This window comes from Georgenia wangjunii, from assembly GCF_036421975.1.
GTDB classification, from domain to species: Bacteria; Actinomycetota; Actinomycetes; order Actinomycetales; family Actinomycetaceae; genus Georgenia_A; species Georgenia_A wangjunii.
On sequence record NZ_JAZGON010000003.1, the window covers coordinates 230,551 to 344,272 of the forward strand.

The following is a 113,722-nucleotide window of genomic DNA, read 5'->3' on the forward strand; positions in this document are numbered from 1 at the left end:
GACCTCACCGAGGAGCAGCGCGCGGCCATCCAGGGGTCGAACGTGCGGGTCGTCGTCCCCGTCAGCGCCACCGACGGCGAGGTGCTCGCCGTGCCGCTCGCCGCGCTCACCGCCGGTCCGGGCGGGGAGTCCCGCGTCGAGGTGGTCGACGGTGAGGGCACCCGCCTCGTCGAGGTCGCCACCGGCCTCGCCGCCGAGGGCTTCGTCGAGGTGACCGCCGTCGGCGAGGAGCTGACGGAGGAGGACCGCGTCGTCGTCGGGCAGGCCGACGGCGCCGAGCCGGAGACGGACGACACCGCGGAGGACGAGTGAGGCGGCTGCTGGCCCGGCGCCCCGCGCGCGGTGCCGGTCCGGGACGCACCCTCGCGGCCGAGGGGGACGCGGGGAGGGGCGGGGTCGCCGAGATCTTCGACCTCAAGGAGCTCGTCCGTGATCCGGCCGCCGCGACGGTAGGTGGGCACGGGCCCCGGCGCGATCCCCTCGCCGGGCCCGACCCGGCTCCGGGAGGCGAGCCGGTCCCGCCGGTCATCGACGTCCGCGGCCTCACCCGCTCGTTCCCCGGCGACCCGCCGGTCGAGGCGCTGCGGAGCATCGACCTCGTCGTCGACCGGGGCGACTACGTCTCCGTCGTCGGCCCCTCCGGGTCCGGGAAGTCGACGCTGCTCCACATCCTCGGGCTGCTCGACCGGCCGACCGCCGGGGACTACCTCCTCGACGGTCTCGCCACCCGCGACCTGCCCGAGGGGGACCGTGCCACGCTGCGCGGCGGGCGGATCGGGTTCGTCTTCCAGTCCTTCCACCTCCTGCCCCACCGCAGCGTGCTCGACAACGTCCTCCTCGCCGCGCTCTACAGCGGAGTGCCGCGCGCGGAGCGCCGTGACCGCGCGCTCGCGGCGCTGGAGCGGGTGGGCATGGGGCACCGGCTGGCGTTCGTCCCGCCGACCCTCTCGGGTGGGGAGCGGCAGCGCGTGGCCGTGGCGCGCGCCGTCGTCGCCTCCCCGCACGTGCTCCTCGCCGACGAGCCGACCGGCAACCTCGACTCCACCACCGCGGGATCGGTGCTCGACCTCTTCGACGAGCTGCACGCCGACGGGCTCACGCTCGTCGTCATCACGCACGACGCGAGCGTGTCGGCGCGGGCGGGCAGGCGCGTGCAGATCGCCGACGGCGTCCTGCGCGAGGTTGCCTGATGGCGCGCCTACGGGGCTGGTCGGGGGACCGGCTCCCGCTCGGCCTGCCGGTGCCCGGTCTCGGCCGCGCGCGCAGGCGGCCGGCGCTCGTCGTGCCGCGCGGGGCCGCCGGTGACCGCTTCCGGTTGCGCGACCTGCTCGCGGAGGCCGCGCACGGGATCGGCGCGCGCCCCGGCCGGTTGCTGCTGACGATCCTCGGCACGGTGCTCGGCATCGGCTCGCTCGTCGTCACGGTGGGGCTCGCGCAGACCGCCGCGGGTCAGGTGGCGCGGCAGTTCGACGCCGTCGCCGCGACGCAGGTGGTCATCGAGCCGGCCACCGCGACGACCGGTGCGGACGCTGCCCGGCGTGCGACCGGGCGCATCCCCTGGGACGTCGAGGACCGGCTCATGCGCCTGGCGGGCGTCGAGCAGGTCGGGGGGCTGAGCCACGTCGACATCGGCAGCGCGACGGTGACGGCGGTGCCCGTCAACGATCCCTCCGCGCCGGCGCTCGCGTCCCCGCCCGTCCTCGCCGCGACGCCGGGGCTCCTCGCCGCGGTCCGCGGGACCGTCGCGACGGGCCGGTGGTTCGACGCCGGCCACGACGCCCGCGCGGACCGGGTGGTCGTCCTCGGCTCACGGGCCGCGACACGGCTCGGCGTCTCCCGGGTGGACCGGCAGCCGTCGATCTTCCTCGGCGGGACCCCGTACACGGTCATCGGGGTGATCGACGGCGTCGCGCGCCGCTCGGACCTGCTCGACGCCGTCGTCGTGCCCGTGGGGACCGCGCGGCACGACTTCGCGCTGGCGGGGCTCGAGGAGGCCCAGGTGACCATCGCGGTAGGCGCGGGACCGGTGGTCGGCGAGCAGGCACCGCTGGCGCTCGACCCGACCGCGCCCGAGGCGGTCGACGTCCAGGTGCCGCCCCCGCCGTCGGCCGTGCGCGGCGAGATCCAGGCGGACATCAACGCCATCTTCCTCGCCCTCGGCGGCGTCGCCCTGCTCGTCGGTGGCCTCGGGATCGCGAACGTCACGCTGCTGTCCGTGCGGGAGCGCGTCGGCGAGATCGGCCTGCGCCGCGCGCTGGGGGCGACGACGCGGGACGTGGCGCAGCAGTTCCTCACGGAGTCGGCGGTGGTCGGGCTGCTCGGCGGGCTCGTCGGGGCGGCGGTGGGCGTGCTCGTCGTCGTCCTCGTCTCCCTCACGAAGGACTGGACGCCGATCCTCGGGCTCGGGGCGATCGGGGGATCGGTCCTCCTCGGCGGGGTCATCGGCCTGCTCGCCGGGACCTACCCCGCCGTGCGGGCGGCCAAGGTGGAGCCGATGACGGCGCTGCGCGCCGGTGCGGCCTGAGCGGGTCGCTCGCCTCGGCGGACAGCGCCCGCTGCCTGCCATCGCCCGCTGCCTGCCCCCGCCCCGGACCCGGGGCCGTCGCGCTCAGCCCGCAGGGGCGTCGTCCGGGCGCAGGCGGGTGAGCGTCCGCTCCAGGGCGGGCGACGGCTCGATCACCCGGATGTCCGCCGGCATGGCGATGCCGTGCTCGGTGTACGCGGCGACGACCGCCGTGATGACCTGGGAGCGCGCCGCGAGCGTCTCGAGCTGCCGGGCGCCGGACCAGAACCGCAGCTCGAGGTTGACCGTCGACGGACCGAGCTCGACGACGAGCGCTTCCGGCGCCGGGTCGGCGGCGACGGCCGGCAGGTCGTCCATCGCCGCGAGGGCGACGTCGCGCGCGAGCTCGAGGTCGGCGTCGTACGCGACCCCGACGACGACGGACGTGCGGACCTGCTCGTACCCCGTCTGGACGGTGATGACCCCGTCGTGGACCACGGAGTTGGGGATGACGACGCGCCGCCCGTCGAAGGTCCGCACGAGCGTCTCGCGGAGGTTGATGCTCAGCACGGTGCCGCGCACGTCCGCGATCGCCACCTGGTCCCCGCCGCGGAAGGGCTCACGCACGAGGAGGATGACGCCGGCGAAGAGGTTGCCGAGCACCTGCTGGAACGCGATGCCGGCGGCGATCGAGACGACCCCGAGGCCGCCGAGGACGTCGACCGGGCGGACGCTGGGGAACGCGATGGTCAGGCCTGCTCCGGCGCCGATGATGACGAGGAGCCACTTGGCGAGCATCGCGAAGACCGTCGCGAAGCTGGGGCTGCGGCCGCGCCAGCGCCAGTAGGCACGCAGCGCCACCTCGAGGACGCGCCCGAGGATGTACGCGCCGACGACGACGAGCGCCCCGACCCCCACCTGGGCAGGGTCGATCGGGGGCAGGCCCCAGTCCAGCTCGGCAGCGGCGCGGATATCCACCCGGCCATGATGCCGGGCCGATCCGCTGCAGACGACCGGGGCGCGGGGCCGCGCTCGGGTGGCGCGGCCCCGGCCCCGCCCCGAGCGGCGGCGTCGCTCCGTTAGGCTTGCCCGGTCCCAGCCCTCGTAGCTCAGGGGATAGAGCACCGCTCTCCTAAAGCGGGTGTCGGCAGTTCGAATCTGCCCGAGGGCACGAGCGTTACCGCAGGTCAACCACCTATAGCCACGACCCCGCCGGCGTCCTCGTCGGCTGCGGTCCGCAGATAGTCCGCAAGAGCGCGGTCCCGCACGCCCGTCAGCTTGTCCGCGACGGCGTCGAGGTCGTCGTCGAAGAGGTCGCTGTAGACGTCCAGCGTCGTGCTGGGCTTGTCGTGACCGAGCATCCGCTGCACTGAGAGGACCGACGCCCCGGCGGACACCGCGAGGGACGCCGCCGTGTGGCGTAGCTCGTGCGGCGTGAGGCCCTCGACGTCCGCCTCGACGGCCGCGGCGTCGAACCATCCCCGGCGCATGTTCCGAACGCGCAGCGCGCCGCCCTGGGGCGCGGGGAACACGAGGTCGTCCCGGTCCCGCCCGACCATCCGGACGGCGAGCGTGTCGGCGAGGAAGGCGGGGAAGGGCACCGAGCGGCGCTGGTGGTCCTTCGGGGCGGACCACTCGAGCCGCCCGTCGACCTCGGTCACGGACTCCTCGACGCGGAACCGCCGGCGCAGCATGTCGACGTGTCGGATCCGCAGGGCCGCGAGCTCTCCGATCCGGAGCCCGCAGTAGGCGAGCACGAGGACTACGTCGCCGCTCCCGCCGGCCGCGTCCGCGAGTCGCTCGACCTGCCCAGCCGTGAGGTAGCGCCGCCGGGTGAGGCTCTGCCTCGGCAGCTCGACGTCGCGGGCAGGGTTGACGGCGAGCCGCCGAGACTTGACCGCGAGGCTCAAGACCCCGGCGAGCACTCCGGCGACCTTCCGGACGGTGCCGCCGGCGAGCCCTGACGCGCTGACGTCGCTCACCCAGGCCTGGACGTCCTCGTGCGCGACGTCAGCAAGGCGCACCGTCCCCCACCGGGGGAGGACGTGGCGGGCGAGTATCGACTCGTTGCGCGCCCGGGTCGACGCCGTCCATCGAGGGTTCCCGAGCCACGCCTCGGCGACCACCGCAACAGTGACGCGGGAGCGGCCTGGGTCGACGTAGTCGCCGCGGACGACGGAGGCTGTGACCGAGTCGAGCCACGCCTGGGCGTCGACCTTCCGGGTGAAGTGCCGGGCGTGCTCCTTCCCCGCCGCGTCGCGGTACCGCGCGCGCCAAGATCCGTTATCGCGCCGCTGGATGCTCGCCACGGATCAGCCCTTTCTCCCGTGCCCGCCGTACCCACTTCGACGCCGTCGTCCGTGGGAGCCCGAGGTTGAGCTCGACCTGCCGCGCCGGCGGGAGCCCGATCACCGCGCCGAGGTTGTAGAAGTACGCGACCCACCGGAGGGTCTCGTCGGTTGGGCCCTGCGCTCGCAGGCGCGCGACGTCCTCGTCCGATAGTGCCGCGCTCGACGCGATCCGCGTCACGCGCACGCCACCGCCGGTCGACTCGACCTCGCTGGGGCGCACCGCGCGGAGGATCGCCTCGACGGCGAGGTCCCACACCCGCACGGCCCGCAGGACGGTCCCGCTCACCGGCGGGCTGCCCTCCTGGGCGGTCACCTTCACGGTGACCGGCCGCACTCCTTCGGCCGTCTGCTCGAGCTGAAGCTCGACCGCGTAGGGGTTTCCGTCGAGCTCGACGTCGGAGAACGCGGCAGTGGCCGGCAGGGGCATCACCAGCCCTGGCGCTACCTCCGTCATCGTCCGGCCCTTCACCGTCACTCGCATGGCCCCAACACTCCCACACAGGTGCACCGTTGACAACGGTGCACCCCGAGTGGTTCAGTTGGGTCAACGCTGAATCACAGCGGTGTAAGTAGCCGACAGGAGGCAACCCGTGGACTTCATGACCACCGCCGAGGTGGCGGAGCACCTCGGCATTCCCGCCGAGACCCTCCGGTACTGGCGGCATAAGGGCACCGGCCCCAAGAGCTTCCGCCTCGGTGAGAAACTCGTGCGTTACCGCCGCGAGGACGTCGATCATTGGGTCGCGGAGCAGGTCGCCGCCGCCGAGCCGCGGACCGCCTGAGCCGATGCGACGGTTCGACTTCGAGCGCGCGGTGCGGGCGTCAGGCCTGCCAGCGCCGGCCCGGCTGATCGCCTTTGTCCTCGCCCAGCGGGCCGACGGAGACGACCTCCGGGTGCCCTCGCAGTTCTCACCGTCGCTGACCACGCTCGCGCACGACACTGGCCTCTCTCGCCGAACCGTCGCCGAGCACCTGAACCGCCTCGAGCTCGACGGGTGGGTCGTGCGCGCCCGCCCAACCATCGAGGCAGCCCGCACCGAGAACGCCCGGACGGGCTACCACCTCAGTTTCCCCACGAGCGGACCTGGTGCAGCTCCTGCACTACCTAGTGCAGGACGCGCACTAGGTAGTGCAGGAGATGCACCAGACCTAGTGCAGCAGGCGCACCGACCTAGTGCGCCTCCTGCACACAACCAGACCCTCTCCAAACCACTCCCAGACCAGCGCGCGCGGACTGGAGATCCACGGACCACCGGTGACACGGCGGCGTCTCGGCGTCTGGTGACTGCCGCCGCCGACGCGCTCGCCGCAGAGGGCATCACCGGGGTAGAGGCGTCGGGGCTCGCGCCCCACGTCATCACCGTTGCCGACGAGGACCCTGACACGGGGAGCCCGCCAGCTCGGCTCGCCAAGGACGGCCGCTGGCGGCGCGACGTCATCGCCGAAGCGCGACGACGACTCGCCCGCGAGCGCCGCCCGGCCTGGTGCGGGACTTGCGACGAGCAAACCCGGCAGTTCGAGGACGACGACGGACGCCCTGCCCGCTGCCCCGCTTGTCACCCCCTCGCCGCCGGCGAGTCCGAGCCGGGAGTGGCGGCGTGAGCGGCGAGCGCGTCGACCCGTGGGGTGACCTCGGGGGCGGTGCACCCGCGAGGGAGCCGGCGGAGCACGAGTGCGAGGACGGCTGGGCCGGAGAGGACCTCGCCGGCCGGCTGATCCCATGCCCGCGGTGCAAGCCGCACCTGCGGCGGGAAGTCGACCGCCGGGGCATCGAGGCGTGGCGACCCTCCCGGTGTCGGGAGGGGCAGCGGTGAGCGCGCGCCTCACGACGGCCGAGCGCAACGCATGCCGCGCCCGGATCCTCGACGTGATCGGCGACGCACTGGGGGTGAAGCTGGCGATCGAGCTCGGCGACCTGGCCCCCAGCGCGGCGGCGGCGGCGCTGTGGCAGCTCGCGGAGACCGTGGTCCTGATCGCTGACGACCTCGAGGCGTGCCCGTGACGGCGGCGGCGGTCGCATCGGTCAGGCGGTGCCCGCGGTGCTGGCACTCGAAGCCAATCGACGAGTTCGGGCGGAACCGGTCCCGCCCCGGCGGGCTTGCTGCCTATTGCCGGGCGTGCGTACGTGCCGCGGCACGGCGAGACCGGGCGCGCGACGGACGCGAGCACCCGGTCACGAATGTGGAGCCCGCGAGGCGGGCGGCGCTGTCCGCGTTCCTCGACGAGCTCGACCGCCACAACGACGCCGGCGCGGTGATCCCGTGCCGGGGTGGGGCGGGGCTCGAGCCGGGCGCGTGGATCGACGACGACGGCGGGGAACTGTCCACAGCAGCCGCGGCGGCGTGTGGGGCCTGCCCCGCGCTCGCGGCGTGCGCCCGGTACGTCGAGGACTTCCCGGAGCCCGCCGGGATCTGGGCAGGGGTGACAAGCAAAGACCGCCGGAATCGCCGGCGGCGCGAGCGACGAAGGAGCAATCAACCCATGGACGACAACGACGAGACGACGACCGCACCCGAGCCCACGTGCGGGCAGGTCGCGCTGGCGCGTGATGCGCTCGCGGTGGTCAGGGCGCAGACGAGCGGCGACGCGGAGGGGGCCGCGCTGCTCGTGCACCAGCTCGTGGCCGACCCGGGAAGCGTGCCCGGGGTGGTCGGGTCGCTGGTGTCGATGCTCGAGGCCGCGCTACAGCTCCCGCCCATGTCGGCGTCTGAGTTCGTCGAGGGCATGGCGCAGACCCTCGACGGGCCCGGCCAGTGAGCGGGCCGACGCCGGGGTCAGGTGCAGTCGTCCGCGGTGGACCGGAAGCCGGGCGGCGGGTCCTCGTCCCCACGGGTGTCGACGGCCGCGGTGAGCCGCGGGAGTGGACGTGGACCGACGCGGACGCCGCGGACGACTGGAACGCGGTGATCTGGCAGCCGCTCGGCGACGAGTCGTAATCGCACGGCGGCGCGTCACGGGCCGGGTGTCGGTGCTCGACGGTAGAGTTTCCATCAGACGCAAGCGCACCGGCCAAGCCGGGCAAGGTCCGAGGACCCCTCACGGGGCAAGGGCTGAGGACCCGGCGGACGGCACGGAGCGTGAGGCGCTCAGGGAACGGCCACGACGAGACGCGGGCACGCGTAAGTCGGTGAGTGACTCCCGAGTCGATGCGGGCGCGCCCAGTGTTGCGCGCGAGTAGTCCCGCGCCGGCCGACACGTCCCATCTCGCGCCCCGACGGGCGCACTCAGTCACGACCCCCAAGGAGGGGTAATTATGGATCCCAAGCAGAAGCGCGACGCCGCGATCGCGGCCGCGCAGACCATCGTCAAGGCCGCGCAGGACGGGCGGCGCGACCTCACCGCCGACGAGCGGAAGAAGGTCGAGGGCCACCTCACGGAGGCACGCGAGGCGAAGAAGATCATCGACGACGCCAAGTCGGCACGCGACCTCATCGCCATGCTCGCGGCGCAGGGCGGTGACGACTACGACGGCGACGACTGGGGCGACGGCGACGCCGGGCCGCGCGGCAAGGGCGGGAAGTCGTGGGGCAAGTCCATCGCCGCCGGGCTCACGGGCAAGCGTTCCCCGCTCGGCACGAAGGCGCTGCTGACCGGGCCGGTTCGAGTGCCGGCCGCGGTCGACCTCGCCGACGCGGGCACGCCGACCCCTGGCGGGCGGCTGCTTGACCTCATCCCGCGCAAGGAGCTCACGGACGGGAACACGTTCGAGTACCTGAAGCAGACGGCGAAGACGAACAACGCGGCCCCGGTCGCGGACGGCGCGACGAAGCCGACGTCGGTGTACAGCTTCGAGGCGGTGGAGGACCGCGCCCGCGTGGTCGCCCACCTGTCTGAGCCGATTCCGATCCGGTTCCTCGGGCTCGGTGGGGAGCGCGCCGACGTCGAGGGCCTCGGCGAGCTGCTGGACGGTCAGATGCTGACGGGGGTGCTCGAGGTGCTCGAGGGCCAGCTCGTCAACGGCAACGGCACCGGGGAGAACTTCCCCGGGTTGCTCAACGTCTCGGGCGTCACGGACGTGGCGTTCAGCGGTGACGAACTCACCACCATCCGGCACGCCAGGACGGTGCTCGAGGGCAAGGGCGAGCGCCCCACGGCCTGGGTCTTCCACCCGGACGACGTCGAGCGGCTCGACCTCATGCGGGAGACCGCCGACGGCGGGTTCCTCCTGAACAGCTCGGCGGCGGACGTCCTGTTCGGTGCGGGCGTCGCCCGGCTCCAGTCCCTGGCGGTCCCGGCGGGCACGGCGATCCTCGCCGACTGGTCGACGACCAGGCTGCGCATCCGCCGCGGGGCGCACACCCTCGCGGCCACACAGGGCAGTACGGGCGGTGTCGATCTCTTCGCCACCAACCAGGCGCGGCTCCGCTCCGAGGGGCGGTTCGGCATCGAGTGGCGACGCCCCCAGGCGCTCGCCGTAGTGCACCTGGCGGCGTAAAGACAGTGGCCGTGCAGGGCGTCAACGTCACCGGCAGCCGCGTTCAATGCTTCCGCGGCGGCGGATCGATGGTCGGAGAGGGTCCCTTCCGGGAAAGCCCAGAGACCCGGCCAGCGCCCCAGCACGGCCACTACCGACGTGCCGGCGCTCCCCTCACCCTCCCGGGTGGGGCGGGGTGCCGGTCCGCTCGACGTGCGCGGGGGTGCGTGCCCCGGGTGTGCGGGTCCCCTGGGACCAGGGCCGGGGACCCGGCGGGCTTCCGGACGTGCCGGGTGCCAGGCCGGTTCCTCGCCGCTCGACGGGCCTGGGCTGCCCTTCCCTGCCTGTGGTGCTCACCCTGTACGGGGTACACCGAGACCAGCGCCGTGGGAGCGCACCGCGCGGCGCGGAGCGCGAGGCGCGGGCGGCGCACAACGGGCACGCGCTCGGCAGCTGCGCCGTCGTCGCGACTCACTCCGCTCGCGCCGGCTCGTCACGCGCCCGTCGTCTTCCGCGTCCTCGCGGCTCCGTCACGGCACAGCACAGCGCACGACCGGACCGGCGAGCCCCAGCACACACCCACGAGCCCACGAGGCCAGCACCCATCGCGCGGGCGGCACGCGTGCACGTCGGCCCCACCGCGACCTCAGGGAACCGCGCGGGTCCCGTCGAACCGTCGGTACCGCGAACGGCCCAGCACGAGCACACAGCAACGTCACGGCGGGGCAGGCGGGGGAGGGGCGTTCGCGTCTTGGACGACCAACTAAGCGGAGAGGTCCGCCGGCAGTGCTTCGTCTCCCCCCGGGTTGGTCTGTGTAACACCCGGCGCGACGATCACCCGAGTCGAGGAAGGAGCGAGAAAGTGGCGAGAACGCGGGAAGAACAGCGCGCCTACATGCGCGAGTACCGGGCACGGCAGCGCGGAAGTGTTACGCGTAACCCTGTAACACCGCGCGTAACACCGGAGGGGGCGAGCGTGACCCGGCTCGCGGTGGTCAAGGGCCGCGGGGCGCTCGACGGCGAGGCGCTCGCGGGGCGGTCAGTGGAGGACTCGGTGATCGACGAGCTCGAGACGCTGCCGGCGGCGGGGGAGCGGTCAGGCGTCGCTGCGGCGTGCCTGTCTCTGGCGCGGGTCCTCGACGACGAGACGGCGGTCCCCCAGCACCCCAGCGCGGCGCGGGCGCTCAGTGACCTGCTCGGGAAACTACGAGCGGAGAAGTCGGCCAGTAGCGGCGGGAAGCTCGGCGAGCTGCGGGCGAGCGAGGCCGCGCGGCGGGGACGAGACGAGAGGAAGGCGAGACGATGAGCGGAGAGAGCGAACTGGCGGAGGTCCTCGCCGAGATGCGGGCGCTTCGGAAAGCGGTCACGGACCTACGGGGGGAGGTCGAGACGCAGCGGGGGGCGCTCGTGGTACTCGAAGGCGACTTCTCCGGTCGGTTCGATGACGTCGACGCCGGCCTCGAGACGATCGCCGGGGCGCTGCTCACGGACAACGGCGAGGGGGCTGACTGAGTAAGCGGTATATACGGCTCTGGCCGGGGGGGCAGGCTCGCGTCCTGCTCAAGATGATGGCGTTCCGCCGAATGTGGGCGGTGGACTTTCTGCTGCGATCATCGCGCGCGACCAGTCGTCCCCGACGAGCTTCTCGATTTTGTCGGCGAAGGACCAGCAGTCCGCGCTCAAGGTCTTGATCCACTTCCAATCAGTGAGGATCGTGCGGTCCTCGTCCTTTCGTGGCCATCGGTCTACGCGCAGATCTACGCCGGCGTAGAGCCACCATGACCCGTGTACGACGGTGTGGCGATTCTCGCGGAGGTTGCGACGTTCCGCCCAATCGAGGACTTCCTCGAGACGGCGGCGTCGCTCGTCGCTGCCGTCGCATTCCTTGCGTAGCCGCTTCTCGAGTTCTGCCCATTGGTAATCGACGAGGCGAAACCGCGAGCCGATTCCTGTGAGGATAAGCAGCAGCCTCTTCATTGCTGCCTCGATGTGTCCACCGGCGACCGTGACCGAACCCACCCACCGGAACAGCTCTTCGCGGAACATCAGATCCGCGGGAGTGTCCCCGCCGATTCGTCCCTCGATTTGCATGGTGCTGAGAGACAGTTCCTTGACGCTTGATGGAAGGCTGAGTTCGTACTCGGCACCGCGTCTGCCCTCGAGGTCCTCGCGGACCTGGTAAACGAATGCGTGTCCGGGCGGGGGCCAGGGGGTCGACATCTGTCGAGTGTCTCGCACCATCCCTCCGTGAGTCCTGGTTTGGGTGCGGATGGTCGGTAATCGACGTGTGCGAGTGTGCTGGTGGGCTGGCCGCACCGCTGTGGGTAGCGTCGGTCCATGATCGAGTCATGGGTTGGCGTAGCTGGAACGCTTGGGGGAGCTGCGGTTGGACTGCTCGGCGGGCTCATAGGCGTTCGCGGAACGCTCGCTGCGACCAAGCTGCAGCAGCAGCGCGAGGACCGGCGTGCAGTCCGGCCTGAGCTGCGAGATTTGGTAGTGGGGCTTTGGACCGACGCTGAGAGGGCGTGGAAGGCCGATCAGGCTCTAGCGCTGGCGTACGACGTCCTGAGCGAGGACGACCCGAGCACTAAAGACAACCTCTTCGTCGTGGGGCACCGCTGGTCAGAGGCCCAGGAGGCGGCGTGGAAGCACCTACCCATTCTCCAGATCACCTACCCGGATCTAGCTGAGCCAGCGCAGGCGCTGGTCTCAGCTTGCCGTCTGCTCGGTGACCCTGACCCTGAAGATGACGTGCCGGAGTACGAGGCGTACTTGCGATTCACCGAAGCGCGGGACGCGTTCGTGCTTGCCGCGAGGAAAGCACTAGCTCCTCCGGACTGACCTGCGCGGGTTGCGCGTGCTGCTGCTCGCGTGGACGCAGCGAAAGCAGGGAGACGTCCTGAGTGGCGCAGAACGGAGCGGCGCTCAGGCTGCGGACCAGGGGAGGCCTCACCCGTTGAGGGGGCCGCGAGCGGAGGCAAGTCCACACCGGGTCCGCAGGGAGTCCGCAAGAGCACCGAAACGCGCCCCATCGTGTAAACGGTGCCAACGTCTCGGAGTCGCGGGACTCGGCCAAATCCGAGGGGTGCCCGCTCGTGCCAACAGACACCAACGGACCACGCACCGCTCTCCTAAAGCGGGTGTCGGCAGTTCGAATCTGCCCGAGGGCACGCATGGTCGTCTCTGCCGTCGCGTGGCGCGTCTGCCTCGTCTGCCGCGTCGACGCGGCGGCGCCCTCGTGGTGCGCGGGCCCCGGGCTCTCCGGCGTGCGCAGCGGCCCCGCACCCGCCCCGCCTCAGGTGCTCGGCAAGCGGTCCAGCAGTCCGCGGAGCCACCGGCGCTGGAGCGGCGACTCCCTGGCCGCGAGCGCGCCCTCCGTCCGCAGCCGCGTCTCGGTCGCGTCCCACACCCCCTCGGCCACGAGGCGGAGCACGAGCTCATCGATCCGCGCCGGGTCGCCGGCCGGCACGTGGTAGTCGATCGCCGCCGCGCCGAGGGAGGGCCGTACCTCGGCCGTGAAGAGCCGCGGCAACGTCTCGCCGAACAGGCCCGGGTCCGCGGACGGGGAGTACCTCCGGGAGCGGAGCGAGACCTCCTGCAGGAAGAGGTTGACGGCGCCGTCGTGCGTGGGCGGGGAGACGAGGCCCGTCCGGACCCAGGCGAACATCTTCGGGTAGTGCGCGACGCGGTCCCAGCTCTTGGGGGAGCGTTGGAACAGCTCGGACCACGTCCGCACGACGAGCTCGAGGTCGGCCGGGAAGAGCGCCGGCAGGTCGGCGGCCACCCGGGTGGTGACGGCGGACATCCGGGCGGCCCGGTCCGGTCCCACGCATGCCATGACGGCGAGGGTCGCGCAGTCGTAGTGATCGGCGGCCTCCCCGTCCCACGCGCCGTCGGGGGAGAGCGAGCCGTGCGGGGCGGCACCCACGGCGCGGTAGGTGCGGCGCAGGGCCGGTGCGGCGCCGCGCAGGTCGGCGGGCGATGCGCCCAGGACGAGCGCGCGCGTGGTCCCGTAGCTCCCCGCCCGCACAGCGTCGACGATCGGGCCGGCGTTCATCCCGCCGATGCTAGGGCCCGCGCGAGCAGCCGTCCGGCAGCTGCAACGACTCCCGCGCGCCTCAGGGCCGTGGTGCGCCCTACGACGTCAGGGGCCACACCTCGACGACGCCGTGCGCGACGGCGCACGGGGTGCCGCAGACGAGTGCGACGGCCTCGTCGAGCGAGTCCGCCTCGAGGACGGCGAACCCGGCGACGGGCAGCGCCGACGTGAGGAACGGCCCCGGCTCGGTCTCCACCGCCGCCGCGTCATGGTTGCGCACCTGCACCGGGGAGCCGGCGATCCCCATGACCACCCCCGCCTCGCGCAGCTGGTCGTCGTGCGCGTGGGCCGCGTCCCGCGCGACCGGGGCGGTGCGGTCGTACCCGGCGCGATCGCCGTATCCGATGGTGATGTACGTCGCCATGGCCTGTGCTCTCTCTCCGTAGGGGGACCTACTGGTTACCGACCGGCGAGAGACGCGGAAGTCATCGGCTCCTCACGGGCCGGCGTCCTCCGTGGCGGCGACCGGCTCGGTGCGGAAGCCGATCACCTTGTGGCTCCCGTCGCAGAACGGCTTCAGCGCCGAGGCGCCGCAGCGGCAGAGCGCGACCGTGCGCCGGGTACGGGGCAGGGGCGCGCCGTCGGGAGAGAGGATCTCGAAGTCGCCGCGCACGAGGAGCGGCCCGTCCGGGCAGGCGACGACGACAGCACCCGGCTCTCGCTCGCCGTCCCCGCTCACGCGGCGACCACGAGCAGGGGCTCGCGCAGGCACGTGCCGCCGGCGTCCCACGAGGCGAGGATCTCCTCACTCATCCACGCGTCGACCGTGAGGTAGGCGGCCGCGCCGAAGAGGACGTCCGCGAGCACGCCGGGCTCGTCCTCGACGAGCCCGCCGGCGAGGTCCCGCGCTGCGATCTGCTCGTGGACGGCGTCGGCCTCGATGTGCTCGTCGAAGTACCGCGTGATCTCCGGTCCGTGGCCGAGGCGGCGGAAGCCGTTCCCGTAGCGCCGGCTCGGGATCGAGGAGGTCATCTCGTAGGCGGCGAGGTGCCCGACGATCGCCCCCCGCAGGCGGCGGTGCAGCGCGAAGAGGGACATGAGGTTCGAGGACGCCAGGACGATCGCGGGGACGTGGTCGACGTACGCGCCGTAGCGGTCGTCGAGGCCGAGCCCGCGCATGGCGCGGGCGTAGAGCGTCGCGTGCATGTGCTCGGGGCGCCCGCCGCCGTACTCGTCGGCCTGGATCTCGACGAGCGCGACCTTCGCGCGCCCGGAGAGCCGCGCGATGGCCCAGCTGTGGGGGTCCGCCTCCGCGAGCTGGTAGATCGAGCGGAAGGCGAGGAACTCGCGCAGCTGCTCCGCGGTCGCCCGCTTGGCGATGTAGCGCGACATGCTCGGACCGCTGTCGTCCGCGGCGAGGGCGAAGAGGGTCTCGGCGACGGCTCCCGCCGTCGGCTCCGGCAGCGTCGGCACGGGGACCCGCTCCCGCAGGACCTCCTCGAAGGGCCGCTCGACGAGGGAGCGCACCGCGATGAGCCGCGGGTCCCACTCCCACCGCTCGTCGACACCCTCGAGGCCGAGGTGCGGGATCTCGTTGAGGCAGAACAGCGCGAGCTGGAGGTCGTCGTCACGCAGGAGGTCAGCGGTGGCGGCGACGGCGGTGCGCACCTGCGCCTCCAGGTGCTCGAGCGCCTCCGCCGCCTCCGCCGGGGCCAGTGCGAGGACGTCGATGAGTGCGCTGGTGACCGGCCCGCGCGCCAGTGGGGTCTTCAAGGAGCCGCCTCCGCCATGAGGAAATGTTGATGATCATGCTAGGTCGAGGCAGAGGGGATCGCTCGGGGAGGCGGTGGAGCTCAGCCGATGACGGCGAGCAGCTCGGCGCACGCCTCCTCGCACCGCCGGCACGCCTCGGCGCAGACCTTGCAGTGCTCGTGCATCTCGGCATGTGAGGCGCACTCGTCGCCGCAGGAGCGGCACGCCAGGACGCAGGCCTGGAGCTGGGCGCGTGCGACGCTCTCGTCGTAGCCCGCCTGCCGGGTGAGCACCGTGGCGGTGGCGGCGCAGATGTCGGCGCAGTCGAGGTTCCGGCGGATGCACGCGCGAAGGTCGGCCACCATCTCCTCGCTCAGGCACGCGTCGGCGCACGCGGTGCACGCCTGGGCGCACTCGACCAGTGCGTCGATCGTCCGCGCCAGGAGCGCCGGGTCGAGCGTGGGCTCGGCGGGGTGGGTCTTCATCATCGCGGTCGTCTGCATCGTGCCCTCCAGTGCGCTCGGGTGGTGACGTCGCACGACGATGCTCGGCGCACGCGTCGCCTCGGCACATCGACGTTAACGATGGTTGGGGGAGCCTGCACCTGCGCATGCGCGCCCTCAGGACCGTGGTCTTGCTCACGCCGCGGGCTGCGCGGCGCGCCGGATGCCAGGCCCGGCCGCGGGGTGAGTCCGTTGCTACGGCCGCTTCGCCGGCTGGCGGGAGCGGCTCGGAAAGCCCGCCAGGGCGCGAAAAAAAGCCCCCGCGGGGCCCCCTGGGGGTGCCGCGTCGCCGGGCCGCCGCCGCGTCGAGCCCCGGCTTCTCGAGCCCGGTGCCCGGGGACGGTGCGGCGGAGGGGGCCTGGTCGGCGGGAGATCCGCGTGGTTACCCTCGTCGAGCAGGTTCGCAAGGAGAGACGGACGTGCAGCGCTCCAGCTGCCCGGTCTCGGCTCCTGTCCTCGCACGGCCGGGGACCGCAGGACCGGCCAGGGCCGGGTGCGGTCCAGCACGCAGGCCCACGGCGCATGGTCGCCACAGCCGGCACGACCCGGGCATGCGCCCGGCACAACCGCAGGACCCAGCCCTTCGCGGCATGCCCGGACCAGGGCGCCTGACCGCGCAGCCACCGAGGCCGGCACGCCTCACCGACTTCCCGGAGGTCCATTGATCGCGGACACGCCCACGCACACGCGTCCAGCTTCCCGACGCGAGCTCCGCGAGGCGGAGCGTGCGCAGCTGGCTGCAGCAGCGTCGGTGTCCCGCACGTCAACGGTGCGGCGCCACGTGCGGCACCTCGCCCCCCGCGCCACCGTGCTCGCCGCGATCGGTGCGCTCACCGTCGTCGTCCCGGCGGCGGGGTTCGCGACGGTCGAGACAGAGGCGCCCACCGCCGTCGCCCCGGTCGCCACGGTCGAGATCGGCCAGAGCGCCCTCGACATCCTCGATGCGGCGGCCGAGTCCCGTGCGCTCGATGCCGTGGGTGCCCCCCGCGTCCTCGCCGACCCCGTCGCGCCGGTCCGGGCCAGTGCGGCCATCGCTTCGCGCGCCGGTGCCCGCGAGAACTTCCTCGGCCGCCGCGACGTCGGTGCGAGCGGCACCCGCGCGGCCCTCATCCCCGACGCGCCCGTCGTCATGCCCCTCGCGTCCGGCAGCTCCAACCTCACGTCCCGGTACGGGCAGCGCATCCACCCGATCAGCCGCATCCCGAGCATGCACACGGGCACGGACTTCTCGGCGCCGGTCGGCACGCCGATCCACGCCATCACCGACGGCACCGTCACGTACGTGGGCCCCGGTCGCGACGGACGCTCCGGCATGATCATCATCCTCGAGCACGACGTCGACGGCGAGACGTTCTACAGCTGGTACAACCACATGTACTCGGACGGGCTCTACGTCGGAGTCGGCGACGAGGTCATGGCGGGAACGGTCATCGGCGCCGTCGGGAACAACGGCAACTCCACCGGCCCGCACCTGCACTTCGAGATCCACACCGACACCGAGCTCACGACGGTCGACTCCCTCGCGTGGCTCACCGAGCACGGCGCCGTCGACGTCGGTTCCATCGACTGACAGCACCGCCCTCCGGTCGATCGAGGGGAGGGCACGCGCCGGCTGCGTGCACGCACGCGCCGACGGGGTCGCGCGGACGGCAGCGCGCCCGCCGTCATCGGGCGTGCGTGGCGCGCCCCGAGGTCGCGCCTTGACGTGCGCATGACCCCCGCATGGCCCTGGGCCGGGGGCCGTCCGGGCGTGCGCGAGGAGGGCCCTGAAGCCGCGCCACCATGCCGAAAAGTCACGACCGCTATTAGCGTGAATGTTCCGCCGTCGTCGCGGCAGAATGGTGGCCGAGACCCGCAGAATGCGTACGAGACTTGATGCCGGCGCCTTAGCCGTGCTAGCGTCCACCACGCCCGAAATGTCGCCGAGCGTGTCAGTGACGCTGATTGACGGCGGTGTTTGCGGTTGGTGCGCGGCGAGACGTGGCCGCAGCGCGGCCGGTGCCGGGCATGTGCGTGCCGCGGCGTCCAGCGGCCTTCTCGAGTGTGCGCCGGACGCACATCTCGAGCGTGCGGCGCGGGCTTCGTGCCCGCTCGTGGCAACCTGGCTGCGGGACCGTGGCCATGACCTGATCGGGGCTCTGACGCGCCTGGAACCTGGTGCGGGTGGCGAGATCTCGCCGCTCGCGTCTGTGGCGCGCCGAGCGCCGTCCGACGAGACGATGTGAAGGAGGTGGCGCGTGGATGGTGGTGAGCTCTTCCAGTTCGGCGCTCTTGCCGTAGTTCTGCTCCTGGTGCTCTTTTATGGTGGCACTTTCCTGATCTCCACCCGTATCGGTAAGAAGAGCGAGAACGCCGACGATTACATGACCGCCGGCAACAAAGTGGGCTTCGGCATCTCCGCCGCAAGCATGACGGCCACGTGGATCTGGGCGTCGTCGATGTATGCCTCGGCCACGTCCGGGTACACGTACGGGATTTCCGGGCCGATCCACTACGGGCTGTGGGGCGCCCTCATGATCCTGTTCATCTACCCGTTCGGGCGAAGGATTCGCAACGTCGCGCCCAAGGCGCACACCCTCGCGGAGGTCATGCACGCCAGGCACGGTCGGTCGAGCCAGCTCATGCTCGCCGGGTCCAACATCGTCGGCAGCCTCATCAGCCTCACGTCGAACCTCATCGCGGGCGGCGTGCTCATCTCGCTGCTCTCGCCGTTCACGTTCGTCCAGGGCGTGCTCGCCGTCGCGGGCGGGGTCCTGCTCTACACGCTGTGGTCGGGCTTCCGGGCCTCCATCCTCACGGACTTCGTCCAGGTCGTCGCCATGCTCGGTGCGGTCGCCGTCATCGTCCCCGTCATCTTCTTCGCGTCCGGCTTCCCCTCCGCCTTCAGCGACGGTGCGGCCAACCTCACGCCCGAGCAGGGCAACTTCTTCTCCAGCGAGGCCTTCCTCAAGCAGGGGGCGCCGTACATCGCGGCCGTGCTCGCGTACGCCATCGGGAACCAGACGATCGCCCAGCGGCTCTTCGCCGTGCGCGAGGACCTCATCAAGAAGACGTTCGTCACCGCGACCGTCGGATACGGCGCAATGGTCATCGGCGTCGGCATGCTCGGCGTCATGGCGCTCTACCTCGGCATCGAGCCGATGGACGGCGACACCAACAACCTCATCCCCCAGATGGCGGCCGCCTACCTGCCCGGCGTCCTCGTGGCCGTCTTCTTCGTCATGATCATCGGGGCGCTGTCCTCGACGGCGGACTCCGACCTCTCGGCGCTGTCCTCCATCGCCATGGCCGACGTCTACGGCCAGAACGTCGCGGGCAAGGACAAGGCGAACCCCGCCACCATGCTCCTCGTGGGGCGGCTGACGATGATCGGCGCGACGGCGGCCGCCATCGCCTTCGCGAGCCTGGCGCTCAACATCCTCGACCTGCTCGTCTTTGTCGGGGCGCTGTGGGGTGCGCTCGTGTTCCCGGTCATCGCGAGCTTCTACTGGAACAAGGTGACGAACAAGGCGTTCACGGTCTCCGTGCTCCTCGCGCTCGCCGCCTTCATCCCCGTGCGCTTCGGATGGGTGCCGATGGACGGTGCCGTCGGCATCGCCGTGGACGTCCTCTCGGTCGTCGGTATCGGCGTGGTCCTGGGGCTCATGGCCTTCGGCTTCTTCGGCCTGCGGGTGGCGCGCATCGTCGCCGTCGTCGCGGCGGTGGCCTCGGCGCCGTTCGTCATCGGGTTCCTCCACGACTACGCGACGCTGAGCGGGTCTCTCGTCGCCTACGCGGTGAGCACCGTCGTCTGCTACCTCATGTCCCGCCGGAGCTCGGAGACCTTCGACTTCGACCTCATCAAGCAGCGGACCGGCGACTTCGACGAGGAGGTGGCAGACCCTGCCCTCCCCGCCGTCGGCGCCGCATCCCGTTCCTGACCTGCAACCCGAAGGAGTATCCCGTGCAGATCATCCTGCTCACGCTCTACGTCCTCGCGTGGCCCGCCGTTGTCGCCGCGGTCCTCTTCGTCATCAGCCGCGCCTTCTTCAGCGACTGGCGTGCGTCGCGCCGGGCGGGACGTTCGATCATCTGACGCCGGTGGGACCGCCCGCACGTTTCCCCCGCCGTCCAGAAGGTGTGAGCGTGCCCGGAAAAGGCCGGAACACACCCTCTTGCGGTGGTGGCAAACGGCCGGGGCGTGCGCGTGAGGCGTCTGAAAACGGCGACAGCTTCCCGACGTACCGACGAAAATAAAGTTCCTTCTCCTGGTCGGTCGGGGAGTGCTTGCGCTGGGGGATTCGGTAGACAATGATCTCCCCGACGGGGCGCGACGCCTGCCCCCCCTGCGCGTCGCGCCCCGTCAGCCACGGCCCTGGGCGCAGCGGGCCAGCCCCTGGCCGCAGCCGGTCCGCCTGCTGGCCGTGGGCCCCTCGGTCTTCCGGTCGACGTCCCGTCGCGGGGTCCGCTCCGGCCGCCGAAGCGCGCGGTCTGGTCGCACGGCGTGCCGCCGTCACAACAGCCACGTGCGCCACAGATCTCCGCCTCTGCGGCGGGTCGCGCGCCTGCCCCGCGCCCCCGCTGGTTAGCGTGGCCAGATGACTCCCTCAGCGCTCTTCAGCCGCTCCGGTGCGGCACGACGCTCCGCCGGGGAAGACCCACGCGTCCGGCTGGTCCGCGACGGCGCGCCCGGCACCGACGGGAACCGATCCGACGACGAGGACGACCTCCGCCCCGACCGGGAGGAGGTCCGGACCTCGCTGGGCGCCGCACCTCCCTCCGGCCCCGCCCGGGTCGGCCTCGGTTCCGCGCGCTCCGCCCGAGACCTGGGTGACGGCTCCCGCGCGCCGGGGCCCGGCGACGCCGCGGCTCCGGGCGCCGGCGCGTCCGCGCGTGCACGCGCCGTCGACGCCGCTGCCGAGGGCTGGCGCGAGGACCTCGTCGAGCTGGGCGGGGCGAGCACGCTCTCCGACGTCACGTTGCTCGGCGACGCCATCATCGACCTCACCGCGGCACACCCCTCCGGGATCGCCCAGCTCTACGCCGGGCGGACCACCCGCCTGAGCAACCTCGTCCGCGAGGGGGACGCCCTCGTGGCGGCCCGGCGCAGCGCCCGCACGGTCAGTGCCCGCACCGACGAGCTCGCCCAGCGCTACGGCGTCGCCCCGACCTACCTGGCCGTCGGCGTGGCGACATGGACGGAGGACGGCGAGCCCGAGGACGCACACCCAGGCGTCATCGCCGAGGACGCCCCGCATCCCGCAGCGGCCGCCCCTGAGCACCCCGGAAGCACCTCCCGCGGGCGCACCGACAGCGACGCCGCCGCGGACCCCGCGCCGTCGTCCGCCCCCAGCCGCACGCCGTACCGCGAGCCCGCCCCGCGCCGCCCGCGCACCGTGCGCGCGCCGGTCCTCCTGCGCCCCGTCCGCGTCAGCGTCCGCCAGGGCAACGAGTCCGACTTCGACATCGACCTCGAGCCCGCGATCGAGGTCAACCCCGTCGTCGTCCGTGCCCTGCGGTCCCGGGGCATCGGTGTCGATGTGGGAGCGATCGCCCGGACGTCGTTCACCGAGCACGGGTTCTCCCCACGCGCCGCACTCCACCGCATCGCCGCCCTCGGGGAGGAGACGCTCCCGGACTTCTCCCTCGCCGAGCGCATCGTCATCGGCCCGTTCGTCCACCCCGGCCAGGTGCTCGTCGAGGACCTCGACGCCATGCACGACGAGCTCGCCGGGCACGTCGTCGTCGCCGCGCTCGCCGGCGACGAGGGTGCCCGTTCCGCTCTCCACGTGCCGCTCCCACCACGCGTCGACGCCGACCGTGCGCCCCAGGCCGAGCGCGGCGTGGGCGACCTCGACGCCGACCAGCAGCGGGTCATCGACGCGGTCGCGAGCGGTGCGCACCTCTTCGTCGACGCGCCCCCGGGATCGGACGTGCCGGGCACCGTCGCCGCGGTCCTCGCCGACGCGACCGCTTCCGGGCGCCGCGCGCTCTACGTGCCCGGCACGCGTCGAGTCGGCCGCGCCCTCGCGCGGACGATGGACGACCTGGGCCTGCCGGACCTCGTCCTCGACGTCACGGCTGACGCCCGCTGGCGGACGACGGCGGCCGAGCGGCTGCGCTCCGGGCTCACCCCGGTGGATCCCGAGATCGACGACGACGCCGTCCACGCGCTGCGCGCCCAGCTCCTCGAGACCCGTACCAGGCTCGCCGGGTACGTCAACGCGCTCCACGTGCGCCGCGAGCCGTGGGGGGCCTCGGCCCACGCCGCCCTCCAGTCGCTGGCCGCGCTCACCGCCGTCCGTCCGGGGCCGCGCACCGCCGTCCGGCTGCCCGGCGACGTCCTCGGCCGCCTCGTCGGCGAGACCCGCGACCGGGCGCGCGAGCGTGTCGTCCGCGCCGGCAGCCTCGGCGCCTTCGAGCTCCGTCCCCACGACACCCCCTGGTACGGGGCGCGCCTGTCGAGCTCCCGGGCGGCGCACGAGGCGCTCGAGCGGGTCCAGCGCCTGGCCGAGCTGAGCCTGCCCGAGCTGCGGGACCAGGTCACCCGCGCGGCTCGCGAGACCGGCCTGGAGCCGGCGACGACGATGCGCGAGTGGGCCGAGCAGCTGCGCATGCTCGACGGCGTGCGCAGCGCGCTCGACGTGTTCACCCCCCAGATCTTCGAGCGGTCGGCCGCGGACATGGTCATCGCGACGTCGACGCGCGCGTGGCGCAAGGAGCACGGCCTCGAGATGCGCGGGCGCGTGCGCCGCCGCCTGCGCAAGCAGGCCAAGGACCTCCTCCGGCCGGGCCGGCCCGTCGAGGACCTTCACGGCGAGCTCGTGCGCGTCCAGGCGCAGCGTGAGATCTGGCGCCGCCACTGCCCGGCCGGAGGATGGCCCCGCCTGCCGCACGGCATGGCGGAGATCGAGCGGCACGCGCGGAGCGTGCGCGCGGACCTCGACGCGCTCGACCCCGTCATCGGCAGCGGCGCGGGCTTCGACGACCTCCTCGACGTCCCGCTCGGCCGCCTCGTCGAGAAGATGGCGGAGCTGGGGGTGGACGGCGAGGCGCTGCGGCTCCTGCCGGAGCGCACGGCGGTCCTCGCCGAGCTCACCGACCTCGGCCTCGCGGACCTCGTCGCCGACCTCGGGGCCCGGCGCGTGCCGACCGCCGGCCTCGGCGCCGAGTTCGACCTCGCGTGGTGGAGCTCGGTGCTCGAGGAGATCCTCCGGTCCGACCCGGCGCTCGCCGGTTACGACGGCCCCGCGCTCGTCGCCCTCGCGGAGCGCTTCCGCGACCTCGACGCCCAGCACGTGACCTCCCTCGTCGGGCCGGTGCGCCGCGCCGTCGCCCGGAGCGTGCGCGCGCTCGTCCGCGAGCACCGCGAGGAGGCCGCTCAGCTCGTCACCGAGCTGCGCAGCGACCACGGCGGGAACCTCCGCCAGACGATCGCACGGCACCCGCGCCTGGCCGGCGCGGCCCGCCCGGCGTGGATCGTCGCGCCGATGCTCGTGCCCCAGCTCCTGCCCGCCGGCCGCACGATCGACCTCCTCGTGCTCGACGGAGCCCAGCACCTGCCCGTCGCCCAGGCGGTCGGCGCGATCGCCCGCGCGCGCCAGGTGGTCCTCGTCGGGGACTCCCGCCGCGGCGGCGGGGGCCTCGTCGGGGCGCTCGCCCCGCTGCTGCCGACCCTCACCCTGCCGACCGACCGCGCCGAGCGGGAGGAGTCGATCGCGGACTTCCTGGCCGAGCACGGGTACGGCGACGTCATCCGCTCCGTCCCCGCACCGCCGTCGGGGTCCTCGATCCGCCTCGACCTCGTCGACGGCTTCGGGATGCCGGCCCCCGGGGCGGACGCCGTCGAGAGCGTCCAGACCGAGGTGGACCACGTCGTCGACCTCGTCATCGACCACGCGCTCAGCCGGCCCGAGGAGTCCCTCGCGGTCGTCGCGCTCAACGCCCGGCACGCCGGGCGCGTGCGCGAGGCGGTCATCGCCGCTGTCACGAACAGCGCCGCGCTCGCCGACTTCTTCGACGCCGCCCGGCCGGAGCCGTTCGTCGTCGTCGACGCCGACGGCGCCGCGGGGCTGCGCCGCGACGCTGTCATCCTCACGCTCGGCTTCGCCAAGACGCCCCACGGGCGCGTCCTGCACCGCTTCGGACCGGTCAGCGGGCCCGACGGCGTCGCCTACATGGTGGACGCGCTCGACGCGGTCCGCCGCGACCTCGTCGTGGTCAGCTGCATCGCCCCTGCCGACCTCGACCGCTCCCGGCTCAAGCAGCCCGGCCCGATCCTCCTCGCCGACCTCCTCGAGCGGGCCGAGAGCGAGACCCCACCGGCCGACGTCGAGGCGGCCGCCGCGCCCGACCCGCTGCTCGTCGACCTCGCCGAGCGGCTGTGGCGCCTCGGACTCACCGTCGTGCCGCAGTACGGGCGCCCCGACGGCGAGCGCGTCCCCCTCGCGATCGGCCACCCGGACCTGCCCGGCGAGCTGCTCGTCGCCGTCCTCACCGACGACGCTGGCTACGTCGGCGAGCCGAGCCTGCGCCGGCGTGACCGGCACCGCGTGCAGCGGCTCACGGCGCGCGGGTGGAGCGTGCACATGGCGTTCTCCACCGCGGTGTTCATGGACCCGCAGGGGGAGGCGACGACGATCCTCGCCAAGGTCCTCGACGTGGTCGACGCCCGCCGCCGCCGCGCGCACCCGGTCCAGCTCGCCTCGATCCCGCTGCCGGCCGACATCGACGCGCCGGACGGTGCGCCGGGGCCCGACGCCGAGGACCACGCCGGCACGGGGGAGAGCGACGATGTCGTGGACCCCCTGACGGCACGTAGGACCGCTGGCGGGGCGGAGGCGAGCGGCGCCGAGCACGCCGCCGGTGCCGTGGACCCGCACCCCGGGCCGAGAGACGGCGCGGCGGACGGCGGGGGACCGGACGACGCGGCACAGGTCGACGCTGAGCCCGCGGCCGAGGCCGTCGCCGAGCATGCCGCCGGGAGGCACGCCGACCTCGGGCACGCCGGCAGCGAGCCGACGGGCGCGGAGCCCGGTGAGGGCGCTCCGACTGGCGCCGAGCTCGTTGATGCCGGTCCGACCGATGCCCGTCCGACGCCCTCGGCGCCGGACCCTGTGCGGGCACGGGGGCCACGCCCCGCGGTCCTGCCCGGGCTGCCGCTCGCCGCCTACGGCGACGACCAGCTCGACGAGCTCGCGGTCTGGATCGACGAGGACGGCGTGGAGCGCACGGACGCCGAGCTCGTCGCCGAGCTGCGCACCGAGCTCGGCCTCACCCGCCGCGGCGCCCAGAGCGACGCCGTCCTCGGCGCGGTCGCGGCCCGGCGGCGGCGCTGAGCACGGCGCCGTCGTGAGCGGTCGGCCGCGCCGGCACCGGCGCGTCGTCGCACCCCCGACTCGCGTCGGCGCCGACGACGCCGACGTCAGCCGCGCGCTGGCGTGGAGCGAGCCGGCCGCCGAGGTGGCGTCCGAAGGCGCCCCTGCCGCGGGTGGCACCGGGCGCGGGGTGCCGCCGGCGGACGCAGACGAGCGTGCCACGCCCGGTGCGCCGGTCGTGCCCGACCGGGCCGCCGAGGACACGGACGCCGCGTGGGGGCAGCGCTCGGCGGACTCGAACGACGCCCGGCTCCTCGAGGACAAGCCTCCGCACTGGTGACGAGCCGGTAGCGTCCTCAGCAACGGCAAGCGCTGTGCTGGACCGTCCCGACCAGAGGAGCTGTGAGCGCGATGCTCAAGGGATTCAAGGAATTCATCATGCGGGGCAACGTCGTCGACCTCGCGGTCGCGGTGGTGATCGGCTCGGCGTTCGCCGCGATCGTCTCGACGATCGTCTCGAGCCTCATCACCCCGCTGCTCAACTCGTTCGGCGGGGCGCAGGCCGAGGGCCTCGGGCTCTGGATCATCAGCGGGAACGACAACACGTACGTGGACTTCGCGGCGGTCATCAACGCGATCATCGTCTTCCTCATCACCGCGGCCGTCGTCTACTTCCTCATCGTGGCCCCGATGAACGCGTTCAAGGAGCGGCGTGCCCGGGGGGTCGAGCCCGAGCCCGAGGCACCGGCCGAGGACGTGCTCCTCCTCCAGGAGATCCGCGACCTGCTCAAGGCCCGCGGCGGCGTCTGACCCCTCACCCCTGGCCGGCGAACGCGCGACCGCACCACCCGCCCGCCGGCACGCCGGGCGACGACCCGGCACCTTCGCCGTCGCGCGGGACGGCGGGCGCGGCCGCATGTCGATCACTGCGGCGCCGGGGTCCCGCCGCGGCGCGGTAGCGCGCCGTCGGCGCTGACCCTCTCCCGTCACTGACGCGTGAGCACGACCCGCAGGGGCGCCCACGCGCTCGCGCCCACGACGGCAGCGGCGACCGGGGGCGGGAGCGCGACGAGGACGAGCGGTGCCTCGGCGCCGGCGCCGAGCAGCCCTGCGCCCGCCTCCTCGTGCCGCGCCAGGACGAGCGCCCCCGCGGCGACCACCTCCGCCGGCCCGGCCGTGCCGGCCGCGTCGGCGGTCGCGGCCAGGAGGTCGACCCGGTCCCCGGGCCGCAGCATCGCGACGACACCGGGGTCTGCCAGGCGCACGGGGACGACGACGAGACCCGGGGGCGCACCGTCGGCCAGGCCCGGGCCGACGAGGACGCTTCCCGCGAGCGGGAAGCCAGCCGGGAGGCCGACCGCGAGGGTCGCCCCCTCCGCCTCGCCGACGGCGCGCAGCGCATGCGCCGGCACGCTCCCGGCGCCCGCCTGCCGGACAGCGAGGTCCGCGCCCGTGAGGACTGCCCCGGCGGGGACGTCCCGGGCGAGGACGAGCACGGGCTCCGTGCGCGGCGGGGGCGGGCGCAGCTCGGCGAGGACGACGCCCACGCAGAGCGCGAGGGCGACCGCGAGCACGACGTGCCGGCACCGCCACGCCCAGCGCCGCAGCCGGGCGCTGCGGCCGCGCGAGGGGAGCACGCGCTCGCGGAGGACTGTCGCCATGCCGCGACCGTAGGGGCGCCGGACGCCAGGGGCGGGGTTGGCACCCGGGGACCTGTGGGCGAGGCGGCGCAGCCGCCGGCGGGGGAGCAGGCTCACACACCGCGGTGCCGCGGCGCCGCGCGCCCAGGGGGCCGCCCCCGCGCCAGCCGATACCCTCACAAGGTGCCCGGACTGAGCCTGCTGAACCGCATCGTGCTGATCGTTGCCGTCGTCCTCGTCGTCGTCCTCGCCGTCGGCGCGACGCTCGGGGTGATCCTCGTGCGCCGTCCACTGCCGGACGTCAGCGGCTCGAGCACCGTGCCGGTCCTCGCCGGTGAGGTCGAGGTGCTGCGCGACGCGCGCGGCATCCCGCAGATCTACGCGGACACCGACGTCGACCTCTTCCGCGCGCAGGGCTACGTCCACGCGCAGGACCGCTTCTTCGAGATGGACTACCGCCGGCACGTCACCGCCGGGCGGCTGTCCGAGCTCGTCGGCGAGAACGAGGACGCCGTCGCCGCGGACAGCGTCATCCGCACGTTCGGCTGGCGCCGGGTCGCCGAGCAGGAGTGGGACCTCCTCGCCGAGGAGTCCCGCACGTTCCTCGAGGCGTACACCGAGGGCGTCAACGCCTACCTCGACACCCACGAGGCCAGCGAGCTCGGCATGGAGTACACAGTTCTCGGGCTGACGACGACGCTCGAGGACGTCGAGGCGTGGAACCCCATCGACTCCCTCGCCTGGCTCAAGGCCATGGCCTGGGACCTCGCCGCCAACTACGACGAGGAGCTGGGCCGGGCCACCGCGCTGCGCCCGCTCGCCGGTGAGGTCGAGCGTGTCGCGCAGCTCTACCCGTCCTACCCGTACGACCTCAACGCCCCGATCCTGCCGCAGGGGGCCGCACCCGCACCCGCCGCCGCCGACGAGGCCGAGCACTCCCTCGCGGTGCCGGACGAGGGCGCCCTCGACGCGCTCGAGAGCGCCCTCGACGCCCTCACCGCCACCCCGCGCCTCCTCGGCGAGGGCGACGGCATCGGGTCGAACTCCTTCGTCGTCAGCGGCGAGCACACGGACACGGGCGCACCGCTGCTCGCGAACGACCCGCACCTCGGGATCTCCGCCCCGGGGATCTGGTACCAGGTGGGCCTCCACTGCCGCGAGATGAGCGCGGCCTGCACGTTCGACGTCGCCGGGTTCAGCTTCGCGGGCATGCCGGGCGTCGTCATCGGCCACAACGCCGACCTGGCGTGGGGGCTGACGAACCTCGGTGCCGACGTCGTCGACTTCTACCTCGAGCGCGTCTACGACGACGGCACGTACCTGCGCGACGGCGAGCGCGTCCCGCTCGACCGGCGCACCGAGACCATCCGGGTCAACGGCGCGGAGGACGTCGCTCTCGGCGTCGCGAGCACGGGCCACGGGCCCGTCGTCTCCGGCGTGCTCCCGGCGACCGCGGCGGCCGGCAACACGCCCGTGCCGGACGGCTCGCCGCCGTCCGGCTTCGGTGGTTACGCCGTGTCGATGGCGTGGACGGCGCTGACGCCGGGCCGCACCGGGGACGCGCTCTTCGCCATCAACCGCGCCGCCGACGCCGCCGACATCGCCGCGGCCGCCGCGCTCTTCGACGTCCCCGCGCAGAACATCGTCTTCGCCACGACGGACGGCGACATCGGCTACCAGGCCCCGGGCCGGATCCCCGTGCGCCAGGACGTCCCGGGCAGCCCGGTGCCCTCCGACGGCTCCTGGCCCAGGCCCGGCTGGGACTCGGCCTTCGACTGGGTGGGCTACGTCGCACCGGAGGCCATGCCCCGCGGGCTCAACCCCGAGGAGGGATTCGTCGTCGCGGCGAACCAGGCGGTCCTGCCGGCGGGGCAGGGCCCGTTCCTCACGGGAGACTTCGACGCCGGCTACCGCTCGCAGCGCATCCGCGAGCTCCTCACGGCCGACATCGAGGCGGGCACGGCCATCGACGTCGAGCGGATGAACGCGATCATGCTCGACGACGCCAACGCCTTCGCCGCCGCCCTCGTGCCGGTGCTCCTCCAGGTGCCCGTCGACGACCCGTTCGTGGGCGAGGCCCTCGAGCTGTTCGAGGACTGGGGTGCGGACGGCTACCCCCAGCACGGCGACTCCGCCGCTGCCGCCTACTTCGCGGCGGTGTGGGCCAACCTCCTCCACCTCACCTTCGCGGACGAGCTCCCCGTGAGCATGGCGCCCGACGGCGGTTCACGCTGGCTCGACGTCATCCGCCCGCTCCTCGAGTCCCCCAACAGCCCGTGGTGGGACGACCGGACGACCGTCAACCTCGTCGAGAGCCGGGACGAGATGCTCAGCCAGGCGCTCACGGCGGCGCGCGACCAGCTGACGAACTCCCTCGGCAAGGAGCCGGAGGACTGGGAGTGGTCGCGCATGCACAAGGTCGCCCCGCGTCACCCCGTACTCGGCGGCGACGGCGTGCCCGAGGCCCTCACGTGGCTGACGAACCCCGACCCCATCGGCGTCGGCGGCGGGTCCGCCGTCGTCAACGCCACCGGCTGGGACGCCGGCGCGTTCGTCGACGGGCGGCCCGACTACGAGGTGACGTCGGGGGCGTCCATGCGGATGGTCGTCGACCTCGCCGACCTCGACTCCTCGGTGTGGGTCAGCTTCACCGGCAACTCAGGTCACCCGGCGTCGCCGCACTACACCGACCAGCTCGAGCCGTGGGCGCGCGGGGAGACCTTCCCGTGGCCGTTCACCCGTTCGGCCGTCGAGGAGGCGCAGGAGCGCGCACTCACGCTCACCGGCGACTGAGGGGGCGGCGAGCGCAGCGACGCTGCGCGGGCCGACCGACGCCGGCAGGTGCTCAGCCGGGCTAGAGGTCCGACGCGCGCCCGGCGCGCCGGAAGGGCGAGCCCTCGAGGAGGAACCAGCGCTCGGGGGTGATGACGGCATCGACCGCGACGTCGTGGACGTCCCGCGGGAGGTAGGCGCCCTCGACCAGCTCGGACTCGTAGACGGTGGCGAACACGGGGGCGTCCGGCGCGCGGTGCTTGAGCGCACGGTCGTACCAGCCGCCGCCCTGGCCGAGCCGGGTGCCCTCGGCGTCCACCGCGAGCGCCGGGGCGATGATCACCTCGGCGTCGGCGATCGCCTCGGGCCCGAGGACGGTGCCCGACGGCTCCGGCGGGCGGCCCGGCGCCCGTACGAGCAGGTCCTCGGCTCCTGCGTACTCCGCCCAGCAGCGGGCCAGGCCCGGCCCGAGGATGGGCAGGAGGATCCGCACGCCGCGGTCATGGAGGGCGTCGAGCAGGAGATGGGTGCCGGGCTCGAGGTCCCGCGAGACGTAGACGCTCACGCACCGCGCCGGGCCCACCGCCTCGACGCCGTGGCGGGAGATCGCTTCCGCGGCGTTGAGCCGCTCCCTCGCGGAGCGGTTCGCGCGGTGCTCACGGACCGCGCTTCGCAGCGCCTGCTTGGCGTCCTCGGTCTCGTAACCGGCCGTGCTCGGAAGGCGCAGCGACGTCGACATGCCTCCACTCTCTCAGGCGGCGGTGACACGCACCACGAGATCGGGCGGCGTGTGGAGGAGAGATCTGGGACCACCGGCCGCGGGCGGAGCGGCCGTGCCCCGGAGCCGAGGCGCTCGCGGCGCGGCGGATGGGTAGCCTTCGGGCATGGAGACGACGAGCGGAACGAGCAATCCCGGAGCGGGCAGGGCACGCGTGCGCAAGGCGGTCGTGCCGGTCGCGGGGCTGGGGACGCGGTTCCTGCCCGCCACCAAGGCGACTCCGAAGGAGATGTTGCCGGTGGTGGACAAGCCGGCGATCCAGTACGTCGTCGAGGAGGTCGCCGCCGCGGGCATCCACGACGTCCTCATGGTGACGGGGCGCGGGAAGGGCTCCATCGAGGACCACTTCGACCGCAACGGCGAGCTCGAGGCCGCGCTCGAGAAGAAGGGCGACGACGCCCGCCTCGACGCGGTCCGGGCCTCGAGCGGCCTCGCCGACGTCCACTTCGTCCGGCAGGGCACCCCCAAGGGGCTCGGCCACGCCGTCCTGTGCGGGCGCGGGCACGTCGGGGACGAGCCCTTCGCCGTCCTGCTCGGCGACGACCTCATCGACGCCCGCGACGAGCTGCTCACGACGATGATCGCCGTCCAGGAGCAGCTGGGCGGGTCCGTCGTCGCGCTCCTCGAGGTGGACCCCGCGCAGATCAACCTCTACGGGTGCGCCGCCGTCGAGCCCGCCGCGCAGGTCGAGGGCATCCCCGCGGGCGACGTCGTCACCGTGACGGAGCTCGTCGAGAAGCCCGCCGTCGAGGACGCCCCCTCCAACCTCGCGGTCATCGGGCGCTACGTCCTCTCGCCCGCCGTCTTCGACGTCCTCGAGCAGACCGGGCCCGGACGTGGCGGGGAGATCCAGCTGACCGACGCCCTCCAGACCCTCGCCGGGATGCCGGCGGAGGAGGGCGGTGGCGTGCACGGCGTCGTCTTCCGCGGCCGGCGCTACGACACGGGCGACAAGCTCGACTACCTCAAGGCCGTCGTCCAGCTCGCCGCCGACCGCCCGGACCTCGGGCCCGACTTCACCGAGTGGCTCGACGGCTTCGTCCGTGGCCGTCACGTCGAGCTCGGCTCCGACCCGGCGGAGCGTTACCCGACCCCCCGGTGAGGACCGTCCAGGAGCACCTCGCCGCGTGCCTCGCCGTGGTGGGGCCGCAGCCGCCGCTCGACGTCGTGCTGGCGGACGCCGTCGGGTGCGTCCTCGCCGAGGACGTCATCGCCCCGGCCGACCTGCCCGTCGCCGACCTCGCCGGCCTCGACGGGTACGCCGTCCGGGCCGCGGACATCGCCGAGGCGGCGCCGACGGCGCGGGTCGCCCTCGGTGTCGTCGACGAGCTCCGCGCCGGGACCACCGAGCACCTGCGCCTCGTGCCCGGCACGGCGGTGCGGATCGCGTCCGGCGCGCCGCTGCCGACGGGCGCCGACGCCGTCGTCCCCCTCGAGCAGACCGACGGCGGGTCGGCGCGGGTAACCGTGCGGACGGCGAGCACGGCGGGGGAGCACGTGCGCCGCCGCGCCGAGGACCTGCGTGCCGGGGAGGTCGTCCTGCCCGCCGGGGAGCGCGTCGGGGCCCGGCAGGTGGCGCTCCTCGCCGCCGTCGGGCGGGGCAGGGTGCGGGTCCACCCCCGCACGCGCGTCGTCATCATCTCCGTGGGGGACGAGCTCGTGGAGCCGGGTCAGCGTGCCGCGCCCGGGCAGGTCTTCGACGCCAACGGGCACGCCCTGGCCACCGCGGCGCAGGACGTCGGCGCCGCGACGTACCGGGTGGCCGCCGTGCCGGACCAGCGCGGGCCCCTGCGCGAGACGCTCGAGGACCAGCTCGTGCGCGCCGACCTCATCATCACGACCGGTGGCCTCAGCTACGGCGCGAACGACACCGTCAAGGAGGTCCTCGCCCCGCTCGGCACCGTCCGCTTCGACAACGTCGCCATGTGGCCGGGCCGGCAGCTCGGCGTCGGCACGATCGGCGACGGCACCCCGATCTTCGCGCTCCCGGGCAACCCTGTGACGGCGCAGGTGGCGTACGAGACGTTCGTGCGCCCGGCCCTGCGGGCGATGGCCGGCTACACCGACCTGTACCGGCCCTCCGTGCCGGCCGCCGTGACGACGGGCTGGTACTCCCCGGCCGGGCGGCGCGAGTTCGTGCGCGTCCAGCTCACCGGCTCTCCCGCCGAGGGGTACCGAGCGGAGCCGGTGGGCGCGCCGCACGCCCTGCTCCTCTCGGCGCTGGCCCGCTCGAACGCGCTCGCGGTGGTCCCCGAGGACGTCACCGACGTGCGTGCCGGCGACCAGCTGCACTGCCTCGTGCTCGACGGCTGAACCGCGCACCCTGAGCGCCTGCTTCCTTTCCTGGCCCGCGCCAGCCCCGGAAGCTGTGGCCGCCCCGTGGCCGGGCGTCGCGGCGGTGGCCCCAGGCGGCAGCCCAGCGGCGGGGCGTGCGCGGCGCCGCTAGGCTCGCCCGCATGACGTGGCCCGTGGTCCTCATCCACGAGGGGCTCATGCTCCGGCCGCTGCGCCGACGGGACCAGACCTCGTGGCTGCGGCTGCGCAAGGCGAACGAGTCCTGGCTGCGGCGCTGGGAGGCCTCCAGCCCGGACCCGCAGGCGGGCCCGCCGCCGTCGTTCGGCTCCTTCGTGCGCGACGTCAACGCCCAGGCGCGCGCCGGCCTCGCGCTGCCGTTCGCGATCGACGTCGACAGCCAGCTCGTCGGCCAGCTCACCGTCTCCTCGATCATCCGCGGCTCGCTGCGGTCCGCGTCGATCGGCTACTGGGTCTCGGAGCACGTCGCCGGGCGCGGCATCACGCCGACGGCCGTCGCGATGGCCACCGACCACTGCTGGTACGAGCTCGGGCTCCACCGCATCGAGGTCAACATCCGCCCCGAGAACACCGCGAGCCTGCGCGTCGTCGAGAAGCTCGGCTTCCGCGACGAAGGGGTGCGTGAGCGGTACCTCCACATCGACGGTGACTGGCGCGACCACCGCACGTTCGCCCTCACTGTCGACGAGGTTCCCGGTGGGCTCCTGCGCCGCTGGACGGACGCCGGGGGCGGGTTCCGGTAGCTACGGCGGGCCGGTGAATCACATCGGTGTAAGACACGCCGGTCCCCGGACGGCGGGGGACCCGCGCGGCGGGCTAGCGTCAGGGCGTGGACGTACAGGGGTGGGTTGTCATCGCCCTCGCCTGCGTCCTCTTCGGGTACCTGGTCCCCTACATGGTCCGCAGCCGGCAGGAGCTGGTCGAGTCCCGCGTGGAGGACCGGTTCTCGGCTGAGCTGCGCATCCTCGCCGTCGCCGGTGCGACGCCAGGGCCGCGCGGAGCGGCGGCCCACCACGGGCTGCCAGTTGCCCGCCCCTTCCTGCACGACCCACGACGACGTACGGAGGCACCCGCCGTGAACAGGCCACCCGCCCGCAACGAGCGCACCGCCGACGACGCACGCCGCCTCGCCGCCGCCCGCGCGGCCCGCGCCGCCGAGGTCAGCCGCCGCGCGGCTGCCGCCCGCCGCCGCCTCGCGCTCACCCTCGTCCTCCTCGCGTCGACCGTCGCCGGCTGGGTCGCCGTCTGGGGCGCCGGCTCCGCCGTGGCGCTCGGGGTCGTGCCGACCGTCCTCCTCGCCGTCGTCCTCGTCCTCGGGCGCCGCGCCGCCAGGGCGGGCGCGCGTCGCGACGCGGCCGCCCGGGCCGCGATGGCCCGCCTCGAGGGCGGGCCGGTCGCCCGGCGCACACCGACGGTCCCCCGGCAGCTGGGCACCCGTCGCCCGGCCGGTGCCGGGACGACCCGGACGACGACCGCCCGTTCCGGCGCCACCCGCCTCGACGAGCGTGAGGCCCGGTCCGTCGAGCCGACGGCCCGCACCGCCCGGACGGGCACCCGCGCCGGCGCGACGACCGCCGCGGACAGCGACGCGCCCGGGCCGACCGGCTCCGCGGCGTCCGCCGGTGATGAGGCACCCGCCGCCGGCGCCGCGCCGGAGGTCGCCCCCAGCACGCCGGTGAGCACCACGGCGACCGAGGCTGCGGGCACCGTCGGCACCTCCGGCGAGGTCGCTGCCGCGCCGACGGCCGGCCAGGTCGCCCCGGCCGCTGCGACGTCCGCCAGCGCCACCCCGACGGCGCCGGCCGACGTGACGGCCGCAGCCCCCGACGCACCGCCGGCCGCCGACGTGCCGGCCGTGCCCGCGGCGCCGACCACCACCTCAGCCTCGGCCCGCCATGAAGAGACCGCGACGACGGACGACGTCGGAACGCCCCGCTGGGACGTCGAGACGGAGCGGACGTGGACGCCCGTGCCGGTGCCCGCGCCGTCCTACACGCTCAAGCCCCCGGCCCCGCGCCGTGACGTCGCGCCGTACGCCGCGCAGGAGCCCGCCGTGGCTGCGACCGAAGTGGCTGCCACGCTCGACGTGACGACCGCCGAGGCGCCGCTCACCGTCGCCGCGAGCGTGTCTGTGCCCGCCGTGCCGGTCGCGCTGGACCTCGACGCGGTCCTCGCCCGTCGGCGCGCCGTCGGCGCCTGAGCCCCGTCGGCGCCTGACCGGGCTCGGTCGCACCCCTCCCGCGCGCACGCGCGGCTCGGGCGACGCCGGAGCCGCAGCAGGGCGGCTGGTGCGCGCCGCGGGGGCGGTGCTCTACAGCCCGTCGCGCAGAGTGGGGCAGCTCATGCACCGCGGGCCGCCGCGGCCTCGTCCCACCTCGGAGCCCGCGACGGTGATGACCTCGACGCCGTTCGCCTCGAGGAACGCGTTCGACGTCTCGTTGCGCTCGTAGCCGATGACGACGCCCGGGCGGACGGCGAGCACGTTGCACCCGTCGTCCCACTGCTCGCGCTGCGCGGCGCGCACGCCCTGCGTCGGGGTGAGGACCCGGATGCGGTCGAGGCCCAGGGCGCGCGCGATGGCGGTGTGCATCTCGCCGGGGGAGTGGTCGGTGATGACGAGATCGCCGTCGTCGCCCGGGGTGATCGTGTACGAGGGCAACGGCCCGAGACCGGCGTACTCGGTGATGCTCTCCGGGTCGACCATCGTCATGACCGTGTCCAGGTGCATGAATGCGCGGTGCTGCGGCATCGCGAGGGCGACGACCGTCGTCGCCGCCCCGGCGGCGAAGAGCTTCTTCGCCAGCCGCTCGACCCCCTGCGGCGTCGTGCGCTCGCTCATCCCGACGAGCACCGCCCCGCGACCGAGGACGAGGACGTCCCCGCCCTCGACGCTCGACCCGCGGCGCTTCCCACTGCCCTGCCAGAGGTGGAAGTCGTCGTCGGCGAACGCGGGGTGCCAGCGGTAGATCGCCTCGTAGTGGACGGACTCGCGGAGCCGGGCGCGCTTGCGCATGGCGCTCACGGCGACGCCGTCGTACACCCACGCCGACGCGTCGCGGGTGTAGAGGTGGTTCGGCAGGGGCGGGAGGAGGAAGTCGTCGGCGCCGAGGACGTGGAAGGCGACCGAGCTCGGCTCGTCGACGCGCTCGAGCGCCTCCGCCTTCGTCATCCCGCCGACGAGCGCCGTCGTCAGCTCGGCGTCGTCCATCGCGTCCGCCATCGCCCGTAGGGGACCGACGGCGGCCGGACCGAACACCTCCTCGTCGAAGGTGTGGCCGAGCACGCGCTCGCGGGCCGCGGGGACGGCGAGCGCCTCACGCAGGAGGTCCGTGAGGTAGAGGACCTCGACGTCCTGGTCACGCAGCACCTGGGCGAACGCGTCGTGCTCCTCCTGCGCCCGGGAGACCCACAGGAGCTCGTCGAAGAGAAGGTCCTCCCGGTTGTGGGGCGTGAGGCGCTCCATCTCCAGGCCCGGCCGGTGGAGGATCACCTGGCGCAGACGGCCCACCTCCGAGGCGACGTGGAAGGTCATGGGCGGCTCCTGACTGTGGGGTACGTCGCACCCAACCTAGAGCGCTTCGCCTGACCGCGCGGCCGGTGCTAAAGTGTCATCGCTCGCAAGGGCACCTGGGGCTATGGCGCAGTTGGTAGCGCGTCTCGTTCGCAATGAGAAGGTCGGGGGTTCGAATCCCCCTAGCTCCACCAGCACGACGAAGGGCCCCGACGGCGTCGGGGCCCTTCGTCGTCGGGCCAGCTGCGTCGGGGCGAGGAGGTCGTCACCGTGGCGCTCAGTCGTCGGAGCGCAGGCGCCCGGGCCCGTGCCCGACGTCGACGCCCTCCCGACGTATGCGACGCCGCTCACTGACGAGGAGCGTGGTCATGGCGACCGCCATGACGCCGGTGGTGAGCGCCCACAGCCAGCCGGGTGCGTCGTCCACGAGTCGCAGGACGGCCGCGACCACGAACGCGAGGAGCACGACTCCCATGGCGATCTTGCCGACGAGCGTCGCGTCCGACGGCGCACGCCCGGGCTCCCAGGTGCCGTCCTCCCGCTGCCCGCTGTTCCGCATGATCCGTTTGAACATCTTGTAGCGGACGGCGCCCGCGAGCAGTGCGACGGCGAGGAGCATGAGGACGAACACGACGTCAGGCACGGCAGACCTCCTTGTCGACGGACCTTGATCATGCTCGCAGCGGCTCACTACGCCCGCACGCGGGGCCACCGGGCAGCTGCCCGCCCGGTCATGCGCGCGAAGCCACCGGGGCGCTCGCCCGGTCGAACGAGCGACCGACGCCGCTCTGGAGCCCCCGGGTCCCCGCGTGATGAGATGGTTCCCGCCGGCGTCGGGGCCGTTCGTCGTTCGGCAGCACCGTCGGGACGAGGAGGTCGTCATGGTCGAGGAGAACCCGCGCATCGGTCCGGTGGAGCGGGCGACCGGGCGCACGTGGGACGACTGGCTCCGCTTCATGGACGCACGCGGCGCTGCGGACCTCGACCACGGGCAGATCGCGGCTGCCGTCCACGCCGAGCTCGAGGGGACGACGGAGTCGGCCGGGTGGTGGGCCCAGTCCGTCGCCGTCGCGTACGAGCAGCACATCGGTCGCCGCGTACGCGGACAGCGCGCCGACGGGACGTTCGAGGTGAGCGTGAGCCGGGCGACGCCGCTCGCGATGGCCGAGCTCATGGAGCGCTGGGCGGCGTTCGCGGCGGCCGACGGCGCGGTCCGGAGCCTCGTCACCGGCGAGCCGCGGGTGAGTGGGACGGGCCGGCGGATGACGTGGCGCGCGGCGGCGCACGACGGGTCCGCCGTCGCCGTCACGAGCGAGCCCAAGAAGAACGGGACCGCCTCGCTCGTCGCGACGCAGACCAAGGTGGCGACGCCCGCGGCGAACGAGGAGGCCCGGGCGTGGTGGACGGCGACGGTCGCGCGTTTCCTCGGGGGCGTCTGACCGGTCAGGTGCCGTCGGTGCGCGGCTTCTTCGCCGTCACCTTGTAGACGACGCCGGACTTGTCGTACGTGGTCCACTCTCCGACGGGCTCGCCCGCCTCGAACCACCCGGAGCGCATCGTCGTCCCGTCCCTGCGGAACCACTCCCAGTATCCGTGCGCCTCGCCGTCGCGGGTCTGGCCCCGCGCCCAGACGGTCCCGTCCCGGTGGCGCTGGACGTGTTCCTCGTCCGCGGATCCTGGTCCTGCGACGTGTGCCATTACCGCTCCTTTGCGGCCGGGTGCCCGAGCCTAGAGCTCCGGCCCACGTCCCACAAGCACGACGCCCCTGCGCCGACCTCGGCGGCAGCCTCCGCACTCCTGCGCCCCCGACCGCTTGTAGCGTTGGTCCGGTCACCAACGACGGAGGACCGATGCCCGCACCGGAGCCCGCGCTCATCCCCGCCCCTGACCGCCTCGACCTCACCGCGGGGGCGCCGTTCGTCCTCGGCGGGGGTACACGCGTCCTCGTGGCCGACGAGGACGACGCCGCGTGGGCCGTGGGCGAGCACCTCGCCGCGGGTCTGGCGGCGGCGGCGGTCACCCCGCACGTCGTCACGGTGGACGACGGGGCGCCGGGTGCCATCGTCCTCGCCCTCGTCGCCGCCCCCGCCGGTGATGACGCGGGCTCGGCGCCGGTGCCCGCCGAGGCGTACTCCGTCACGGTGGACGCCGAGCGAGTCCGGATCGAGGCGGCGGACGCCGTCGGGCTCTTTCGCGGCGTCACCACGCTGCTCCAGCTCCTCGACGGCTCGACCCTGCCCGCCGGGCGGGTCGTCGACGCCCCGCGCTACGCCTGGCGCGGTCTCATGGTCGACGTCACGCGCCACTGGTTCGGGCCGGAGATCCTGCGCGAGGTCGTCGACCTCATGGCCGCCTACAAGCTCAACGTCCTGCACCTCCATCTCACGGACGACCAGGGCTGGCGCCTCGAGATCGCCTCCCGCCCCCGCCTCACCGAGGTCTCGGGCCGTACCCAGGTGGGCGGGGAGGGCGGCGGGTTCCTCACGGCGCAGGACTACGCCGAGCTCGTCGCGTACGCGGCCTCCCGGCACGTGACGGTGGTCCCCGAGATCGACACCCCCGGCCACACGAACGCCGCGCTGCACGCGTACGGCGAGCTCACACCGTCGGGGGAGCCGCGGGACGTCTACGCCGGGACCGACGTCGGGCACTCCCACATCAGCCTCACCGAGCCGGCGACGCGTGGCTTCCTCGAGGACGTGCTCGGCGAGGTCTGCACCCTCACCCCCGGCCCGTACGTCCACATGGGCGGGGACGAGGTCCCCACCCTCAGCGCCGAGGACTACCGCGCCGTCGTCGAGGCCACCGCGGGGATCATCGCCGACGGCGGCAAGACGCCCGTCGTGTGGCAGGAGGCGGCGATCGCCGACCTCCCCGCCGGAGCGCTCGTCCAGCTCTGGGACCCGGGCATGGCGACGGCTGGCGTGCTCGCCGCCGCCGCGCGCGGCCACGACGTCATCCTCTCCCCGGCCAAGCACGTCTACCTCGACCTCAAGTACGAGCCGGGTTTCCCGCTCGGGCTCGACTGGGCCGGGCACGTCGACGTCCGCGAGTCCTACGCGTGGGACCCGGCCACGTACCTCGCCGACCTCGACCCGGCGCGGGTGCGCGGCGTCGAGGCCGCCCTGTGGACCGAGACCGTGACGACGCGCGACGAGCTGCTCACCATGCTCCTGCCCCGGCTGGCCGCCGTGGCAGAGGTCGCGTGGAGCGCCCAGGAGCGCCGCTCCTTCGACTCCCTGCGCGAGCGCGTCGCCGCGCACGGGCCTCGGTGGGCCGCCGCCGGCCTGGCATACCACCCCTCGAGCCAGGTCGAGTGGGCGGACTGACCGGACCCAGGACGGGCCGCGCCCCTCGCCTGGGCGGTCGCACGGCAGGCGGGCGGACCGGCGTCAGACCCAGCTCGGCAGCCACATCCGGGTGCGCCAGCTGTCGTAGGGGATGGTCTGCCCGGTCCACACGGGCCAGAAGAAGATCGACGCGGCCGCCGCGAGGACGACGACGACGGCGAGCACGACGAGGCCGCGCTTGGTCAGGACCGCCGTGCCGGCCACCTCGGTGAGCCAGCGCCGCGCGCGGTCGAGGCGCGTCGCCGGGACGTCCACGGTGGCCGGCGTGGCGCCGGCGGGCGGGACGGGCACGGAGCCGTCGGCCGGGACGAGGGCCTCGGCGGGGACGGCGGCGTCGCCCCCGGGCCCGGCTCCGTCGCTCTCCGCCGACGTCGCGCCGGCGTCCCCGCTACCGCCGTCGCCCGGCGCTACCGGCGCCCGGGCGGCGTCATCGTCGGCGGACCCGGCGCCCTTCCGCCATCTCCGGTGCGCCGCCGGGCCAGGCCCGTGCAGGGGCGGCAGCATCCCGGTCGCCCACGCGAGCGCGAAGACGAGCGCGAGGACGACGAACGGCACGAGCGCGATGGCGTAGAACGTGAAGATCGTGCGGTGCACGTAGGCGAACCACGGGAAGTACGTCGCGGCGTAGCCGGCGAGGATCGCCCAGGCGCGCCAGTCGCGACGCCGCACCGCGGCCCACAGGACGACGAGGAGCGCGAGCGCGCCGAGCCACCAGATGACGGGGTTGCCGACGGAGGAGATCGCCTGCACGCAACGCTCGGCGGCGCACGTCTCGCCGGCCGGGGTCTCCCCCTCCCAGAAGAGGGAGGTCGGGCGCCACTGGATGATCCAGCCCGCCGGGTGGGCCTCGTAGGAGTGCTCGCTGTCGAGGCCGTTGTGGAAGTCCCACATCCGCAGGTGGTACTCCCACCACGAGTTGAGAGCGTCGGGCAGGTAGGAGCGGACGACCTCGCCCTTCGCGGCCACCTCGTCCGCGGCCCACTGCCGCAGGTACGCCCCGGGGGAGGCGAACCACGACCACCAGCCCGCCAGGTAGGTGAGGGCCGCGACGGGGACGAGGGAGAAGAACGCCGGGAAGCCGCCGCGGAACACCCCGCCGCCGAACCACAGCCGGACACCGACCGCGCGCCGGGCGCAGATGTCCCACACGAGCACGAGGATGCCGAAGACGGCGAGGGCGTAGATCCCGGACCACTTGACGCCGCAGGCCAGGCCGAGGAGCACACCGGCAACGACGAGCCACCACCGGATGCCGGTGCTCGGGCCCCACGGGTCGGAGAACTTGCCGTCCCCGCGCCCGGCGAGGTCGGCGGCGACGCGGTCGGCGAGGATCCGGCGGGTGCGCTCGCGGTCGCGGAGGACCGCACCGAACCCGGCGACGACGAAGAACATGACGAAGACGTCGAGGAGCCCGATCCGGGACTCGGTGAGGTGCATGCCGTCGATGGCGAGGAGGAACCCGGCCGCGGTGCCCAGGAGCGTCGAGCCGAAGAGCCGGCGCGCGATGCGGGCGATCATGAGGACGCTGAGCGCCCCGAAGATCGCCGCCGAGAGCCGCCAGCCCGCGCCGTTGTCCGCGCCGGCGACCCGCAGGCCGAGCGCGATGAGCCACTTGCCAACGTGCGGGTGGACGACGTAGTCCGCCTCCGTGCTGAGGTCGGAGAAGTCGCCCTCGCGGAACCGGTCGTTGACGTCCTCCCCGGGCCAGTCGCCCTCGTACCCGAGCGTCATGAGCGAGTACGCCTGCTTGACGTAGTACGTCTCGTCGAACATGAGGCGCGTCGGGTGGTTGAGGTTGACGAGGCGCAGGACCGCCGCGAGGACGGCGACGACGATCGGGCCGACCCAGCCCCAGAGCCGGTCGGTGGGGCCCTCGCGCAGGAGCCGGTCACGCAGGTCGCGGGCGATGTCCGTCCTGCTCCGGGTCTCCGTGCGGACGGGGGTGTCGTCGGCGGCGGCGGGCGTCGGTCCCGCCGGCGTGCCCGCCGTCGCGGCCGCGCCCGTCGCACCCACGCCCGTCGCGCCCGCCGCGGGCGCGGCGACGGGCGCGCCGTCGTCGTCGCGCGGGATGCTCGTGGGGTCCTCGGGGTGACCCGGGACGGGACGCTCGACGGCGTGACGGGGCGCACTCACGTCGGTGAGTGTAGGTGCTCCCCTTCCGCGGCGGGCATGCCCCCTCGGCCGTGCGACACACTGAGGCGGTGACGTCCTACGCGAGCGACGAGACCGACCTCCCCGCCACGCCCGACGGCGTGAGCGCCGGCCCCGGCGACGAGACGGCCGCCGGCACCGGGGACGGCGCGGCCGTGGACGCTGACCTCGACGCGGCGGGCGAGGGCGTGCCGGCGCGGGCGAGCGAGTCCGGCGGCGGGCGGATCCTCCTCGCCGCGACCCCGATCGGGGACGTCGAGGACGCGCCCCCACGGCTGCGGCGGCTGCTCGCGGAGGCGGACGTCGTCGCCGCCGAGGACACGCGCCGGACCCTCGCGCTGGCCACCCGGCTCGGGATCCGCGTGCCGGGCAAGCTCGTCAGCTACCACGAGCACAACGAGCGGGAGCGGGCGCCCCGGCTCGTCGAGGCGGCGCGCGGCGGCGCCACGGTGCTCGTCGTCTCCGACGCCGGGATGCCGGCCGTCTCCGACCCGGGGTACCGCCTCGTGCGGGCCGCCATCGACGGGGGCGTGCCGGTGAGCGTGCTGCCCGGCCCGAGCGCGGTCCTCACGGCGCTCGCGATCTCGGGCCTGGCCACGGACCGCTTCTGCTTCGAGGGCTTCCTCCCGCGCAAGCCAGGCGAGCGGGACCGCGCCCTGCGCGCGCTCGCGGCCGAGCCGCGCACGATGGTCTTCTTCGAGTCGACCCACCGGCTCGCCGTCACGCTCGAGGCGATGGCAGCAGCGTTCGGGGCGGAACGGCCGGCGGCGGTGTGCCGCGAGCTGACCAAGACCTACGAGGAGGTCCGCCGCGGGCCGCTCGCCGAGCTCGCGTCCTGGGCCGCCGGCGGTGTGCGCGGGGAGATCACGGTCGTCGTGGCCGGGATGCCCGTGGGGGCCGCGCGCGTCGAGGACCACGTCGCCGAGGTCCGCGCGCGCGCCGACGCGGGGGAGCGGCTCAAGGACGCCGCGGCTGCCGTCGCCGAGGCGACCGGACTGAGCAAGCGCGACCTCTACGAGGCGGCGCTCGCGGCGCGCTGAGCACGGCGGTCCGGCCCTGCCCCTCGACACGCGCCGTGCCACTGGTAGACCAGGCGCACCGCGCGTGTCGACGCGCACGGACGTCGCTCGCGGCCCGCCACCGGCGTTGCACCTGCCGCCGCCGCTGCACCGCCGCTCGGGCGGGCCCGCGACTCAGACGGCGGAGGACTCGATGAGCTCGACGCCCGCGGCCGTCATCGCTCGCCGGGCGGAGGCGCCCTGGTCCGGGGAGACGGGCACGGTGAGGTCGCTCAGCACCCGGGTCCGCAAGCCGAGGCGCCGCGCGTCGAGCGCCGTGTCCTTGACGCAGTGCGACTCGGCGATGCCGACGACGTCGACCGCCTCCACCCCGGCGGCGGCGAGGATCTCGGCGAGCGTGCGCCCGCCGTCGTCGGTGCCCTCGAACCCGGAGTAGGCGGCGGCGTACTGGCCCTTCTTCACGCTCGCGTCGGGCGCGAGGTCCGCCAGGGCCGGGTGCAGCTCGGCCTCGGCGGTGCCGGCGACGCCGTGCGGCGGCCACGTGTCGACGAAGTCGGGGACGTCGGGCGCGACCGCGAAGTGCCGCCCCGGCTCGATGTGCCAGTCCTGGGTGGTGACGACGAGGTCGTAGTCCCGCCGGCGCGCGGCCACGAAGGCGGCGACGCCGCGGGCGACGTCATGGCCCCCGGCCACGCCGAGGGCGCCGCCCTCGCAGAACGTCGGCTGGACGTCGACGACGAGCAGCGCACGGCCGGTAGGAAGGGACTCGGTGGTCATAATTCCTCCTGCGTCGAGGGCGAGAGCGCCCGCCGGTGCCCGAGCCGCGTGCCGGCCGCGTCGATGAGGACGACGAGGAGCAGGCCGCCGGCGGCGAGCGCCACGGGTACGAGGACGGGGGCGCCCCCTGCGGGCAGCGCGAGCTCGGTCGTCTCAAGGCCCCCCGGCCACGGCCACAGGATACGGAGAGAGCCCACCATGAGGCCGATGAGCGCGGCCAGGACGACGTCGTGGTGGTGGAGCAGGAGCCAGGACAGGAGCGTGGAGAACGAGGCGAGACCGACGGCGGCCCCGAGGACGAACAGCCCGAGCACGAGCAGGTCGCGCTCGTTGACCGCCCCGAGCACCTCCGCGTACATGCCGAGGAGCACGAGGATGAAGGACCCGCTGATGCCGGGCAGGATCATCGCGCAGATCGCGACGGCGCCCGCCGCGAAGAACATCCACGCGGGCCGGGTGACCGCCTCGGCCCCGTGGTCCCCGGTCCCGCTCTGCAGCCCGACGAGGACGAAGAGGAGCGCGGCGGCGACCGCGGCGACGGCAGCGGTGCGCCACGTCCGCCGGCGCACGAGGCGCCACGAGATGACGATGGCCCCGACGATGAGCCCGAAGAAGAGACCGGCGGCCGCCTGCGGGTGCTCCTCGAGCACACGTTCCAGCGCGGCGGACAGGAGCGCGACGGCGAGGAGGATGCCGGCGAGGAGGCTGAGGAGCCACACCCACGGGATCCCGCGCAGCTGGTTGCGCGCCCCGGCGAGGTCGCGCCGCGCGAGGGCGCCGAGGACGCCGGCTCCGGCACGGATGGCGGCGACGAGCCGCTCGTAGATGCCGAGCACGAGCGCGACGGTCCCGCCGGAGACGCCCGGGACGATGTCCGCGGCGCCCATGACGAACCCGCGGATGACCTGGAGGACCGGTTGCTGGAGGTGCACGGGCCGACGCTAGCCCAGCCGCGTCTCCCGGCACGAACAGCGGCCGGTGCGTGCGACCCCTGGGCGTCCGGCCGCTGCAGTCCTATGCTCAGGGGAACGGATACCAAAGGTGGTGTGCGATGAGGAACGCAGCTCGTCCCAAGACCGACCGGGCGGCCGCGCCCAGCCCGGGATGGGTCATGGACGGGATCGTCACAGAGCTCGAGGTCGCCGGCGGCGTCGTCGTCGGGGACGACGGCTCGGCGTGCGCGGAGGTGGCCGTCCGGTACGCGTTCGAGGAGGCGGCCCGGCGGGGCGCACCGGTGCACGTCGTGCGGTCGTGGACCATCCCGACGGGCGTGCGCCCGGACGACGTGCCCTTCGGCACGACCCCGTCGATCGTCGAGCTCCAGGACGGGACACTCGCCGAGACCGAGCGGCGTATCGCCGACCTGCGCGCCGAGCTCCCGGGCGTCGAGGCGCACGCCCACGCCGTCCACGGGCGCGCGGACCACGTCCTCGTCGGCGCCGCCCGGGGTGCCGACGTCCTCGTCGTCGGCTCGCGGGGGCGCGGGCGGGTGGCGTCGGCGCTGCTGGGTTCCGTGGCGACCGCGTGCATGCGCCACAGCACGGTGCCCGTCGTCGTCGTGCGCTGACCCTGCGTCGCCGGACCTCCCGGCCGCGTACAGCTAGGCCGGGGGGCGCGAGGGTGCCAGCGGCCACGCCTGCCACGGGGTGAGGTCGCTGCGCGCGTCGCCCCAGCGGGCGACGAGGACGGTCGCATCGTCCTGGAGCACGTGGCGCTGGTGCTCGAGGACGTTGCGCATGAGACGACGGACGAGCTCGGGGGGAGGGTGCCCCGCGCCGGCCTCCCGCTCGAGGAAGTCCTCGAACCGGTCGAGACCGAAGAACGTCCCCTCGTGGTCGCGCGCCTCGGTCACCCCGTCGGTGTAGAGGATGACCCAGTCCCCGGGCTCGAGGTCCTCCTCGCCCACGCTGATCGTCCGTGCCGGCATGCCGAACACCGAGCGGCGGCCCTCCTTGAGGGCCTTGACCACCTTGCCGCGGCGCACGACGAGGGGGTACGGGTGGCCCGCGCCGATGTAGCGCAGCCGGCCGGAGTCAAGATCGAGCTCCGCGAGCAGCGCAGTGACCATCCGGCCCTCCGCCAGGCCGTCCCCGCCGACGACGGCGTCGATCGCCATCGCCTGGTCGAACAGCGTGCCACCGTTGCGGCGGGCGCTGCGGTAGGCGGACATCGCCATGGCCGCGACGAGGCCGGAGCCGAGCGAGTGGCCGGCGGCGTCGAAGATGGCGAGGTGCGCCGTCGTGGCCGAGAGCGCGTAGTCGAAGGCGTCTCCGCCGACGGCGTCGCTCGGCGCGACGGCACCGGTGACGACGATCTTGTCGGTCCCCGCCGTCAGGGGTGGCAGGAGCTGCCAGACGAGCTCGGCGGCAGGCGTGCGAGGCCGCGTGCGGCGGACGGCGTCGAGCGCGTCGCCGTAGTTCGTCGTGATGGTGACGAGGTGGCCGATGATCGCCGCGACCCACGTGAGATGCCCGGCGAGGAGCGGGTCGTCGAGATCGGCCGGGTCGTCGAGGAGCACCTCCATGGCGCCGAGCCGCTCGACGCCGTCGACGATCGGCACCCACAGGCGTGCCTCGCCGTCCCCGGTCGCGGGGACCATCTCGAGCTGGCGGTACGCGCGCCCGGCGACGGACGTGTCCAGCCCCATGACCGTGCGGGCGGGGGCCTGCGGGCCCGGCACGGCGTGCAGCCCCTCCTGGTCGTAGTCGGCGAGGTAGAGGGTGAGTCGCACGCCCAGCGCCTCGCCCGCCGCGGCGGTCACCGCCGCGATCCGGCCCGGTTCCGCGAGGTGCATGCCCTCGAGGACCGCGAGGACGGCGGCGAGCGGCCCGGTCAGCGGGCGGGGGTCACGCATGACCCGGCTGAACGGGACCGCCCGGGGGCCGTGGTCACCCACGGCCTCGTTGAGGGCCTGGGCGAGGAGGTCACGGTCGAGGGCGGGCAGCGTCGTCAGTCCGCTGACGTAGGCGTCGACCTTGAGCGGCCCCAGGCCGCCGCCGAGGGCGAAGTACCGACGCCACAGCGAGTCCACCGTCATGCCCGAGTGCGAGAGGACACGGTGCACGGCGCTCAGCTGGGCGCGCTCGCGCTCCTCGGCTGCCCCGTGCTCGGGCGTCATCGGCGCGGCCGCCCCGTCGAGCGCACGACGGACAGCGCCACGTCGCGCACGGTCCGGTGCTCGCGGCTCGCGAGGCCCAGCAGCATGGCGAACGCGTCCTCCTCGCCCAGGCCCTCCTTCGCCATGAGCACCCCCTTGGCGACGTTGATGGAGTCGCGGGCGCGGAGTGCGTCCTTGAGCTCGTCCGACATGCGGCGCGCGTCCTCGGCCGAGCGGACGTTCGCGACGAGCACGGCCGCCTGCGCGGCGAACATGGTGAGGAGGTGCTCGCTTCGGGCGTCGAACGCGTCGGGCTCGGTGGAGTAGACCTTGATCGCCCCGAGCGCCTCGTCACCGGCGACGAGTCCCGCGCTCAGGCAGGAGCGGATACCGGTCCCCGCCACGCCCTGCGACCAGCGCGGCCAGCGCCGCTCGGCACGGACGTCGTCGACGCGGACCGTGCGGCGTTCCTGCCAGGCGTCGAGGCAGGGACCCTCCTCGAGGTCGTACTGGAGGGCGTCCGCCACCTCGACGAGCCGGTCCGTCGCGGCGGTGGTCGTCCGCTCGCCGCTCACGTCGAGGAGCGTGACACCGGACCCGACGGCGCTGGGCGTCACCTCGACCGCGAGGGACGTCACGAGGCGGAGCGCGCTCCCCACGGTCTCCTCGCTGAGGAGGAGGCCCGACATACGGGCGTAGACGACGGCGAGCTCGTCGGCGAGCGGAAGTGCCTGGGTCACGGCCGGTCTCTCCTCTGGGATCACCCGGAGTCCAGGGGGAGGATCTCGAGGCTCGTGCCGGCGGCCGGGCACTCCGGTGCACCTGCTCCCACCGTACGCGCGCCCGGCGCTCCACGGGGGGTCTGCGCGCCCCGAGAACGGACGCCTCGCCGGGGCGGCGCGCCGACGTCACTAGGCTGAGCCCATGACGCGCATCCTCTCGGCCGTGGCCTGGCCCTACGCCAACGGTCCCCGCCACATCGGTCACGTCGCCGGCTTCGGCGTCCCCTCCGACGTCTTCAGCCGCTACATGCGCATGGCGGGCCACGACGTCCTCATGGTCTCCGGCACGGACGAGCACGGGACCCCGATCCTCGTCGCCGCCGACGCGGCCGGGGTGAGCGCGCGCGACCTCGCGGACGAGAACAACCGGCTCATCGTCGAGGACCTCGTGGCGCTCGGCCTGTCCTACGACCTCTTCACGCGCACGACGACGCGCAACCACTACGCCGTCGTCCAGGAGATGTTCCGAGCCGTCCACGCCAACGGGTACATGGTCGAGCAGACGACCCAGGGCGCGATCTCGCCGTCGACGGGGCGCACCCTGCCGGACCGCTACATCGAGGGCACCTGCCCGATCTGCGGGTACACCGACGCGCGCGGGGACCAGTGCGACAACTGCGGCAACCAGCTCGACGCGACCGACCTCAAGGACCCGCGCTCGAAGATCAACGGCGAGACGCCGGAGTTCGTCCAGACGCAGCACTTCTTCCTCGACCTGCCCGCGCTCGCGGACGCGCTCGGCGCGTGGCTCGACGAGCGGGAGGCCTCGGGCACGTGGCGCCCGAACGTCATCCGCTTCAGCCAGAACATCCTCGCCGACATCAAGCCGCGGGCGATGACCCGGGACATCGACTGGGGTATCCCCGTCCCGCTCGAGGGGTGGCGCGAGCAGCCGACGAAGCGGCTGTACGTGTGGTTCGACGCCGTCGTCGGCTACCTGTCCGCCTCGGTCGAGTGGGCGCGACGCACCGGGGACCCGGAGGCGTGGCGGACGTGGTGGAACGACCCCGAGGCCCTGTCCTACTACTTCATGGGCAAGGACAACATCGTCTTCCACTCCCAGATCTGGCCCGCCGAGCTCCTCGCGCAGAACGGCGAGGGGGCGCGCGGGGGCGAGCCGGGCACCTACGGCACGCTCAACCTGCCCACCGAGGTGGTGAGCTCGGAGTTCCTCACGATGGAGGGCAAGCAGTTCTCCTCCTCGCGAGGCGTCGTCATCTACGTCCGGGACGTCCTCGAGCGGTACCAGCCGGACGCCCTGCGGTACTTCATCTCCGCCGCCGGGCCGGAGAACCAGGACAGCGACTTCACGTGGGCCGAGTTCGTCCGCCGGACCAACGGTGAGCTCGTCGCGGGCTGGGGCAACCTCGTCAACCGGACCGCCTCGATGATCCACAAGAACTTCGGCGAGATCCCCCCGGCCGGTGCGCTCACCGAGGTGGACGAGACGCTCCTCGCCCACGTCACAGCCGGCTTCGGGACGGTGGGGGACCTCATCGGCCGCCACCGTCAGCGGGCCGCGCTCGCCGAGGTCATGCGCCTCGTGGGGGAGACGAACAAGTACGTCACGGACACCGAGCCGTACCGCCTCAAGGCCCCCGAGGAGCGAGCGCGCCTCGGCACGATCCTCCACGTCATCGCGCAGGCCACGAGCGACCTCAACGTCATGCTCAGCCCGTTCCTCCCGCACAGCGCGAACAAGGTGGACGCGGCGCTCGGCGGCACCGGCGACGTCGCGCCCATGCCGCGGCTCGAGGAGGTCGAGGACCTCGACGGCGGCCCCGGCTACCCGGTCATCACCGGCGACTACTCGGCGGCGCCCGCGTGGGCGTCGCGGCCCGTGCGCGTGGGGTCCGCGGTCGCCAAGCCGAGCCCGATCTTCACCAAGCTCGACGACGACGTCGTCGCCAGCGAGCTCGCGCGCCTCGCCGACCGGAAGTGACGCCCGCGTGAGCAGGCGCGAGCGCGGCTGGCCGCCGCTGCCCGAACCGCTGCCCGGGACCGTCGTCGACAACCACACCCACTTCCCGGTGGGAGTCGACGACGACCCGGGCGTCCGTGACGAGGTCCCGCTCAGCATCGCCGCGCAGCTCGAGCGCGCCGCGGGCGTCGGCGTGACGCGGATGCTCCAGGTGGGCTGCGACCTCGACACGGCCGGGCCGAGCGTCGACCTCGCCCGCGCCCACCCGCCTGTCGCGGCCGCCGTCGCCATCCACCCGAACGAGGCGCCCCTGCACGCGGGGGTCCGCGAGATCGCCCCCGACGGCCTCGACCCGGACGTGCGCCCGCGTCACGACGTGCCGCTCGACGAGGCGATCGCCCGCATCGCCGAGCTCGCGCGCGACGACCGCGTGCGCGCCGTCGGCGAGACCGGCCTCGACCACTTCCGCTCGGGGGAGCGGGGCCGCGTGGCGCAGCGGGACTCCTTCCGCGCGCACATCGCCCTCGCCAAGGAGCTGGGCCTGCCGCTGCAGATCCACGACCGTGACGCGCACGACGACGTCGTCGCGGTCCTGCGCGCCGACGGTGCCCCCGAGCGCACGGTCTTCCACTGCTTCTCCGGCGACGCCGGGCTCGCGGAGGTCTGCGCCGAGCACGGGTGGTTCGCCTCCTTCGCCGGCCCGGTGACGTTCAAGGCGAACGACGCGCTCCGGACGGCCCTGCGTGCCCTGCCGCTCGAGCTCGTCCTCGTCGAGACCGACGCGCCCTACCTCACCGCCCACCCCTACCGCGGCCGGCCGAACGCGCCCTACCTCCTGCCGATGACGGTCCGCTTCATGGCGGCCGAGCTCGACGTCGACCTGCGTGCCCTGTGCGAGCGGCTCACCGCCACGACGGACGCGGTCTACGGCGCCTGGTAGGGGCCGGAGCCCCGGGAGAAGGGCGCCGGGTCTTCCATCCGCCGCTCGTTCCTCGCGGCTCCCGCCAGGCCCGCCACGACCCGGCGCCCTTTCTCCCGGGCCTCCTCCGTCCGTCGGAACCCCGGGAGAAGGGCGCCGGGGCAATATTGCGGGCGAAAGGGCTGGTCACGCGCGCATTTCCGGGTGCAGGGCGACGGCAGGCACTTGGGAAGAGATCACGAATCGGTTACGGTCAGGCGCAGGTCAGTCACACCCGCCGGTCCGGACCCTCCACCCCGGCGGGTGCCCTCCACCAGACAGGACCAGCCCGTGCCCGACTCAACTCGGCGCGGTCGGCATCGCGATGCCGGTCGCACCGCCGCTCCGCGACCTGCATTCGTGGTCCGGCGCACCGTCCACGCCCTCGTGCTCGTCGCCGTCGTCGGTGGCACCGCCACGTTCACCAGCGCGCAGGCCGGGAACGCGCAGCTGCTGAGCACGGACGAGGCGTCGGCGCTCCCGCGGCACAGCACTGCCGCGCTCGCCTCGCGCTTCGAGGCCCGCGCCCCGCTCGCCGAGCTCCGCTCCGTCCGCGTCCTCGTCGACGACGAGACGCACGAGCTGCAGACCTCCGCCGCGCGCGTCCACGAGGTCCTCGCCGAGGCGGGGATCGTCGTCGGCGCGGACGACCACGTCTCGGTCCCGCTCGGCGACCCGGTCGAGGACGGCATGACGGTGACGATCACGCGCGTCGTCACGAGCGAGGTCCAGGAGACGACGACCGACCCCTTCACCACCGTCGAGCAGGAGGACCCCAACCTTCCCGAGGGGGAGCGGGCGATCCTCACCGAGGGCGTCGACGGCGTCGAGACCGTCACCTACCGCGTGCGCACAGCCGGGGACGAGGAGCTCGACCGCGAGCTGCTCGCGCGCGTCGTCGTGAGCGAGCGCGTCGACGAGGTCGTCGTCATCGGGACGGCCGAGGCGCCCGTGCTCGTCGAGGCCGCGCCGCAGCCGCCGGAACAGACGCAGGCGCAGGCGCAGGCCAGCGAGCCCGCCGTGGCAACCGCTGCCCCCGTCGTCCCCGCGTACGAGGGCGACCCGCGCGCACTGGGGGCCGAGCTCGCCGCCGCCCGCGGCTGGAGCGGGGAGCAGTTCTCCTGCCTCGACCGGCTGTGGCAGCGCGAGTCCAACTGGAACCCGACGGCGCAGAACCCCAGCTCGGGCGCCTACGGCATCCCGCAGTCGCTGCCTGCCTCGAAGATGGCCTCTGTCGGTGCGGACTGGCGCACGAACCCCGCGACGCAGATCAGGTGGGGGCTCGACTACATCGGTGGCCGGTACGGCACGCCGTGCGGCGCCTGGGCTCACTCGGAGCGCGTCGGCTGGTACTGAGCGACCGTCGTGAGTGACGTCACGTAGACCGCCTGGTAACGGAACGGTTACAGTTCCGGAGCGGCCCGCAGCGTGGCCGCGGTGGCGAGGCCTCTCGGGTCCGCGACCGGACAGCCGGATCAGACCTTCGATCCCCCCTCGTCTAGAGGTCGTGCGAGCACGCACGGGTGGGATGGCGTCTGTGCCCGGGTCCCCCCGATCCAAGGACATCCGTGAGCTCTCACAGCGCCCTGCCCGAGCACGCCCCTGACAGCACGGTCCCCGCCCCCGAGGCAACCGGGCCCGGCGCCGCCGCCGGCCCCGCGCGCTCCTCGCGCGGCCGCCGCCTCGGGATCGGTGCAGCCCTCCTCGCCCTCCCCGTCCTCGCCGGTGGTGGTATCGCCACCGCCGCCGCGCACAAGAGCGTCGAGCTCGACATCGACGGGCAGACCCGCACGGTCGCCACGTTCGCGGGCTCCGTCGAGGGTGTGCTCGCCCAGCAGGGCGTCGAGGTCGGCGAGCACGACCTCCTCGCCCCCGCCGCCGACGAGGCCCTGCGTGAGGGCGCGGAGATCGTCGTGCGCCACGCCACGCAGATCGAGGTGCAGGTCGACGGCGAGACGCGCGGCGTGTGGACCACCGCACCGACCACCGGCGAGGCCCTCGCGAGCATCGGCGAGGCCGGCCGCCAGGTCACCGTCGCCGCCTCCCGCTCGCTCGACGGCGCCCGTCAGGCGCTCGACCTCCCGCTCGTCGCCGACGGCGTGGTCCAGGTCACCGTCGACGGCGAGGTCCTCACGGTCGACATGGACGGGGAGGCGTACCTCGCCGATGTCCTCGCCCAGGCCGGAATCACCGTCGGCAAGCTCGACCACGTCGTCGTCGGGGCGGCGTCGGACGGCACGCCCGAGGTGACGGTCACCCGCGTCGCGCACATGCTCCGCGCCACCACCGAGCCGGTGCCGTTCGCCACGACCGAGCGCCCCGACGACACCCTCTACGTCGGTGAGCGCCGCGTCGTCCAGGCAGGCCAGGAGGGCGTCCTCACCCGCGTCCAGGCCGCACGCCTCGTCGACGGCACGGAGCGGGCCGGTGCGCCCGCCGACGGCGTCGTCACCACCGCGCCGGTCGAGCAGGTCGTCGCGGTCGGCACGAAGGAGCGCCCCGTCGCGCCCCGCCCCGCCCCCGCACCGGCTCCCGCCGCGTCGGGATCGAGCGGCTCGTCCGGTGCCGCCGCGCCCGCGCCCGCGCCCGCCCAGGCTGCCCCGGCGCCCGCGACCGGAGACGTGTGGGGCCGCCTCGCCCAGTGCGAGTCCGGCGGCAACCCCTCGATCGTCAGCGCCAACGGGCTCTACCACGGGCTGTACCAGTTCTCGGTCGCCACGTGGCGCGCCGTGGGCGGCTCAGGGCTGCCCTCGCAGGCCTCGCCCGCGGAGCAGACCCAGCGCGCCCAGGCGCTCCAGGCCCGCTCGGGCTGGGGCCAGTGGCCCGCGTGCTCGGCCAAGCTCGGCCTGCGCTGAGCCCCGCACCGCACCGCCCGACGGCGCGCGTCTCCCCCACGGGGACGCGCGCCGTCGCGCGTGGTCGTTCCGGTGGCGTCGCTCTCGGCCCGACCGACCCGCCTGGGGTGGACGCTTCCTGCCCGGCCCGACCGGTCGCGGTGGCCGCCGCCTGCCGTGCCCGACCGGTCGCGGTGAACGGACACCGCCGGCGATGGTTAGGCTCGCTGGCGTGACTTCCGAGACCCCTGGGCGCACCGGCGGCGCGTCCGCGCTGCTCGGGCCGAGCGACGTGCGCGCCCTCGCCGACGAGCTCGGCGTCCGACCCACGAAGACGCTCGGGCAGAACTTCGTCGTCGACGGCGGGACGGTGCGCCGCATCGTGCGCACGGCGGGCATCACCGCCGGCGACGTCGTCGTCGAGGTCGGGCCGGGCCTCGGCTCGCTCACCCTCGCGCTGCTCGAGACGGGCGCGCGCGTCCTCGCCGTCGAGATCGACCCGGTGCTCGCCGAGGCGCTCCCGCGCACGGTCGCCGCGCGGATGCCCGAGGCGTCCGAGCGACTGGCTGTCCTCAACGCCGACGCCCTCGACGTCCACGAGCTGCCCACTCTCGCCGACGGCGAGCCCCTGCGCCCCGACGCGCTCGTGGCGAACCTGCCGTACAACGTCGCGGTGCCGGTGCTCCTCACGATGCTCGAGCGGCTCCCGAGCCTGCGCCACGCACTCGTCATGGTCCAGGCGGAGGTGGCCGACCGGCTCGCCGCACCGCCCGGGTCCCGCACCTACGGCATCCCCTCGGCCAAGGCCGCCTGGTACGCCGCGACGACGCGTTCGAGCACGATCGCCCGCACGGTCTTCTGGCCGGTGCCCAACGTCGACTCCGCCCTCGTGCGCCTCGTGCGTCGCGACCCGCCGCCGACCGGCGCCTCCCGCGCGGAGGTGTTCGCCGTCGTCGACGCCGCGTTCAGCCAGCGCCGCAAGACGCTGCGCTCCGCGCTCGCCGGCTGGGCCGGGTCCCCCGTGCGAGCCGAGGCGGCGCTGCGCGGGGCCGGGATCGACCCGACGCTGCGGGGGGAGCGCCTCGGCATCGCCGACTTCGCGCGCATCGCGGAGCACCGGAGCGACGCGTGAAGCCGGGCGCGGGCCACTCGGTCCACGTCCGTGCGCCGGGGAAGATCAACCTCGCGCTGCGGGTCGGCGCGCGCGAGGCCAGCGGGTACCACCCGCTCGCCACCGTCTTCCAGGCCGTCTCCCTCTTCGAGGACGTCATCGCCAGCCCCGCCGACGGCGTCACGGTCACCGTCGAGGGGCGCGGAGCCGACCGTGTGCCGACGGGGCTGTCGAACCTCGCCGTCCGCGCCGCGGACCTCCTCCGGGAGGTGACCGCCACGGGTGCCGGTGCCGCTCTGCGTATCGTCAAGCAGGTGCCCGTCGCGGGCGGCATGGCCGGCGGTTCCGCCGACGCCGCCGCCGCGCTCCTCGCGTGCGACCAGCTGTGGGGGACGGGCCTGGCCCGAGCCGAGCTCGTCGAGCTCGCCGCGGAGCTCGGTGCCGACGTCCCCTTCGCGCTCACCGGCCTCACCGCGGTGGGCACGGGGCACGGGGACCGCGTGTCCTCGGCGATGGCGCGGGGGACCTACCACTGGGTCCTCGCGCTCCAGGACGAGGGCCTGTCGACCCCGCAGGTCTTCGGCGCGTTCGACGAGCTCACCGAGGACCCCGTCGTTCAGCCCGAGCTCGACGGCGGTCTCATGGCCGCCCTCCTCGCGGGGGACGCCCACGAGCTCGCCCGTCACCTCGTCAACGACCTCCAGGAGCCTGCCGTCGAGCTCATGCCCGTCCTCGGGGACGTCCTTGCCGCCGCGGACCGGGCGGGCGCGCTCGGCGCCGTCGTCTCCGGGTCCGGGCCGACTGTCGCGGCGCTCGCCGTGGACGGGCCGCACGCCGACTCCGTCGCGGCCGTCCTGCGGCGCGCCGAGGTCGCCGCAGAGGTCCTCGTCGTCACGGGCCCCGCGCCGGGCGCCCGCGTCCTCGAGCACGTCCAGGGACGGATCTGAGGGCCCACCTGCGCTGAGCGCGTCCGGTCGGGGCGCCGGCCGGGCGCCGTCCGGGTGAGCGGCCGCCGCGCGTCCGTGCGGACGGACGCCCGCGCGCCCTTACTCCGCGAGCTCGGTGAGCTCGAACCACCGGGTCTCGAGCTCGGCGACCTCCCGCTCGAGCGCATCGATCTTGCGCGTCTCGGCGGCAAGACCTACGTAGTCGGCCTGGTCGTGGTCGGCGAGGGCGGTACGTGCGGTCTCGATCCGCTGCTGCACCTTGCCGAGCCGCCGCTCGAGCGCGGCGAGCTCCTTCTGCACCGCCCGCCGCTCGACGCCGGACAGGGGCGCCGCGGCGCCGTCGTCCGGTGCGCGCTCGGCCGTGGACCCCGCGCGGCCCGACGGGGCAGCGCTCCGCTCGGCCGACCGGAGCGCGAGGTACTCGTCGACGCCCCCGGGCAGGTGCCGCATGCGCCCGCCGAGGAGCGCGTACTGCTGGTCGGTGACCCGTTCGAGGAAGTACCGGTCGTGCGAGACCACGACGAGAGTGCCGGGCCAGGAGTCCAGGAGGTCCTCCATCGCCGCGAGCATGTCCGTGTCGAGGTCGTTGGTGGGCTCGTCGAGGATGAGCACGTTGGGCTGGCCGAGCAGGACGAGGAGCAGCTGGAGGCGTCGCTTCTGCCCGCCGGAGAGGTCCTTGACCGGGGCGGAGAGGTGGGTGCTCGCGAAGCCCATCCGCTCGAGGAGCTGGCCGGGGGTGAGCTCCTGCGCCTTCGAGCCGGAGCCGATGGTGTAGCTCGTGCGCAGCCGCTCGACGACGACGCGGACCGGGGAGTCGAGGTGCTCCTCCAGCTCGTCGAGCTGCTGGGTCAGCGTCGCGACCTTGACCGTCTTGCCGCGCTTGACGCGACCCGACGTCGGAGCCACGGCGCCCGAGATGAGCCCGAGGAGCGTGGACTTGCCCGCGCCGTTCACGCCGAGGATGCCGGTCCGCTCTCCGGGGCCCAGCCGCCACTCGACATCGCGCAGCACCTCGTGCTCGCCGTAGGACACCGAGACGTCGAGCAGGTCGACGATGTCCTTGCCGAGCCGCTGCACGGCGAGCGCCTGGAGCTGCACCGGGTCGCGCAGCTCCGGCACGTCGGAGATGAGCTGGTTGGCGGCGTCGATACGGAACTTCGGCTTCGACGTCCGCGCGGGTGCACCGCGCCGGAGCCAGGCGAGCTCCTTGCGGGCGAGGTTCTGCCGGCGCTGCTCGATCGTCGCAGCCTGACGGTCTCGCTCCACCCGCTGCAGGATGTACGCCGCGTAGCCGCCCTCGAACGGGTCGACCACCCGGTCGTGCACCTCCCACGTCATCGTGCACACCTCGTCGAGGAACCACCGGTCGTGGGTGACGACGAGGAAGCCGCCGGCGTTGGCAGCCCAGCGGCGCTTGAGGTGCTCCGCGAGCCACGTGATCGCCTCGACGTCCAGGTGGTTCGTGGGCTCGTCGAGGGCGAGGACGTCGTAGTCGCCGGCGAGCAGCCGTGCGAGCGCCACGCGGCGGCGCTGCCCGCCCGAGAGGGTGCCGAGGACCGCCTCCCGGGGGAGGTCGGCCAGCAGGCCGGAGATGACGTCGCGGATGCGCGCATCCCGCGCCCACTCGTGGTCCGGCACGTCACCGACGACGGTGTACCCGACCGTGGCGTCGTCGTCGAGGACGTCCGCCTGGTCGAGGACGCCGACCGTCACCCCGCCGCGGACGGTGACCCGGCCGGAGTTCGGCTCGAGCCGGCCGGCGAGCATGGCGAGCAGGCTCGACTTGCCATCACCGTTGCGCCCGACGATGCCGATGCGGTCGCCCTCGTTGACGCCGAGAGAGACGGAGTCGAAGACGACGGTGGTCGGGTACTCGAGATGCAGGGCCTCGGCCCCAAGAAGATGCGCCATATCCCGACAAGGGTAGGCGAGTCCCGGCGACCGCGGCGCGCCCGCCGGGCTCAGGACTCGAACGGCAGGAGCAGCGAGCGCAGGAGGCTCATGAGGAGCCGGCGCTCGGACGGGTCGAGGTTGGCCAGGAGTGCGCGCTCGCTCTCGAGGAGGTCAGCCATCGCGGCGTCGACCCGCGCGCGGCCGGTGGGGGTGAGGCGCACGAGGACGACCCGGCGGTCGCCCTGCCCCGCCGCGCGCACGACGAGCCCGTGGGTGACGAGCCGGTCGATGCGGTTCGTCATCGTCCCCGAGGAGACGAGCGTCTCCGTGAGGAGGCGGCCGGGGGTCAGCTCGTAGGGCTCACCCGCCCGGCGCAGCGAGGAGAGGACGTCGAACTCCCAGCCCTCGAGGTCGTGGGCCGCGAACGCGTGCCGCCGCGCGAGGTCGAGGTGGCGGGAGAGCCGGCTCACGCGGGAGAAGACCTGGAGCGGCTCGTGGTCGAGGTCCGGCCGTTCGCGGCGCCAGGCGTCGACGATCCGGTCCACCTCGTCGCGGGTCGGCTCGGGCGGGATCACCTGCGCCAGATTACTCGACATCGAGATAGTTACGGGGAGGGGCGGGGGAGCGCGCCTCGCGCTGTCCGGCGCGCCCGTCCCCGCCCAGTGGCCGCGCCTCGAGCTGCTCGGCGCCCGTGCTGGAACACGCACGTGGAGCAGGTCGAGGCGCGGCCTCGGCGGGCGTACGGGCGGTACGGGCTGGCGGGCGGCAACAGGGCCGCCGTCGGGCGCCGGGCGGGTCAGCCGCGGAGAGCCTCGGTGAGCTTCATGCGCCCGCCGGTGTGGAGCACGCCCCGCTTGTAGACCTTCGCGCCGATCCACACGAGGAGCGGGATCGTCACGAGGGCGATCGCGACGGCGAGGGCCACCTCCCAGCCCTCGACGGCGCCGAAGCCGGTGCGCATGGGCATCATGAACGGCGAGAAGATCGGCACCTGCGAGAGCACCCGCACGAGCGTGCTGTCCGGCTGCTCGGGGACGAGGAACATCGACGCGTAGTACGGCACGAAGAGAAGGAACATGAGCGGCGTCGTCACGGCGCCGATCTCCTCCTGCCGCGAGACGAGCGCCGCGAAGCCGCCGAACAGCAGCGCGAAGATGGCGTACCCGAGGAGGAACCACAGGAGCGTCATGAGCATCGTGGCGCTGAGGTCGATCTCGAAGCCATCCATGAGCCCGGTCGCCATCATCGCCAGCGTCGCGCTCCCGCCGAGCAGGACGACCTGGACGAGGCCGACGAGCCCGATCCCGAGGATCTTGCCCGCGAGCAGCTGGGCGGGCTTGATCGTCGCGAGGAGGATCTCGACGACGCGCGACGTCTTCTCCTCGACGACGCCCATGGCGATGATCGACCCCGTGCTGATGAGGACGAACAGCAGGACCGAGATCATGAGGATCGAGACGAAGTAGGCGGGGCCGAACATGCCCCCCGCCTCGTCGGGGTCGAGCGACGTCACGGACGGGACCGCCCCCGCGAGCGCCTGCCCGACGGTCGAGGGATCCCCGCCGAGGTCCTCGATCTCGACCGTCAGGGCGTGAGCCTGGACTGCGGAGGTCACGACCCCGAGCAGCTCCGGGTCCGCGTCCTCCTCGACGAGCATCTCCGGCGCGGCGGGTTCCCCCGTGAGGAACGCGTCGACGTCCTCGACCAGGGCGGTCTCCGCCTCGGCGCGGTCCATCGTCACGACGTCGACGCTCGTGCCGAGGGTCGCCGCCGCCGAGGTGAGCGGCTCCTCGAGCACGCCGGTCTCGGTGTCGACGGCAACGGTGAAGGCGGCGGCGCCGTCGCCCTCACGCTCCATGAAGTAGTTCATGGCGCCGATGCCCACCACGATGACGACGGCGAGGATCACCAGCGAGATGATGTTCGACTTCGTGAGGAAGCGTGCCTTGAACTCGCGCCTGGCGACGAGCCAGATCGTCGCCAGGTTGCCGGTGCCCCGGGCCTTCGCGGGCGTTCGCTGGGCGCTCATGCGGCATCCTTCCCTCGGCGGCCGAGACCTCGCTTGCGGCCTCGGCCCTTGTCGCTGGCGTTCGCCGGCTCGGCAGCCGGCTCGTCGGTGCTGACGACGCCGCGGAAGAGCTCGGTCAGCGTGGGCCGGACGCGCGTGAACTCGCGCACGCGCCCGGCCGCCGTCGCTGCCCGCAGGAGGGGCTGCTCGTCCGCGCCCGCGCCGAGCTCCACCTCGACGTAGACGCCGTCGTCGCCGATGACTCGCGCGCCCGGGACGGCGCGCGCCCAACCGGGTGCGGCTCCCTCGACCGCGACGCGCCAGTGGGCCGTGTCGGTGGTGCGGAGCTCGTCGATCGTGCCGAGCGCGACCATCTCGCCGGCGCGGACGATCCCGACGCGGTCGCAGAGCCGCTCGACGAGGTCGAGCTGGTGCGAGGAGAAGATGACGGGCACCCCGGCGTCGGCGCGCTCGCGCAGGACGGAGCTCATGACGTCGACGGCGACCGGGTCGAGCCCGGAGAACGGCTCGTCGAGCACGAGGATGTCGGGGGAGTGGATGAGCGCCGCGGCGAGCTGGACCCGCTGCTGGTTGCCGAGCGAGAGCTTCTCGACGTCGTCGCCGCGGCGGCCGGCCACGCCCAGGCGCTCGGTCCAGCGCTCCATCGCCTGCTGCGCGTCGGAGGCGCCCATCCCGTGCAGCTGCGCGAGGTAGACGAGCTGCTCGCCCACCTTCATCTTCGGGTAGAGGCCGCGCTCCTCGGGCATGTAACCGACGCGTCGACGCTGGTCGAGGTCGAGCGGACGCCCGTCCCAGCGGACCTCGCCGGAGTCCGCGGCGAGGACGCCGAGCGCGATCCGCATGGCGGTCGTCTTCCCGGCGCCGTTGGAGCCGACGAACCCGAAGATCTCGCCGCCCGAGACGGAGAACGTCAGGCCGCGCAGGGCGTGGATCTTTCCGTACGACTTCGTGAGGTGGTCGATCTCGAGGATGCTCACAAGCGGTGCACTCCAATCCCGCGCGAGGCGCCAGGTCGGTAGCGGTCAGGTCGGCAGGTCGGCCGCCCGAGGGCCGACGGTCGACGTCCGCGCGGGGCCGGGTCGTGCCCCCGCCGACGACGGTCGCGAGCCTATCGGCTCCGTCCGGCGCGTCGAGGCCCCCGCGCGGCACGTCGCGTCGTGTTCGCCGAGGCGCGCCCGCGCGGCACGTCGGACGCGGACCGCCCGTGAGCCGCGGGGCCGCCGGTCGCGGACATGGCGCCGCCCCCGCCGACGCACGGGCGTACGCCCCGCCTAGTCCGTGGGACCGGGCTCCTCGGCGGGCTGCGGCGCGCGTGCCGTCAGGCGCGGGTTGCGCTCGAGGCCGCTCAGGCCGTTCCACGCGAGGTTGACGAGGTGGGCGGCGACCTCGGCGCGGTCTGGGCTGCGGGCCTCGAGCCACCACTGGCCGGTGAGGGCGATCATGCCGACGAGCATCTGGGCGTAGATGGGGGCAGTGGCCGGGTCGAGGTCCCGGCGGCGGAACTGCTCGGCGAGCATGTGCTCCACCTGCGTCGCGACGTCGCCGATGAGCGAGGAGAACGTCCCCGTGGCCTGCGCGACGGGGGAGTCGCGCACAAGGATGCGGAACCCGTCGGTGTGCGCGTCGATGTAGTCGAGGAGCGCCCTCGCCGTCCGGTCCACGATCATCTTCGGGTGTCCGCTGGTGCGGAGGGAACCGGTGAGCGTCGTGAGGAGGTGCTGCACCTCGCGGTCGACGATGACGGCGTAGATGCCCTCCTTGCCCCCGAAGTGCTCGTAGACGACGGGCTTGGACACCTTGGCCCGCGCGGCGATCTCCTCCACGCTCGTGCCCTCGAACCCCTTCTCGGCGAAGAGGGCCCGAGCGACGTCCAGCAGCTGCTCACGCCGCTGGCTGCCCGTCATGCGCGCACGAGCCGGACGTCTGCTGTCGGTGGCCACCCGGCCATCATGCCGTGCCGGGAGCCGGAGGGGCGGGACGGGCAGGGCGCTCACCCCCCACGCCCGGCGCCCGGCGCCCGGTCCCGCGGCTGGCAGACTGGTCCCTGCTCCGGCGTACGCCCGAGCAGGTCCGCCCTGGTGTAACGGCAGCACGCAGGCCTTTGGTGCCTTGCGGTCCGGGTTCGAATCCTGGGGGCGGAGCCCGTGCGTGACCACGCCGGCCGCAGCACCGGCGCCGGCCGATAGAGTGAACCTGCACGAGCCCGGGCACCGCCCGGGCAGGACCCGATTGAGGAGCCGTCAAGCGTGAGTCCGCAGCCCGCAGCCGTCATCGTCCTCGCCGCCGGCGAGGGCACGAGGATGAAGTCCAGCACCGCGAAGGTGCTCCACCAGATCGGCGGGCGCAGCCTCCTCGGCCATGCGCTCACCGCCGGCGCCGGCCTCGAGCCCCAGCGGCTCGCCGTCGTCGTCAGGCACGAGCGCGAGGCCGTCGCGGCGCACGCCCGCGAGGTGCTGCCCGGCGTCGTCGTCGTCGAGCAGGACGACGTCCCGGGGACCGGGCGCGCCGTCCAGTGCGCGCTCGGCGTCCTCGACGCCGTCGTCCAGGCGGGGGAGGCCTTCCTCGCCGGCCACGCCGAGCACGACGAGCCCGAGTCCAACGACACCGACGCCACCCGCCCCGGTGCCCGGCTGACCGGGTCCGTCGTCGTCCTCGCGGGCGACGTGCCGCTCCTCGACACCGGGACGCTCGCCGAGCTCGTCCGGGCCCACGAGGAGGAGGGCAACGCGGTGACCGCCCTCAGCACCCGCGTGGCCGACCCGTTCGGGTACGGGCGGATCGTGCGCGAGGCCGGGACCGTCGTCGGGATCGTCGAGGAGCGCGACGCCACGGCCGAGCAGCGCGCGATCGACGAGATCAACGCGTCCGTCTACTGCTTCGACGCCGACGTCCTGCGCGACGCGCTCCAGCGCGTCGACAGCGCCAACGACCAGGGCGAGGTCTACCTCACCGACGTCCTCGCGCTCGCGCACGCCGACGGCCACCGCGTCCAGGCGATCGCCGTCGAGGACACGTGGCTCGTCGAGGGCGTCAACGACCGCGCCCAGCTTGCCGCGCTCGGCACCGAGCTCAACCGCCGCGTCGTCACCGAGTGGATGCAGGCGGGCGTCACCGTCGTCGACCCGGCGACGACATGGGTCGACGTCGACGTCGAGCTCGCCCCCGACGTCACGATCCTCCCCGGGACGCAGCTGCACGGCACCACCCGCGTGGAGACCGGCGCGACGGTCGGCCCGGACACGACGCTGCGCGACGTCACCGTCGGGGCCGGCGCGACCGTCATCCGCACCCACGGGTCCGGCGCGGAGATCGGCGAGGACGCGACCGTGGGCCCGTTCGCCTACCTCCGCCCCGGCACCGTGCTCGGCGCCGAGGGCAAGATCGGCACGTTCGTCGAGACGAAGGACGCCCAGATCGGCGCAGGCTCGAAGGTGCCGCACCTCAGCTACGTCGGCGACGCCGAGATCGGCGAGGGCACGAACATCGGGGCCGCTACCGTCTTCGTCAACTACGACGGCGTGCGCAAGTACCGCACCCGCATCGGCTCCAACGCGCGGACCGGTTCGGACAACATGTTCGTCGCGCCGGTGACCGTCGGCGACGGCGCCTACACCGGTGCCGGCGCCGTCGTGCGCCGGGACGTGCCGCCGGGCGCGCTCGCCATCAACGTCGCCCCGCAGCGCAACATCGAGGGCTGGGTGCTGCGCCGACGCGCCGGCACCGCGGCAGCCGAGGCGGCCACGGCCGCGCTCGCCGTCACCGCCGACGACCTCTCCCCCCAGGCTCGGGCCGAGCTGGCCCGTGGACAGTCGCCTGCCTCCGGCAGCGACGCTCCGACCGATGTACCCGAAGGGGACAGCCACTGATGACAGGGATCACCTCCCGCGGCGAGAAGCGACTCGTCGTCGTGTCCGGACGCGCCCACCCCGCGCTCGCGTCCGCCGTCTCGCACGAGCTCGGCAGCGAGCTCGTGCCGGTGACGGCGTACGACTTCGCGAACGGCGAGATCTACGTCCGGTTCGACGAGAGCGTGCGCGGGTGCGACGCGTTCGTCCTCCAGTCGCACACCTCGCCGATCAACCAGTGGCTCATGGAGCAGCTCATCATGGTGGACGCGCTCAAGCGGGCCTCCGCCAAGCGCATCACCGTGGTCGCGCCGTTCTACCCCTACGCGCGCCAGGACAAGAAGCACAAGGGCCGCGAGCCGATCTCGGCCCGCCTCGTCGCGGACCTGTTCAAGACCGCCGGGGCGGACCGCCTCATGTCGGTGGACCTCCACGCGGCGCAGACCCAGGGCTTCTTCGACGGGCCGGTCGACCACCTGTGGGCGATGCCGATCCTCACGGACTACGTCCGCTCCCGCGTGGACGCCTCCAACGTCACGATGGTCTCCCCGGACGCCGGGCGCATCCGCGTGGCCGAGCAGTGGGCGGCCAAGCTCGGCGGTGGACCGCTCGCGTTCGTCCACAAGACCCGCGACATCAACCGGCCGAACTCGTCGGTGGCCAACCGCGTGGTGGGTGAGGTCGAGGGCCGCACGTGCATCCTCGTCGACGACCTCATCGACACCGGCGGCACGATCGCCGAGGCGGTCAAGATCGTGCTGGCGGCCGGCGCCTCCGACGTCATCGTCGCGGCGACGCACGGTGTGCTCTCCGACCCGGCTGCCCAGCGGCTGAGCGAGTGCGGCGCCCGCGAGGTCATCGTGACCGACTCGCTGCCGATCACGCCGGACAAGCACTTCCCGCAGCTGACGGTGCTCCCGATCGCCCCGCTCATCGCCCGCGCGATCCGCGAGGTGTTCGACGACGGATCGGTCACCAGCCTCTTCGAGTAGCCCGCTACCGCGGGGCCCGGCGGGTGACGTGCAGGTGCTCCTGTGGCCGCCCTCAGCTGGGCCCCTTCCGGAACATCCTGCGGGTCCCGCCGGCCGTGCGCCTCGACACACGCCGTGCCCTTGGTAGACCAGGGGCACAGCGTGTGTCGAGGCGCACAGGGCTGCGGGCACGGGCGGTGCTGGGGCCGCACGGGAGCGTGACCGCGCGGTGCTCAGGGCTGCGGGGGCGACCGGTGGCTCGTCCACAGCGGGTCGCGCGCTGACCTTCTCCACAAGCTGGACGTCCGACCGAGCCACGACCGACCTGCTCCGTCGATCATGCTCGGTCATGAGCACCGAACCACTACCGGGCGCGAGCAGCGCCGTCGGTGAGGTCGCACCGTCTTCGGGGAGGCGCCGGCCCTCGCGCGCCGCGGCCCTCGTCCGCGTCCGGCGAGGGACGTATGCCGAGCGCACCACATGGGAGAACGCGCGGCCGGCGGAGAGGTACCGCATTCTCGTCCAGGGCACGCTGAGCGCGATGCGCACTCCCGCCCCGCTCGCGTACGAGTCTGCGGCGATCATGCTGGGCATCCCGATCATCGGTGCGTGGCCTGACCGCGTCCACGTCATCGAGGCCACCGCGGCCGGCGGCCGTGGGAGCGCTGGGGTGACGAGGCACGGGGTGAAGCGGATGCCGGACGTCGTCATGGCCGACGGCGTCGCCGTCACCTCCGTCGCGCGCACCGTCCTGGACATGGCGAGGACACGGACGTTCGCGTCGGCACTGGCGAGTGCGGACCACGCCCTCGCGACGGGCGCGACGTCGTCGGAGGAGCTGGCGGAGGAGCTTGACCTCATGCGCGGCGCTCGGGGGCTGGACCGGGCACGCAGAGTGGTGGAGTGCGCCGACGGCGGCGCGCAGTCCGTCGGAGAATCGCTCAGCCGCGCGCGGATGTACGAGCTCGGACTGCCCGTCCCCGAGCTGCAGCGGCAGTTCTTCGACGATGCCGGCTTCGTCGGCCGGACGGACTTCTGGTGGTACCGGTTCTGCCTCATCGGTGAGTTCGACGGGCGGGTGAAGTTCGCACGGGAGACAGCACGCTCGGACGAGGACGCCCGCGAAGTGCTGTGGCAGGAGAAGCGTCGGGAGGACCGGCTCCGGGCGCTCGGCAACGGGGTCGTGCGGTGGGACTGGTCCGACGCGCTGGACATCGCGAGACTCGGCCGAATTCTGGCGGCCGCTGGGCTCGTGCCCGGATGACGCACCGCACCGTGCGCCTCGGCATGCTGCGCTGGGGTCGTTCCCGTGAGAAGCGCCGGGCTGTGCGCCTCGACACGCGCCGTGCGCTTGGTAGACCAGGCGCACAGCGCGTGTCGAGGCGCACAGCCGGATGCGGGGCCGCGGCAACCCGCACCCGGCGGTGAGCAGGTGCACAACCTCGGGGGAGCAGGCCGGCACGGACGTCGGCTAACATAGTCAGGTTGCCTCGGCGAGGGAGGCCGGACGGGCCCAGGGCCCGACCGGACCGACTCCGTTATCGACGCGGTGGGTGCTATGTGCGCCGTCCGTCCGACGTCCCGCGCCAAGGCCCACCGCCGTCCAGATGCATCCCGAGGAGACCCCCGTGGCCAAGTCCGTCAGCAAGCTCACCGCCACCGCCCGTAACGAGTTCGGCAAGGGCGCGGCCCGCCGCACCCGCCGCGCCGGCCTCATCCCCGCCGTCCTCTACGGGCACGGCACGGAGCCGCAGCACCTCGCGCTCCCCTCGCACGAGACGTTCCTCGCCCTCAAGGGCAACGCGAACGCCCTGCTCACGCTCGACATCGAGGGCCGGGAGCAGCTCGCCCTCGCCAAGGACGTCCAGCGCGAGCCCGTCCGCCGCACCATCGAGCACGTCGACCTCGTCGTCGTCAACAAGGGTGAGCGCGTGACCGTCGAGGTCCCCGTCCACATCGTGGGCGAGTCCTACCCCGGCACGATCCACCAGCTCGAGCTCCAGTACCTCACGATCACGGTCCCCGCGACGGACATCCCCGAGCGCATCGACGTCTCCATCGAGGGCCTCACCGACGGCGCGATCGTCCGCGTCAGCGACATCCCCCGCCCGGACGAGGCCACGATCGACGACGACGCCGAGCACGAGGTCGTCATCATCTCGGTGCCGCGCGCCTCTGCCGACGACATCGCCGCCGACGAGGCCTCCGCCGAGGCCGGCGCCGAGGCCGGCGTCACGGTCGAGGACTGACCTCCCGGCTCCACCCCAGCACCACCGTCACGCCCAGGACCGGCACCTGCCGCCTGGGCGTGACGCGTCTGAGTCGGACGAAGGAGAGCGCATGAGCAGCGGAACGTGGCTCGTCGTGGGCCTCGGCAACCCCGGGCCCCAGTACGCCGGGAACCGGCACAACGTCGGTCACATGGCCCTCGAGGTGCTCGCGCGACGGATGGGCGGGACCTTCACGACCCACAAGGCGCGCGCGCACGTCCTCGACGGCCGCCTCGGGGTGCTCCCGGGCGGCGCGCCGGGCCCGCGCGCGATCCTCGCCAAGCCGGCGTCGTACATGAACGTCTCGGGCAAGCCGGTCGCCGCGCTCGCCGCCTTCTACGACCTCCCTCCCGAGCAGGTCCTCGTCGTCCACGACGAGCTCGACCTTCCCCCCGACACCCTGCGGCTCAAGCGCGGGGGCGGGGAGGGCGGCCACAACGGTCTGCGCTCCATCTCCCAGGCGCTCGGCTCGAAGGACTACGTCCGCCTGCGGATCGGCGTCGGCCGACCGCCGGGGCGCATGGACGCCGCCGACTACGTCCTGCGGGACTTCGCCGTCGCCGAGCGCCCCGGGCTCGGCGTCACGCTCGAGGAGGCGGCCGACGCCGTCGAGGACGTCCTCACGCTCGGCCTCGAGAAGGCCCAGCTCCGCCTGCACACGACCGGGAGCCCCGCGTGAGCATGGGCGGGGGCATGGGCGGGGGCATGGGCGGCGGGGGAGTGGGCCGCTCGCTGCGCCAGGACGCGAGCGTCGCGGACCACCGCCTCGCCAAGGGAACCACCCGCCGCATCCTCGGCTACGCGAAGCCCTACCGCGCCCAGATGGCCCTCTTCCTCGTGCTCGTCGTCGCCGGCGCGCTCCTCGTCGTCGCCACGCCGCTCCTGCTGCAGCGCATCATCGACGACGGCGTGGCCGAGGGCGACCGCCGCCTCGTCCTCATCCTCGCGAGCCTCGTCGCCGTCGTCGCCGTCCTCGAGGCGGTCCTCACCCTCGTCCAGCGCTGGTTCTCCTCGCGCATCGGCGAGGGCCTCATCTACGACCTGCGCACGGACGTCTTCGGCCACGTCCAGGGCCAGTCCGTCGCGTTCTTCACCCGGACCCAGACGGGCTCGCTCGTCACGCGGCTCAACTCCGACGTCATCGGGGCGCAGCAGGCGTTCACCTCGACCCTGTCCGGCGTCGTCTCCAACGTCGTCTCCGTCGTCGTCGTCCTCATGACGATGCTCGCGCTGTCGTGGCAGATCACGGTCGTCGCGCTCCTCATCGTCCCGGCGCTGCTGCTGCCGGCGCGGCGCGTCGGGCGACGCCTGGCGGGCCTGCGCCGTGAGGGCATGGCGCTCAACGCCGAGCTCGGCAACCGGATGACGGAGCGGTTCAACGTGGCCGGCGCCCTCCTCGTCAAGCTCTTCGGGGACCCGGAGCGTGAGCAGCAGGAGTTCTCCCAGCGCGCCGGGCGGGTGCGGGACATCGGTGTGCGCACGGCGATGAGCAGCCGCGTCTTCTTCGCGGCGCTCGGCGCGATGGCCTCGCTCGCGACGGCGCTCGTCTACGGCATGGGCGGCCTGCTGGCCATCGACGGGGCGGTCTCCGTCGGGACGCTCGTCGCGTTCGCCGGGCTCCTCGGCCGCCTCTACGGGCCGGTGACGGCGCTGAGCAACGTCCAGGTCGACGTCATGACCGCCCTCGTCTCGTTCGAGCGCGTCTTCGAGGTCCTCGACCTCGAGCCGATGGTCACCGATGCCGACGACGCAGTCGACCTGCCCGCCGGCGCGCTCAGCGTCGAGCTCGACCACGTCAGCTTCCGCTACCCGCGCCCGGAGGAGGTCTCGCTCCTCTCCCTCGAGTCCTCCGGTGGCGCCGACGCCGGGCCCGCAGCGACCCCGGCGGCCGCCGCCGAGGCGACGAGCGAGGGGCGCAGCATCGAGGGCGTCGACGGCGCGGCGATGGCCGGCACCGCCGACGACGAGGCCGACGTCATCCACGACATCACGCTCTCCGTCCCGCCGGGCTCGGTGCTCGCGCTCGTCGGCCCCTCGGGTGCGGGCAAGACGACGCTCTCGGCGCTCGTCGCGCGGCTGTACGACACGACCGCCGGCACCGTCCGCCTCGGCGGGGTGGACGTGCGCCGCGCGCGCCAGGCGAGCCTGCACGCCGCCGTCGGCGTCGTCACCCAGGACGCCCACATGTTCCACGACACCGTGCGCGCGAACCTCGTCTACGCGCGTCCCGGCGCGACCGAGGACGAGATCGCCGGGGCGCTGCGGGCGGCGCACGTCGACCACGTCATCGACCGCCTGCCCGAGGGGCTCGAGACGGTCGTCGGCGACCGCGGGCACCGGCTCTCCGGCGGGGAGAAGCAGCGGATCGCCATCGCCCGGCTCCTCCTGCGCTCGCCCCGCGTCGTCGTCCTCGACGAGGCGACGGCGCACCTCGACTCCGAGTCCGAGGCGGCCGTCCAGCGGGCGCTCGACGAGGCGATGACCGGGCGGACGTCGATCGTCATCGCCCACCGCCTCTCGACCGTGCGCAAGGCCGACTCCATCGCGGTGCTCGACCGGGGGCGCGTCGTCGAGCAGGGCACGCACGCCGAGCTCCTCGCCGCCGGCGGCCTCTACGCCGAGCTGTACCGCACGCAGTTCGCCGACCAGGACGCCTGACCCGGCGGTCCACCGGCGCTCGGCGCCGGCTGGAGTCGTCCGGGGGCGCGGCCGCGACCGGGCGCCGCGGGGCCCGGGCGGCCGAGCGGCACCACCGCGTGCGCCGTAGAATCGTCGGCGGCCCCGTCTCCTCCTGGTTGCGGGGTTCGTGTGCTGCCCACGCGTCGCCGACGGCGTGGGCGGCCGCTGCCGTCCCGATCGCGAAGGACCCATGAGACTCACCGGACTGCTCCCGGCCCTGCGACAGGACCCCGCGATCGCCGCGACGCTCGAGGCGGTCGCAGGCCGGGGGTTCCACGTGCTGCGGGCGCCCCTCGGCGTGCGCGCGCCCATCGTCGCCCAGATCGCCGGCGCCCCCACGGGCCAGGCCGCCGCTGCGGACGCCACCGCTACGCCCTCCGCGACCGCCGGCGCAGCGTCAGTCGTCGCCGGCGCAGACGGCGCCACCCCCACGACCCAGCGCCCCGTCGTCGTCGTCACCGCCACCGGCCGCGAGGCCGACGAGGCAGCCGCCGCGCTGCGCTGCTTCATGCCCGACGACGACATCGCCGTCCTCCCGGCGTGGGAGACCCTCCCGCACGAGCGGCTCTCCCCGCGCAGCGACACCGTCGCCCGCCGCATCGCGATCTTCCGCCGCCTCGCCCACCCGAGCGCGGAGGCCGGGTACGCCGGTGAGATCCGGGTGCTCGTCGTCCCCGTCCGTGCCTTGCTCCAGCCCGTCGTCGCCGGCCTGGGCGAGCTCGAGCCCGTCTCGCTCGAGGTGGGGCAGGAGGTCGAGCTCGAGCAGGTCGCCGCGCGCCTGAGCGCCGCCGCCTACAGCCGGGTCGACATGGTCGAGCGGCGCGGGGAGTTCGCCGTGCGCGGAGGCATCCTCGACGTCTTCCCGCCCACCGAGGACCACCCGCTGCGCATCGACTTCTGGGGCGACACGGTCGAGGAGGTGCGCTGGTTCGCCGTCGCGGACCAGCGCTCCCTCGAGATCGCCGACCGCGGCCTGTGGGCACCCCCGTGCCGCGAGCTCCTCCTCACCGAGAAGGTCCGCGCGCGCGCCGCCGCCCTCGTCGACCAGCTGCCCGGGGCCGCGGAGATGCTCGAGCGGATGAGCGAGGGCATCGCCGTCGAGGGCATGGAGTCACTCGCACCGGCCCTCGTCGACGACATGGTCCCCGTGCTCTCCCTCGTCCCGGCCGAGACGCTCGTCGTCCTGTCCGACCCCGAGCGCATCCGGCGCCGCGCCCACGACCTCGTCTCGACGACCGAGGAGTTCCTCGCCGCGGCGTGGGCCTCCGCCGCTGTCGGCGGGAGCACGCCGCTCGACCTGCGCGCCGCCTCCTTCACCGAGATCGAGGACGCCCGCGACCTCGCCCTGGCCCGCGGCCTCGGCTGGTGGAGCCTCACGTCGCTGTCCGCCGACGCCCCCGGCGAGGAGCCCGACGACGACGCCGCCGCCCCACGGCCGCCGGCGGCGCCCGGGAGCGCGGCCGCCCAGGCCGCCGAGGCCCTCGCTGCCGCCGGCGCCACGGACGCCGAGTCCCGCGGCCCGAGCGCCGTCGGCGCGCGCGACGTCGAGCCGTACCGCGGCGACGTCGAGAAGGCGGTCGCGGACCTGCGTGCCCTCACGAGCGACCGGTGGCGGATCGTCCTCACGACCGAGGGGCCCGGCCCGGCCCGCCGCATGGCCGAGCAGCTGGCGTCGGAAGGGGTGCCGGCGCGCCTCGTCGACGACGTCGCCGACGCCCCGCCCGAGGCCGTCGTCCTCGTGACGACGGCGAGCATCGGTCGCGGCTTCGTCGCCCCCGACCTCAAGCTCGCCATGCTCACGGAGTCCGACATCACCGGCCGTGCGGGCACCTCGACCCGGGACATGCGCAAGATGCCCTCCCGGCAGCGGCGCAACACGGTCGACCCCCTCGCGCTGCGCGCGGGTGACCACGTCGTCCACGGCCAGCACGGCGTCGGGCGCTTCGTCGAGCTCGTCCAGCGCACCGTCGGCACCGGCAAGGAGGCGACGACGCGGGAGTACCTCGTCATCGAGTACGCGAGCTCCAAGCGCGGCCAGCCCGGCGACCGGCTCTACGTCCCGACCGACTCCCTCGACCAGGTGTCGAAGTACACCGGCGGCGAGGCGCCCACCCTCAACAAGATGGGCGGCTCAGACTGGGCGAAGACGAAGGGCCGCGCGCGCAAGGCGGTCCGCCAGATCGCCTCGGAGCTCATCCGCCTCTACGCCGCCCGGGCCGCGACGAAGGGCCATGCCTTCGGTCCGGACACGCCGTGGCAGCGCGAGCTCGAGGACGCCTTCGAGCACATCGAGACCCCGGACCAGGTCGTCACGATCGACGAGGTCAAGGCGGACATGGAGAAGCAGATGCCCATGGACCGCCTCATCAGCGGTGACGTGGGCTACGGCAAGACGGAGATCGCCGTCCGCGCCGCGTTCAAGGCCGTCCAGGACGGCAAGCAGGTCGCCGTCCTCGTCCCGACGACGCTCCTCGTCCAGCAGCACCTCGACACGTTCTCCGAGCGATACGCGGGCTTCCCCGTCACCGTGCGCTCCCTGTCCCGCTTCCAGACCGACGCCGAGGCCACGGAGGTGCGCGAGGGCGTGCGCGCGGGCACGGTCGACGTCGTCATCGGCACGCACCGCCTCCTCACGGGTGAGGTCCACTTCAAGGACCTCGGCCTCGTCATCATCGACGAGGAGCAGCGCTTCGGCGTCGAGCACAAGGAGACGCTCAAGCAGCTGCGCACGAACGTCGACGTCCTCGCGATGAGTGCGACGCCGATCCCGCGCACGCTCGAGATGGCGATCACCGGCATCCGGGAGATGTCCACCCTCGCGACACCGCCGGAGGAGCGCCACCCCGTGCTCACCTTCGTCGGTGCGTACGAGGAGAAGCAGGTGAGCGCGGCCATCCGGCGCGAGCTCCTGCGCGAGGGTCAGGTCTTCTACGTCCACAACCGCGTCTCGACGATCCAGAAGACGGCCGCACGCCTGGCCGAGCTGGTCCCCGAGGCGCGCATCGCCGTCGCGCACGGGCAGATGGGCGAGCACCAGCTCGAGCGGGTCATCCAGGACTTCTGGAACAAGGAGTTCGACGTCCTCGTCTGCACGACCATCGTCGAGACCGGTCTCGACATCTCCAACGCCAACACGCTCGTCGTCGAGCGGGCCGACGCGTTCGGGCTCTCGCAGCTCCACCAGCTGCGCGGGCGCGTCGGCCGTGGGCGCGAGCGGGCCTACGCGTACTTCCTCTACCCGCCGGAGAAGCCGCTCACCGAGACGGCGCACGACCGCCTCGCGACGATCGCCGCGCACACGGACCTCGGCGCGGGTATCCAGGTGGCGATGAAGGACCTCGAGATCCGCGGCGCGGGCAACCTCCTCGGCGGGGAGCAGTCCGGGCACATCGCCGGGGTCGGCTTCGACCTCTACGTGCGGATGGTCTCCGACGCCGTCGCGGAGTTCCGCGGCGAGGGCGAGCCGGAGAAGGCGGACGTGCGGATCGAGCTGCCCGTCGACGCGCACGTCCCGCACGACTACGTCGCGCACGAGCGCCTGCGCCTCGAGGCGTACGCGAAGATCGCCGCAGCCGACGACGACGCGACGATCGAGGCCATCCGCGAGGAGCTGACCGACCGGTACGGGCCCGTCCCGGAACCGGTGGAGCGGCTGTTCGCCGTGGCCCGGCTGCGCACGCAGGCCCGGTCCGTCGGCCTCACCGACATCACCGCCCAGGGCCGCTACGTCCGGTTCGCGCCGGTCGAGCTGCCCGAGTCGGCCCAGCTCCGGCTCAAGCGGCTCTACCCGGGCACCGTCCTCAAGCCCGCCGTGCGCACGGCGCTCGTCCCGTACCCGACGACGGCGAAGGTGGCCGGCAAGCCCCTGCGGGACGTCGCCCTCATGGAGTGGGTGCGCGACGTCATCGACGCGGTCCTCGTCGGAACCGTCGCGGCGGCGGCCAAGGTGGGCGCGGAGTAGTGGCCGTGCGCGGAGCGACGCGCGGGCTCCTGCTGACGTGAGTTGTCCACAACTTGTGTCCACAGGCCTGTGGGCAACTCGCGTCCGCGCACGTCAGCCTGTGGAGGAAGCGGCGGGGCCCCCCGGGCGGCCTTCACGTGGGGGCGCCCGTCGCCCCGGCGGACGGCGGCGTCTCGGGGGCGTCGCCGGGTGGCCCTACGATGGTCCCGACGTCGTCCGCGTCACGCGGACGTGAGTAGCACTCGGAGGTAGACCGGTGGCATCGAGAACGTTCCCGCGCGGCGCTCGCGCGCTGGCCGGAGTCGCGCTGGCAGGTGCCGCCCTCGCCGGGTGCTCGGCGAACCCCGGCGCCGCGGCCGTCGTCGACGGCGAGCGCATCAGCGAGGCGTTCCTCTCCGAGGCCGTGCGGGACTTCGAGCTCGTCACGGGCCAGCCGACGTCGGCCGCGGCGATGATCTCGACGCTCGCCGTCATGCCGCCCATCCTCGCCGTCGCCGAGGAGGCCGGGATCGCGGTCTCCACGGAGCAGGGCGCGCAGCTCCTCGACGCGCAGATCGAGCAGGCGGGTGGCACGCCGCCGGCCGAGGGCTACGGCGAGGGGGTCATCCAGATCGCGCAGATGACCCTCGTCAACCAGCAGATCCAGACCTCGCCGGACGCGATGATGATCAGCGAGGAGATCGCCCGCCGGGTGTCCGAGGCGGACATCGAGCTCAACCCCCGCTACGGAGAGCTCACCGCCGACGGCCAGCTGACGGCACCGTCCTACCCGTGGCTCGTCGCCCCGGAGCCCGAGGAGGGCTTCCCCGTCCCGCAGGGCTGAGCCGGCCGACGAACCCGCGGGGCCGAGCTCGAGAGACCGCCGGAACGGAGAGGCGACGCGCGTGAGACTGCCCGATGAGGACGCCGCGCCGCACGCGCGTGCACGCCCGGCGCGATGAGCTCTCGTCCGGAGGGTTTCGAGTTCGTGGTCGCGCCGGGGGGCGAGGTGCGGATCTCCCACCACGGGCGGTTGGCCACGACCCTGCGGGGGCGCCGCGCGGCGGCCTTCCTCGAGGACGTCGCGCGCGGTGACCCCCAGGCGCTCATGGCTCGGCTCACGGGCAACTACCGCCGCGGCAACGAGCGGACCGCCAAGAACCACCCCCGTAACAGCGGCCGTCGCTGACGGGCGGGGCGCGGACCGGCAGAGCCCTCCCGGGCGACGTCGAGACCTGCCCCCCACGCCGCTCCGACCCCGCTGCCGGTGTCCGCCCGCCGGAGGTCCCAGGCGCGCCCGATTCGTCGGCGACTATCGTGGTGACGAACGCACCCGTTCCTCACGTCGAAAGAAGGAGAACCCGTGGCCAGCATCGAGGCCGTAGGCGCCCGCGAGATCCTTGACTCGCGCGGCAACCCCACCGTCGAGGTCGAGGTGGCACTCGACGACGGCACCATCGCTCGCGCCGGCGTCCCCTCCGGTGCCTCCACCGGCGCCTTCGAGGCGGTCGAGCGCCGCGACGGCGACAAGTCGCGCTACCTCGGCAAGGGCGTGCAGGACGCCGTCGACGCCGTCATCGACACAATCGCCCCCGAGGTCCTCGGCATCGAGGCGAGCGAGCAGCGCATCATCGACCAGGTCCTCATCGACCTCGACGGCACGGCCAACAAGGGCAAGCTCGGTGCGAACGCCATCCTCGGCGTCTCGCTCGCCGTCGCCAAGGCCGCGGCCGAGAGCGCCGGGCTGCCCCTGTTCCGCTACGTCGGCGGCCCCAACGCGCACCTGCTCCCCGTGCCGATGATGAACATCCTCAACGGCGGCTCGCACGCGGACTCCAACGTCGACATCCAGGAGTTCATGGTCGCGCCCGTCGGCGCCCCCACGTTCAAGGAGTCCCTGCGCTGGGGCGCCGAGATCTACCACTCCCTCAAGTCCGTCCTCAAGGGCCGCGGCCTGGCCACCGGCCTCGGCGACGAGGGTGGCTTCGCCCCCGACCTGCCGAGCAACCGCGACGCCCTCGACCTCATCCTCGAGGCCATCGACAAGGCCGGCTTCACCGCCGGCACCGACGTGGGCCTCGCCCTCGACGTCGCGGCGACCGAGTTCTTCGCCGACGGCTCCTACTCCTTCGAGGGCAAGGCGACGACGCCGGACGAGATGGTCGCGTACTACGCCCAGCTCGTCGCGGACTACCCCCTCGTCTCGATCGAGGACCCGCTGTCCGAGGACGAGTGGAGCTCGTGGTCCCAGCTCGTCACCGAAATCGGTGACCGCGTCCAGATCGTCGGCGACGACCTCTTCGTCACCAACCCGGAGCGCCTCGCCAAGGGCATCGAGCTCCGCTCGGCGAACTCCCTCCTCGTCAAGCTCAACCAGATCGGCACGCTGACCGAGACCCTCGACGCCGTCACGCTCGCGCAGCGCAACGGCTTCACCGCGATGGTCTCGCACCGTTCCGGCGAGACGGAGGACACGACGATCGCCGACCTGTCCGTCGCGGTCAACGCCGGCCAGATCAAGACCGGTGCGCCCGCCCGCGGCGAGCGCATCAACAAGTACAACCAGCTCATGCGCATCGAGGAGGAGCTCGACGACGCCGGCGTCTACGCCGGCCGCTCGGCCTTCCCCCGCGTCAGGGCCTGATCCAGGGCCCACGCGGAGCTCGACGCCGCACCGCGGCGCCGACGATCGCCGGGGCCGGGGTGTGAGGTGCCTCTACGGGCGACTCACGCACCCCGGTCCCGGCGATCGCGCCTTTCCTGAGAGACCATGACGCCATGACGAGCCGACGTCCGCCCGAGCCCCGGCGGGGCGCGGGAGCGGGCCGCACGCCCGCGGCCGCGCCGCGACGCCCAGCGGCGACCCCTCGGCGGCAGCCCGCCACCCCCCGGCGCGCGGCCGCCTCCCGGCCCACCTCGGCACGCCCGTCCGCCGCGCGCCCGGGCTCGCGGGGCAGCGGACGCGGCACCGACCGCGCCCGCGGCGAACGCACCGCGGCCCTCACCGAGTCGGCCGCCGAGCACGTCCCCGCCCCGACCATCACCCTGCGCGGGCTCGGTCTCTTCCTCGTGCTCCTCATCGCCTTCATCGTGCTGGCGCCGACGCTGCGCCACGCCGTCGAGCAGCAGGAGGAGCTGCGCGAGGTCACCGCCCAGGTCGAGGCGGCCAAGGCCCGAAACGCCGAGCTCGAGGCGGACCTCGAGCGGTGGCAGGACCCCATCTACGTCCAGGCGCAGGCCCGTGACCGGCTCGGTTTCATCATGCCGGGCGAGACGAGCTACCGGGTCGTCGACCCCGAGACCGTCGTCGGGGAGGGGGCCGCGGGTGGTGACGACGGCGCCGCCGTCGTCCGCCAGCTCGAGGCACCGTGGTACCTCAGCGTGTGGGACTCCATCCAGGTGGCCGGCGAGACCGCCCCGGGCGAGCCGGCACCGGGCGTGAGCGTGCCGGGGGCCACGGCTCCCGGCCAGAGCGAACCGGGCGCCACGCCCGCGGAGGAGGGCCGGTGACGGCAGCAGGGACGGCCCCCGGGCCCGAGACGGTGAGCGCGGAGGACCTCGCGGTCCTCGCGGAGCAGCTCGGGCGGCTCCCGCGCGGAGTCGTCGGCGTCGCCGCGCGCTGCGCCTGCGGGCGCCCCACGGTCGTGCGGACCGCCCCGCGGCTCGACGACGGCACGCCCTTCCCGACGACGTTCTACCTCACGTGCCCGCCGGCCGTGCGCGCGGTGAGCACGCTCGAGGCCGAGGGCGTCATGCGCGAGATGACCGCGCGCCTCGAGAGCGACCCCGAACTCGCCGCTGCCTACGGGCGCGCGCACGAGGACTACCTGCGCCGCCGTGCCGAGCTCGGCGAGGTCCCGGAGATCGAGGGCGTCTCCGCCGGGGGCATGCCCACCCGGGTCAAGTGCCTCCACGTCCTCGTCGGCCACGCGCTCGCCGTCGGGCCGGGCGTCAACCCGCTCGGCGACGAGGCCCTGACCCTCCTGCGCCCGGTGTGGCGTCCGGAGCGCTGCACCTGCTGATCGTGGCAGGGTTGGGCGCGTGAGACGCGTAGCTGCCATCGACTGCGGGACGAACTCGATCCGCCTCCTCATCGCCGACGTCGACGACGCCGGGGGCCTCCACGAGCGGGTCCGCGAGATGGAGATCGTCCGGCTCGGCCAGGGGGTCGACCGCACCGGTTCCCTCGACCCGGCCGCGCTGGCGCGGACGCTCGCCGCGACCGAGCGGTACGCGCAGGCGTGCCGCGCCCATGACGTGGAGGCGGTGCGCTTCGTCGCGACGTCCGCCACCCGCGACGCCGCCAACCGGGGCGACTTCGTCGACGGCGTGCGCGCCGTCCTCGGCGTCGAGCCCGAGGTCGTCAGCGGCGACGAGGAGGCCGCGCTGTCCTTCGCGGGAGCCGCGAGCGTGCTCGGCGGCAAGCACCCGGGTCCCTTCCTCGTCGTCGACATCGGCGGGGGCTCGACCGAGCTCGTGCTCGGTGACGGCACGCCGGAGGCGGCGACGTCGATGAACATCGGCAGCGTCCGGATGACCGAGCGCCACCTCGCCGGTGACCCGCCCACGCCCGCGGAGGTCGCCGCCGCGCGCGCCGACGTCCGTGCCGCGCTCGACGCGGCCGCGGCGCTCGTGCCGCTCGGCTGCACGGGCACGCTCGTCGGCCTCGCCGGGTCCGTCACCACCGTCACGGCCCGCGCGCTCGGCCTGCCCGCCTACGACCGCTCCCGCGTCGACGGTGCGGAGATCGGCGTCGACGACGCGCTGCGCGCGTGCGCCGACCTGCTCGCCGCCCCGCGGGAGGAGCGCGCGGCCATGCCGTTCATGCACCCCGGCCGGGTCGACGTCATCGGTGCCGGCGCCCTCATCTGGAGCGAGGTCATCGACCGGGTGCGGCGGGACGTCGCGATCACCGGCCGTGATCTCACCGCCGCCGTGACGAGCGAGCACGACATCCTCGACGGGATCGCGCTGAGCATCGGCCGCTGAGCGCGGCACGCTGCTGACCGCGGCACGCCGCTGAGCGACCTGCCGCGGCCCGCGGTCAGCGGTTGGTGCTCAGCCCCGCCGGGGGTGCGCGCCCCGGCCGCGGACGCGGGTCCGCAGCCGCATGCGCAGCGTGATGGCACCCAGCGTCGCGGCGATGACCGAGCCGATGATGACGGCGACGCTCGCGTGGTCGGCGTGGACGTGGTCGCCGAACGCGAGGTTGGAGATGAGCAGCGAGACCGTGAAACCGATCCCGGCGAGGAACGTCACGCCGAGGAGGTCGGCGAGGTCGATCCCGTTGCCCAGCCGCAGCGGCGTGACCCGGGTGAGGACGGCGACGCTGCCCCAGATGCCGATGACCTTGCCGAGGACGAGCCCGAGGATGACGCCGATGGCGACGGGGTCCGCGACGAGCGCAGCGAGACCACCGGAGTCGACGACCGAGACCCCGGCGGCGAAGAAGGCGAACACCGGCAGCGCGATACCCGCCGACCACGGCTGCATGTGCTCGACGAAGCGGTGCGTCATCGCGTCGTCCTCACCGCGCTGCCGGCGCGCGGGGACGCACATGCCGAGCAGGACGCCCGCGACGGTCGCGTGGACCCCGGCCTCGTGCATGAGCGCCCAGGCGACGAGCGCGACCGGGATGAGGATCCACCACGACGTCATGCGGCGCCGCACGAGGACGGCGAAGACGGCGATGGCGGCGAGGGACGCGAGGAGGGCGATGCCGTTGATCTCGTCGGTGTAGAAGACCGCGATGACGGTGATCGCCAGGAGGTCGTCGACGACCGCGAGGGTGAGGAGGAAGGTCCGCAGGGCCGGGGGGAAGCCGCGTCCGAAGACGCCGAGCAGCGCGGTGGCGAAGGCGATGTCCGTCGCCGTCGGGATCGCCCAGCCGTCCATCCCGTCCGAGCCGGCCGAGATCTGGACGACCGCGTAGATGACGGCGGGCGCGATCATGCCGCCCACGGCGGCGAGCATCGGCAGGAGGGCGAGCCGCATGCTGCGCAGGGAGCCGGTGACGAACTCCGTCTTGAGCTCGAGGCCGACGACGAAGAAGAAGATCGCGAGGAGGCCGTCAGCCGCCCACGTGGCCAGGCTCAGGTCGAGGTGCAGGGCGCTGGGGCCGACGCGGAGCTCGGAGATGCCCACGTACGTCTCGCGCCACGGGGAGTTCGCCCAGGCGAGCGCGAGGACAGCGGCGGTGAGGAGGACGATGCCGGCGGTCGTCTCGTCCCGGACGTGTCCTGGGAGGGCCCGCAGGAAGCGGGTCGCCGGCCGGCGCCGGGAGGAGAGGTTCGGGCGGTCGCCACGCACCGCAGGGCGGTTCTGGGCACGGGAGTCACGGGCTTTGGTCACGTCGGTGCCTTCGGGGTCGGGAACGGGACGCCGACCAGGCTTCCCGGCACACCGCGGATCAGACTAACCCCCGGCCCGGCCGCCGTGCCCGACGGTCCCGGGGGGCGGCGCTCCGGCTCCGGGCACCGCCCTCGCCGCCGTCCGCGACGCCTCGCGGGCGCGCCGGAGCCGGCCGTGGCGATGATGGAGGCATGAGCCTCCGCCCTCGCCGCCGTCCGCGACGCCTCGCGGGCGCGCCGGAGCCGGCCGTGGCGATGATGGAGGCATGAGCCCGATCGCGCCCGGCACCGGTTGGCCCGGGGACCGCGCCACGCCCGCGACCCCGGTGGCCCGCTCGGCGGCCGGGGTGCGCCGCCTCGCCGCCGGCTCCCGGGACCTGCCGGTGCTCGATGCCCGCTCGAGCGTGTGCCGGGCGTGCCCTCGGCTCGTCGCCTGGCGCGAGGAGGTCGCGGTGACGAAGCGCCGCTCGTTCGCGGACGAGCCCTACTGGGGTCGGCCTGCGCCGGGGTTCGGCGACACCCGCGCCCACCTGCTCGTCGTCGGCCTCGCGCCCGCCGCTCACGGGGCGAACCGGACGGGCCGTCTCTTCACCGGGGACCGCTCGGGTGACTGGATCTTCGCGGCGCTCCACCGTGCGGGTTACGCCAACCAGGCCACCTCTCTCCACGCCGACGACGGTCTCGCCCTCACCGGCGCCCGGATGGTCTCCGCCGTCCGGTGCGCGCCCCCGGACAACCGGCCGGAACCGGGGGAACGGGCGGCGTGCGCCGGCTGGCTCGAGCGGGAGATCACGCTCGTCATGCCGACGACGACGGCGATCCTCGCCCTCGGCGGCATCGCGTGGCAGGCGGCGCTGTCCTCGCTGCGCGCGCTCGGCTGGTCCGTGCCGCGCCCGCGGCCACCGTTCGGGCACGGCACCGAGGCGTCCGTCACCAACCCGGACGGCCATGAGGTCGCGCTCATCGGGAGCTACCACGTCTCCCAGCAGAACACCTTCACGGGGCGGCTCACCGAGGCGATGCTCGACGACGTCCTCGCCCGGTGCCGCGCGCGCGACCCGGGGCGCGGCCCCGTCCCCGGCTGGGACGGTGGGTCGGGACCGGCGTCGTGAGCCGGGCGCGCCCACCGCGCCGCCCGGCTGGTGCGGGACGGCGCGCCCCGCTCGTGCGGCAGGATGGTGGCGCGCCCCCATAGCCCAACCGGCAGAGGCAACCGGCTTAAACCCGGTCCAGTGCGGGTTCGACCCCCGCTGGGGGCACACGCAGCCCGCTGCCGGGCCGGCCCCACGGCCGGGTGTGCGCACTCTCACCCGCCCAGAGAGCCTCCTCGCCTAGCGGGATCCGAGGTGCCGACTAGCATCGAGGCATGACCGAGAACTCCGCTTTCGCCCGTTCCGCGAGCCCCTCGGGCGCGCCGGCCGCCGTGGACGCCCCCGTGGCCAGGACGGAGAAGAAGCGCAAGGTCCGCCGCATCCTCGTCCTCGGCGGCGGGTACATCGGCCTGTACACCGCGCTCGGCCTGCGCAAGGAGATGGGGCGCGACGAGGTCGAGATCGCCGTCGTCGACCCGCGCTCGTACATGACCTACCAGCCGTTCCTCCCGGAGGCGGCCGCGGGCTCGCTCGAGCCTCGCCACGTCGTCACCCCCCACCGTCGCGAGCTGCGCGGCTGCACCCTCATCTCCGGGCGCGTGACGGAGATCAAGCACGCCGAGCGCAAGGTCGTCGTCACGCCGGTCGCCGAGGAGACGCCGTACGAGCTCTCCTACGACGAGCTCGTCATCGGGCTCGGCTCCGTCGCGCGCACGCTCCCCATCCCGGGCCTCGCCGAGCAGGCGATCGGCTTCAAGTGGATCGAGGAGGCGACCGCCCTGCGCAACCGCGTCCTCGGCCAGATGGACGCCGCCGCCTCGACGTGGGACCCCGACCACCGCCGTCGGATGCTCACCTTCGTGTTCGTCGGCGGCGGGTTCGCCGGCATCGAGGCGCTCGCCGAGATCGAGGACATGGCACGCTCCGCGACGAAGTCCTACGACTCCATCGCGCCGAGCGACCTGCGCTTCGTCCTCGTCGAGGGCGCCGGGCGGATCCTGCCCGAGCTCGGCGACGAGCTGGGCGGCTACGCCCTCGAGCAGCTGCGTGCGCGCGGCATCGAGATCAAGCTCAACACCTTCCTCAACTCGTGCGTCGACGGCGTCATCGAGCTCTCCTCGGGCGAGTCGTTCGAGGCCGACACCCTGGTGTGGACGGCCGGCGTCAAGGCCAACCCGGTCCTCGGCAACTCCGACCTCCCGCTCGACAAGGCCGGTCGGGTGCGGACGTCCGCCACCATGCAGGTCATGGGCGACGACGGCATCGTCCCCGGCGCGTGGGCGGCCGGAGACTGCGCCGCGGTGCCGGACCTCGCCGTCGGCGGGGACGCCACGTGCGCCCCGACGGCGCAGCACGCCGTGCGCCAGGCCAAGCACCTCGCGAAGAACCTCGTGCGCGCGGTCCGCGGCGAGGAGCCGACGAACTACGAGCACAAGAACCTCGGCACCGTCGCCTCCCTCGGCCTCGGCAAGGGCGTCGCGCAGATCTTCGGCATCAAGTTCCGCGGGCCGCTCGCCTGGTTCATGCACCGCTCGTACCACATGTGGGCAATGCCGACCTTCAACCGCAAGGTCCGCATCGTCCTCGACTGGACGACGGCGATGTTCTTCCGGCGCGAGCTCGTCGCCCTCGGGTCGATGCACTCCCCGCGTGCGTCCTTCACCGAGGTCGCCACCCCGGCGGGCAAGAAGAAGGACATCCCCGCCGACGCGGCCGGTGCCCCCACCGACGCCCCGGCGGACGGCCCGCTGCCCGACAAGCACGACGCCGAGGCCGCCTCCCCGGTCCCGGCCGGCGACCACGCCGCGCAGTCCGGCTCCGGGCAGCACTGAGCACCGGGGAGCGCTGAGCTCCGCAGAGCACTGAGCACAGGGGAGCGCTGAGGGCAGGGCGTCGCTGAGCGGCGCCCTGCCCTGCCTCGTCGGCGGTCAGACGAGCGCGACCTCGTCCGTGAGCGTGGCGGCCAGTGCGGCGGCGTCCGCCAGGGCGAGGTCGACGCCGGTGTACCCCTGCTCGCCCGCGGCGGTCGTCACCGTGAGCGAGGCCAGCCCGAGCATCCGTTGGACCGGGCTCTGGCTCACGTGGGCGCCGTTGATCCCTCGGGCCTGGAGCACGTCGGTGCGGTGGCTGAAGAAGCCGCGGCGCAGGTAGAGGTAGTCGTCGTCGAGCCGGTGCCCGAGGGCGCGGTAGTAGCCGTGCCCCGCGACCACGCTGACCGGTACCAGCGCGGCCGGCAGGAGCAGCAGCCACCCGCTCCACCACCCCGTGGCAGCCCCCGCCCAGAGCGCGGCGGCGAGGAGCGCCGTGGCGATGAGGTAGCGGGCGACGGCACGACGGCGAGCAGCCCGCGGGTGGGCGACGAACGGGCCGGCGGCGGGGGTGCCGTCGTCGTCGAGGACGGGGCGACCGAGGAGTGCCGTCGCCACACGGAGGGCGACGTCGCGGGTGGTCCCCGGGAGCATGGACGAGCTCTCGGTCATCATCTGGGCCAGGCTCACCCCGGTCATGACGGGTGCGAGCCGGGCGCCGCCGAGCAGCCGCGTCAGGAGGGGGCGGCTCAGGGTCACACCGCGCAGGCGGTCGTGGTCAGCGGTGAAGGAACGGGTGGTGAGCAGCCCGCGCGTGGCGAGGAAGCGCCCGCTCGGCTCGCGCACGAGCCGGTAGCCCCACCACGCCTCCGCGAAGACGACCGCGCCGGACGCGGCGCCGAGGACGACGACGAGCCCGAGGGACGTCACGGCCCACGCACCCCACGGCACCCGGTCGAGGATCCCCATGACCTGCTCACCGACCCACTCCTCCCGGCCGACGAGGGAGACGACGCCGTACAGCGTCCCGATGACGGTCATCGGCCCGGCGATGAGCCACGCGCCGACCATGTGGAAGACGACCCACCGCCAGCGCAGCGTCTGGATCTCCTCGCCCGCGGGCTCGGCGACCCGGGGGTCGAGGCTCGTGGCGACCTCGGGGCCGCTGCGCCGCAGGAGCTCCGCGCGCAGGTGCAGGGCGTCGGTGCGTCGCAGCCCGTTGAGCGTGAGCGTGCCCTCCCCGGTGAAGGAGTTGCCACCGGTCCCCACGCGCAGGATGACGAGGCCGAGGAGGCGGTTGCTCAGGGGCGCGGTGATGTCGACCGTACGGACCCGGTGCAGGGGAATGCGGTTGCTCCTGCGGACGAGCAGGCCCGTCGTGTGCTGCAGCTCCCCGCCGGTGAGCCGGAAGCGCACCTTGATGTAGTTGAGCGCCTGGTTCGCGGGATTGAGCACGGCGAGGACGGCGAGGACGATGACGGTGTAGCGGGCGGCGTCGTTGTCCGTGTTGAAGAACCACCACCCGGCGGCCGCGGGAACGAGCCTTACGAGCATGCGGAGCAGCGACGCGACGACGACGCGCGGGTCCAGGCGCTGCCACGGGACCTCCTCGGCGCCGACCTCGTGGGGGTCCTCGGGCTGCGGCGTCGTCACGTGGCGTCCCCGCGGGTCGCGGCGACGGCGTCGGTCAACCGGCTGACGAGCTCCTCGGCCATCTCGGCGTCCAGGCCCTGGATGACGACGGCGCCCTGCGCGGAGCCGGTCGTCACCGAGACGGCCGCGAGACCGAGCAGTCGGTGCAGGACGTTGCGCTTGGCCTCGACGGTCTGCACCCGCGAGAGCGGCGCGATCCGCCACTGCCGGCCGAGCCAGCCGGTGCGGGAGTACACCGCCGTCGGGGTCGCCTCCCAGCGGTGGGTGCGGTACCGCAGCCACGGCGCGACGACGACGGCGGGCGCGAGCAGCACCGTGGCCGCACCGGCCGCGGCGAGCAGCCACGGGCGGCCGGCGTCCCACAGCAGCGCCGGGACGACCGTCCCCGTCAGCGCGACGACGAGCCAGAGCGAGCGCGACAGCAACCAGTAGGTGCGAGCCGCCGGGGCGACGCGGTAGCGGGGCGGGCGGAGGGCACCGTCGTCGGGCCGCGGCTCGCGGACCCGGTCCTGGTCCGCAGACGGCGTCGGCGGCGAGGGGTGGGGGGGTTCCACGAGGCTCCTTCGGGTCGGCGTCGGGGGCGGATGTGACCTGTGGGACCGAGGTGGGTGGCCCGGTCCGGGTGGCGTCGGCGCGGAGCGACGTCACCCCGGCCTGACGAGACCTGTCTCGTAGGCGAGGACGACCGCCTGGACGCGGTCGCGCAGGCCGAGCTTGGCGAGGACCTTGCCGACGTGGGTCTTGACGGTGGCCTCGGAGACGCAGAGGCGGTCGGCGATCTCGGCGTTCGACAGCCCCTCGGCCACGAGCTCGAGCACCTCGCGCTCCCGCGCCGTCAGTGCGGACAGGCGCGGGTCCGCGCCGTCGGCCGCGCCGGTGCGGACGGCGCTGGGCAGGTGCGCCCCGAAGAGGTCGAGCATCCGCTTCGTCACGCGGGGGGAGACGACGGCGTCCCCGCTCGCGACGGTCCGGATCGCCTCGACGAGCTCGGCGGGGCGGGTGTCCTTGAGCAGGAAACCGCTCGCGCCGGCGCGCAGGCCGGCGAAGGCGTACTCGTCGAGGTCGAACGTCGTGAGGATGAGCACGCGGCAGGCGGGGTGGGCGGAGACGATCTGCTCGGTCGCCGCGATGCCGTTGACGCGCGGCATCCGCACGTCCATGAGGACGACGTCGGGGCGCAGCGCGCCGACCATCTGGACGGCGGCGGCACCGTCGGCGGCCTCACCGACGACGTCGATGTCGTCCTCCGCGTCGAGCACGAGGCGGAACCCCATGCGCAGCAGCGCCTGGTCGTCGACCAGCAGGACCGAGATGCTCATGCCTCATCCTCTTCGTTCCAGCGCAGCACGGCGCGCACCCGCCATCCGGCGCGGGCCGGCCCGGCCTCGACGTGCCCGTCGTACACGGCGGCCCGCTCGCGCATGCCGATGACGCCGCGCCCGCCGGGGGAGCCGTGCGCGGACGCGCCCGCCTCGTTGTACACCTCGATGTCCACCTGACCGTCGCCCCGCACGAGGGTGGCCTCGATGCGGGGGGAGCCCGGGGCATGACGCAGGACGTTCGTCAGCGCCTCCTGGACGATGCGGTAGACGGCGAGCTGGAGCCCGGCGTCGGCGGGCAGCGGTGGGCCGGACTCGGTGAGCTGGACGGGCAGGCCGGCCGCCTGGAAGCGCGCGACGAGGTCGGCGAGGTCGGGCGCGGCCGGCTGCGGGCTGAGCGCGACCTTGCCGTCGGGACCGAGGGCGGGCGGGGCGTGGTCCTCACGCAGCACGCCGAGCACCCGTCGGGTGTCCGTCAGCGCGGAGCGGCCGGTGGCGGAGAGCTCCTCGAGGGCGTGCCGGGCCGTGTCCGGGTTGCGCGCGAGCGCGGCGGCGGCCCCGTCGGAGAGGGCGACCATGACGGAGAGGCTGTGCGCGACGACGTCGTGCATCTCCCGGGCGATGCGGTTGCGCTCGGCGGTGAGCGCGATCTGCTCGCGCTGGTCCCGCTCGAGCGCGAGCTGGCTCGTGCGCTCGACGAGGGAGGCGACGTGGTGGCGCCTGTTGCGGGCGCTCGTGCCGATCGCGAGGACGAAGAGCGAGAGCACGAGCTCCGTCGCCGTCGAGATCCAGAACGCCTGCATGGTCGTCAGCTCGGTGACCGTCACGTCACCGTTGCCGCCGCCGCTGACGATGATCGACTCGACGGGGTCGTACCAGACGTAGAAGGACAGGGCGTGCGCGACGTTGAGGGCGAGCAGGCCGAGCCACGCCGTCGTCGGGCGGCGGTAGGCCGCGACGGCGTAGAGCGCGAAGACAGAGGCGATCTCGAGCCCCGACGTGTCCCCGGTGGCGGCGAGCGAGGCCGCCAGGAGGGTGACGATCCCGCCGAGGACGAGCACGGGCGCGTGCCTGCGCCGCAGCAGCACCGCCGAGGCGATGACGATGAGGACCGCGGCGGTGACGCGCTCGCCGCTGCTCAGCCCGGACGGGTCCCACAGGAGCACGCCGGTGCTCGGCCCGGCGAACCACAGGACGATGACCCAGTCGAGGACGGCGGGGTGGTGGTGGAGGAACCGGCGCAGGGGACCGAGGCGACGCGCGCTCAGCTCGGTGAACGGCTCCGTCGGCGGCACCGGTGCCGCCGACGGCGGGTCCTCGGCGCCGGGGGCGTCGGCGTCGTGACGGGGCGCGTCGAGCCGCGGAGCCACCGGCGTGGCGCGCGCCGGCGCGGGGAGGCCGACGCGCGGCGGCGCCGGGAGGCGGGCGCTCGTGGGCCCGCCTCCCGGCGTCGGGTGCTCCTGCGTGCTCAGGCGTCCCTCCGGCGCAGGAAGACCGTGGCCGCCACGAGGACGACGGCGACGTAGGCCATGAGCACACCGAAGCCGGCCCACGGCTCGAGGAGGTTGTCCGGCATCCCCATCGCCATGGCGCCCATGTCGAACGCGACGATCTGCTCACCGGCGGTCGAGGGGAGGTAGGGGTAGAGGTCGGCCACCCAGTCGAGCTGAGCCGCGGCGATCTGAGCGACCGTCGGCAGGACGAGGAGCACGCCGAGGACGGTGGCGATCGCACCGGCCGAGTGGCGCAGGAGCGCACCGACGCCGAGGGCGAGGAGCGCGACGGCCATGAGGTAGAGACCCGTGCCCCAGAACATGCGCTGGGTGTCCGGGTCGCCGAGGTCCGCCGCGCCACCGGCGTCCGCGAGCAGCGGGATGCTCACGAGGTAGGACAGGCCCACCCCGACGACACCGAGCACGAACGAGACGACGGCGATGACGAGGGCCTTCGCGGCGAGGACGCTCACGCGACCCGGGACGGCCGCGAAGCTCGACCGGATCATGCCGGTGGAGTACTCCCCGGAGATGACGAGGACGCCGAGGACGGCGACGACGAGCTGGGCCATCGAGTAGCTCAGCCCGAGCACCATCGTCCCGTCCGGTCCCGCGCCGAACTCGGGGTTCTGGGCGGCCTGGCTCGCGCCGAACGACATGAGGAGCGCCATGAGCACCATGGCCAGGAGCGTCGCGCCGATGACCCAGTAGGTCGAGCGAAGCGACCACAGCTTGATCCACTCCGCGCGCACGACGCGCGGGAAGGACACGGGCGAGACCGCGACGGCGCTGCTGCTGCGCTCGGGGCGGCGTGAGGTGGTGGTGGCGCTCATCGGTGGGCCCCTTCCGGCGTCGTGGTGGTGGCGGCGTGGGAGCCGTCCTCGGAGCGGTACTCGACCTCGCCCTGGGTGAGGGTGAGGTAGGCGTCCTCGAGCGAGGCGCGTACGGGGGTGAGCTCGTGGAGCGCGATGCCGGCGGCTGCGGCGAGGTCGCCGATCTCCTCGGCGCTGCGGCCGCGGACCTCGACGAGGCCCGGCTCGGCCGAGCTCACGCTCACGCCGCTGCGCCGGATGAGCTCGGCGAGCTCGCTCACGCGCGGGGAACGGACCCGGACGGTCGTGCCCTGCGTCGCGTCGATGACCTCCTGGACCGGCCCGGCGGTGATGATCCGCCCCCGCCCGATGACGAGGAGCTGGTCCGCCGTCTGGGCCATCTCGCTCATGAGGTGGGAGGAGAGGAAGACCGTCCGGCCCTCGTCCGCGAGGTAGCGCACCATCGTGCGGACCCACTTGACGCCCTCCGGGTCGAGCCCGTTGACGGGTTCGTCGAGGATGAGGGTGCGCGGGTCGCCGAGCATGGCGGCGGCGATGCCGAGGCGCTGGCCCATGCCGAGCGAGAACCCGCCGACGCGCTTCTTCGCCACCGACTGCAGGCCGGTCATCTCGATGACCTCGTGGACCCGCTTCGTGGGGATGCCGTGCGTCGCGGCCATCGCCCGGAGGTGGTTGTACGCGCTGCGGCTCGTGTGGACGGCCTTCGCGTCGAGGAGGACGCCGACCTCGCTCAGCGGGCTGCTGTGCTGGGCGTAGGGCTTGCCGTTGACGGTGACTTGCCCCGAGGTCGGGCGGTCGAGGCCGACGATCATGCGCATCGTCGTCGACTTGCCGGCACCGTTCGGGCCGAGGAAGCCCGTGACCGTCCCGGGGGAGACGGTGAAGGAGATGTGGTCGACGGCGGTCTTGTCGCCGTACCGCTTGGTCAGCTCGTGCGCTTCGATCATGGGCGGATGCCTCTTTCGGACGTGGGTCTCATCCCTTCCTACGCTAGGCCCCGCGCCGCGCGCCGCGGCTCGCTGGAGGGATGAAACCGGGGTCGGCCGTGCTCCGCCGGCCGGGTGAGGGCCTCATCCTCAAGGCTGAGGCGTCGGGCGGAGCTCGGCCGGGGGGAACGCTGCGCCAGAACGGCGCGGGAACAGCCCGAGAGGCACACGCGTTCTACTGACAGACCCGTACGATGGGCCCGACTAGCAACACCGGTCCGCTCCGCGAAGGAGCAGGCGCCGCGACCAGGAGGCAGTGAGTGAGCAACCCCGTCTTTGAGAACAGTCCGTACTTCGGCAAGAAGCGCGGGTCGCAGGCGCGCACCCCGAACGGCTACCCGGCCTACCCCGGCTACGGTGCCCAGGGCGCGACGGGCACCATGTACCCGCCGACGGTCAACGGCACGCAGGTGCAGGACCTCGAGCACGCCTACGCGCAGCCCGCGGCCGGCGGCGCCCAGATCGGGCGCATGACCTACGACGACGTCATCATGAAGACGGGTGGCCTGCTCGCCCTCGTCGTCGCCGCGGGCGCGTTCAACTGGTTCGTGCTCGGCGGCAGCATGGTCGTCACGATCGGCGGCCTCGTGGTCGGCCTCGTGCTCGGCCTCGTCAACGCGTTCCGGCGCGAGCCGAGCCCGGCGCTCATCATGGCGTACGCCGCCGCAGAGGGGCTCTTCCTCGGCGGCATCTCCGGGGTCTTCGAGCTGATGTACCCCGGCATCGTCCTCCAGGCCGTCCTCGCGACCGGCGCGACGTTCCTCGCCACGCTCGTCCTCTTCCGCAGCGGCGCCGTGCGCGTCACGCCGAAGCTCACGCGCTTCGTCCTCATCGCGCTCGTCGGCTACGCGCTGTTCTCGCTCGTCAACCTCGGCATCATGATGTTCGGCTCGAGCGACGCCGCGTGGGGCCTGCGCTCGAGCGTCGAGATCATGGGGATCCCGCTCGGGGTCTTCATCGGCATCTTCGCCGTCGGCCTCGCCGCGATCTGCCTCATCATGGACTTCGACGCGATCAAGCGCGGCGTCGACCAGGGCGTCCCGGCGAAGATGGCGTGGGCCGCCGCCTTCGGCCTCGTCGTCACCCTCGTCTGGCTCTACATCGAGTTCCTGCGTCTCATCGCGATCCTGCGCGGCAACTGACCTGCAGCCCTCGCACCTCACCGCCCCGACGGCGGCCGGCCCCCGACCGGGGTCGGCCGCCGTCGGCGTATCTCCGCCGGGGCGCGCCGGACGCAGCGGGCACGTGAGCCGGACCCCCGGCATGCCCGGGTGAGGGATCTCACGGCGGGATGACACGGCGCGGTGCGGGCGTTGCCCTCAAGGACCACCCACGCCAGGAAGCAGGCCCGCCGCCATGGACATCCCCCTCTCGATCCTCGACCTCGCCCCCATCGGCCCCGGGGAGACCGCGCGCGACAGCTTCGCGGCGAGCGTCGACCTGGCGCGGCTCGCGGAGGAGCGGGGCTACCGGCGGGTCTGGTACGCCGAGCACCACAACATGCCCACGATCGCGTCGTCGGCGACGAGCGTCCTCATCGCCCACGTCGCGGCGCACACGTCGACGATCCGTCTCGGGGCCGGCGGCGTCATGCTGCCCAACCACGCGCCGCTCACCATCGCCGAGCAGTTCGGCACGCTCGAGACCCTCCACCCGGGACGCATCGACCTCGGCCTCGGCCGCGCGCCCGGCAGCGACCAGGCCACGATGCGCGCCCTGCGCCGCGACCCCATGTCCGCGGAGACGTTCCCGCAGGACGTCGTCGAGCTCCAGGGGTACCTGCGCGGGGAGTCGCGCATCCCGGGCATCCAGGCCATCCCCGGCGCGAGGACCAACGTGCCGCTGTACATCCTCGGCTCCTCGCTCTTCGGGGCCCAGCTCGCGGCCGCGCTCGGCCTGCCGTACGCCTTCGCCTCGCACTTCGCCCCGGACGCCCTCCACGACGCCGTCGCGACGTACCGGCGGGAGTTCACGCCCTCGGACCAGCTCTCCGAGCCGTACGTCATCGCCGGCGTCAACGTCGTCGCGGCGGACGACTCCGCGTCCGCGACCGAGCAGTTCATGACGATGCGCCGCTCCCGCGTGCGGGGCATGATCGCTCGCGGCCCGGGCACCCCGGACTACAGCGACGCCGAGATCGACGCGTTCCTCCTCACGTCCCACGGGCGCAAGATCGCCTCGATGATGCAGTACTCGGCGGTCGGGACGCGGGACGAGGTCCACCGCTACCTCGAGGAGTTCGCCGCCTCGGCGCACGCCGACGAGCTCATTGTCGCCCACGCCTCGCCGGGCGCCGCCGAGCGCCTGCGCTCGGTCGAGCTGACGCTCTAGGGGGAGCGTCTGCGCGCGCCGGCGGGTGGGGCGGGAGCGCCTGGGTCGCTGGGGGCGGAGCGCCGATAGGGTGGCGCCATGCCGCTGTTCGACCTCGGTGCCGAGGCGCTCACCACGTACCGACCCGACGTCGCGGAGCCGAGCGACTTCGACGCCTTCTGGGCCGCGACGCTCGCCGAGACGCGGGCTCACGCCCTCGACGTCACGCGCGAGCGCATGGACGCCGGGCTCCCGCTCGTCGAGGTCGAGGACCTCACCTTCTCCGGCTTCGGCGGCCACCGGATCCGGGCGTGGTACCTGCGCCCCGCCGGAGCGGCGGGCGAGCTCCCCGCCGTCGTCGAGCTCCTCGGCTACGGCGGCGGCCGCGGCTACCCGCACACCCGGCTCCTGTGGCCGACGGCGGGGTACGCCTACGTCGTCATGGACACCCGTGGGCAGGGGAGCGCGGGCACCCTCGGGCACGGCGTCACTCCGGACCCCGCCGGTGCGGGCCCGGCGACCGCCGGCTACCTCACCCGCGGGATCGGCGACCCCCACGAGATGTACTTCCGGCGTCTCTACACCGACGCGGTCCGCGCGGTCGAGGCCACCCGCTCCCTCGACGGCGTCGACGCCTCCCGGGTCGCGGTCACCGGCGTGAGCCAGGGCGGCGGGATCAGCCTCGCCGTCGCCGGCCTCCTGCCCGACGTCGCCGCCGTCATGCCCGACGTGCCGTGGCTCTCCCACATCCGCCGCGGAGTCGAGATCGCCCCCGACGGCCCCTACGCCGAGGTGCGGACCTACCTCGCGGCCCAGCGGCACCACGTCGCGACGGCGATGTCGACGCTGTCCTACGTCGACGGCGCCAACCTCGCGGCCCGCGCGAGCGCGCCGGCCCTGTTCTCGGTCGCGCTCATGGACACAGTGTGCCCGCCGTCGACCGTCTACGCCTCCTTCAACCGCTACGGCGGCACGGACAAGACGATCGAGGTCTACCCGTTCAACGGCCACGAGGGCGGCCAGGACGTCCAGCAGGCCGTCCAGCTCCGCTGGCTGGCGGAGCGGCTCGGCGCGCCGGCACCGGCGACGACGGGGGGCTGAGCCGTGCGCGTCGGCATCACGATCCTGCCCCAGGCCCGGTGGCGCGACGCCGCGCCGCTGTGGCGCCGGGCGGAGGAGCTCGGCTTCGACCACGCGTGGACCTACGACCACCTCGCGTGGCGCTCGCTCGTCGACGAGCCGTGGTTCGCGACCGTGCCGACACTGACGGCGGCGGCGACCGTCACCGAGCGCATCGCCCTCGGCACCTGGGTCGCGTCCCCCAACTTCCGCCACCCGGTGCCGTTCGCCAAGGAGCTCATGAGCCTCGACGACGTCTCGCACGGCCGCTTCGTGCTCGGTGTCGGGGCCGGCGGGCTCGGGGTCGACGCCCGCGTCCTCGGCGACGAGCCCCTGCCCCCGCGCGCCCGGGTCGAGCGCCTCGCCGAGTTCCTCGAGCTCCTCGACCTCCTGCTCACCCAGGACTCGACGACGTGGTCCGGGAGCTACTACTCCGCCGTCGAGGCCCGCATGATCCCCGGCTGCGTCCAGCGCCCCCGCCTGCCCTTCGTCGTCGCCGCGAACGGCCCACGCACGATGGCGCTCGCCGCCCGTCACGGGCAGGGCTGGGCGACCACGGGCCCTGAGGGTGCCGAGGACGACGCCGCGTGGTGGCGCGGGGTGCGGGGGCTCGCCGCCCGGTTCGACGACATCGCCGCCGAGCACGGCGACGCCGGGATGCCGCGCTACCTCAGCCTCGACTCCGGCGGCTACTCCCTGCAGTCGGTCGGGCGGTTCGAGGACATGGTCGGGCTCGCCGGGGAGGCGGGCTTCACCGACGTCGTCGTCCACTGGCCGCGCGCGAACGGCGTCTACGCCGGTGACGAGGCCGTCCTCGAGGACGTGGCCGCGCGCCTGCCCGCGCTGCGCTGAGCGTCCGGGGACCGCATAGGCTGGCCCGATGAGCAGCGACCTTCCCACCGCGTCCGGTTCCTTCGGCGACAAGCCCGTCCTCACGTTCCCTGGGGGCCCGGCCCCCGAAGGCCTCCAGATCACCGTCCTCGAGCCCGGCAGCGGCGAGCTCGTCAACGGCGGCGACACGATCGTCGTCAACTACCTCGGCCAGGTCTGGGAGGGGTCCGTCTTCGACAACTCCTACGACCGCGGCGAGACGATCGCGTTCCCCATCGGCATGGGCGTCGTCATCGGCGGCTGGGACGACGGACTCGTCGGCCAGCAGATCGGCTCGCGCGTCATGCTCTCGATCCCGCCGGAGCACGGCTACGGCGAGCGCGGCGTCCCGCAGGCCGGCATCAAGGGCGACGACACCCTCGTCTTCGTCATCGACATCGTCGGCGTCGAGTAGACCCCCGCTCGGCGCCGGTGCCCGACGACGTCCCGCACGTGCGGCCCGGCGCCGAGGCGCGGGAGCTCATCGACGAGCGCACCTCGCTCGCCGCGGACGCCGGGGCGGTGCTCGCGCGGCTCGACGACGCCCGTGCACAGGTCGCGCGGCTCGTCGAGGCGGAGCGCGACGCCCGGGTGCGGGCCGAGCTCGCCGGAGTCGCCGTCGAGCGGCTCGCGGACATCACCGAGGCGAACCTGCGTGTCCACGCGCTGCGCGCCGCCGGTTACGCGAGCGCCCTCGACGTCCTCGACACCACGCCGGCCCAGCTCGAGGCCCACGACGGGATCGGCCGGCACACCGCGCGCAGCGCCGTCGCCGGCGCGCAGCAGCTCGCCGACGCCGTCCGGGCGGGCGTGCGGCTGCGCATCGAGCTCCGCCGCGAGGGTGGGCTCGGTTTCGAGGTCCTCACGCTCCTCCACCGTCTCGAGCGGCTGGCGCCGCTTGTCGAGCCGCACCGCGCGCACCTCACCGACTTCGCCTCCTCGGTAGCGGCGCTCGCCCCGGTCGCGGAGCCGGCGACGAAGCGCCTCGCGTTCGTCTTCACCCGTGGCGAGGCCAGGCGGCGCACCCTCGCCGCGCTCGACAGCCTCGCCGGATGGGGGCCATGGCTGACGACGACGCGCCTGGCCGCCGTCGTCGGCGAGCTCGCGGCGCACTGCCGCGCCCCGGACCCCGGACCCCTCACCCTGTGGGAGGACTTCGAGCGCCGGGCCGGCGCCTACTACGCGCTCCTCGGGCAGATCGTGCCGATGGGCGACCTCACCGCCGCGGACGGCATGCTCCCGGCAGAGCTCGTCGAGCGGATCAACGCCTACGCCCTCGACGAGACGCACCTGCGGGTCACCCTGCGCGGCTACCAGGCGTTCGGCGCGCGGTTCGCGCTCAACCAGGGCCGCGCGATGCTCGGCGACGAGATGGGCCTCGGCAAGACGATCCAGGCGATCGCCGCCATGGCCCACCTCGCTGCGCAGGGCGAACGGCACTTCCTCGTCGTGTGCCCGGCGAGCGTCCTCATCAACTGGACGCGCGAGGTGACCACCCGCTCGACGCTCGGCGCTCACCGCCTCCACGGCGCGGACCGGGGCGGCGCGATCGACCGCTGGGTCGCCGAGGGCGGCGTCGGCGTGACGACCTTCGAGGGCCTGCGTCACGTGCCGCTCCCGCCACCGGTGGGAGGCACGCGGACGGAGGATGGGTCGGTCCCGCCGGAGGGGACGGTGCACGAGGCAGAGCCGAGCCCGGTGGCCGAGGCCGTCGGTCCCGCCGTCGGGATGCTCGTCGTCGACGAGGCGCACTTCGTCAAGAACCCGCGTGCGCTGCGCTCCCGCACGGTGACTGCGTGGGCGGAGCGGTGCTGGCGCGTCCTCTTCATGACCGGCACCCCGATGGAGAACCGGCTCGAGGAGTTCGCCAACCTCGTGCGCTACCTCCAGCCCCGGCTCGTCGAGGAGCTGCCCGCCCACCTCGGTCTCGCCGGCGCCGACCTCTTCCGCAACCAGATGGCGCCGGTGTACCTGCGCCGCAACCTCGTCGACGTCCTCGTCGAGCTTCCCGAGCTCGTCACCGTCGACGAGTGGGAGGAGTTCACCCCGGCGGGGGAGCGCGCGTACCGGGCGGCCGTCGCGGGAGGGAACTTCATGGCGATGCGCCGGGCCGACTTCACGACGCCGCACCCCCGTGACTCCGCCAAGCTCGCGCGGCTCCGCGAGCTCGTCGAGGAGGCGGGCGAGAACGGCCACAAGGTCGTCGTGTTCTCCTACTTCCGTGACGTCATCGACCGGATCGTCGACGCACTCGAGGAGGTTCCCGGCGGCGTGCCGTTCGGGCCGGTGACCGGCTCGGTCCCGGCGGCCGACCGGCAGCGCATCGTCGACGACTTCACCGCCGGGCCGGCGGGCGCCGTCCTCGTGGCCCAGGTCCAGGCCGGCGGCGTCGGGCTCAACATCCAGGCCGCCAGCGTCGTCGTCCTCGCGGAGCCGCAGCTCAAGCCGGCGGCGGAGGCGCAGGCCGTCGCCCGCGTGCACCGCATGGGTCAGGTGCGCACGGTCCAGGTCCACCGGCTCCTCATCGAGGACAGCGTCGACGAGCGGATCGAGACGATCCTCGCCGAGAAGCGCCGGCTCTTCGACGCCTACGTCCGCGACTCGAGTCTCGCCGAGGGGGCCGTCAGTGCCGTCGACGTGAGCGAGGCAGAGCTGGCGCGGGAGGTCGTCGCCGCGGAGCAGGCCCGGCTCGGTCACGGGCCGGTGTGGGACGAGCTGATGGCGCAGGGGGCCAGCGAGCCGGGGGAGCAGGCGGCGGGCTGAGGACGCCCGACGTCGGCGGACGGGACGGGCCGCGCTCGGGCGCCCGGCTCAGCCGGCCTCGGCCCGCTGCCGCACATAGGTGGCGCGTTGACGCAGCAGACGCCGCAGATAGGGACCGAGGAGAGCAGCCTCGGCGGCTCGTCCGAGCAGCCCGAAGGGAGCGCGGACGGTCATCCGGTCCGTCATGACGGTGCGCCCGGGCGAGACCTCGGCGAAGAGGTGCTCGTGGGACATCGTCGCGAACGGACCACGGACCTGCTCGTCCACGAAGCGGCGGGGACGGTCGTAGGCGGTGACGCGCGCCGTCATCGTCCACATGAACCCCGCGTGCCTGGCGCGGAGCGTCACCTCGTCCCCGAGGAGGAGCGCCGGCGTGCCGGTGCTCGTCGTGGCGGTCTCCTCGCTACCGGCCAGCGAGGCCGCGTGCACCTCCATGTCGAGCGCGAGGTCGAAGGTGCGCGCCGCGGGTGCGGTGACGTGCGTGACGACCTCGACGACGACCATCCGAGCACCGTAGGTCATGGCGGCATGGCGGCATGGCGGCATGGCGGCATGGCGGCATGGCCGCGCCGCACCGCGTGGCAACGGCGCCGCACCGCGTGGCGGCGGCGCAGGGCGCTCCGGAGCGCGGCCCGCCCCGGAGCGCCTGCTGCCGCGCCCGCCTGCGGCGGCCCGTGCCTACGCCGTGCGCGACGGCGGTGCGACGTCCATCTGCGCGGGCACCTCGTCCTGGCGGAGCAGGCCGATCGGGCACGTCATCCCGTTGGGGCCGTGGTTGCAGTACCCGCCCGGGTTCTTGTGGAGGTACTGCTGGTGGAAGGCCTCGGCGTAGTAGAAGGGACCGGCGCCGTCCTCGCCGTCGGCGGGGCGGAGCTCAGTGGTGATCGGCCCGAACCCGTTCTCCGTCAGCACCTCCTGGAACGCCTCGCGGGTGGCGCGCACGGCGCGTCCCTGCTCCGGGGTGGTCCAGTAGATCGCCGAGCGGTACTGCGTGCCGACGTCGTTGCCCTGGCGGTTGGCCGTCGTCGGGTCGTGGTTCTCCCAGAACGCCTTGAGGAGCTCCTCCGGGCTGATCCGCGCGGGGTCGTAGGCGACGAGCACGGCCTCGGCGTGACCGGTGCGGCCCGTGCACGTCTCCTCGTACGTCGGGTTCGGCGTGAACCCGCCCTGGTACCCGGCCGCGGTGGCGACGACGCCGTCGAGGCGCCAGAAGATCCGCTCGGCGCCCCAGAAGCAGCCCATCGCGACGTAGAGCACCTCGGTGCCCTCGGGCCACGGCCCCTCGAGCGGGGTGCCGAGCACCTCGTGCGTGGACGGGACCGTGAACCCGGGGTGCGGGCGCCCGGGCAGGGCGGTCTCGGCGGTCACGAGCTGGGGCGCGGGGCGCATCCCGAAGATCATGTGCAGGGCCTCTCGTCGTGCGTTCCGGCGCCGCCGGGCACGGCGGCGCACATGGGCGACAACAACGCCGCCCCCGCGCATCTTCCGCGCCGCCGGCGCGACCGGCCGGAACGGCTGACGGCCCCCTGGCGCGGCGGGTCGTCGACCTGTCGGTTGCGCTCGGCCCGGCGCCCGTAGTCTGAGCGGCGGCACACACCTCCGAGGTCGATTGCAGGGACATGGCGAAGAACTTCTCCGGCTGGCTGTCACGGCTGACCCCGGCCCGGCTCGACCCCGGCACGCGCGCCGGGACGGGCCCCCTCGCCCGCGCGCCGGGCGCGACCGCCCGCGTGGCCGGGACCCGTGGCGCCCGCCCCGCGCGGACGGAGGCGCCCGGCCTCGACGGCGCGGTCCCACCGGCGGTGCGCGCCGCCGCCGGGTGGTCGTGGCGCCTCATCGTCATCGCGGCCGCCTGCGTCATCGTCGGGTACGTCGTCGTGACGTTCAAGACGGTCGTCGTCGCCTTCCTCGTCGCGATCCTCCTCGCCGTCCTCCTCGAGCCGATCTCCACCCGGCTGCGCCGCCTGCGCCTGCCCCGGTCGCTCGCGTCCCTCGTGACGATCGCCCTCACCCTCGCCGCGGTGAGCGGCCTCCTCACCCTCGCCGGTCGCTCGATCATCGCCGGGTTCAGCGATCTCGCGGACCAGGCGACCGCGGGCTTCACCGAGCTCCTCACATGGCTCACCGAAGGCCCGCTCGGGGTGGACGAGTCGCAGATCGACACGTGGCTCGGTGAGCTGCAGGGCCAGCTCGGCGAGAACTCCGGGGTGCTCGTCAGCGGCGTGCTCTCCGCGACCAACTCGGTCACGCAGGTGGTGACCGGTGCGCTCATCTCGCTGTTCTGCCTCTTCTTCTTCCTCAAGGAGGGGCGGCGTATCTGGCAGTGGTTCGTCCGCCTCGCGCCGGTGCGGGCGCGGGACAACATCAACGAGGCGGGCATCCGTGGCTGGATGACCCTCGGGGGCTACACCCGCACGCAGATCCTCGTCGCGTTCGTCGACGCCGTCGGTATCGGTGCCGGTGCCGCCCTCCTCGGGGTGCCGCTCGCGCTGCCGCTGGCCATCCTCGTCTTCCTCGGCGCGTTCATCCCCATCGTCGGTGCGCTCGTCTCGGGCTCCGTCGCGGTCCTCGTCGCGATCGTCGACCAGGGCGTCGGCACGGGCCTCGTCATGCTCATCATCGTCCTCGGCGTGCAGCAGCTCGAGGGAAACCTCCTGCAGCCCTGGCTCCAGGGCAACGCCCTCTCCCTCCACCCCATCGCGATCCTCCTCGCCGTCGCGGCGGGCACCGGCGTCGCCGGCATCCTCGGTGCCCTTTTCTCCGTCCCGCTCATCGCCGTCATCAACACGGTGGTGCTCTACCTCCACGGGCACGACAAGTACCCGCGCCTCGCCACCGACTGGCACCGGCCCGGAGGTCCACCGGGCATCCTCTTCGGCGCGATCCGGGACTCCTACGCCCACGTCGCGGAGGACTCCGACGACGACGGCGCAGCGACGAGCGCGGCGACGGCCGACGAGATCGACGACGACGTCATCCCGGCAGGGGCAGACGAGATCGACGACGACGTCATCCCGGCAGGGGCCGACGACGACGGCGCGGGCGGCCTCGTCGACCCCCGCACCGGGCGCGTGGACCCGCACACGCCGCAGCTATGACCCCGGTGCCCGTCGACCTCGTGGCCATCCGCGCCGCGGCGCGGCTCCTCGAGGGCGTCACGTGGCGCACCCCGGTGGAACGGAGCACGAGCCTGGCGCAGGCCGTGGGGGGCCCGGTGTGGCTCAAGTGCGAGAACCTCCAGCGCACCGGGTCGTTCAAGCTGCGCGGGGCGTACGTGCGGCTGTCCCGGCTCAGCCCCGCGGAACGGGCGTGCGGCGTCGTCGCCGCCAGTGCCGGCAACCACGCGCAGGGTGTCGCCCTGGCGGCGCAGATGCTCGGCATCTCCGCCGTCATCCACATGCCGCGGGACGCCGCGCTGCCCAAGCTCGACGCGACCCGCGCGTACGGCGCGACGGTGCGCCAGCACGACGGTGGCCTCGCCGCGGCACTCCGCGCGGCCCAGGTGCACGCCGAGGAGAGCGGGCGCATCCTCATCCACCCGTTCGACCACGCCGACGTCGTCGCCGGCCAGGGGACGATCGGTCTGGAGATCCTCGAGCAGGTCCCCGATGCGCGCACGATCCTCGTCCCAGCCGGCGGCGGTGGGCTGCTCGCCGGGGTGGCGGCGGCGGTGCACGAGTCCGGCTCGGCGGCGCGCGTCGTCGGGGTCCAGGCCGAGGGGGCGGCAGCCTTCCCGGGCTCGCTCGCCGCGGGCCGCCCCGTCGCCCTCGACGCGATGAGCACGATGGCGGACGGCATCGCCGTCGGCCTGCCGGGGGACGTCCCGTTCGCCCTCGTGCAGGACCACGTCGACGAGATCCGCACGGTCTCGGAGGAGCAGATCGCGCGCGCCCTCCTCATGCTCACGGAGCGCGCCAAGCTCACCGTCGAGCCCGCGGGCGCCGTCGGCGTGGCCGCGCTGCTCGACGCCCCGACCGCCTTCGAGGCGCCCGTCGTCGTCGTGCTCTCCGGCGGGAACGTCGACCCGCTCGTGCTCCTGCGCGCGCTCCGGTACGGGCTCGCGGCAGCGGGGCGCTACCTGAGGATGCGCGTGCGCGTCCAGGACCACCCCGGCTCGCTCGCCGCGCTGCTCGCGGCACTCGCGGAGACCGGGGGGAACGTCGTCGCGGTCGAGCACACGCGCACGGCCGACGCGCTGCGGGTGAGCGAGGTCGAGATCGCCGTCGAGCTCGAGACGAAGGGGACGGCGCACTGCGTCGAGGTGGTCGCGGCCCTGCGCGCGAAGGGCTACGGCGTCTCGACCACGAGGCACGGCGGCTGAGCCCGGACGCACGCGAGGGGCGCCCCCAGCGGGAGCGCCCCTCGCGTGCGTACGTGCGCGGGTCAGCTGTGGAAGGGCTTGACCTTCTCGATCTCGACCTCGATCGTCATGCCGTTCGGGGCCTTGTAGGAGACCGTGTCGCCGGCCTTGTGGCCGAGCAGGGAGGCACCCATGGGCGAGCTCTCGGAGAAGACGTCGATGTCGAGGTCCTTCGCTCCCTCGCGCGAGCCGAGGAGGAACGTCTCCTTCGTCCCGGCGACGATGGCCGTGACGACCATGCCGGGCTCGACGATGCCGTCGTCCGCCGGCGTCTCGCCGACGTGCGCCTTGCGCAGCAGCTCGCTCAGCTGGACGATCCGTGCCTCCGCCTTGCCCTGCTCCTCGCGCGCGGCGTGGTAGCCGCCGTTCTCCTTGAGGTCTCCCTCGGAACGCGCGGCTTCGATGCGCTCGGTGATCTCGGTCCGTCCAGGCCCAGTCAGGTGGTCAAGCTCGGCCTTCAGACGGTCGTACGCGTCCTGGGTGAGCCAGGTTGTGCTCGTCTCGGCCACGTCTACCTCCTCATAAGCTGGTCAGCCCCGGGGCCGTCGTGACGGCGCGGGGCCATGGGGGTGTGCATGATCGCTCACCCGGGGCGCCCGCTCCGTCGCGCACCGCTCCGGAGCGGCGTAAGTGCTTGATTGTAGCAAGGTCCTGCCTCAGCCCGGGACGACGACGCACCCGTCGACCCGCGCGCCGCGCGGCGGCTCGATGGTGCGCACGCTCGCCGTGACGGTGACGACCGACGTCTCGTCCGGCCCGACCCGCACGGTGGCGACGCCCACCTCGGCGAAGTTCTCGTTGAGCGCGACGACCGTGCAGTCGGCGACGACGTCGGGCGACTTGCTCACGGTGAAGGTGACCTCGGCGCTCGCCTCGTCGACGACGCGGAACCCGGCGTCCTGCGTGCGCACGGGCACGTTCGTGGCGAGGGCCGCGAAGACGACGAACGCGAGGACGACGAGGGCGCCCACGCCGACGACGACGAGCGCGGTGCGGCGGCTGCGGCGAGGGTCGCGGCCGTAGCGGTCGTCGAGCGCGGTGCGCACGGTCCGCGCGTCACCCGGCGCCGGCTCGGCCATGGGACGTCCCTCCCGGTAGGAATGCTCGTGCGCGTGAGGGACCATTGTCCCTCGAGATGATCGGTCTGCAGCGCGCCGCCCGTGGTGGCGCGAGAGGAGGGACGGGCGACGTGACCACCCAACCGCTACGCCTGATGGCGGTGCACGCGCACCCGGACGACGAGTCGAGCAAGGGGGCCGCCACCATGGCCCGCTACGCCGCCGAGGGGGAGCGCGTGCGCGTCGTCTCGTGCACCGGCGGCGAGCGCGGTGACGTCCTCAACCCGCACCTCGCGGACGACCCCGCGGTGCGTGACGACATGCCGGCCTACCGCCGGCGCGAGATGGACGCCGCCGCCCGCGCGCTGGGGATCGAGCACGTGTGGCTCGGGTTCATCGACTCCGGCCTGCCGGAGGGAGACCCGCTGCCGCCGCTGCCCGAGGGGTGCTTCGCCGTGCAGCCGCTCGAGGTGACGGTCGGTGCGCTCGTGCGGGAGATCCGCGAGTTCCGTCCGCACGTCATGACGACGTACAACGAGAACGGCGGTTACCCGCACCCCGACCACCTCATGTGCCACACCGTCTCGATGGCGGCGTTCGAGGCCGCGGCCGACGCCGAGCAGTTCCCCGAGGCCGGTGAGCCATGGCGGGTGGAGAAGATCTACTACGACGTCGGTTTCTCGCCCGACCGGTTCGAGGCGATCGCCACCGCGATGCACGAGCGCGGCCTCGTCTCCCCGTTCGACGACTGGCTCTCCGCGCGCTCGGAGCTTCCCCGGCGGCCCGTGAGCGCCCGGATCCACTGCGCCGAGTACTTCGAGCGCCGGGACGAGGCGCTGCGCGCGCACGCCACCCAGATCGACCCCGACGGGTTCTTCTTCATGGTCCCGCGTGACATCGAGCGCGAGGTGTGGCCGTACGAGGAGTTCGAGCTCGCACGCTCCCACGTGGAGACGACGACGCCGGAGGACGACCTCTTCGCAGGTGTCCGTGAGAAGGTCCGCCCATGACGTCCCCCGCGGTGACCGCGCTCATCCACGCGCTCTCGGCGCAGACGCCGGCCCCGAGCCCCTCGCCGGACCAGCAGCTGACGATCTACACCGTCACGCCCGGCATCGGCGGGTTCCTCGCGTTCTTCGTCCTCGCGCTCGCGGCCTGGGTGCTCTTCCGGTCGATGGCCAAGCACATGCGCACCGTGGACCGCAACGCCGCGGCACGCGGCGAGACGCCCGTGCGGCGCGGGATCGACGTGGCGCCTGCGTCTGACGCCGACGACGCCCGGGCGCGCGGTGGGAGCAGCGACGGCGCCCCGGACGGTCCGCCGCTCGAGGACGACGGGACCCGGCCGGCCGGCTCGGCGACCGGCACGGACCCCTACCCGAGCGCGCCGCGCCCGCCGACGCCGTAGGCGGGGCGCAGGGCCCGCCCGCGGCGGGCTCGCTCAGCCGCGCACCTCGGCCTTCGCCGCGGCGAAGTGGGCCTCGTCCTCGGCGACCTTCGCCTCGTTGTCCGCACGTGCGGCCTCCGCCTCGGCGAGGGTCTCGGGCGACATGGTCGCGGCGAGCCGCTCGCGCTCGTGCGCGACGTCGAAGGTGGCGCTCGGCCAGCCGAGGTCGAGCTCGAGCAGCGCCCGCGTGAGGAGCTCGGTCACCGCGAGGCGGGCGTACCACTTCCGGTCCGCGGGGATGACGTGCCAGGGCGCGTCCGGTGTCGATGTCCTGGCGAGGACGTCGGCGTAGGCAGCCTGGTAGTCGTCCCACCTCGTGCGGGTGTCGACGTCGGACGGGTTGTACTTCCAGTGCTTGTCCGGTCGGTCGAGGCGCTCCATGAGCCGCAGGCCCTGCTCGTCGTAGGACGGCATGAGGGCCACCTTGATGACCGTCGTCCCCGCCGCGACGATCTTCTCCTCGAAGCGGTTGATCTCCGCGTAGCGCTGCGACCACACCGACTCGGGCACGAGTTCGTCCACGCGGGCGACGAGGACGTCCTCGTAGTGCGAGCGGTCGAAGACGCCGATGTACCCGGGGCGGGGCAGCTCACGGCGCACGCGCCACAGGTAGTGGTGGCGCCGCTCCTCGGCGGTGGGGACCCCGAACGCGCGCAGCGCCACGCCCTGCGGGTCGACCATCCCGATGACGTGGCGGACGATCCCGCCCTTGCCGGCCGTGTCGAGCCCCTGGATGACCAGGAGCACGGACCGGTCGCCGCCGGTGCGCCCGTGGGCGTAGAGGCGTTCCTGGAGCTCGGAGAGGAGCTGGCCGCGCTCGGCCATGAAGGCCTTCGCGTCCTTCTTGCCGGCGTCCCACCCGGGTGTCGCGCGACGGTCCGTCGTCGCGAGCTCGAAGCCCGGGCCCGGGCGCAGGATCTCGGTGGGCTGGGCGGTCCAGGTGGGGGTAGCCATGGCGGTGGTCCTTCCGTCGTCGACCACTCGAGGCTATGGCCGCGGGCGGATCCCCGCCCGGGTACGGCTGCGCGACGTCAGGTGAGGGTGAGCGCGGCGATGGCCACCGCGACGAAGTGGCACACGTACCCGATGACGGTGCCCACGTGGAAGATCTCGTGGAACCCGAACCAGCGGGGGCTGGGGTTGGGCCACTTCGTCGCATAGACGACGGCGCCGAGCGTGTAGGCGAGGCCGCCGGCAGCGACGAGCCAGACGATCGCGGGGGAGCCGAGGCTCCAGAAGTCGGGCATGAACCACACCGCCACCCAGCCGAGAGCGATGTAGACGGGCACGTAGAACCAGCGCGGGGCGCCCAGCCAGAACACGCGGGCGAGGATCCCGGCGAGAGCGCCGGCCCAGACGACAGCGAGGAGGACGGCCGCCGTGCCGCGGGGGAGCAGGAGCGCGGCGAGCGGGGTGTACGTGCCGGCGATGAGCAGGAAGATGTTGGAGTGGTCGAGGCGGCGCAGGACCGCCGTCGTCCTCGGTGACCAGTTGCCGCGGTGGTAGATCGCGCTGCACCCGAAGAGCAGGACGGCGGTGACGCCGAAGACGGCGGTGCTCACCTTCGCCGTCGTCGTCGGGGACAGGACGACGAGGACGATCCCGGCCACGAGCGCGACCGGCGCCGTCACCGCGTGGAGCGTCCCGCGCAGGCGCGGCTTGACGGCCGCCGCGATGTCGTCGGCGCGCGCCGTGACGGCTCGCGCGGCGTGCGTGAGTCGGCCCTTGCGCTCGGACGGCACCGCGTCGACCTCCCTGTGCGCTGGCGACTGCTCCACCACGGATCCTTCCCTGCTCATGTCCGGCAGGGGCTTCCCTACGCCACCGGAGGTTACTCCACCGTAACCACGGGGACCCAACGCCCCCGCCGGTCGTCGCAGCCGCACGCGGTACCGTGAGCGCCGACGTCGTCGGAGTCGAGGAACCAGGAGCGCCCCCACCACCATGCGTTCGCCCAAGCTGCTCTACGGGCTCTACGAGCGTCGACTGTCCGCACAGCTCGAGACGATGAGCGTGCCGCGCCACATCGGCGTCATCCTCGACGGCAACCGCCGCTGGGCGCGCGCGCTGGGCAACCCGGCCGCCCACGGGCACCGGCGGGGTGCGGACAAGATCTCCGAGGTGCTCGGGTGGGCCGAGGACGCCGGCGTCGACATCGTCACGCTGTGGATGTTCTCCACCGACAACCTCAAGCGCGACGACGACGAGGTGGCCGAGCTCCTCGAGATCATCGCCACCGCCGTCGACAACCTCGCGGCGGCCGGTCGCTGGCGGGTCTGCATCGTCGGCGCGCTCTCGCTCCTGCCCGAGCCCATCGCCGCGCGCCTGCAGTCCGCGGCCGAGCGGACGGCGGACGTCGACGGCCTGTGGGTCAACGTCGCCGTCGGGTACGGCGGGCGCTACGAGATCACCGACGCCGTCCGCTCGCTCCTGCGCCAGCACGCCGAGGCGGGCGCCTCCCTCGAGGACGTCGCCCGGGTGCTCAGCGTCGAGGACATCACCGAGCACCTCTACACCAAGGGGCAGCCGGACCCGGACCTCGTCATCCGCACCTCAGGCGAGCAGCGCCTCGGCGGCTTCCTCCTGTGGCAGAGCGTGCACAGCGAGTACTACTTCTGCGAGACGTACTGGCCCGACTTCCGGCGCATCGACTTCCTCCGGGCGCTGCGCGACTACGCCCTGCGCGAGCGTCGCCTCGGTCGCTGAGCGGACGCCAAGGTGAACGGGGCATGACCGTTCCCCGCGCACGGGTGTGTCGCCGCAACGGATCGGCGTGACGGTCATAGCGTGCGGTGTGACGGACGGCACACCCGCCGTCCATCCGGGAGGCCAGCCTATGGAGCGTCCAGCTCCGTGCGGGAGGGGCCACCGGCCCCGCCAGGGCCGGTCGACCGCCCCCACCCCAATGCCGTGCCCGCCACGCGCGGGGCGCTGCTGATCGGCGCCGATGCGCCGGAGGGAGCCCGCGACACACCATGACCGCCACCACCGACAGGACCGACACCTCTGTTCCGGCCACCCGCGCGGGAGCCGCGCCGGGCACCCGGCAGGACGAGCGCCCCGACGGCGGGGACACCCTCGCCCAGCGCCTCACCTACGTGCTGGACACCTCGGTCCTGCTCTCGGACCCGCACGCCCTCCTCCGCTTCGCGGAGCACGACGTCGTCCTGCCGGTCGTCGTCATCTCCGAGCTCGAGGACAAGCGCCACCACCCCGAGCTCGGCTACTTCGCCCGCACCGCGCTCCGCCTGCTCGACGAGCTGCGGCTCCAGCACGGGCGCCTCGACGCCGCCGTGCCCGTCGGGTTCGAGGGCGGCACCGTGCGGGTCGAGCTCAACCACTCCGACTCGGGCGTGCTCCCCTCCGGGCTGCGCCTGGGAGACAACGACTCCCGCATCCTCGCCGTCGCGGCGAACCTCTCCGCGGAGGGGCACGACGTCGCCGTCGTCTCCAAGGACCTCCCCATGCGGGTCAAGGCGGCGGCGCTCGGCCTCCAGGCGCAGGAGTACCGGGCCCAGCTCGCGGTGGAGTCCGGGTGGACAGGGATGACGTCCGCCGACCTCACCGAGGGCGAGATGGCCCGGCTGTGGACCGACGAGCGGGTCGAGGCCGCGGGCCTGGAGATGGCCCACGCCCTCGCGGAGGTCCCGTGCCACACCGGGGTCGTCCTCCACTCGGCGCGCGGGTCGGCGCTCGGTCGGGTCACGCCGGCCGGCGACGTCGCGCTCGTGCGCGGTGACCGGGAGGTCTTCGGGGTCCACGGGCGCAGCGCGGAGCAGCGCATCGCCATCGACCTCCTCCTCGACCCCGAGATCGGCATCGTCTCCCTCGGGGGGCGGGCGGGGACGGGGAAGTCGGCGCTCGCTCTCTGCGCGGGTCTGGAGGCGGTGCTCGAGCGCCGCGAGCACCGCAAGGTCGTCGTCTTCCGGCCGCTCTACGCCGTCGGCGGGCAGGACCTCGGTTACCTGCCCGGCAGCGAGGCGGAGAAGATGGGCCCGTGGGCCCAGGCGGTGTTCGACACGCTCGGGGCGCTCGTCGCGCAGGAGGTGCTCGAGGAGGTCATGGCCCGCGGGATGCTCGAGGTCCTGCCGCTCACCCACATCCGCGGGCGCTCCCTCCACGACTCGTTCGTCATCGTCGACGAGGCGCAGTCGCTCGAGCGCAACGTCCTGCTCACCGTGCTCTCCCGCATCGGGCAGAACTCGAAGGTGGTGCTCACGCACGACGTCGCGCAGCGGGACAACCTGCGGGTGGGCCGGCACGACGGCGTCGCGGCGGTCGTGGAGACGCTCAAGGGGCACCCGCTCTTCGCGCACGTCACGCTCACGAGGTCCGAGCGGTCGGCCATCTCGGCGCTCGTGACCGACCTGCTCGAGTCGGGCGCGACCCCGATCTGATCGATCCGGGCGCGACCTCGACCCCGGGCCGCGGCGCGGGCGGCTCGGTGCCGCCCGCGCCGCCGGCCCCCCCCCCCCCCCCCCCCCCCCCCCCCCCCCCCCCCCCCCCCCCCCGGCCCGGGCGCGTGCCTCTCAGAGCGGGCGCGGGGTGGGTGGCACCGGGGGCGCGGTGGCCGTCAGCTCGACGAGGCTCGGCGGGTTGGCACCGGCGCGCGAGACGGTGATCGCGGCGACCTGGACCGCGCGGGCGAGGGCGTCGGCGAGCGCGGTCCGGCTGATGCCGCGCAGCGCCTCGCGCCGGTCGGCTCCGATGAGGCTCGCGCGCCACAGCCCGTCGATGAGCCCGGACATGAACGAGTCCCCGGCGCCGACCGTGTCCGCGACGTCCACCCGCGGCGCCGCGACGTCGACCTCGACGCCGCCGGCGGTGACGGCGAGCGCGCCGCGTCCGCCGAGGGTGACGACGACGATCCCGGCGCCCAGCCCCACCCAGTCGCCCGCCACCTCGCGGATGTCATCGCCGGGCGCCAGCCACGCGAGGTCCTCGTCGGAGACCTTGACGACGTCCGCGAGGGAGACGAGCCGCTCGATGAGCGGGCGGGCCTGCGCCGGCGTGCCCATGAGCGCCGGGCGGACGTTCGGGTCGTACGTGAGCGTCGCGGTGTCCCGGTAGCGCTCCATGGCCTCGAGGACCTTGAGCGCCCCCGGTGCGACGACGGCGGCGAGCGAGCCGGTGTGGACGAGCGTGGGCGGGCGCAGCGGCTCCGTGCCGGGCAGGTCCCAGTCGAGGTCGAAGGTGTAGTCCGCGACGCCGTCGGCGTCGATGCGGGCGTGCGCGGTCGACGTGTGCCCGGCGAGCTCGGACCCCGTCGAGATGGTGACGCGGTCGCCCGTGAGGTGCGTGCGGATGCTGTCCCCGCGTGCGTCGGTCCCGAACCACGTGGCGAGCTCGACGGCGTGACCGAGCCGGGCGAGCCCGAGCGCGACGTTCGCGGGGCTGCCGCCCACGTGCTCGACCGGCTCCTCGCCCTCGTGCTCGACGATGTCGACGAGCGCCTCGCCGAGGACGAGGGCGTACCCGCCGGCCTCGTGGCCCTGGGGCGTCGCCGTCGTCGCCGGGCCGTAGGCCGGCGTCGTCGGTGCGAGCTCGGGCTCGGGCAGCCGCCCGGGCGTGAGGTCCGGGATACCGGACGCGGGTCCGTCGAGGGGGGTCGGGGCGGTCACGGGTCCTGCCTCTCTGCGGTGGTGCTGGGGGCGTCGGTGGTCCGGGGAGCGTCGGCGGCCGCTCCGGCGCGGCTGTCGCGGTCGGCGCGCGCGGCCTCGAGGCGCTCGCGTGCCCCGTCGAGCCACGCCTGGCACCGCGCCGCGAGGGCCTCTCCCCGCTCCCAGAGGGCGAGGGAGTCCTCGAGGGAGGCGGCCCCGGCCTCGAGGCGGCGCACGACGTCGACGAGCTCGTCGCGGGCCTGCTCGTAGGTCAGCGCACCGACGTCCGGAAGGGGGGTCTCACTCATCGGGCCAGTCTGGCAGAGGCCGCCCACGCCGCACCGCGCGCCCGGGTCACGCCGAGCAGCCCTCCAGGGGGACGGGGCGGGCCCTCCAGCCGCGCAGCTCCGGCCGACCCGCCTCCTCCGTCACCACGGCGCCCGGCTCGCCGGGGACGACGGCGAAGCCTGCCCGGCTCGCCGAGACGACGGCGGGACCTGCGACGGCCGCGGCGCGCGGGCGCCTCAGCCCTGCTCGCGGACCTCGACGTGGACGCGGCCGGCGGCGAGGAGCGCCTCGAGCCGGTCCCCGGGCGCGACGTCGGCGGAGGCACGCACGACCGCCCCGTCCGTGCGGCGCAGGACGGCGTAGCCGCGGGCGAGCGTCGCGGCGGGGGAGAGGGCGACGAGCCGGCCGTGGACCGTGGCGAGGTCCGCGCCGGACCGCTCGAGGCAGCGGCCGAAGACCTCGCGCGCCCGGTCCCTCCGGCGCGCGACGTCCTCCGCGCGGGCGGTGACCATCGTCGTCGGGTCGACGAGGACCGGGCGGCTCCGCACGGCGTCGAGCGTGCGCTGCTCCGCGCGGACGCGGTGCTCGAGCGCGACGCGCATCCGCTGGCGGGCCTGGACGAGGCCGCGGCGCTGCTCGGCGACGTCGGGGACGACCCGTTTGGCGGCGTCGGTGGGCGTCGACGCACGGTAGTCGGCGACGAGGTCGAGCAGCGGGGTGTCCGTCTCGTGCCCGATCGCCGAGACGAGCGGCGTGCGGCACGCCGACGCCGCGCGCACGAGCTGCTCGTTGGAGAACGGGAGCAGGTCCTCGACGGACCCGCCGCCGCGGGCGACGACGATGACCTCGACCCGGGGGTCGGCGTCGAGCTCGGCGATGGCGGAGCTGACCTGCGCGACGGCGCCGGTGCCCTGGACGGCGACCTCCCGGATCTCGAACGGGACCCCGGGCCAGCGCGCCCGCGCGTTGACGACGACGTCGTGCTCGGCCTTGGACTCGCGCCCGCACACGAGGCCGATGCGGCCCGGGAGGAACGGCAGCGGCCGCTTGCGGTCGGCGTCGAAGAGCCCCTCGGCGGCGAGGACGCTCTTGAGTGCCTCGACGCGGGCCAGGAGCTCGCCCACCCCGACGGCGCGCAGGGCGTCCGCCTGGAGCTGGAGCGTCCCGCGCTTGGCCCAGTACGTGGGCTTGGCGTGCACGACGACGTGGCTGCCCTCGGTCAGGGGCGCCGCGACGTCGGCGAGCAGGCGGGAGTAGATGCTCACCGGCAGAGACATGTCCGCCTCGGTGTCCCGCAGGGTGAGGAAGGCCATGCCGGCGCCGGGTCGGCGGTTGAGCTGGACGACCTGCCCCTCGACCCACACGGGCGCCATCCGGTCGATGTACGTGCTGATCTTCTGGCTGAGCAGGCGCACGGGCCACGGGTGCTCCGCGCTCGTGTCCGCGGCGCGTTCCGGCAGGTTCGCCGGACCGGTCGGCTGGCTCACGACGCCGCCCTCGCCCCGGTGAGCGCCCGGCCCATGAGCACCTCGCCGGGGCGCTCGCCGAGGACCGTGAACCCCAGGCGCCGGTAGAAGGCCAGCGCGTCGGTGTTCGCGCTCGCGGCGACCAGGTGCACGCCCGGCACCCCGCGGGCGGCGAGCTCGTCGGCGAGGCGGGTGAGGAGCGCGCGCCCGGCGCCGGAGCCGCGGGCCGGCCCGAGGAGGTTGATGTGCAGGTGCGCGGGGTAGGTGGCCAGCCACGGCTCACGCGAGCGGGTCCCGCCGCGGATGATGTGGACGAGCTCCTCGTCCTTGCTGCCCCGGCGCGGCGGGTGGTCCCGGTAGTGCGCGCGCAGGGGCGGCCACCACGCGCGCTCGCAGGCCTCCGCGAACGCGGCGGTGTCCGCGGTGGCGACGACGTACCCGAGCGGAGCGGCGCCACCCGGCGCCCGCAGGACGTAGGCGAGGTCGGGCTCGAGCTCGAGATAGGGACCGACGTAGACGTGACCGAGCACGTCGGGGTCGTCGTGGTCGGCGCTCGCATCGGCACCGAGGTCACCGGTGCGCAGGCAGATCTCGTAGAGCGCGGAGCGGTCCTCGGGCCGGTAGGGCTCGACGTGCAGGTCGGGTCGCATCCGTCACAGCCTGCCACCAGGGGCTGACCTTCGGCGTACCGCCACGTAGCCTGGAGGTGTGACTACCCTGCCTGCACACGCTCAGGGCGCAGCCGCGCCGGGCCGGCGCGAGATTCCGTCGCTCGCCGGCTCCTCCGCCTTCCCCGACGCCGTCCCGTCCCGTACCCCCGGTGCGCTCGCGGTCCCGGGGAAGAAGATCCTCCTCGCCGCCCCACGCGGCTACTGCGCGGGCGTCGACCGCGCGGTCGACGCGGTGGAGAAGGCGCTGGACCACTACGGCGCCCCCGTGTACGTGCGCAAGGAGATCGTCCACAACAAGTTCGTCGTCGAGACGCTCACCGAGCGTGGCGCGATCTTCGTCGAGGAGACCGACGAGGTGCCCGAGGGGGCGCGCGTCGTCTTCTCCGCCCACGGCGTGTCCCCGGCGGTTCACGCCCAGGCGGCGGCCCGGAGCCTCCAGACGATCGACGCGACGTGCCCCCTCGTGACGAAGGTGCACAAGGAGGCCGTCCGGTTCGCCTCCGACGACTACGACATTCTCCTCATCGGCCACGACGGGCACGAGGAGGTCGAGGGCACGTACGGCGAGGCGCCCGAGCACATCCAGGTCGTCAACTCCCCGGACGACGTCGACGACGTCGTCGTGCGCGACCCGGACAAGGTCATCTGGCTGTCGCAGACGACGCTGTCCGTCGACGAGACGATGCTGACGGTGAGCAAGCTGCGCGAGCGGTTCCCCTCGCTCCAGGACCCGCCGAGCGACGACATCTGCTACGCGACGCAGAATCGCCAGGTGGCGGTGAAGAAGTTCGCGCCGGACTCCGACGTCGTCATCGTCGTCGGGTCCGCGAACTCCTCGAACTCGGTGCGCCTCGTCGAGGTGGCCCTCGAGGCCGGGGCGGGCTCGGCCTACCGCGTGGACCGCGCGAACGAGATCGACCCGGCATGGATGGACGGCGCCTCGACCGTCGGAGTGACCTCGGGGGCGTCGGTCCCCGAGATCCTCGTCCGCGACGTCGTCACCTACCTCGGCCAGCTCGGCTTCGGCGAGGTGGAGGAGGTGCGCACCGCGACCGAGGACATCATGTTCTCGCTGCCCAAGAACCTCCGGGCGGACCTCAAGGCGCGGGGCGCACTGCCCGACCGCCCCCGCCGTGGCCCCCGCGCCGAGCTCTCCGTCAACCCCGTCTGACCGCCGCGCGCCCCCGGCGGGGCGGCGGGGATCAGCCGGCGTGCTCGCGGGCGAGCGCGGCGGAGCGGCGCTCGATGGCGCGTTGCGCGAGCCGGGCGCCCGGTCCAGCGGGTCCGATCCGCCCGTCAGCCGGCGTGCTCGCGGGTGAGCGCGGCGGAGCGGCGCTCGATGGCGCGCAGCGCGCGCGGGCTGAACGCGGTGAAGGGCGTGGCGGCGACCGCGGCGCGCGCGCCCTTCCCGGACCGCCGCCACGTGCCGACGACGGCGCCGGCGTCGACAACGGTGCGCTGGAAGACCCCGTTCCCGCCCGGGACCACCCGCGCGGCGAACTCGGGCGCCAGGACGGCGCTGCGGTCCTGGTAGCCGAGGAGGAACTCGTCGAACCCGGGCAGCAGGTGGGTGCCGAGCGCCTCCGCGCGGTGGGTGGCCAGCCGCTCCGGGGTGCCGGGGTCCATGAGCATCTCGGTGCCGTCGACGGAGAGCGTCTCGAGCCGGGGCCGGGCGAGGGCGACCCCCGCCCGCGCCTCGGCGGCACGCAGCTTGGTCCACCAGATGAAGTCCTTGACGGTCGCTGGGCCGTGGCCGCGGAAGTACCGCAGGGCGAGCTCGCCGAGGGCCTCCTCGCGCTCGAGGACCCGCGGGGCCGGAACCCACTCGTCAAGGAGGACGAGGTGCTGCTCGCCGTCGTCGACGGGGCCCCAGCACAGGGTGCCCGTCTGGGCGAGGTACCAGATGAGGTGGTACGTCCGCTGGCCGTCGGCCGCGACGCCGGCGGCCTCCCAGACGGTGCGGAGCCCCTCGCGGCTCAGCCGACGGCCGCCGCTCAGCGCGCCGACCGCGAGGTCGCGTGCCCGCTCGATGAGGGCGTCGTCGAGGCCGAGCTCGGCGCGGCGGCTCGCGGCGCCCGTGATGAGCCGCTCGGTCGTGAGGGAGAGCACCCACAACAGGTCCTCCGCCCGGACGAGGTGGAGCGTGCCGCGCATGGGCCAGGACCGGACGACCTCGCCTGCGTCGAGGGCGGCGACGACGTCCGCGGCCGTGCCCCCGGCGGTACGCAGTGCCACCGACTCGAGCGCCCCGCGGAAGTCCTGCGCCTGGGTCGCCGTCGCCCACCCGACGGCCTCGGCAGGGGTGTCCCAGCCCGGCCCCGCGACCCGTTGCGCCGCGAGCCGGAGGAGCCCGACCTCTCGCGCGGACGTCACGAGGCGCCGTCCTGGGCCGCGACGTGCCACGCCCAGGTCACGTCGCGCCGCACCCCGGTAGCGTCGCGCCACCCCGGCGCGACGCCGTGCGGACGCTGAGCCAAGGCGTCCCGCCCCTGCGTCACGACGCACCTCCCCAGCGGCTCAGGCCGGGCAGCAGCTCCGGGTCCGGCAGGCCGGGGTCCGTCAGCTCGGGGGCGGTGAGGCGCCGGACCTGGGCGCGGTCCCCCTCGACCGGGCCGACGGTGAGGTCACCGCCGTCGAGGCCGTCGAACCCGCGCGCGGTGACGAGGAGGCGCGACTCGATCGAGCCGACCATCTTGTTGTAGTGCGCGACCGTGCTCTCGAGGCCCCGGCCGAGTGCGGTGACATGCCCGGCGACCGTCGACAGTCGTTCGTACAGGGTGCGTCCGAGGTCGAGCAGCCGCTGCGCGTCCTCGGTCACGGCCGCGGATGTCCAGATCGTCGCCGTGGTGCGCAGCAGCGCAAGGAGCGACGTGGGCGACGTGGGGGCGACGCCCACGCGCAGCGCGTGCTCGAGCAGCGTGGGGTCCGCCTCGAGCGCGGCCCCGAGGAGCCCCTCGGACGGGATGAACATGACGACGAGCTCGGGGCTCGCCGGGAGCTGCTCGTGGTAGCGCCGCTTCGCGAGCGCGTCGACGTGGGCGCGCAGCGCCTTCGCGTGCGCCGCGAGCAGGGTTTCGCGGCGGTGGCCCTCCTCGCCGCGCGCCGCCTCGTCGATCGCCGACGCCTCGAGGTAGGCGTCGAACGGGACCTTGGCGTCGATGGCGAGGTACTTCCCGCCGGGCAGGTGGACGACGACGTCCGGCCGGCCGCTGCCCGCGCGGCTCGCGGACCCGTTCCCCCTCGCGCCGAGCGCCGACTGCTCGGTGAAGTCGACGTGCCGGAGCATGCCGGAGGCCTCGAGCACCCGGCGCAGCTGCACCTCGCCCCACTGGCCCCGGCTCGACGTCGAGCGGAGCGCGCCGGCGAGCGTCGCCGTCGTCGAGCGCAGCTCCTCGTCGCTGCGCCGCGCGTGGTGGAGGTGCTGGGTGAGGACCGTGAACTGCTCGAGGCGCTCCCGCTCGAGCGCGGCGACGTGCTCGCCCACCTGGGTGAGGGTGCTCTGCACGGGCGCGAGCGCGCGCAGGACGTCGTGGTCGCGGGCGGCGCGGTCCTTGAGGTCCTCGTTCTCGGCGGCGAGCTGGGTGGCACGGGCGTGCGCCGCGGCGGCCTGCTCGCGGGCGGCCGCGGTGCCGGCCGCCGCGCGTGCCCGGGCGAGGCCGGCTCCGCCGAGCGCGCCGGCGACGAGCGCCACGAGCACGAGGATGATCACCGTCGTCGTGTCCATGGCTGCAGACTGTCACCGCCCACCGACATCGCCGGGAAGGCGGGCCGCCGCCAGCCGCACCGGCTCA

General features: G+C 74.0%; 104 protein-coding genes, 5 tRNA genes and 1 pseudogene (2 of these 110 running past the window's edge). 66 read left to right on the forward strand and 44 right to left on the reverse strand.

Features of this window, described 5'->3' with window-relative positions:
- From V2J63_RS07115 to V2J63_RS07125, 3 genes are all read left to right on the forward strand, one after another.
- Positions 1-312: the end of a peptidoglycan-binding protein gene (locus tag V2J63_RS07115; RefSeq protein WP_331230321.1), read on the forward strand. It extends 1,314 nt beyond the left edge of the window; 312 of the gene's 1,626 nt are visible here — the last part of the coding sequence; its start codon lies off the left edge, out of view; the stop codon is at positions 310-312.
- A gap of 215 nt (positions 313-527) precedes the next feature.
- Positions 528-1,190, forward strand: coding sequence for an ABC transporter ATP-binding protein (locus V2J63_RS07120; RefSeq protein WP_331230483.1), 663 nt, complete (start codon positions 528-530; stop codon positions 1,188-1,190).
- The gene (locus tag V2J63_RS07125) at positions 1,190-2,524 is read left to right on the forward strand and encodes an ABC transporter permease (protein WP_331230322.1); all 1,335 of its coding nucleotides are present in this window, start codon (positions 1,190-1,192) and stop codon (positions 2,522-2,524) included. The genes V2J63_RS07120 and V2J63_RS07125 overlap by 1 nt, the downstream gene beginning before the upstream one ends.
- Before the next feature lie 84 nt (positions 2,525-2,608).
- On the opposite strand, the gene V2J63_RS07130 is transcribed toward V2J63_RS07125, so the two are convergent.
- Positions 2,609-3,481 carry a mechanosensitive ion channel family protein gene (locus V2J63_RS07130; protein ID WP_331230323.1) on the reverse strand — a complete coding sequence of 291 codons (873 nt, stop codon included), beginning with the start codon at positions 3,479-3,481 and terminating at the stop codon, positions 2,609-2,611.
- Positions 3,482-3,601: 120 nt separating this feature from the next.
- On the opposite strand from V2J63_RS07130, the gene V2J63_RS07135 reads away from it, so the two are divergent.
- Positions 3,602-3,674: transfer RNA gene (locus tag V2J63_RS07135), tRNA-Arg, on the forward strand.
- 16 nt (positions 3,675-3,690) lie between these two features.
- Here V2J63_RS07135 and V2J63_RS07140 read toward each other — a convergent pair.
- Together V2J63_RS07140 and V2J63_RS07145 are read right to left on the reverse strand one after the other, a co-directional pair.
- A complete protein-coding gene (locus V2J63_RS07140; protein WP_331230324.1) occupies positions 3,691-4,812 on the reverse strand; it encodes a tyrosine-type recombinase/integrase in 1,122 nt (373 codons plus the stop codon).
- Entirely contained in the window at positions 4,787-5,281 is a 495-nt protein-coding gene (locus tag V2J63_RS07145) for a hypothetical protein (RefSeq protein WP_331230325.1), read from the reverse strand. Before V2J63_RS07145 ends, V2J63_RS07140 begins: the two co-directional genes overlap by 26 nt.
- 172 nt (positions 5,282-5,453) lie before the next feature.
- Between V2J63_RS07145 and V2J63_RS07150 the strand changes: the two genes are divergently transcribed.
- The 8 genes and pseudogenes from V2J63_RS07150 to V2J63_RS07180 all read left to right on the forward strand — a co-directional run bounded on the left by V2J63_RS07150 (position 5,454) and on the right by V2J63_RS07180 (position 10,780).
- A complete protein-coding gene (locus V2J63_RS07150; protein ID WP_331230484.1) occupies positions 5,454-5,636 on the forward strand; it encodes a helix-turn-helix transcriptional regulator in 183 nt (60 codons plus the stop codon).
- 4 nt (positions 5,637-5,640) lie between these two features.
- Positions 5,641-5,844, forward strand: a pseudogene (locus V2J63_RS15780) (helix-turn-helix domain-containing protein); the annotation flags it as partial.
- Positions 5,845-6,135: 291 nt separating this feature from the next.
- Positions 6,136-6,456: a hypothetical protein gene (locus V2J63_RS07155; protein WP_331230326.1), complete on the forward strand. Its 321-nt coding sequence runs from the start codon at positions 6,136-6,138 to the stop codon at positions 6,454-6,456.
- A 208-nt stretch (positions 6,457-6,664) separates the two neighbouring features.
- Positions 6,665-6,856, forward strand: coding sequence for a hypothetical protein (locus V2J63_RS07160; RefSeq protein ID WP_331230327.1), 192 nt, complete (start codon positions 6,665-6,667; stop codon positions 6,854-6,856).
- Positions 6,857-7,035: 179 nt separating this feature from the next.
- On the forward strand, positions 7,036-7,611 hold the full coding sequence (locus V2J63_RS07165; protein ID WP_331230328.1) for a WhiB family transcriptional regulator: 576 nt from the start codon (positions 7,036-7,038) through the stop codon (positions 7,609-7,611).
- 496 nt (positions 7,612-8,107) lie between these two features.
- Positions 8,108-9,289: a phage major capsid protein gene (locus V2J63_RS07170; RefSeq protein WP_331230329.1), complete on the forward strand. Its 1,182-nt coding sequence runs from the start codon at positions 8,108-8,110 to the stop codon at positions 9,287-9,289.
- Positions 9,290-10,244: 955 nt separating this feature from the next.
- The gene (locus V2J63_RS07175) at positions 10,245-10,574 is read left to right on the forward strand and encodes a hypothetical protein (RefSeq protein ID WP_331230330.1); all 330 of its coding nucleotides are present in this window, start codon (positions 10,245-10,247) and stop codon (positions 10,572-10,574) included.
- Positions 10,571-10,780, forward strand: coding sequence for a hypothetical protein (locus tag V2J63_RS07180; protein ID WP_331230331.1), 210 nt, complete (start codon positions 10,571-10,573; stop codon positions 10,778-10,780). The genes V2J63_RS07175 and V2J63_RS07180 overlap by 4 nt, the downstream gene beginning before the upstream one ends.
- 48 nt (positions 10,781-10,828) lie before the next feature.
- On the opposite strand, the gene V2J63_RS07185 is transcribed toward V2J63_RS07180, so the two are convergent.
- Positions 10,829-11,488: a hypothetical protein gene (locus tag V2J63_RS07185; RefSeq protein ID WP_331230332.1), complete on the reverse strand. Its 660-nt coding sequence runs from the start codon at positions 11,486-11,488 to the stop codon at positions 10,829-10,831.
- 117 nt (positions 11,489-11,605) lie between these two features.
- Here V2J63_RS07185 and V2J63_RS07190 point away from each other — a divergent pair, with 117 nt between their 5' ends.
- Both V2J63_RS07190 and V2J63_RS07195 read left to right on the forward strand, forming a co-directional pair.
- Positions 11,606-12,109 carry a hypothetical protein gene (locus tag V2J63_RS07190; RefSeq protein WP_331230333.1) on the forward strand — a complete coding sequence of 168 codons (504 nt, stop codon included), beginning with the start codon at positions 11,606-11,608 and terminating at the stop codon, positions 12,107-12,109.
- A gap of 246 nt (positions 12,110-12,355) precedes the next feature.
- Positions 12,356-12,438 (forward strand) — tRNA-OTHER (locus V2J63_RS07195).
- Positions 12,439-12,563: 125 nt separating this feature from the next.
- Here the strand turns inward: V2J63_RS07195 and V2J63_RS07200 are convergent.
- The 5 genes from V2J63_RS07200 to V2J63_RS07220 form a co-directional block, all read right to left on the reverse strand.
- Positions 12,564-13,325 carry a hypothetical protein gene (locus V2J63_RS07200; protein WP_331230334.1) on the reverse strand — a complete coding sequence of 254 codons (762 nt, stop codon included), beginning with the start codon at positions 13,323-13,325 and terminating at the stop codon, positions 12,564-12,566.
- A gap of 79 nt (positions 13,326-13,404) precedes the next feature.
- Positions 13,405-13,731, reverse strand: coding sequence for a YciI family protein (locus V2J63_RS07205; RefSeq protein ID WP_331230335.1), 327 nt, complete (start codon positions 13,729-13,731; stop codon positions 13,405-13,407).
- 72 nt (positions 13,732-13,803) lie between these two features.
- On the reverse strand, positions 13,804-14,046 hold the full coding sequence (locus tag V2J63_RS07210; RefSeq protein ID WP_331230336.1) for a CDGSH iron-sulfur domain-containing protein: 243 nt from the start codon (positions 14,044-14,046) through the stop codon (positions 13,804-13,806).
- Positions 14,043-15,080: an iron-containing redox enzyme family protein gene (locus tag V2J63_RS07215; protein WP_331230337.1), complete on the reverse strand. Its 1,038-nt coding sequence runs from the start codon at positions 15,078-15,080 to the stop codon at positions 14,043-14,045. The genes V2J63_RS07210 and V2J63_RS07215 overlap by 4 nt, the downstream gene beginning before the upstream one ends.
- An 80-nt stretch (positions 15,081-15,160) precedes the next feature.
- Complete coding sequence (locus V2J63_RS07220; RefSeq protein WP_331230338.1) at positions 15,161-15,562, reverse strand: four-helix bundle copper-binding protein; 402 nt, start codon at positions 15,560-15,562, stop codon at positions 15,161-15,163.
- Between the two features lie 751 nt (positions 15,563-16,313).
- Between V2J63_RS07220 and V2J63_RS07225 the strand changes: the two genes are divergently transcribed.
- The 6 genes from V2J63_RS07225 (at position 16,314) to mscL (ending at position 25,668) form a co-directional block, all read left to right on the forward strand.
- Entirely contained in the window at positions 16,314-17,132 is an 819-nt protein-coding gene (locus V2J63_RS07225; protein WP_331230339.1) for a M23 family metallopeptidase, read from the forward strand.
- 667 nt (positions 17,133-17,799) lie between these two features.
- Entirely contained in the window at positions 17,800-19,482 is a 1,683-nt protein-coding gene (locus V2J63_RS07230; RefSeq protein WP_491062223.1) for a sodium:solute symporter family protein, read from the forward strand.
- A gap of 23 nt (positions 19,483-19,505) precedes the next feature.
- Entirely contained in the window at positions 19,506-19,637 is a 132-nt protein-coding gene (locus V2J63_RS07235) for a putative transporter small subunit (RefSeq protein WP_331230341.1), read from the forward strand.
- A 502-nt stretch (positions 19,638-20,139) separates the two neighbouring features.
- Positions 20,140-24,879 carry a hypothetical protein gene (locus V2J63_RS07240; protein ID WP_331230342.1) on the forward strand — a complete coding sequence of 1,580 codons (4,740 nt, stop codon included), beginning with the start codon at positions 20,140-20,142 and terminating at the stop codon, positions 24,877-24,879.
- A gap of 13 nt (positions 24,880-24,892) precedes the next feature.
- A complete protein-coding gene (locus V2J63_RS07245) occupies positions 24,893-25,198 on the forward strand; it encodes a hypothetical protein (protein WP_331230343.1) in 306 nt (101 codons plus the stop codon).
- 71 nt (positions 25,199-25,269) lie between these two features.
- Positions 25,270-25,668, forward strand: coding sequence for a large conductance mechanosensitive channel protein MscL (gene mscL, locus V2J63_RS07250; RefSeq protein ID WP_331230344.1), 399 nt, complete (start codon positions 25,270-25,272; stop codon positions 25,666-25,668).
- A gap of 176 nt (positions 25,669-25,844) precedes the next feature.
- Here the strand turns inward: mscL and V2J63_RS07255 are convergent, their stop codons facing one another.
- Positions 25,845-26,519, reverse strand: a complete 675-nt coding sequence (locus tag V2J63_RS07255) for an SAF domain-containing protein (RefSeq protein ID WP_331230345.1) — start codon at positions 26,517-26,519, stop codon at positions 25,845-25,847.
- 162 nt (positions 26,520-26,681) lie between these two features.
- Here V2J63_RS07255 and V2J63_RS07260 point away from each other — a divergent pair, with 162 nt between their 5' ends.
- Positions 26,682-29,291: a penicillin acylase family protein gene (locus V2J63_RS07260; protein ID WP_331230346.1), complete on the forward strand. Its 2,610-nt coding sequence runs from the start codon at positions 26,682-26,684 to the stop codon at positions 29,289-29,291.
- Between the two features lie 61 nt (positions 29,292-29,352).
- Here the strand turns inward: V2J63_RS07260 and V2J63_RS07265 are convergent, their stop codons facing one another.
- Positions 29,353-30,009, reverse strand: a complete 657-nt coding sequence (locus V2J63_RS07265; protein WP_331230347.1) for a 5-formyltetrahydrofolate cyclo-ligase — start codon at positions 30,007-30,009, stop codon at positions 29,353-29,355.
- Positions 30,010-30,154: 145 nt separating this feature from the next.
- On the opposite strand from V2J63_RS07265, the gene galU reads away from it, so the two are divergent.
- The 4 genes from galU (at position 30,155) to V2J63_RS07285 (ending at position 34,561) form a co-directional block, all read left to right on the forward strand.
- Positions 30,155-31,150, forward strand: coding sequence for a UTP--glucose-1-phosphate uridylyltransferase GalU (gene galU / locus V2J63_RS07270; protein WP_331230348.1), 996 nt, complete (start codon positions 30,155-30,157; stop codon positions 31,148-31,150).
- The gene (gene glp, locus V2J63_RS07275; protein ID WP_331230349.1) at positions 31,147-32,361 is read left to right on the forward strand and encodes a molybdotransferase-like divisome protein Glp; all 1,215 of its coding nucleotides are present in this window, start codon (positions 31,147-31,149) and stop codon (positions 32,359-32,361) included. Before galU ends, glp begins: the two co-directional genes overlap by 4 nt.
- 143 nt (positions 32,362-32,504) lie before the next feature.
- Positions 32,505-33,104 (forward strand): GNAT family N-acetyltransferase, encoded by a 600-nt coding sequence (locus V2J63_RS07280; RefSeq protein WP_331230350.1) that lies wholly within the window; start codon positions 32,505-32,507, stop codon positions 33,102-33,104.
- 86 nt (positions 33,105-33,190) lie between these two features.
- Positions 33,191-34,561, forward strand: coding sequence for a hypothetical protein (locus V2J63_RS07285; RefSeq protein WP_331230351.1), 1,371 nt, complete (start codon positions 33,191-33,193; stop codon positions 34,559-34,561).
- Positions 34,562-34,672: 111 nt separating this feature from the next.
- Here the strand turns inward: V2J63_RS07285 and V2J63_RS07290 are convergent, their stop codons facing one another.
- Entirely contained in the window at positions 34,673-35,893 is a 1,221-nt protein-coding gene (locus V2J63_RS07290; RefSeq protein WP_331230352.1) for an arginine deiminase, read from the reverse strand.
- A gap of 97 nt (positions 35,894-35,990) precedes the next feature.
- Between V2J63_RS07290 and V2J63_RS07295 the strand changes: the two genes are divergently transcribed.
- Positions 35,991-36,066, forward strand: a tRNA-Ala gene (locus tag V2J63_RS07295).
- 83 nt (positions 36,067-36,149) lie between these two features.
- Here the strand turns inward: V2J63_RS07295 and V2J63_RS07300 are convergent.
- Positions 36,150-36,515, reverse strand: coding sequence for a hypothetical protein (locus tag V2J63_RS07300; protein WP_331230353.1), 366 nt, complete (start codon positions 36,513-36,515; stop codon positions 36,150-36,152).
- A 238-nt stretch (positions 36,516-36,753) separates the two neighbouring features.
- Here V2J63_RS07300 and V2J63_RS07305 point away from each other — a divergent pair, with 238 nt between their 5' ends.
- Positions 36,754-37,311 (forward strand): hypothetical protein, encoded by a 558-nt coding sequence (locus V2J63_RS07305; RefSeq protein ID WP_331230354.1) that lies wholly within the window; start codon positions 36,754-36,756, stop codon positions 37,309-37,311.
- A 4-nt stretch (positions 37,312-37,315) separates the two neighbouring features.
- Here the strand turns inward: V2J63_RS07305 and V2J63_RS07310 are convergent, their stop codons facing one another.
- A complete protein-coding gene (locus V2J63_RS07310) occupies positions 37,316-37,570 on the reverse strand; it encodes a toxin-antitoxin system YwqK family antitoxin (protein WP_331230355.1) in 255 nt (84 codons plus the stop codon).
- A gap of 152 nt (positions 37,571-37,722) precedes the next feature.
- Between V2J63_RS07310 and V2J63_RS07315 the strand changes: the two genes are divergently transcribed.
- Complete coding sequence (locus V2J63_RS07315) at positions 37,723-39,201, forward strand: beta-N-acetylhexosaminidase (RefSeq protein ID WP_331230356.1); 1,479 nt, start codon at positions 37,723-37,725, stop codon at positions 39,199-39,201.
- A gap of 63 nt (positions 39,202-39,264) precedes the next feature.
- On the opposite strand, the gene V2J63_RS07320 is transcribed toward V2J63_RS07315, so the two are convergent.
- On the reverse strand, positions 39,265-41,355 hold the full coding sequence (locus V2J63_RS07320; protein ID WP_331230357.1) for a dolichyl-phosphate-mannose--protein mannosyltransferase: 2,091 nt from the start codon (positions 41,353-41,355) through the stop codon (positions 39,265-39,267).
- Positions 41,356-41,561: 206 nt separating this feature from the next.
- On the opposite strand from V2J63_RS07320, the gene rsmI reads away from it, so the two are divergent.
- Positions 41,562-42,413, forward strand: a complete 852-nt coding sequence (gene rsmI / locus V2J63_RS07325; protein ID WP_331230485.1) for a 16S rRNA (cytidine(1402)-2'-O)-methyltransferase — start codon at positions 41,562-41,564, stop codon at positions 42,411-42,413.
- 153 nt (positions 42,414-42,566) lie between these two features.
- On the opposite strand, the gene V2J63_RS07330 is transcribed toward rsmI, so the two are convergent.
- Positions 42,567-43,169, reverse strand: a complete 603-nt coding sequence (locus V2J63_RS07330; protein ID WP_331230358.1) for an isochorismatase family protein — start codon at positions 43,167-43,169, stop codon at positions 42,567-42,569.
- Complete coding sequence (locus tag V2J63_RS07335; RefSeq protein WP_331230359.1) at positions 43,166-44,101, reverse strand: DUF368 domain-containing protein; 936 nt, start codon at positions 44,099-44,101, stop codon at positions 43,166-43,168. Before V2J63_RS07335 ends, V2J63_RS07330 begins: the two co-directional genes overlap by 4 nt.
- 119 nt (positions 44,102-44,220) lie before the next feature.
- On the opposite strand from V2J63_RS07335, the gene V2J63_RS07340 reads away from it, so the two are divergent.
- Positions 44,221-44,736: a universal stress protein gene (locus V2J63_RS07340; protein ID WP_331230360.1), complete on the forward strand. Its 516-nt coding sequence runs from the start codon at positions 44,221-44,223 to the stop codon at positions 44,734-44,736.
- Positions 44,737-44,769: 33 nt separating this feature from the next.
- Here V2J63_RS07340 and V2J63_RS07345 read toward each other — a convergent pair whose 3' ends face one another.
- Together V2J63_RS07345 and V2J63_RS07350 are read right to left on the reverse strand one after the other, a co-directional pair.
- Positions 44,770-46,287 carry a PP2C family protein-serine/threonine phosphatase gene (locus V2J63_RS07345; RefSeq protein WP_331230361.1) on the reverse strand — a complete coding sequence of 506 codons (1,518 nt, stop codon included), beginning with the start codon at positions 46,285-46,287 and terminating at the stop codon, positions 44,770-44,772.
- Complete coding sequence (locus V2J63_RS07350; RefSeq protein ID WP_331230362.1) at positions 46,284-47,006, reverse strand: GAF and ANTAR domain-containing protein; 723 nt, start codon at positions 47,004-47,006, stop codon at positions 46,284-46,286. The genes V2J63_RS07345 and V2J63_RS07350 overlap by 4 nt, the downstream gene beginning before the upstream one ends.
- A 184-nt stretch (positions 47,007-47,190) precedes the next feature.
- On the opposite strand from V2J63_RS07350, the gene metG reads away from it, so the two are divergent.
- From metG to V2J63_RS07380, 6 genes are all read left to right on the forward strand, one after another.
- Positions 47,191-48,990, forward strand: coding sequence for a methionine--tRNA ligase (gene metG / locus V2J63_RS07355; RefSeq protein WP_331230363.1), 1,800 nt, complete (start codon positions 47,191-47,193; stop codon positions 48,988-48,990).
- 7 nt (positions 48,991-48,997) lie between these two features.
- Positions 48,998-49,909: a TatD family hydrolase gene (locus tag V2J63_RS07360; RefSeq protein ID WP_331230364.1), complete on the forward strand. Its 912-nt coding sequence runs from the start codon at positions 48,998-49,000 to the stop codon at positions 49,907-49,909.
- Positions 49,910-50,287: 378 nt separating this feature from the next.
- Entirely contained in the window at positions 50,288-51,283 is a 996-nt protein-coding gene (locus V2J63_RS07365; protein ID WP_331230365.1) for a resuscitation-promoting factor, read from the forward strand.
- 212 nt (positions 51,284-51,495) lie between these two features.
- Positions 51,496-52,782 carry a resuscitation-promoting factor gene (locus tag V2J63_RS07370; protein WP_331230366.1) on the forward strand — a complete coding sequence of 429 codons (1,287 nt, stop codon included), beginning with the start codon at positions 51,496-51,498 and terminating at the stop codon, positions 52,780-52,782.
- A 193-nt stretch (positions 52,783-52,975) separates the two neighbouring features.
- A complete protein-coding gene (gene rsmA / locus V2J63_RS07375; protein ID WP_491062224.1) occupies positions 52,976-53,893 on the forward strand; it encodes a 16S rRNA (adenine(1518)-N(6)/adenine(1519)-N(6))-dimethyltransferase RsmA in 918 nt (305 codons plus the stop codon).
- Positions 53,890-54,819: a 4-(cytidine 5'-diphospho)-2-C-methyl-D-erythritol kinase gene (locus tag V2J63_RS07380; protein ID WP_331230368.1), complete on the forward strand. Its 930-nt coding sequence runs from the start codon at positions 53,890-53,892 to the stop codon at positions 54,817-54,819. Before rsmA ends, V2J63_RS07380 begins: the two co-directional genes overlap by 4 nt.
- Before the next feature lie 99 nt (positions 54,820-54,918).
- On the opposite strand, the gene V2J63_RS07385 is transcribed toward V2J63_RS07380, so the two are convergent.
- The 5 genes from V2J63_RS07385 to V2J63_RS07405 all read right to left on the reverse strand — a co-directional run bounded on the left by V2J63_RS07385 (position 54,919) and on the right by V2J63_RS07405 (position 60,645).
- A complete protein-coding gene (locus tag V2J63_RS07385; protein ID WP_331230369.1) occupies positions 54,919-56,730 on the reverse strand; it encodes an ABC-F family ATP-binding cassette domain-containing protein in 1,812 nt (603 codons plus the stop codon).
- Between the two features lie 50 nt (positions 56,731-56,780).
- Positions 56,781-57,308, reverse strand: coding sequence for a MarR family winged helix-turn-helix transcriptional regulator (locus tag V2J63_RS07390; RefSeq protein ID WP_331230370.1), 528 nt, complete (start codon positions 57,306-57,308; stop codon positions 56,781-56,783).
- A 200-nt stretch (positions 57,309-57,508) separates the two neighbouring features.
- A complete protein-coding gene (locus tag V2J63_RS07395) occupies positions 57,509-58,741 on the reverse strand; it encodes an ABC transporter permease (protein WP_331230371.1) in 1,233 nt (410 codons plus the stop codon).
- The gene (locus V2J63_RS07400) at positions 58,738-59,718 is read right to left on the reverse strand and encodes an ABC transporter ATP-binding protein (RefSeq protein WP_331230372.1); all 981 of its coding nucleotides are present in this window, start codon (positions 59,716-59,718) and stop codon (positions 58,738-58,740) included. Before V2J63_RS07400 ends, V2J63_RS07395 begins: the two co-directional genes overlap by 4 nt.
- A 294-nt stretch (positions 59,719-60,012) precedes the next feature.
- Entirely contained in the window at positions 60,013-60,645 is a 633-nt protein-coding gene (locus V2J63_RS07405) for a TetR/AcrR family transcriptional regulator (RefSeq protein ID WP_331230373.1), read from the reverse strand.
- A gap of 165 nt (positions 60,646-60,810) precedes the next feature.
- Here V2J63_RS07405 and V2J63_RS07410 point away from each other — a divergent pair.
- The 14 genes from V2J63_RS07410 to V2J63_RS07475 all read left to right on the forward strand — a co-directional run bounded on the left by V2J63_RS07410 (position 60,811) and on the right by V2J63_RS07475 (position 77,435).
- A tRNA-Gln gene (locus V2J63_RS07410) sits at positions 60,811-60,882 on the forward strand.
- Between the two features lie 159 nt (positions 60,883-61,041).
- Positions 61,042-62,607 (forward strand): bifunctional UDP-N-acetylglucosamine diphosphorylase/glucosamine-1-phosphate N-acetyltransferase GlmU, encoded by a 1,566-nt coding sequence (glmU, locus tag V2J63_RS07415; RefSeq protein ID WP_434056296.1) that lies wholly within the window; start codon positions 61,042-61,044, stop codon positions 62,605-62,607.
- Positions 62,607-63,578, forward strand: a complete 972-nt coding sequence (locus tag V2J63_RS07420; protein ID WP_331230375.1) for a ribose-phosphate diphosphokinase — start codon at positions 62,607-62,609, stop codon at positions 63,576-63,578. The genes glmU and V2J63_RS07420 overlap by 1 nt, the downstream gene beginning before the upstream one ends.
- Positions 63,579-63,906: 328 nt before the next feature.
- Entirely contained in the window at positions 63,907-64,821 is a 915-nt protein-coding gene (locus V2J63_RS07425) for a type IV toxin-antitoxin system AbiEi family antitoxin (RefSeq protein WP_331230376.1), read from the forward strand.
- Positions 64,822-65,185: 364 nt separating this feature from the next.
- The gene (locus tag V2J63_RS07430) at positions 65,186-65,806 is read left to right on the forward strand and encodes a 50S ribosomal protein L25/general stress protein Ctc (RefSeq protein ID WP_331230377.1); all 621 of its coding nucleotides are present in this window, start codon (positions 65,186-65,188) and stop codon (positions 65,804-65,806) included.
- A 91-nt stretch (positions 65,807-65,897) separates the two neighbouring features.
- The gene (pth, locus tag V2J63_RS07435) at positions 65,898-66,506 is read left to right on the forward strand and encodes an aminoacyl-tRNA hydrolase (RefSeq protein WP_331230378.1); all 609 of its coding nucleotides are present in this window, start codon (positions 65,898-65,900) and stop codon (positions 66,504-66,506) included.
- A gap of 2 nt (positions 66,507-66,508) precedes the next feature.
- On the forward strand, positions 66,509-68,485 hold the full coding sequence (locus V2J63_RS07440) for an ABC transporter ATP-binding protein (protein ID WP_331230486.1): 1,977 nt from the start codon (positions 66,509-66,511) through the stop codon (positions 68,483-68,485).
- Between the two features lie 211 nt (positions 68,486-68,696).
- Positions 68,697-72,467, forward strand: coding sequence for a transcription-repair coupling factor (gene mfd, locus V2J63_RS07445; protein ID WP_331230379.1), 3,771 nt, complete (start codon positions 68,697-68,699; stop codon positions 72,465-72,467).
- Positions 72,468-72,723: 256 nt separating this feature from the next.
- Positions 72,724-73,290, forward strand: coding sequence for a hypothetical protein (locus tag V2J63_RS07450; RefSeq protein ID WP_331230380.1), 567 nt, complete (start codon positions 72,724-72,726; stop codon positions 73,288-73,290).
- Between the two features lie 114 nt (positions 73,291-73,404).
- Entirely contained in the window at positions 73,405-73,635 is a 231-nt protein-coding gene (locus V2J63_RS07455; RefSeq protein WP_331230381.1) for a hypothetical protein, read from the forward strand.
- Positions 73,636-73,809: 174 nt separating this feature from the next.
- Positions 73,810-75,090 carry a phosphopyruvate hydratase gene (gene eno / locus V2J63_RS07460; RefSeq protein WP_331230382.1) on the forward strand — a complete coding sequence of 427 codons (1,281 nt, stop codon included), beginning with the start codon at positions 73,810-73,812 and terminating at the stop codon, positions 75,088-75,090.
- 134 nt (positions 75,091-75,224) lie between these two features.
- Positions 75,225-75,956: an FtsB family cell division protein gene (locus V2J63_RS07465; protein WP_331230383.1), complete on the forward strand. Its 732-nt coding sequence runs from the start codon at positions 75,225-75,227 to the stop codon at positions 75,954-75,956.
- The gene (locus V2J63_RS07470; protein ID WP_331230384.1) at positions 75,953-76,468 is read left to right on the forward strand and encodes a DUF501 domain-containing protein; all 516 of its coding nucleotides are present in this window, start codon (positions 75,953-75,955) and stop codon (positions 76,466-76,468) included. The genes V2J63_RS07465 and V2J63_RS07470 overlap by 4 nt, the downstream gene beginning before the upstream one ends.
- A gap of 19 nt (positions 76,469-76,487) precedes the next feature.
- Positions 76,488-77,435 carry a Ppx/GppA phosphatase family protein gene (locus V2J63_RS07475; protein ID WP_331230385.1) on the forward strand — a complete coding sequence of 316 codons (948 nt, stop codon included), beginning with the start codon at positions 76,488-76,490 and terminating at the stop codon, positions 77,433-77,435.
- Between the two features lie 69 nt (positions 77,436-77,504).
- On the opposite strand, the gene nhaA is transcribed toward V2J63_RS07475, so the two are convergent.
- On the reverse strand, positions 77,505-78,797 hold the full coding sequence (gene nhaA / locus V2J63_RS07480; RefSeq protein ID WP_331230386.1) for a Na+/H+ antiporter NhaA: 1,293 nt from the start codon (positions 78,795-78,797) through the stop codon (positions 77,505-77,507).
- A gap of 265 nt (positions 78,798-79,062) precedes the next feature.
- Between nhaA and V2J63_RS07485 the strand changes: the two genes are divergently transcribed.
- From V2J63_RS07485 to V2J63_RS07495, 3 genes are all read left to right on the forward strand, one after another.
- Positions 79,063-79,908 carry a uracil-DNA glycosylase gene (locus tag V2J63_RS07485; protein ID WP_331230388.1) on the forward strand — a complete coding sequence of 282 codons (846 nt, stop codon included), beginning with the start codon at positions 79,063-79,065 and terminating at the stop codon, positions 79,906-79,908.
- 73 nt (positions 79,909-79,981) lie between these two features.
- Positions 79,982-80,055 (forward strand) — tRNA-Leu (locus tag V2J63_RS07490).
- Positions 80,056-80,162: 107 nt separating this feature from the next.
- The gene (locus V2J63_RS07495) at positions 80,163-81,719 is read left to right on the forward strand and encodes an NAD(P)/FAD-dependent oxidoreductase (protein ID WP_331230389.1); all 1,557 of its coding nucleotides are present in this window, start codon (positions 80,163-80,165) and stop codon (positions 81,717-81,719) included.
- A 96-nt stretch (positions 81,720-81,815) separates the two neighbouring features.
- Here the strand turns inward: V2J63_RS07495 and V2J63_RS07500 are convergent, their stop codons facing one another.
- From V2J63_RS07500 to V2J63_RS07525, 6 genes are all read right to left on the reverse strand, one after another.
- Positions 81,816-83,348, reverse strand: coding sequence for a PH domain-containing protein (locus V2J63_RS07500; protein ID WP_331230390.1), 1,533 nt, complete (start codon positions 83,346-83,348; stop codon positions 81,816-81,818).
- On the reverse strand, positions 83,345-83,902 hold the full coding sequence (locus V2J63_RS07505; protein WP_331230391.1) for a PH domain-containing protein: 558 nt from the start codon (positions 83,900-83,902) through the stop codon (positions 83,345-83,347). Before V2J63_RS07505 ends, V2J63_RS07500 begins: the two co-directional genes overlap by 4 nt.
- Before the next feature lie 90 nt (positions 83,903-83,992).
- Positions 83,993-84,667: a response regulator transcription factor gene (locus V2J63_RS07510; protein WP_331230392.1), complete on the reverse strand. Its 675-nt coding sequence runs from the start codon at positions 84,665-84,667 to the stop codon at positions 83,993-83,995.
- Positions 84,664-86,037: a sensor histidine kinase gene (locus V2J63_RS07515; RefSeq protein WP_331230393.1), complete on the reverse strand. Its 1,374-nt coding sequence runs from the start codon at positions 86,035-86,037 to the stop codon at positions 84,664-84,666. The genes V2J63_RS07510 and V2J63_RS07515 overlap by 4 nt, the downstream gene beginning before the upstream one ends.
- A gap of 98 nt (positions 86,038-86,135) precedes the next feature.
- Positions 86,136-86,993, reverse strand: coding sequence for an ABC transporter permease (locus V2J63_RS07520; protein WP_331230394.1), 858 nt, complete (start codon positions 86,991-86,993; stop codon positions 86,136-86,138).
- Complete coding sequence (locus tag V2J63_RS07525) at positions 86,990-87,940, reverse strand: ABC transporter ATP-binding protein (protein ID WP_331230396.1); 951 nt, start codon at positions 87,938-87,940, stop codon at positions 86,990-86,992. The genes V2J63_RS07520 and V2J63_RS07525 overlap by 4 nt, the downstream gene beginning before the upstream one ends.
- Positions 87,941-88,239: 299 nt before the next feature.
- On the opposite strand from V2J63_RS07525, the gene V2J63_RS07530 reads away from it, so the two are divergent.
- From V2J63_RS07530 to V2J63_RS07555, 6 genes are all read left to right on the forward strand, one after another.
- On the forward strand, positions 88,240-89,121 hold the full coding sequence (locus tag V2J63_RS07530; RefSeq protein WP_331230397.1) for a Bax inhibitor-1/YccA family protein: 882 nt from the start codon (positions 88,240-88,242) through the stop codon (positions 89,119-89,121).
- A 214-nt stretch (positions 89,122-89,335) separates the two neighbouring features.
- Positions 89,336-90,310, forward strand: a complete 975-nt coding sequence (locus tag V2J63_RS07535) for an LLM class flavin-dependent oxidoreductase (protein ID WP_331230398.1) — start codon at positions 89,336-89,338, stop codon at positions 90,308-90,310.
- A 78-nt stretch (positions 90,311-90,388) separates the two neighbouring features.
- Positions 90,389-91,390, forward strand: coding sequence for an acetylxylan esterase (locus V2J63_RS07540; protein WP_331230399.1), 1,002 nt, complete (start codon positions 90,389-90,391; stop codon positions 91,388-91,390).
- Positions 91,391-91,393: 3 nt separating this feature from the next.
- On the forward strand, positions 91,394-92,260 hold the full coding sequence (locus V2J63_RS07545; RefSeq protein ID WP_331230400.1) for an LLM class flavin-dependent oxidoreductase: 867 nt from the start codon (positions 91,394-91,396) through the stop codon (positions 92,258-92,260).
- A 28-nt stretch (positions 92,261-92,288) separates the two neighbouring features.
- Positions 92,289-92,693, forward strand: a complete 405-nt coding sequence (locus tag V2J63_RS07550; protein ID WP_331230401.1) for an FKBP-type peptidyl-prolyl cis-trans isomerase — start codon at positions 92,289-92,291, stop codon at positions 92,691-92,693.
- 17 nt (positions 92,694-92,710) lie between these two features.
- Complete coding sequence (locus V2J63_RS07555) at positions 92,711-95,041, forward strand: DEAD/DEAH box helicase (RefSeq protein WP_331230402.1); 2,331 nt, start codon at positions 92,711-92,713, stop codon at positions 95,039-95,041.
- Positions 95,042-95,089: 48 nt separating this feature from the next.
- On the opposite strand, the gene V2J63_RS07560 is transcribed toward V2J63_RS07555, so the two are convergent.
- The gene (locus tag V2J63_RS07560) at positions 95,090-95,563 is read right to left on the reverse strand and encodes an SRPBCC family protein (protein ID WP_331230403.1); all 474 of its coding nucleotides are present in this window, start codon (positions 95,561-95,563) and stop codon (positions 95,090-95,092) included.
- A gap of 156 nt (positions 95,564-95,719) precedes the next feature.
- Positions 95,720-96,442 (reverse strand): peptide-methionine (S)-S-oxide reductase MsrA, encoded by a 723-nt coding sequence (gene msrA / locus V2J63_RS07565; protein WP_331230404.1) that lies wholly within the window; start codon positions 96,440-96,442, stop codon positions 95,720-95,722.
- A 218-nt stretch (positions 96,443-96,660) separates the two neighbouring features.
- On the opposite strand from msrA, the gene V2J63_RS07570 reads away from it, so the two are divergent.
- Together V2J63_RS07570 and ilvA are read left to right on the forward strand one after the other, a co-directional pair.
- Positions 96,661-98,139 (forward strand): AI-2E family transporter, encoded by a 1,479-nt coding sequence (locus V2J63_RS07570; protein WP_331230405.1) that lies wholly within the window; start codon positions 96,661-96,663, stop codon positions 98,137-98,139.
- A complete protein-coding gene (gene ilvA / locus V2J63_RS07575; RefSeq protein ID WP_331230406.1) occupies positions 98,136-99,362 on the forward strand; it encodes a threonine ammonia-lyase in 1,227 nt (408 codons plus the stop codon). Before V2J63_RS07570 ends, ilvA begins: the two co-directional genes overlap by 4 nt.
- Before the next feature lie 62 nt (positions 99,363-99,424).
- Here ilvA and greA read toward each other — a convergent pair whose 3' ends face one another.
- Both greA and V2J63_RS07585 read right to left on the reverse strand, forming a co-directional pair.
- Positions 99,425-99,910, reverse strand: a complete 486-nt coding sequence (gene greA / locus V2J63_RS07580; protein ID WP_331230407.1) for a transcription elongation factor GreA — start codon at positions 99,908-99,910, stop codon at positions 99,425-99,427.
- 147 nt (positions 99,911-100,057) lie between these two features.
- Positions 100,058-100,480, reverse strand: coding sequence for a DUF4307 domain-containing protein (locus V2J63_RS07585; RefSeq protein WP_331230408.1), 423 nt, complete (start codon positions 100,478-100,480; stop codon positions 100,058-100,060).
- 110 nt (positions 100,481-100,590) lie between these two features.
- Here V2J63_RS07585 and mca point away from each other — a divergent pair, with 110 nt between their 5' ends.
- Together mca and V2J63_RS07595 are read left to right on the forward strand one after the other, a co-directional pair.
- Positions 100,591-101,469, forward strand: a complete 879-nt coding sequence (gene mca, locus V2J63_RS07590; RefSeq protein ID WP_331230409.1) for a mycothiol conjugate amidase Mca — start codon at positions 100,591-100,593, stop codon at positions 101,467-101,469.
- Complete coding sequence (locus V2J63_RS07595; protein ID WP_331230410.1) at positions 101,466-101,867, forward strand: hypothetical protein; 402 nt, start codon at positions 101,466-101,468, stop codon at positions 101,865-101,867. The genes mca and V2J63_RS07595 overlap by 4 nt, the downstream gene beginning before the upstream one ends.
- A gap of 33 nt (positions 101,868-101,900) precedes the next feature.
- Here the strand turns inward: V2J63_RS07595 and V2J63_RS07600 are convergent, their stop codons facing one another.
- Both V2J63_RS07600 and trhA read right to left on the reverse strand, forming a co-directional pair.
- Positions 101,901-102,860: a PPK2 family polyphosphate kinase gene (locus V2J63_RS07600; RefSeq protein ID WP_331230411.1), complete on the reverse strand. Its 960-nt coding sequence runs from the start codon at positions 102,858-102,860 to the stop codon at positions 101,901-101,903.
- Between the two features lie 77 nt (positions 102,861-102,937).
- Positions 102,938-103,684 carry a PAQR family membrane homeostasis protein TrhA gene (gene trhA / locus V2J63_RS07605; RefSeq protein ID WP_434056291.1) on the reverse strand — a complete coding sequence of 249 codons (747 nt, stop codon included), beginning with the start codon at positions 103,682-103,684 and terminating at the stop codon, positions 102,938-102,940.
- Positions 103,685-103,850: 166 nt separating this feature from the next.
- Here trhA and V2J63_RS07610 point away from each other — a divergent pair, with 166 nt between their 5' ends.
- Together V2J63_RS07610 and phoH2 are read left to right on the forward strand one after the other, a co-directional pair.
- Positions 103,851-104,612, forward strand: a complete 762-nt coding sequence (locus V2J63_RS07610; RefSeq protein WP_331230412.1) for an isoprenyl transferase — start codon at positions 103,851-103,853, stop codon at positions 104,610-104,612.
- 269 nt (positions 104,613-104,881) lie between these two features.
- Positions 104,882-106,303, forward strand: coding sequence for an RNA 5'-3' helicase PhoH2 (gene phoH2 / locus V2J63_RS07615; RefSeq protein ID WP_331230413.1), 1,422 nt, complete (start codon positions 104,882-104,884; stop codon positions 106,301-106,303).
- A gap of 132 nt (positions 106,304-106,435) precedes the next feature.
- Here the strand turns inward: phoH2 and V2J63_RS07620 are convergent, their stop codons facing one another.
- From V2J63_RS07620 to V2J63_RS07635, 4 genes are all read right to left on the reverse strand, one after another.
- Positions 106,436-107,527 carry a carbohydrate kinase family protein gene (locus tag V2J63_RS07620; RefSeq protein WP_331230414.1) on the reverse strand — a complete coding sequence of 364 codons (1,092 nt, stop codon included), beginning with the start codon at positions 107,525-107,527 and terminating at the stop codon, positions 106,436-106,438.
- Complete coding sequence (locus V2J63_RS07625) at positions 107,524-107,814, reverse strand: exodeoxyribonuclease VII small subunit (RefSeq protein ID WP_331230415.1); 291 nt, start codon at positions 107,812-107,814, stop codon at positions 107,524-107,526. Before V2J63_RS07625 ends, V2J63_RS07620 begins: the two co-directional genes overlap by 4 nt.
- A gap of 216 nt (positions 107,815-108,030) precedes the next feature.
- Positions 108,031-109,281 carry an exodeoxyribonuclease VII large subunit gene (xseA, locus tag V2J63_RS07630; protein WP_331230416.1) on the reverse strand — a complete coding sequence of 417 codons (1,251 nt, stop codon included), beginning with the start codon at positions 109,279-109,281 and terminating at the stop codon, positions 108,031-108,033.
- A complete protein-coding gene (locus V2J63_RS07635; RefSeq protein ID WP_331230417.1) occupies positions 109,278-109,910 on the reverse strand; it encodes a GNAT family N-acetyltransferase in 633 nt (210 codons plus the stop codon). Before V2J63_RS07635 ends, xseA begins: the two co-directional genes overlap by 4 nt.
- Before the next feature lie 196 nt (positions 109,911-110,106).
- Here V2J63_RS07635 and V2J63_RS07640 point away from each other — a divergent pair, with 196 nt between their 5' ends.
- Positions 110,107-111,102: a 4-hydroxy-3-methylbut-2-enyl diphosphate reductase gene (locus V2J63_RS07640; protein WP_331230488.1), complete on the forward strand. Its 996-nt coding sequence runs from the start codon at positions 110,107-110,109 to the stop codon at positions 111,100-111,102.
- A 125-nt stretch (positions 111,103-111,227) separates the two neighbouring features.
- On the opposite strand, the gene V2J63_RS07645 is transcribed toward V2J63_RS07640, so the two are convergent.
- The 3 genes from V2J63_RS07645 to V2J63_RS07655 all read right to left on the reverse strand — a co-directional run.
- Positions 111,228-112,304, reverse strand: coding sequence for a winged helix DNA-binding domain-containing protein (locus tag V2J63_RS07645; RefSeq protein WP_331230418.1), 1,077 nt, complete (start codon positions 112,302-112,304; stop codon positions 111,228-111,230).
- 121 nt (positions 112,305-112,425) lie between these two features.
- Entirely contained in the window at positions 112,426-113,655 is a 1,230-nt protein-coding gene (locus tag V2J63_RS07650) for a DNA recombination protein RmuC (protein ID WP_331230419.1), read from the reverse strand.
- A gap of 64 nt (positions 113,656-113,719) precedes the next feature.
- Positions 113,720-113,722, reverse strand: partial view of a cupin domain-containing protein gene (locus V2J63_RS07655; RefSeq protein ID WP_331230420.1) — the 3' portion only. Its footprint extends 336 nt past the window's final position; the window shows 3 of its 339 coding nt (coding positions 337-339); its start codon lies off the right edge, out of view; it ends in the stop codon at positions 113,720-113,722.

Coding starts and splice junctions, on each gene's coding strand:
- V2J63_RS07125 (WP_331230322.1), top strand. CDS start 1,190: ATGGCGCGCCTACGGGGCTGGTCGGGGGACCGGCTCCCGCTCGGCCTG.
- V2J63_RS07145 (WP_331230325.1), bottom strand. CDS start 5,281: ATGCCCCTGCCGGCCACTGCCGCGTTCTCCGACGTCGAGCTCGACGGA.
- V2J63_RS07150 (WP_331230484.1), top strand. CDS start 5,454: ATGACCACCGCCGAGGTGGCGGAGCACCTCGGCATTCCCGCCGAGACC.
- V2J63_RS07170 (WP_331230329.1), top strand. CDS start 8,108: ATGGATCCCAAGCAGAAGCGCGACGCCGCGATCGCGGCCGCGCAGACC.
- V2J63_RS07180 (WP_331230331.1), top strand. CDS start 10,571: ATGAGCGGAGAGAGCGAACTGGCGGAGGTCCTCGCCGAGATGCGGGCG.
- V2J63_RS07185 (WP_331230332.1), bottom strand. CDS start 11,488: ATGTCGACCCCCTGGCCCCCGCCCGGACACGCATTCGTTTACCAGGTC.
- V2J63_RS07190 (WP_331230333.1), top strand. CDS start 11,606: ATGATCGAGTCATGGGTTGGCGTAGCTGGAACGCTTGGGGGAGCTGCG.
- V2J63_RS07200 (WP_331230334.1), bottom strand. CDS start 13,325: ATGAACGCCGGCCCGATCGTCGACGCTGTGCGGGCGGGGAGCTACGGG.
- V2J63_RS07205 (WP_331230335.1), bottom strand. CDS start 13,731: ATGGCGACGTACATCACCATCGGATACGGCGATCGCGCCGGGTACGAC.
- V2J63_RS07220 (WP_331230338.1), bottom strand. CDS start 15,562: ATGCAGACGACCGCGATGATGAAGACCCACCCCGCCGAGCCCACGCTC.
- V2J63_RS07240 (WP_331230342.1), top strand. CDS start 20,140: ATGACTCCCTCAGCGCTCTTCAGCCGCTCCGGTGCGGCACGACGCTCC.
- mscL (WP_331230344.1), top strand. CDS start 25,270: ATGCTCAAGGGATTCAAGGAATTCATCATGCGGGGCAACGTCGTCGAC.
- V2J63_RS07255 (WP_331230345.1), bottom strand. CDS start 26,519: ATGGCGACAGTCCTCCGCGAGCGCGTGCTCCCCTCGCGCGGCCGCAGC.
- V2J63_RS07265 (WP_331230347.1), bottom strand. CDS start 30,009: ATGTCGACGTCGCTGCGCCTTCCGAGCACGGCCGGTTACGAGACCGAG.
- galU (WP_331230348.1), top strand. CDS start 30,155: ATGGAGACGACGAGCGGAACGAGCAATCCCGGAGCGGGCAGGGCACGC.
- V2J63_RS07280 (WP_331230350.1), top strand. CDS start 32,505: ATGACGTGGCCCGTGGTCCTCATCCACGAGGGGCTCATGCTCCGGCCG.
- V2J63_RS07290 (WP_331230352.1), bottom strand. CDS start 35,893: ATGACCTTCCACGTCGCCTCGGAGGTGGGCCGTCTGCGCCAGGTGATC.
- V2J63_RS07305 (WP_331230354.1), top strand. CDS start 36,754: ATGGTCGAGGAGAACCCGCGCATCGGTCCGGTGGAGCGGGCGACCGGG.
- V2J63_RS07310 (WP_331230355.1), bottom strand. CDS start 37,570: ATGGCACACGTCGCAGGACCAGGATCCGCGGACGAGGAACACGTCCAG.
- V2J63_RS07315 (WP_331230356.1), top strand. CDS start 37,723: ATGCCCGCACCGGAGCCCGCGCTCATCCCCGCCCCTGACCGCCTCGAC.
- V2J63_RS07330 (WP_331230358.1), bottom strand. CDS start 43,169: ATGACCACCGAGTCCCTTCCTACCGGCCGTGCGCTGCTCGTCGTCGAC.
- V2J63_RS07340 (WP_331230360.1), top strand. CDS start 44,221: ATGAGGAACGCAGCTCGTCCCAAGACCGACCGGGCGGCCGCGCCCAGC.
- V2J63_RS07345 (WP_331230361.1), bottom strand. CDS start 46,287: ATGACGCCCGAGCACGGGGCAGCCGAGGAGCGCGAGCGCGCCCAGCTG.
- metG (WP_331230363.1), top strand. CDS start 47,191: ATGACGCGCATCCTCTCGGCCGTGGCCTGGCCCTACGCCAACGGTCCC.
- rsmA (WP_491062224.1), top strand. CDS start 52,976: ATGGTTAGGCTCGCTGGCGTGACTTCCGAGACCCCTGGGCGCACCGGC.
- V2J63_RS07385 (WP_331230369.1), bottom strand. CDS start 56,730: ATGGCGCATCTTCTTGGGGCCGAGGCCCTGCATCTCGAGTACCCGACC.
- V2J63_RS07390 (WP_331230370.1), bottom strand. CDS start 57,308: ATGTCGAGTAATCTGGCGCAGGTGATCCCGCCCGAGCCGACCCGCGAC.
- V2J63_RS07395 (WP_331230371.1), bottom strand. CDS start 58,741: ATGAGCGCCCAGCGAACGCCCGCGAAGGCCCGGGGCACCGGCAACCTG.
- V2J63_RS07405 (WP_331230373.1), bottom strand. CDS start 60,645: ATGACGGGCAGCCAGCGGCGTGAGCAGCTGCTGGACGTCGCTCGGGCC.
- glmU (WP_434056296.1), top strand. CDS start 61,042: ATGAAGTCCAGCACCGCGAAGGTGCTCCACCAGATCGGCGGGCGCAGC.
- V2J63_RS07420 (WP_331230375.1), top strand. CDS start 62,607: ATGACAGGGATCACCTCCCGCGGCGAGAAGCGACTCGTCGTCGTGTCC.
- V2J63_RS07425 (WP_331230376.1), top strand. CDS start 63,907: ATGAGCACCGAACCACTACCGGGCGCGAGCAGCGCCGTCGGTGAGGTC.
- pth (WP_331230378.1), top strand. CDS start 65,898: ATGAGCAGCGGAACGTGGCTCGTCGTGGGCCTCGGCAACCCCGGGCCC.
- V2J63_RS07440 (WP_331230486.1), top strand. CDS start 66,509: ATGGGCGGGGGCATGGGCGGGGGCATGGGCGGCGGGGGAGTGGGCCGC.
- mfd (WP_331230379.1), top strand. CDS start 68,697: ATGAGACTCACCGGACTGCTCCCGGCCCTGCGACAGGACCCCGCGATC.
- V2J63_RS07455 (WP_331230381.1), top strand. CDS start 73,405: ATGAGCTCTCGTCCGGAGGGTTTCGAGTTCGTGGTCGCGCCGGGGGGC.
- V2J63_RS07465 (WP_331230383.1), top strand. CDS start 75,225: ATGACGAGCCGACGTCCGCCCGAGCCCCGGCGGGGCGCGGGAGCGGGC.
- V2J63_RS07485 (WP_331230388.1), top strand. CDS start 79,063: ATGAGCCCGATCGCGCCCGGCACCGGTTGGCCCGGGGACCGCGCCACG.
- V2J63_RS07495 (WP_331230389.1), top strand. CDS start 80,163: ATGACCGAGAACTCCGCTTTCGCCCGTTCCGCGAGCCCCTCGGGCGCG.
- V2J63_RS07510 (WP_331230392.1), bottom strand. CDS start 84,667: ATGAGCATCTCGGTCCTGCTGGTCGACGACCAGGCGCTGCTGCGCATG.
- V2J63_RS07520 (WP_331230394.1), bottom strand. CDS start 86,993: ATGAGCGCCACCACCACCTCACGCCGCCCCGAGCGCAGCAGCAGCGCC.
- V2J63_RS07525 (WP_331230396.1), bottom strand. CDS start 87,940: ATGATCGAAGCGCACGAGCTGACCAAGCGGTACGGCGACAAGACCGCC.
- V2J63_RS07535 (WP_331230398.1), top strand. CDS start 89,336: ATGGACATCCCCCTCTCGATCCTCGACCTCGCCCCCATCGGCCCCGGG.
- V2J63_RS07540 (WP_331230399.1), top strand. CDS start 90,389: ATGCCGCTGTTCGACCTCGGTGCCGAGGCGCTCACCACGTACCGACCC.
- V2J63_RS07550 (WP_331230401.1), top strand. CDS start 92,289: ATGAGCAGCGACCTTCCCACCGCGTCCGGTTCCTTCGGCGACAAGCCC.
- V2J63_RS07560 (WP_331230403.1), bottom strand. CDS start 95,563: ATGACCTACGGTGCTCGGATGGTCGTCGTCGAGGTCGTCACGCACGTC.
- msrA (WP_331230404.1), bottom strand. CDS start 96,442: ATGATCTTCGGGATGCGCCCCGCGCCCCAGCTCGTGACCGCCGAGACC.
- V2J63_RS07570 (WP_331230405.1), top strand. CDS start 96,661: ATGGCGAAGAACTTCTCCGGCTGGCTGTCACGGCTGACCCCGGCCCGG.
- ilvA (WP_331230406.1), top strand. CDS start 98,136: ATGACCCCGGTGCCCGTCGACCTCGTGGCCATCCGCGCCGCGGCGCGG.
- V2J63_RS07585 (WP_331230408.1), bottom strand. CDS start 100,480: ATGGCCGAGCCGGCGCCGGGTGACGCGCGGACCGTGCGCACCGCGCTC.
- V2J63_RS07595 (WP_331230410.1), top strand. CDS start 101,466: ATGACGTCCCCCGCGGTGACCGCGCTCATCCACGCGCTCTCGGCGCAG.
- V2J63_RS07600 (WP_331230411.1), bottom strand. CDS start 102,860: ATGGCTACCCCCACCTGGACCGCCCAGCCCACCGAGATCCTGCGCCCG.
- V2J63_RS07610 (WP_331230412.1), top strand. CDS start 103,851: ATGCGTTCGCCCAAGCTGCTCTACGGGCTCTACGAGCGTCGACTGTCC.
- phoH2 (WP_331230413.1), top strand. CDS start 104,882: ATGACCGCCACCACCGACAGGACCGACACCTCTGTTCCGGCCACCCGC.
- V2J63_RS07625 (WP_331230415.1), bottom strand. CDS start 107,814: ATGAGTGAGACCCCCCTTCCGGACGTCGGTGCGCTGACCTACGAGCAG.
- V2J63_RS07635 (WP_331230417.1), bottom strand. CDS start 109,910: ATGCGACCCGACCTGCACGTCGAGCCCTACCGGCCCGAGGACCGCTCC.
- V2J63_RS07650 (WP_331230419.1), bottom strand. CDS start 113,655: ATGGACACGACGACGGTGATCATCCTCGTGCTCGTGGCGCTCGTCGCC.